This window comes from Aneurinibacillus sp. Ricciae_BoGa-3, assembly GCF_028421645.1.
Lineage (GTDB): Bacteria > Bacillota > Bacilli > Aneurinibacillales > Aneurinibacillaceae > Aneurinibacillus_B.
The window spans coordinates 1,079,043-1,194,385 of record NZ_CP116887.1 but is presented as its reverse complement, the minus strand read 5'-3'; the positions used below and the strand labels follow the sequence as shown (position 1 = coordinate 1,194,385).

Sequence of the window (115,343 nt, the reverse complement as noted above, 5' to 3'; positions counted from 1 at the left end):
TTACGGTTACCTCACCGACTTCGGGTGTTGCAAACTCTCGTGGTGTGACGGGCGGTGTGTACAAGACCCGGGAACGTATTCACCGCGGCATGCTGATCCGCGATTACTAGCGATTCCGGCTTCATGCAGGCGAGTTGCAGCCTGCAATCCGAACTGAGAATGGTTTTTAGGGATTGGCATACTCTCGCGAGTTAGCAGCCCGTTGTACCATCCATTGTAGCACGTGTGTAGCCCAGGACATAAGGGGCATGATGATTTGACGTCATCCCCACCTTCCTCCGTCTTGTCGACGGCAGTCTCCCTAGAGTGCCCAACTTAATGCTGGCAACTAAGGACAAGGGTTGCGCTCGTTGCGGGACTTAACCCAACATCTCACGACACGAGCTGACGACAACCATGCACCACCTGTCACCGCTGTCCCGAAGGAAGCCTCTGTCTCCAGAGGGGTCAGCGGGATGTCAAGCCCTGGTAAGGTTCTTCGCGTTGCTTCGAATTAAACCACATGCTCCACCGCTTGTGCGGGTCCCCGTCAATTCCTTTGAGTTTCAGCCTTGCGGCCGTACTCCCCAGGCGGAGTGCTTATTGCGTTAGCTGCGGCACTGAGGATTGGAGTCCCCAACACCTAGCACTCATCGTTTACGGCGTGGACTACCAGGGTATCTAATCCTGTTTGCTCCCCACGCTTTCGCGCCTCAGCGTCAGTTACAGACCAGAGAGTCGCCTTCGCCACTGGTGTTCCTCCACATCTCTACGCATTTCACCGCTACACGTGGAATTCCACTCTCCTCTTCTGCACTCAAGCCTCCCAGTTTCAGGTGGCCCTCCACGGTTGAGCCGTGGGCTTTCACACCTGACTTAAGAAACCGCCTGCGCGCGCTTTACGCCCAATAATTCCGGACAACGCTTGCCCCCTACGTATTACCGCGGCTGCTGGCACGTAGTTAGCCGGGGCTTTCTCGTCAGGTACCGTCAGACCGGGAGGTCATCCCGGCGGTTCTTCCCTGACAACAGAGCTTTACGATCCGAAAACCTTCATCGCTCACGCGGCGTTGCTCCGTCAGACTTTCGTCCATTGCGGAAGATTCCCTACTGCTGCCTCCCGTAGGAGTCTGGGCCGTGTCTCAGTCCCAGTGTGGCCGATCACCCTCTCAGGTCGGCTACGCATCGTCGCCTTGGTAGGCCACTACCCCACCAACTAGCTAATGCGCCGCGGGTCCATCTGTAAGTGTCCGAAAACTTTTCATCCAGAACCATGCGGTTCTGAATCCTATCCGGTATTAGCTTCGGTTTCCCGAAGTTATCCCAGGCTTACAGGCAGGTTGCCCACGTGTTACTCACCCGTCCGCCGCTAACTTTGAAAAGCAAGCTTCTCAAAGTCCGCTCGACTTGCATGTATTAGGCACGCCGCCAGCGTTCGTCCTGAGCCAGGATCAAACTCTCCAAAAAGGTTCGATACTGTTCGCTCATACGAGCTGGTCTTACTTAATAAATCCAGAATTGAATTCTGGGTCAATCGCACATTTGTCATTTCACTGTTCAGTTTTCAAGGAACCCTATCAGTCAGCCACGCAATCAATCAGTTATCAGCGGCGAATTAACTATCTTATAACATTTCGCTTTATCAATCAACAACTTATTTTTCCCAGTTAACCCTGCTTTTATGAAAAGCAGATTACCCTTCAAAAGGGAAGATTTATATAATACTACACTTGAAAATAAATTTCAAGTTTTTTGCTCACCTAACCCCGCTCATCTATTCGACCCCCTGATAAAAACCGTAACCAAGTATTTATTGACAACTAAATTATAAAGAAAACACCGGTATTAATAAAACCGCTTTTCATGCAGAAAAGCGGCTTACATTAAAAGAAATATGGGGAACAAAGGGCTCCGATTTTGTGTTTTATCTTCTTATCAGCAGAGCATGGTCAACTTTAATACAGCGATCCATAATGACATTCAAGCCGTTTTGTTCGGCATGTTTGGCGGCATCTTCATTATAAATGCCAAGCTGGAGCCAAAACGTTTTGGCTCCGATTTTCACCGCCTCTTCGGCTACTGGCATAACCGTTTCACTTCGGCGGAAAACGTTCACAACATCCACCGGCTCCTTAATGTCTGTTAATGAAGCTACAGCCTTCTCCCCAAGGGATTCCTGAATGACAGGATTTACAGGTATGATTTTGTAGCCAGCTCTCTGCATGGCCTGTGCAACCATGTAGCTCGTCCGTTGCGGGTTATCTGACAAACCAACAACTGCGATTGTTTTAGCACTTTCCAAAATGTTCCGGATTTTATCATCGGATGGATTATTAAACATCATCGTGCGAAAACCTCCTATTGTTCCTGTTTTCAACTTCCTGTTTGTGCCCATTCCTCTTTATACGCGCAATTCATCCTTTGCATTCTCAAAAATGATCTTTTCAGACCAACGGCTGATTTACTTGGTCTTAAGGAAGAGTATTGTTATAATTATGATAATACCCAAATTACCTCAAGGAGAGAAAAATGGAGAAGCTACTGTTCTTATCCAAGTTCTTACGTTCGCCAAAACATGTCGGGAGCGTTACTCCCAGTTCTCATTTTCTGGCTAGAGCAATGGTGAATCCTATTGATTGGTCAAAGGCGGAGAATATTGCAGAATTAGGAGCCGGTACAGGGATTTTTACCCGATATCTCCATGAAAATAAACAACCCGGTTGCAAAGTTGTCGTGTTTGAAAGAGATACCAACATGCGTGAACGGCTGCAGTCCATGTATCCTGACCTTCACTATCATGATAATGCATCGGAAATTTTACTTGCAATGAAGTCATACGGAATTGAGCAATTCGATTACATCCTATCAGGCCTGCCGTTTACCAACTTTCCACAAACGTTACGAAATCAGATTATGCAAGGCGTTGAAAAGTCATTAAAGCCGGGTGGTTTGTTTATTGCCTTTCAGTATTCGCTTCAAATGAGAAAACAGCTGGAAGAGCGGTTCGAACAGGTGCGCCTAAATTTTGTACCGCTTAATGTCCCTCCCGCATTCGTATACACCTGCAAAAAAAGTGAAAGCGGGAACTGACCTAAGTGCTTTAAAACCCTATCGTTTCCAAATGCTGTTTTAATTTAGCGGCTGAAGATTTTAGTTGTTCCTCTTCTTTTTCAGAAAGCGGAAGAGGGACAACCTCTTCAATGCCGTTTCTTCCAACGATCGATGGATCCCCAAACATACTCCCTCAATTCCCCTAAATCGTTCTAAGTAGGACGAAACAGGCAGAACGGAACGCTGATTTCATAATATTTCCCCCGTACTTAGATTTTTGTATTTATCCATCCCTCCTCAAGTATAAGGCATACGGCATCAACCACCATACAATAATGGAAAAATTCATACAAAAAACATGAAACGCCATTCTCGCTCTCTTTTTTAAAAAGGCATGAGCGACTAAACCAATGGCGACATTTTTAGACAGAAAAAAGGACGGCTGACACTATGGTCAACCGTCCTCTATCTTGTAAGTGCTATGAATTAAGCGTTAAGCTTTTCTTTTGCTGCATTAGCAAGTTGTGTAAACGCAGCTTTATCATTTACAGCAAGCTCAGCAAGCATTTTGCGGTTTACTTCTAAACCGGTTGCTTTTAAACCATACATGAAACGGCTGTAAGAAAGGCCGTTCATACGTGCAGCTGCATTAATACGAGTAATCCACAGTTTGCGGTAGTCGCGTTTTACCTGACGACGGTCACGGTAAGCGTACTGCAGGGATTTCATAACCTGTGCATTTGCTGATTTAAATAAACGGTGTTTAGAACCGAAATAACCTTTGGCAAGCTTTAAAATCTTTTTGCGGCGGTTGCGCGCAACATTTCCACCTTTAACTCTTGGCATCTGTGTTCCCTCCTAAATCTTTCAAAAGAAAATAATTATTTAACGTACGTTAATAACGAGGCAATGCGCTTTTGGTCGCCATTAGATACAACCGCACCTTTGCGAAGATTGCGTTTTTGCTTCTTAGACTTGTGCACCATAATATGGCTTGTATAAGCATGGCTGCGTTTTAATTTGCCGCTTCCTGTTTTTTTGAAGCGCTTTGCAGCACCACGGTGAGTTTTCATTTTAGGCATCGTGTATATCCTCCAATCCAGAAATGTTACTTTTCGCTTTTTGGGGCGAGAATCATAATCATGCTGCGCCCTTCGATTTTGGGCCTGCGCTCTACAGAAGAGATATGCTCAACTTCTTTAGCCAGCTTCTCCATAACCTGCTGACCAATTTCAGCATGTGTAATCGCGCGGCCGCGGAAGCGAATCGTCAGTTTAACTTTGTTGCCAGCTTCTAGGAACTTAACGGTATTGCGAAGCTTGGTTTGAAAATCATGTTCCTCGATGGTCGGTGAAAGACGAACTTCTTTCATTTCAACCACTTTTTGATTCTTTCGTGCTTCTTTTTCTTTCTTCTGCTGTTCGAATCTGAATTTACCGTAGTCCATGATCCGGCATACAGGGGGCTTCGCGGTTGGCGCAATATTTACAAGGTCTAATTCCTTCTCCTGAGCAAGACGGAGAGCCTCACGAAGCGGAAGTACACCAAGCTGCTGATTGTCAGCATCAATTACACGAACCTCGCGAGCACGAATTTCCTCATTGATTAAGTTTTCTTTGCTAATACCTGCCACCTCCAGAATAGTTATGAACCAAAGCAAAAAGTGCGGGCGCATTGCGCCCGCACACTTATTCCATCAGTCAAGCATTATGGATAGGTACCTGCCAACTCCTACGTCAGTCAGGTGAGAAGCGGGGCGCTTCTGCTTTGGTCGTTTATGAACTTTTATTAGTATAGCGATAAATTATCCACCCGTCAAGTTAATTTCCTTTAAAATCGCACTAGGCTTCCTGCAATAAAAATTTATCCTCAACATATGATATCCCGTTGATTTGCTTGGCTGCCTTTTTGACTTTGGCGGCCATCTCCGAAACATGAGCCGGCATTTTATATCTACCGGGCACACAGTTTACACACGCAAGTGAAATGGAAAGTGTATTTTGTTCCATGGCCTTCACCTGAAATCCCTCTACCCCTATAAAGTGTGAATAAAAATGATCCTTAATATAGTCCCCGTACTCCCTTGCACACCCCGGATCCGTAATAATGATGAAATCATCACCGCCTATGTGCCCGACAAAGCCTTCCTTATCCCCTATTATCCTGTTGGCGGTAGCCAGCATCTGTGCTGTGCGCAGGATAATTTCATCACCCACTTCAAATCCGTACTGATCATTAAAGAACTTAAATTTATCGAGGTCGCAATAAATAACGGAGAAATCCTGTTTTTTGTCTAACCGCTTCGAGATTTCTTTATCAATCCGGATGTTGCCTGGCAGCCCTGTCAAGGGATTGGAGATGGCGGCCATCTCCAGCTGTACTTTGGCCAGCATGTCCAGTAAACTTTGGACTGAAACGACCCCTAGATACTTATCGTTCTCCGTTACAATAATCACATCATACAGATGAAACGATGCCCTATCCATCGCCAGCTTCGCTACTTCATCTATTTTGGTCCTTTTGTCTACGATAAGCGGGCTGTTATTCATCACCTGGGAAACAGACTTCTCATAGTAAAGGGAAATACCGTATTGGCCACCAAGAATTTGATAGATTTGAAAACGCATAATAAGGCCAATGGGCTGTTTATCATTTACTATCACTATGCTGTCTATTTTATTATTTCGCTCAAGGATATGGTGAACTTCCCTGACCAATGTATCCTTAGTGACACATATAGTAGAAGTAAGAATATCTCCTACCTTATTGGTGTACTCTTCGTCATTGATCCTATTATCCTGCTTCAAGCGCTGGATGAAGCTTACAGCTTTCTCCGTAATAGGCAAAAATTCTTTGTTCGGCCGCCCAAGGATAAAACCCTGTCCATAATCCACCCCAAGATTGATGACGGTTTCCAGCTCGCTTTCCGTTTCGATCCCTTCCGCAATGAGCTTGCACTTCACTTTGTTTGCAAATTTAACAAATGTCTCAAGCAACGCCTGTTTAATGGGATCGACATCAATGTTTCGTATGAGAGCCATATCTATTTTTATATAATCGGGGTAAATTTCCGCTATCGCTTCCAGGCTGGAATATCCGGCACCTGCATCATCAACCGCAATCAAGTAGCCTTTCTTTCTGTATTCCTGAATAATTTCGCGAAAAGATTCAAAGTTCTTAATCGCATGCCGCTCTGTAATTTCAAATACGATGTTATGGGGATTTAGCTGGTATTTTTCCATTCGTTTAAAAATCTCTCCCCGCAGCAGGAACGGGTCATCAATGCTGCGGGCATCCAGGTTAATAAATAGCTTGCAGGAAGAATCCAGATATTTGAGGTTATCGATGGATTTCCGCCTGCATAGCGATTCCAACCGAAAAGTCCTTCCTGTCTTTTCCGCAGAGGCAAAAAGTTTTCCAGGTGAATAAAAAGCTGACCCTTCAGGCCCTCGCAGCAATGACTCCCAGCCCAGCGGAGCACCGGTTTTAAGCGAAACAATGGGTTGCGCCACCATGTGGATAGCTTCTGTGTCGAGAATATGGTGAAAAAGCTGCATGTTTTTAAATTCTTCAGACATGACCCCGTATTTAGCCATCTGGCTGGCAAATTTTACGCTTGTGTACATCTCCTTCACGAGATCGTCCCCGTCCATTTTCGCGTATCCAATATGGATTTGAATCGGGTTTATATTGGTATAGTTCACTTTTTTGTTGATGTTGTCTTCTACTTCCCGCTTCAAATTCAGGCAGAGCTGCTTGAAAATTTCGTCCTGATATTCGCCTTCCCAGCCTATATATACGGCATAATCGTCTCCCCACAGCTTCTGAATCGCTATCAGATCTGCTTCATCCCGAAGAACAGAGTGGCTCGCAGCTAAAAGAACACGTTCCAATTGAGATAGAATATGGCCGGCTTCCTGAAACCCGAACTTCGCTTCAATTTCTGACATATTCTTAATGTCCAAATAGAAAAGGACAATAGTCTTAGATTGAGCAAACTGTGCTTTCAAAAGCTTTTTAATCTGATAACGCTGGTCTGTATAAATGAACGGGACTTTATGTTTAAACATCCTATCTACAAAGGACCACATTCATACCCAACTCCCCCTAGCTTTACTCCTATTCATTATGACATGATTCTTTTAATGAATTGTAAAAGTAATGTAAACATTAACCGATTGAGGAGCAGTGTGCAGTCGCAGGGTACAAAAGATTACCCGCATGAGCAAAAAACAGCCCAGAACGGAAAAGCATTGTTCTGGACTGCTGTTGTACACAATTCACTTTTTATACCAAATTAGTATTTTTTTGTATCAATCTCATCGAGAATATGTGCGATTGTGTCATCCACAGATTTAACGCCGAGGTCGCCTTCGCCATAGCGGCGCACGGAGAGGGCGTTGTTTTCCATTTCTTTATCCCCAATAACGAGCATAAATGGAATTTTGTTAATCTGGGCTTCACGGATTTTATAGCCAATTTTTTCATTGCGGCTATCTACTTCCACCCGGATGCCTTTTTCCAGCATTTGCTCTTTAATCCGTTCCGCGTAGGCCTTATGTGGTTCGGCAATGGCAATAAGCTTTGCTTGAACCGGCGCAAGCCATGTTGGGAATGCACCTGCAAAATGCTCGGTCAAAATACCGATGAAGCGGTCAATCGAACCATAGATCGCACGGTGGATAACTACCGGGCGGTGCTTATTGTTGTCTTCCCCTACATATGAAAGGTCAAACTTCTCCGGCATCTGGAAGTCAAGTTGAATCGTTGCGCACTGGTGGCTCCGCTTAATGGCATCCTGAATGTGGAAGTCAATTTTTGGACCGTAGAAGGCGCCGTCCCCTTCATTTACGCGGTATGGAATTTTAAGCTCCTCAAGCACGTTGCGCAGAGAGTTTTCAGCATGCTCCCACAGTTCATCGCTGCCCATGGAATCTTCCGGCCTTGTTGACAGCTCTACAGTATATGGAAATCCAAAAACACCGTAAATTTTATCTACCAGCTCAATCACATTTTTAATTTCGGACTCAATTTGATCCGGACGCACAAAGATATGGGAATCATCCTGGGTAAAAGTACGTACGCGAATCATCCCGTTAAGCGCCCCGGAGAATTCGTGGCGGTGAACCTGGCCGAATTCAGCCATGCGAAGCGGCAGATCGCGGTAGGAATGAATTTTGTTTTTGAAAACAAGCATATGGCCCGGGCAGTTCATCGGCTTGAGCGCAAATTTTGTATTATCTACTTCTGTGAAATACATGTTCTCATGGTAGTGATCCCAGTGGCCTGACTGCTCCCACAGGCGCTGATTCATTACGAGCGGCGTTTTTACCTCTTCATAGCCTCTTTCAACCTGCAGCTGGCGAGCATACTTCTCCAGCTCATTGCGGATGGTCATGCCATGCGGAAGGTAGAAAGGCATACCTGGCGCTTCTTCAGAGAACATGAATAGTTCAAGCTCTTTGCCTAATTTGCGGTGATCCCGTTTTTTGGCTTCTTCAATAAAGTGCAGGTATTCCTCCAGATCAGACTTTTTCGCCCAGGATGTGCCATAGATACGCTGGAGCATCTGGCGGTCTGAATCGCCGCGCCAGTATGCACCTGCTACGCTCATCAGCTTGAATGCTTTGATTTTACCTGTTGCCGGCACGTGAGGCCCACGGCAAAGGTCAAAGAATTCACCCTGGTGGTACATCGTAATCTGTTCATCCTCCGGCAGTTCGGAAATGATCTCAATTTTCAGCGGGTCGTTGAGCTTTTTGTATATATCAAGCGCTTCATCGCGGGAAACCACTTTTCGGGAAATGGGGAGGTTCTCGCTAACGATTTTCTGCATTTCCTTTTCAATTTTCGTAAGCATTTCAGGTGTAATGATTTCGTTTGTATCGATATCATAGTAGAATCCATCCTGGATAACAGGACCGACCCCCAGGCGTACATTTTCATCACCGAAGAGGCGTTTGATCGCCTGCGCCATTAAATGCGCAGAACTATGGCGAATAACTTCCAGACCTTCCGGGCTGTCTTCTGTAACAATTTCGACTTCTGCATCCTCGTGGATTGGCGTTGAAAGGTCTACCACCTTGCCGTTTAGTTTTCCGGCAACGGCCTTTTTCTTTAACCCCGGGCTGATAGAGGCTGCTATTTCTTCAATGGTAACGCCGGCGTTGTATTCGCGCTTTGATCCATCCGGCAGAGTCACTTGAATTGCTGACATGTTTGAAAATCCCCTTCCAGTTATAATAAACCAATTAGAATATCCGGCTGACGCTAAACGAAAACGTTCGCGTACAGCCTAAGTTCCACCTATGTGGATAAAAAATGATTCTTATCCACAAAAAAAAGCACCTTCATCCCTCTAGGGACGAGTGTGCTTGTTCTCGTGGTACCACCCTGACTTCAGCAAAACAAAAAAGTTCTGCCCTCATTCATTCCATAACGGAGGAGCTCCGGCCAACCCTACTATGCGCATAACGCGCAGGTTCGAATAAGCAGCTTAAAGGGGGTAATCGCCATCCTCGCGTTTAGAAAGCTTGCAGCCCCAGGCTTTCCTCTCTGGCAAACCGATTGGATTCGATCGCGTCCTTCTCATCGCTTTTGAATTTCAATATAGTATCAAGTATAGGTACAGTGAATTTATTTGTCAAGTTTGCACGTACTCCTATCCTTTCGTTGAAGGATCGTTTTGACGATTAGAAAAATAAATATAAAAATTTAGAAAATATATATTGATAACGCTTACAAAATGTGTATAATAAAGATAACCCCCTTGATTGGGTTGACACCTCCTGGAATTGAATTAATCTCTCCACTCCTACCTTGAGATCCGTTGCATAACGGGTCTATTTTTTTTGTGCATTTTCTTGTCTTAAGTGAAAAGAGGAGCCGCATATCATACCGGCTCCTTCTCATCCTTGCTTACCCATTCAAAAAAGCGATGTAACAAGTTTATTAACAAGCAGTGTTAAGATAAGCCAAATTTGCGCTCCTATCGTTTTCACTGCCTGAAGTACAGCCTTCGTTTGATCCGAAGTGTTCGTTTGATCAGAGGCCACCGCCTGGCCGTCCGCACTAGCAGAGGGCTGAGGCTGCACATCGGCAGCGACAACAGGCGATGGCACCGGGTGCTTAAAGGCTGCATTTTGAATGTGATGGTTTCCTTTATATCCAGGTATTTCCTGATATTGCTTGCCATATACGGTATCAGCGACAGGATGCTGCATCATCCAGAAATGGTCCTTATGCAGCTGCCGGTCTGTCACATTATAGTAATCATACAGCACGCGGCCTGGAATATCAGGCAGCGGATCATCCCAGGTACAATCCAGGTTATACCAATAGCCATCAATTTTTACAAGGTTCCATGCATGCGGCTGATCACCCGCCGTGCCCTCAACAATCTTAGTTTCAATACCCGCCTTATTCAGCATTTTATAGGCAAGCAAGGCATATCCCTGACAGACGGCTTTACCCGTGGCAAGCGCATCATACGCCGTGTAATTCTTATAAGTAGTATCGTACTGAGTGTTCTGCACAATGTAATCATGAATGGCTTTCTCTTTGCTATCCTGGCTCATTCCGGATCGGATGATCTTATGCAGAATTTGGTCCACTTTTTTATCCACATACTTTTCCTGTTGCTTCGTTGTCCGGTAGTTGTACGTAAATTGGATAGCCATATCACCATTAAAACCTATTGCCTTGTAGCCATGGCTTTTTAGATTGTATTCGGTGTAGTTATCCTCCTGCATAATCTGATCGTTAGCACGCTGGATAAGCATCTCCAGATTTGTGGTATCACCCATATAAGTAATCGTAAACGAAGTGTCTCTGTTATGAATGTGCCGGGCCAGTTCCTGCTTAAACTGCTCAGGACTATTTACGGAACCCAGCGCGTAGGCTGAATTGCCGGTAAACCCGAAAAAAAATGCCAGGATGGCAGCCACCGGTAATATCTTTTTCATTGTATAGCCCCGCATACTTCTCCCTTCTTGAACCTGTGTTGAATGATAAATGTTCTTTCATTCTATTTTATCATATGTAAGAAGAAAAGGAGGTAAGCTTTCATTCCTACCCACCAAATCCAAAATAAGAAAGTTCATTCTTCCCCTTCTTTAAGAAAAAGTTTTGCATTTTCTCATCACCCTTAAATGGATCATTCATAAACATTCTCTACGATAGCTTATAGGAAATGGTAAACATTATCCACGCACTTTGCGGCTGCCTTCTAGGGCGGCCGCTTTGTTTATTGCAGTCCCAGCCACTTATTCTTGCTGTCGATTAAAAACTGCAGCGCCGGGCTTGGTTCGCCCTGCACCTTTTGCAGAAGCCGCTGCGTTTCTGCCATGTCGTCCCGGGTTAATTCACGGTAATCAAGGCTTGTCGTCGGTTTAAGCCGCTGGCTGATCGAATAATATAAATCATGGTTTGGCTTGACCCATAACTCTTTGGTTAATTCTACTCCTTTAATCATTTCCAAAGCCAAACTTTTCAATGCCACATCATGAGTCGAGATGTATCTCTCCAATAAATAGTTAGCCAGCGCAATGTGATGATTGAGCGCTATATGTGTGGTGTGGCCATAATTATCCCGATAGTCCGGAACAAGCAGCCCGCCCGTTTTGAGCTGTACCGCATTGCTTTTAATATAGGAAACGGCATAACGATCCCATTTATCCAGTGCATTATCTATTTCTTCATCGCTTCTGAATCGAATGTAATATTGTAAAAATGTCGCATTGTCCGCGTTTCTTCTATCATCCATATAAGGCGCTTGCAGCTTATAATCGTTGTTTAACCACGTAGATAAAGGCTGGGTCTCCCAGTACCCCTTTGGCGTTTGATTTTGGAGGGAAGCATACGCAAGGTGGGTGGCAATGTCTTCAAAATAAGTCCCGTTGTCCGCGTTATTGAGGAAGGGGAGCGAGCGGAATCCATCCAAATTCGCCGGATTGTAGTAGATGCTGTTCACTGCGTACGGTCTGTATGTCTCTTCATTGGGATAGTAAGCGCCATCCGCACGCAATACTTTATCAAAATCAAAGGAAGCGCTTTCTAATTGATGTATAGCCTCTTTGTTACCCCAGTTTACAAGTAAGTTTGAAGAAAGAATCCCCCATGTTTCATACACTTCTCCCTTTTTTGATGGAAGCTTCCATTCATACATCAGGCCATTTGAACTTTTCGATACTTTTGCGGCCAGACCGGTCTGTGCCACCCGTTTGTAGACAGAGGCACCTAATGGCTGAAAAGCGACAGCAGGCCCAATTCTATAATGAGCTTTTGGTCCATCTATAAACACGGGTAAACTTACATTTGTGCCATCTTTTGGTTTGGCCGCTGGTTGTACGGAACAGTCAGCAAGTGTTATGGCCTGTTTCACTGTAGGATCATTTACCGTTAGCCTAAGCATGACAGGCTGGCCAGCCTTGATTGATTCAAGATGGGCGAAAAAAATACAATCATCGTTCTCCATTTTTGCCTGGGTTAGAGAAAAACCGCCCGACCCCACTTTATAGTTGTACGTGGTATAAACCGCATGCGCATGTTTGCTTGTTATGACCTGCGGTTTTATGCCGGCGGTCCATCCTTGTACCTCAATGCGAAATCTCCCATCCGTTGATTGGCTGACAGGTGCAGCCTGGACAGCTGTTTGTACGTTTAAATCGATCCCAAGCGGTAAAAATACCGTTACTAGCAATTTCGCTGCTACTCCCCAAATTTTGTTCAAATGCAGCCGTCCCCTCTATGGAAATTCCCTATCATTTTTACTCTCTTGTTAATAGTACGCCAACTTTCCATAAACTCCTCTGCACACAATGAAGCATAAATGAAGAGTTTAAAGGTAAATAAAAAAGCCAGTCTTTTTGATGACTGACTTACATCCCCTGTCGTCCACAGGTCTGAATCATTTCAAGGTGATTTGGAATTTAAGAGGTTGGCGGAATCATACTACCGAACGTGTTGTTTTTTTTGAAGCACCGAAACAGCAAACAACAGAAAGTAACGCTCACTTAATGTTAATCTGAGCCAATCCTTTGCTTTGTACCTCATAAAGTCTCCTCCCTCTGTTATAAAAAATAGCGCAGCAATATATTTGAAGTTCACATCAAAGCGTTGAAAACAAGATTATTAATAATTATGAATAATTTATGTAATTATTACCCCTTCTCTCGAAGAACAAACTTTTCACTCCGGAAAAATCGTTTTACAAGTTTCTTACCGATTCAACAGGGAGTCCCTTTATTCTCTCTATTCCGGGCTATCTTTGATGAAATTCAACTTTCATGTTGTATTGTGCAAATAGATAGAATGACAAAAACGCTTATCTATCAGCATCCCTCCATAAAGAGTAAGCTGCTGTAGATAAGCGTAGTCACTACTAGGGCAATGTATCAGGTAAATACGCCATTTCGTGTTGAATCTACCCGCTACATTACGTATGAAGTTTTAACCACATTGTATTAAAACCTGTTGCAATTAGTTCTGCATAACGAAATCTGTTTCCATCGTTTCGCCTTCTTTGAACACCCGCAGCGTCTCGTATTTCGTATTGCGCTGAGCTGGAATCTTGCCAGCCTCGCGAATTAAATCAAGGATTTGGTTGGTATTCACTTTAAACGTGCAGGCGGCTGCTGACACCACATTTTCCTCCATCATGGTAGAACCGAAGTCATTACAGCCATACTGAAGTGAAAGTTTACCCACTTCCGGTCCCATTGTTACCCAGGAAGATTGGAAGTTCGGAATATTATCCAGCATCAGACGGCTGATCGCCACATTCTGCAGATACTGTTCCGGAGTCTGTCTTTCCGCTTTCATATTGGTGTTATCAGGCTGGAACGTCCAGGATATAAACGCAAGGAAACCGTTTGTTTCATCCTGGGCCTCCCGGACACGTAGAAAATGCAGCACTCGTTCTTCATACGATTCGCCAAACCCGATCACCATCGTTGCTGTGGTCGGCAGGCCTACGCGGCTTGCTGTTTTCATCGTTTCAATCCACTCTGTCCAGGAACCTTTCAAGCGGCTAATCTTTCTGCGCGTACGATCATCTAGTATTTCTCCACCAGCCCCCGGAAGTGAGTCCAAACCGGCTTCCTTAAGAGAGCGCAGTACTTCTTCCACAGATTTTCCAGAAACTTGCGCGATTTTTTGAACTTCGGCAACAGACAGAGAATGCATCGTAATCTGTGGAAAACGCTTCTTAATATTTTGCAGCAGATTTGTATAGTACTCCAGCGGCAGATTCGGATTGGTCCCGCCTTGCATCAGGATTTCAGTCCCCTGTACATCGATCGTTTCCTGGATTTTTTTGAAAATCTCTTCATCAGGCAAAACATAGCCTTCCTCGCTGCCAGGCGGACGATAAAAGGCGCAGAAGCGGCAATATGTATCGCATATATTGGTATAATTAATATTTCGTCCCACAACAAATGTAGTAATCGGTTCAGGGTGCCATTTCTCCATCACCTGATTGGCATAGTAGCCAATCTTTTCTATTTCATTGCTTTCATATAAACGGATGCCATCCTCTAATCCCAGCCGTTCGCCTGCCAGCGCACGCTCTAGTATGCGGTCAATCGACATGGTGTATCCCTCCAAACGGTAAAGGTTCTTTGTATACCTCTCTCTAATCGTAACATAATGCCCCCTGCTTGCCTACAGCAGGGGGCGTAACCATTCCATTTATGCTTGAGCAAAGCCAATTTCTTCGTAAACTTCTGGCTTCCAGTAAATAACACACCGCGCAAGCGGCATATTCACTTCCCGTGAACCGTTTGGCCTTCCGTTAAAGTAAATAATTTCCGTGAGAATCACACGTCCATCCGCTACCTGAATTTCCCCCTCAAACCGCTGAACAGACCCATCCATTGTATAAAAGACAATCTCCCCTGAACCCAACGTCCTCATTTAACAGCTTCTCCCTTCGATTTCCCCTTTGATTTCCCCAAGATGCCGCTCTACTTTCTAATTCTGCGGTTGTCGCCATCTACCTTATGGTCGTCCGTATAGTAGCGGATTCGCTCCATAATTCGCATCGCTTTTAATTGTTCCATGCCGGCCTTCTGTGAATAAGAAAGGTGCTCTTGCAGCTCATCATAATTATAATTCGAAGTATATAAAACTGGAAAATTTTCACTAACCCGGTACTGTAGAATCGCTCCGAGAATCTCGTCACGCGCCCATGGAGAGAGCGTTTCTGCCCCGATATCATCTAAGATGAGAACCGGAACTTGCTTGAGTACATCGATTTTCTGCTGGACGGAATTGTCGGAGAAGGAATCTTTTAATTCACGGAAAAAATCAGGCATGTATACCATCAGGGACGCGATGCCCCTTTCAGCCAGCCTGCGGGCAGCAGCCCCCATCAGGTGACTTTTGCCTACGCCGAAGGGGCCATATAAATAAACCCCTTTTGCCCCCGGTTGTCCGGGCTGCACAGTTTGGCTGAATTCCATCATTGCAGCGATTGCTTTTGCCCGCTCAGGGTTAGGATCGATATTCGCAAAAGAAGCAAGTGATATCTCCTTGGGAATGTGATGGGTCTGGATCAACTTTTCCCGTTGCCTCTGCTCCCTGTCCATGAGCTCCAGGCGGCAGGGCCTGTGCTGGGCTTCAATCGATAAGCCTGTCCATTCAAGCAGCGCCTGGTGGCCCTTAAGAAGATTCGCACAATCTGCAAGCCCCGGGCATGCGCGGCAGTTATCTGCCTCGTCACAGGCAAGCTTGATACGGGTTACCGATTGAGTAATATGGCGCGGCTTAATTTCAGAGTGGTTTACAAGCAATTCCTGTACCTCAGGCCTTACCGTCAACTCTTCTACGATTTGTTCAAAAGAATAGCGGTTATTTCTATAGGCAGAGAGAATTTTATTCATTTGCTGCATACTATCATTCCTCTAATTGGTTTCTCCCATGGACTTAAGCAGTTCAGTTATCCGTTGTTTCGTTTGTTCATAGTCTTCATCAGCTGTTTCGTCCACAGTAAACGTGCCGCCGTTTTTATCGAGATCCTTCTGGCGGGCAAGCTGTGCCTTGATAAGCGGCGGCAGTTCATCCTTTCGCTTCGCCTGGCTGCGCGGCTGCCATGTTTTATTGGAGGAAGCAGCAGGCTTATCCGTTCTGGCGTCAGGTTTGGCATTTCCTTTGTACTCACTATAAAGTTGCCTTGCGAGCTTCTGCGCCTCTTCTACTGTTCGGATGTTAGACCGTTTCCAATGACCGGCAATTTTAAAAATGAGCGCTTTAGGCATCTGCCTTTCCTGGGTAAGCATAATATATTCGAGCAGTACATTCACCACTCCATAGGGAAGCTGATAGTCTTCCAGCAGTTCTTCGACAATTTTTTGATCGGACGGCGCAATGCGCCCGCCGTTGTGGTAATGCGCAAGAAGCTGCAGTGGCGATAGAGAGGAAAGCATTCTCCTGTGCTCCTCTTCCCTTGTTAGAGCAGGTTTCCGTTTTCTTGCCGCCTGCCCTTCCTTCGGGCTTTCTTTGTCCGCATCTGTAGATTTAATTTGTGGGGCTTTTCCGCCGTTCATGCCGCGGAACCACTCTCTGGCCACTCTCCTGAGAATAGCCGTATCGATCTGATTGTCGTCTCGGTAGATCCCGGGGTCCTGGAGAAAGTTTGCCAGCTGCAAATCGTTAAGCTGATATAAAAAGGCCAGCTGCTGCAGTGTCTCGCACACTTCGCCTGTCAATAGCTTTTCGCTTTTTAAAGACTTAGGAAGGAGGGCTTCTAGCAGTTCAAAGTCTACTTCTGTTTTCAAATAGATTCGATCAGCCTCTGTGTCCTCATTAAACGCGTCAAGCTCCCCATCATGGCGGACATCCTGGAGGAATTCCATCGTCTCCACTCCGGGTTCCGGGGTGATTTCACGTGGGTGTACGTGGAAGAACACTTCATCGAAACCTTTTGTGATTTTCTCACGGTCAGCATCTTCCGGCAGCTTTTCAATTGCGGAAGTGAACTTCCGGCGCAGGTTGCGGTAATGCTGCTTTCCCACCCGGTTTAAAAGCATAATGCTAAGCGTGTCATCCGAAAAGAAAACATCCGGTCCATAAGGCGGACGAAGCGTATACTCCAAAATAGGCTCACCCGCAGCCTGAATCCGGTATGTATCGATCAGCCCCATGGCTTCTAATTTATATCTAGCTTTTAAAATAATATCAAGCGGCTCGGCGAGCGTAACCATCAGGCTGCGGTGCAGCCCTTCTATGGATGCAAAACCGGACAGTGACACATTATGGTAAAGTGTCTGATACAATGAAACAGGAATTACGCCAAGTAACGGCTGGTACAAGTGTATGAGGTATCCAATTTCCGCGCTGCTGATTGGACGGTTCACCCGGATGATAAAGCGGTCATTTGGAACAGTCTGCCCCCATCTCACCTGTTATCATCTCCTTCTATTAAAGTCGATTGCTCTATTATACCATCTATTGGACTGCATATTCTTCAGCGATTTCTGCTAGTATTTCCACATAACGGTCAAGTTCCTCTGCCACAGCCCTTTTTTCGGCCGGTGACATCTTTTTATTTTGCAGCTTCAACCCCATCCACTGCGGAATATGTATCAGCTTTCTCCGCCGGTCCATGAGAGCCCAGGCTGTGAGCAACCATTCCAACAATGATAAGCACAATTCCTGCCCAGCCCCATGCTGATGGATACGATGACTTGAGGAGTAATATTTCTCCTAATACCGCAAACACAATTTCACCCGACTGGGTCGCTTCAACTGCTGCAAGCCTGTGGACATCCCCCTTCACCAAATCTGTTGCAGCAAAAAATAGAACCGTTGCGACTACACCAGAGCTGATGGCTACAATGAGAGATTGCACGACCTGGCCACCACCAGGAGCTCCATTCGTCCATAACTCATAGAATGATAACACAATCCAGAGCGGCAAACTTGCAAGTGTCATCCCTAGCACTCGCTGATAAGCATCAAGCTTACCCTCGCAGACCTGCATCATTTTTCGATTTCCCAGCGGGTATGCGAATGAAGCAATAATAACAGGCAAAATTCCCAGTTCAGCAGCCCTCATAGATAGCCCGGCCGCACTGCCCGCCTGCATAATTCCAACACCGATTAAAATGATGAGCGACATAAGTAAGCCTTTAAGCGGGATCTTCTGCCGCACTCTTTGGATGCCTTCCGGCGTTTCTTTCATTTTATAAAATAGCGGGACAAGCAGTGATCCTGACACAATCGTAATTTGCCACGTTCCGGCTACCAACCAGCCCGGCCCGTATGCTGCGGCGAAGCAGAGCGGCGCATAAAAGAGGCCAAAACCAACAAAGCTCCAACCTATCCACACCCATAGTTTTTCACGCATATGACACAAAAGAGGGCGCAAATTACCCCTCACTCCCACAATCAGCAGGAGAAACGGAACCATGAAAAAATACCGGAGGGAAGCGCTCCAAATCCAGCTGCCCCCGGATAATTCCATCGCCCGGTTTAAAACAAAGGTCACCGCAAAAAAGAAAGAGGCAAGTATTCCATAGACAATCGATCGCAAAACAATACCTCCTGTTAATTAACGCCTTTAATCATTATACTCCCAATATTTAGCTATATGGTAGCGGAGGCCCGAAGCTTTTGCGCCCTTAAAATGAGAAAAACATCGTGGGTGTTTCGGGACCGGAGGTCCCATTTAAAAAATCAATCAAGGCACTTCAACACTGTGAAGCCCATAAACTTTCCATATCAACAAAAACAAGGGGACCGAGTGGTCCCCATCCAAAATCACTTTAACGGTTTAAAGCCACATATAGTTTTTATTCGAAGAAAAAGCCCAGAAATTTGGGCGTTGAATCTGGTACATCGTCTATTGCGTTTTTTTGCTGTTGCGAAGAAGTTCCTCCAGTTCGCTTACAAAAACATTTATATCTTTAAACTGTCTGTATACAGAGGCAAATCGTACGTATGCAACCTCATCCACATCATAGAGGGCGTTCATCACGAGCTCACCGATTTCTTTACTGTCTATTTCAGGTTTTGCGGTATTACGGAGTTCCCGTTCAGTATCATCCACAATCCTTTCAAGTGTTTCAAGCGGCACCGGTCTCTTCTCACAAGCCCGAATCAGTCCCCGCAGGATTTTATCACGGCTAAATTCTTCACGTGCTCCGTCTTTTTTGACCACAATCAACGGTGTTTCTTCTACCATCTCAAAAGTGGTAAAACGGCGGCCGCATGACTCGCACTCTCTTCGCCTTCTAATTGATTTGCTGTCGTTAACCGGTCTGGAATCAAGCACCCTCGTGCCATTATGTGTACAGTACGGACATCTCACACTCATCATCTCCAACTGGGATCATACTCTTTCATAGTTTGTCCTAGTTTGCAACTGGAGTCAAGAGTGCAGGAAAAACATCGCGGGCATTGCCTCGCAATGTTTTTCTTTGGTGTGTTCGGGACCGTAGCTCCATTGTTTTATCATTGAAACCTTTAATGGACTTAAACACTCTCACTACAGCAAAAAAGCTGCGGTTCCCCACAGCTTTTTCTTAAAATTGATGCAGCCGCCGCCAGGCAGCTTGGCCTACACCATGACCCCAATATTTCTCTTCATGTAAGAGGCTTCTGATACATGTTTTGCCAAATCGAGTACCCTGCAGGAATAACCCCATTCGTTATCGTACCATGCAAGCACTTTCACTTGTCGGTTGTTTAAAACCATTGTTGAAAGACCGTCAATAATGGAAGAGTTTTCATTTCCATTGAAATCGCTAGAGACCAGCGGTTCAACCGTATAGCCTAGAATTCCTTTCATGCTGCCCTCGCTGGCTTCAAGCAGTACACGGTTTACCTCTTCGGCTGTAACATCTCTTTTCACGTGAACGACCAGGTCTACTACCGATACGTTGGGAGTCGGTACACGAAGGGCAAAGCCGTTTAATTTTCCTTGCAATTGGGGGAGAACGAGCGCCACCGCGCGAGCTGCACCCGTAGTCGTCGGAATAATAGACTGTGCACATGCGCGGGCACGGCGGAGGTCTTTATGCGGGTTATCGAGGTTTTTCTGATCGTTCGTATAGGAGTGGATGGTGGTCATCATGCCACTCTCGATGCCAAATGCTTCATCCAGCACTTTAGCAACAGGTGCTAAACAGTTTGTTGTGCAGGAAGCATTAGAGATAATATGGTGATTTTTATAATCATAAGCGTCCTGGTTAACACCCATTACAACGGTTACATCTTCATTCTTTCCTGGAGCCGTAATAACCACTTTCTTGGCACCTGCTTGCAGATGTTGTGCAGCACCTTCTCTTGAACAGAACTTTCCGGTTGCTTCAATCACAACTTCCACGTTCAGCTCTTTCCAGGGAAGATTCGCAGGTACCCGGTCTGATACTACGAGGGTTGGTTTTCCATTTACAATAATCGTGTTATCTTTCGTTTCAACTTTATCGGGGATGTTGCCATGAATTGTATCGTATTTAATAAGATGAGCGAGCGTTTCAACTGGATAGCTTGCATTTATAGCTACAATTTCAACCTCCGAATCATGGATAGCTTTACGAAAGACCATCCTTCCAATGCGACCAAAACCATTTATGGCAATTCTAGTAGACATTAAGCGTTCCCCTTCCTCCTATTGATCCACACTATTACATGTCTTTATTATAATAAGTATGACACATTTTTCAATATGTTATTTTAAATTTATGCATTTCCAAATATTTAGTTAATTGACTAAATGGTTGCTGCGCAAAAAAAAAAACCTGCTGCTTCTGCTGCAGCAGGCCCCTTGTCAGGAAAAATCATTTTTGTATATTTTGGCATACCGATCTTTATAATAAAGCACGCGCTGAATATAGTGCCTGGTTTCACCGAATGGGATGCGGGAAATGGTTTCTTCCTTGCCATCCCACGTTCCCTGGGCGAGCCAGCGTGATACGTTCCCCGGCCCTGCATTATACGCTGCTATAACGGCGTAAGGATTGCCGTTAAATTTCTGGTAGAGAAAGGATACATACCAGCTGCCTATGTCAATATTTGTGGCAGGCTCGTCCAAATATTCTACGACCATGGGGGAGAAATTGCCTTCTTTTGCGGCCCATTTAGCGGTTGAAGGCATGATCTGCATCAGCCCAACTGCGCCTTTATTGGATACCTGCTTCTTGTCAAACTTCGACTCGATTTGAACAATGGCCATTACCAGAAATGGATCGATCTTATGTTTAGCGGATGCTTTCGCAATCTCGTTTTTGTAATAGACCGGGTACATGGCTCTCCACAGGAGGGGCGATTCCAGAAAAAGAAAAATGACAAACAGTACAATAAAAAATACGCTGATTCTGCGTTTTTTTTGTGAGATGGGCCGTCCTTTTCTATTTAACTTCTCAGCATTGCTTTTCAATCAGGGCTCACCAATCTTTCAACCAGCTCATCTACCTGCAGCTCCGTGTCAAACAACGTTCCACTGTTATCAATACAATAGTCAGCCCGGGATTTTTTCTCCTCTACAGGCATCTGGGACGCAATGCGGCGGAGGGCCTCTTCGCGGGAAAAGCCATTTCTCTCCATTAGCCGCTCTAGCTGCTGTTCAGGTGTGCAGTGCACAACGACAACCTTTTCCACCATATATTCCAGTTTGGATTCAAACAGAAGAGGAATATCAAGCACAATAAGCGGGACCCCTTCCTGTTCGGCGGCTTCCGTTAATTCCTTCATGCGCTTTCTCACTGCAGGGTGTATGATCGCATTCAAATCCAGCCGTGCCGCCTCATCCGAGAAAACAATGGAACCAAGCTTTATCCGATCAAGCTGCTGATTCTCAAGGAGAATATTCTGTCCAAATCTATCGACGATAAGAGACCACGCAGGCTCACCTGGCCGGACGACTTCCCGGGCTATAATGTCTGCGTCGATAATTCGCGCTTCCCGCTCGGCAAGCAAACGGGACACCGTACTTTTCCCGCAGGCAATTCCGCCCGTCAGTCCAATAATCATTTTACAACGCTCCTTCAAACAGTTTACCAAAATTGCCAAAACACATCGGGGGTCATGCCGCTTTATCAGCCGGGCTGATTTAATTGCGGGGCTGGCACACCGGACAGATATGTGTTCCTCTGCCTCCCACTACAGACTTCTCGATGGGGGTGCCGCATACGACACAAGGTTCACCCTTCCGGCCGTATACCTGTAAGGTATGCTGGAATTGGCCGGTTTCGCCCTGCCCATTAACATAAGACTTTATGGAGGATCCGCCAAGCGAAATGGATTCCCTTAACACCTCCACGATAGCGTGATACAAACGCTCCCAATCCGAGTCCGATAATTCCTCAGGGGTTTTTTCCGGATGAAGGCGGGCACGAAAGAGCGCCTCATCTACATATATATTACCAAGCCCCACAAGTATTTCTTGATTTAATAGCAATGGCTTTATTTTGCTTGTGCGGTGAATCATGCTTTGTTTTAATACTTTCGCTGTAAACGAGGCATCCAGCGGTTCAGGCCCGAGCTTATAAAGCGGCGGCCCTGATTCTTCACGCCCCTTTGCAAAAAGGTGCATCGTCCCAAACGTACGTACGTCCCTGTAACGCAGTTGTGTTCCGTCTGTAAAATGGAAAATGACGTGCGTATGTTTCTCAACTGGTTCCCCAGCCTGGTATAGTCCATAGCGCCCTTCCATTCGCAGGTGGGAGACAAGGACATCGTCATCCAGTTCAAAGATGAGAAATTTGCCCCGCCGGCCGATTCCATGGATGGTCTGCCCGCTCAGCCTGGAAGAAAATTCCATGGAATCATCGGGTTCTTTAATGAGGCGCGGCAGTCCAACTGTGACTGATTCTATTGTTTTGCCTGCCACTAACCTGTTGAGCGTTCTTCGTATGGTTTCAACTTCAGGTAATTCCGGCATTTCAGTAACTCCTTACTATTTGGCTTCATACCAGCTTGGCCCGTAATTAACGTCCACTTTTAACGGAACGGCTAGCGGAAGAGCACTTTCCATCACTTCAGGAACAAGCGCACGCATTTTGTCGAGTTCGTTTTGGGGTACTTCAAATATGAGTTCGTCATGCACTTGCAGCAGCATTCTGCTGGCCAGCTTTTCTTCTTCTAACCGCCTGGCCATGTTGACCATCGCCAGTTTAATCACATCAGCAGCGGTTCCTTGAATCGGCGTATTCATTGCCGTTCTCTCAGCAAAGCTGCGCAGGTTAAAGTTTCGGCTGTTAATATCGGGCAGTATGCGGCGCCTGTTAAGCAGTGTCGTCACGTATCCCTGTTTGTGGGCATCCTCAATAATATTATCCATATAGCGCTTCACGCCTGGAAACACAGAAAAGTATTGTTCGATAAATTCAGCCGCCTGTTTACGCGTAATATTCAAATTCTGGGACAGGCCATAATCACTGATACCGTAGACAATTCCAAAGTTTACCGCTTTAGCCTGGCGGCGCATCAGTGACGTTACCCCATCCTCGTCAACACCGAACACATCCATGGCCGTTCTTGTGTGAATATCCATGTCCCGCTGGAAAGCATCGATGAGTGCCTCATCTTCTGAAATATGCGCCAGTATCCGAAGTTCAATCTGGGAATAATCAGCCGAAAAAATGAGCCAGCCGTCCTCCGATGGAACAAAGGCCTGCCTAATTTTGCGGCCTTCTTCAAGCCTAATCGGTATATTCTGCAGATTGGGCTCCGTACTGCTCAGCCTGCCAGTTGCCGTTACGGCCTGGTTAAACAGGGTATGAATTTTACCGTCCTTATCGGAAATAACCTTTTTGAGCCCTTCAATATACGTGGACTGAAGCTTGCCTAACTGACGGAATTCCAAAATCAGCGGGATAATTTCATGGGCAGATTCCAGCTTCTCCAGCACGTCGGCACTTGTTGAATAGCCTGTTTTTGTTTTTTTATAGACCGGCAGATTCAATCGATCAAATAAAATCTCCCCAAGCTGTTTAGGAGAATTAATATTAAAAGAAACGCCGGCAAGCTCGTAAATCTGTTCTGTGAGCTTTTCCAGCTTTTCCTGAAGCATGACGCCCATTTCATCCAAGCGCTCCCTGTTAACCCGAACGCCGTTGGTCTCCATATCCCCAAGGACAGAAGCAAGCGGAAGTTCTAAGTCATAAAACAGCTCGGTAAGCTGTTCGGTATGCATTTCCTTCTCAAGCTTGTGGTGCAGACTGTAGACCGCGGCTGCCTTGCGCGCCGCATGCTGGCCAATTACTGTCTGAGAAGGCAGGGCCCGCTTGGCGCCTTTGCCGTATACAGCTTCGTCGGAAGGAAGCGACAGGCCATTGCGTCTGGCGATTTCAGCAAGTGTATGATTGGTTTCAGACGGATCAAGCAAATAGGAAGCAAGGAAAGGATCAAAGCAGATGCCTTCTAGCTTCATGCCGTGCCAGCTAAGCGACACCTGGCTCCGCTTTGCATCGTAAACCCATTTCTTTATACTGCTGTCCGCCAACCAATTCTTAAAATCGACCCAATCTGCTGCCACTTCAAACGGAATGTATAAATGGGTGTCTTCATGGGCTGCCGCGAACCCGAGTATCGGAGCTGTGTGGTAGTTGTCGCCATCGAGTTCAACCATTAAGGCCATAGGCGATACGAGCTTACTCTCCCATTCGTCCCTATTTTTCTCCGTTACCACAACGTAATCAAAAGCAGCTGCTTCCGTGCCAGCTTCCTCTTGCGCTTCGGCTGCATCCAGGCCCAATCTATCGAGCAGCGATTTAAAAGAGAAGCGTTCAAATATCCGGGCAACTTGCTGCCTATCATACGGCTGGAATGCAATATCCGCCAGTTTAACCTCAATTGGCGCATTCCTCATAATTGTCGCCAGTTCTTTGCTCATTATGGCGTCCTGCTCGTGCTCAGCCAGCTTTTCCTGTAGCTTCTTGCCTTTTACCTCCGCTTTATGTTCCAATACCCCTTCAACCGTGTGGTATTCATGAAGTAATTTGAGCGCCGTCTTCTCGCCGACACCGGGAATGCCCGGTATATTGTCGGAAGCATCTCCCATCAGACCCTTTAAATCAATGATCTGGGCTGGCGTTAGTCCGTACTTGTCCATAATTTCAATTGGAGAATACAGTTCGACCTCACTGATTCCTTTGCGGGTAAGCGCAACCTGCGTGTTATCGGAGACAAGCTGCAGCATATCTTTGTCCCCGGAAACAATCAGCGTCTTAAACCCTTCCGCTTCTGCTTCCAGCGACAGTGTTCCAATAATGTCATCGGCCTCATAGCCGCCTAGTTCATAGTGCTTTATATTAAATGCATCCAGCAGTTCTTTCATGAGAGGAAACTGTGATGATAGTTCGCCTGGCGTTTTCTGGCGTTTGCCCTTATATTCCTTGTATCCCTCTGTACGGAACGTCACCTTGCCCGCGTCAAACGCCACAAGCAGGTGGGTAGGCTTCTCTTCTTCCAGCAGGCGAAGCAGCATCTGAGTAAAACCATAAACGGCATTCGTGAATAACCCTTCTGTGTTACTGAGAAGCGGAAGCGCGTAAAACGCCCGGTTGGCAATACTGTTGCCATCTATAATGATTACTTTTTTGTCCATCAACACACCTCATCGAATACCTGTTTTTCTTCATTTATCATACCATAACCCCGCATTTCAACAAAGCAGCGGGACTTGATCAACCCTTGCCACATGAAACGATTGCTTATAAAATGAAGGCAATATTCTGCTTTTATATTGCACTCAGGACGGTGTAGATATGGATAATCAACCTGCCCTTAACCCGTATTTGGCTCTATTCTTTGGAGTCGTTGCGGTATCAACCTCCGCTATTCTTGTGAAATTATCAGGCGCGCCTGCCGCAATTATTGCCACTTATCGAATTTTGTTCACGGTCCTGCTCATGCTTCCTATTGTACTGTGGAAGCACTTAAAAGAAATTATGGGAATATCCGGGAGGGATTGGAGTTTAACCGCTCTGGCCGGAGTATTCCTGGCTTTCCATTTTATACTCTGGTTCGAGTCGCTAAACTACACGTCTGTGACCAGCTCGGTTGTACTTGTTACCCTCCAGCCTTTATTTTCATTTGCGGGTGCCTACTTTTTCTTTAAAGAAAAGGTGCGCTGGCTTGGCCTTGTGGGCGGACTCCTGGCACTTCTGGGCAGTATTTTTATTGGATGGGGAGACTTTAAAGTGGGAGGATTGGCTCTCTGGGGCGATGTGCTGGCGCTGCTTGGCGCGGGCATGGTAACCGGCTACTGGCTGTTCGGCCAGAGTGTACGGCAGCGGCTCTCACTCATGAGTTACACATTTGTTGTGTATGGAATAAGCACGCTCACACTTCTGTTGTATGATCTTGTGCTGGGGTATCCGCTATACCCTTACCGGTCTAACGATTGGTATGTCTTTCTGGGTCTCGCTGTATTCCCAACGCTTCTTGGACATACGGTCTTTAACTGGGCAATAAAGTGGCTCAGCGCGAATATCATATCAATGAGTATTCTCGGTGAGCCTGTGGGTTCTGCCATTCTGGCTTATTTTATATTACGAGAAAAAGTTACACAGGTGCAGTTTATCGGCGGGCTTATCATCCTGTTCGGCATTTATCTCTTTATTAAATGGAACAGGCCAAAGGTTACAGAGACTGCAAAGGCTGATGCTTTGGAAGCGTGACGGTAAACGTTGTTCCCTTGCCCTCTGTACTTTCAACCGTGATGGATCCGTGATGGGATTCAACAAGATGCTTAACAATCGCCAAACCGAGGCCTGTACCGCCCGATTCGCGTGAGCGGGCCCTATCCACCCTATAAAACCGCTCGAAAATCCTGGGAAGGTGCTGCGGGGGAATGCCAATCCCCGTGTCCTGCACGGATAGCACCACGTGCTGTCCTTCTTCCCTCGTTTCAATCATCACTTCCCCATCTGGAGGGGTATAGCTTACAGCGTTGCTGACCAGATTTAAAACAATCTGCTGAAGCCTGTCGTGGTCTCCCTCAATTACGATTTTGTCTTCATGCGGAAGGTAAATCACAATATTTTTAGCGCGTGCTTCCTCATGAAGGATGCGTACGGTTTCCTTAATTAGTTCCGGCACGTCCACTTCTTCTAATTGCAGAGGCATTCTCTTCTGTTCGATTTTTGACAGGTCGAGAATATCGGATATGAGGCGGTAGAGCCTGTCACTCTCTTCATTGATAATCGTCAGAAACGAACGGCTGATTTCCACATCTTCCAAAGCTCCGTCCAGCAGTGTTTCCGTAAATCCTTTAATGGATGTGATAGGGGTTTTTAATTCATGGGAGACATTCGTAACAAATTCACTGCGCATCTTTTCCAGCCGGCGAATGGCTGTAATATCGTGCAATACAACGATGACTCCCTTAATTTCGCCTTCCTCGTTCGAATAGGCGGCCAGATTTATGTCGATAATTTTCTCTGTTGGATAATAAATATGGAGCTCTTCTCTAATCTTCTCGCCTGTTTCAAAGCAGCGCCCTATTAACTGGCTTATGCTAAAGCTTCTGCCCACCTCATTATGGCGAAAACCAATAAGTTCATTGGCTTTATAACCGAGCAGCTCTTCCGCAGCAGCATTCACCAAAATAATTCGGTAGCTGTCACTAACAAGCATGACGCCGCTGAACATATTGTTCAGGATACCCTCCAGCCGCTTTTCATTTTCCTGGAGGGCTGAAAGCTGCTGTTCTAAGCTTGAGGCCATAAAATTTACAGCTTTGGCCAGCTGGCCTACTTCTCCTTTAGCATAGGTGGTTACTCTGCTCTTAAATTGTTTATGCGTAATATCACGCGCAACTTTCGTAATCTCTTCAATCGGCTGCGTAATGCTCTTCGTTATTCTTGTGCTGAGCAAACCAAACAGCAGCAAGGTGACGATAAGAACACCGACCAGACTGAGCCAAAGCTTGCGGATCGTTTCCTGTACCGTCGTTATCGTAACTGAAACCCGCACAACACCTATGGTTTTCCCATTAGGCTTCAATGGAACCGCAACATACATCATGTCGTACCGCATCGTTGCACTATAACGAATGGATTGTCCAATGCCTGTCCGAATCGCTTCCCTTATTTCGGGCCGGTTCCCGTGATTGGGCAGCTTGGTCGGGTCATTCTCAGAGTCAGCAAGCACTTTTCCCTGTAAATCTACTATCGTAATGCGTTCCCCAATTTCACCGGTGAACTTAACCATCCGCTGCTGCAGCTGTGGATTATGCAAACCCATGGAAATTACGTCCTCACAAATAATAATGGCTTCCTTCTTTAACCGCTCCTCCAGTATATTGATATACGCGTTCTCGAGCAGCTTGCCAACATACAGCCCAACAACCAGAAGGAGTACCACGATAACAAGTAAAAAAATTGAGGTAAGCTTAGCTCGCAACCGGTGCATAATTAACCCTCTAGCTTGTAACCGAGTCCCCGCACGGTTTTGATATAGGTAGGCTGCTTCGTATCTTCCTCTATTTTTTCCCGCAGGTGGCTGATATGCACATCCACGATTCGTGAATCTCCTACGAAATCGTAGTTCCAGACAGCATTCAACAGTTGGTCGCGTGTCATGACACGGCCCGGATGGGTAGCCATATAGTACAGCAGTTCAAACTCCTTCGGTGTCAGTTCCAACCGATCCCGGTCGAAATAAACTTCATATTTCTCGGGGAAAATTTTGAGTTTGCCAATCGCAATCACATTCTCGTTGTTCGCTTCCTGTTCCTTCTCTGGCTGCTGGCCGCTGCGCCGAAGAATCGCTTTGATGCGGGCAACCACTTCCCGCGGACTGAACGGTTTGGTCATGTAGTCATCCGCACCGAGCTCGAGTCCCAGGATTTTATCGAATTCTTCATCCTTTGCCGTAAGCATTAAAATGGGCGTGTTGATTTTTTCCATGCGAAGTTTTTTACATACTTCCATCCCGTCAAGGCCAGGAAGCATAATATCAAGGACTAAAAGGTCTGGGTTTTCGGTCTCTGCTAATTGAACCGCCGTAATACCGTCCATTGCCTTAATAACATCAAAACCCGCTTTCTGAAGGTTAAACTCAAGCAGAGTTACTATCGATTGTTCATCATCTACGACAAGTATTTTTTTCAAGTTCGACACCCTTTTAACTCTGTAATTTTTCAATATATTTTTCCCTCAACGCCCATCATATCATATTTGGCAAAGAAAAAAGAGTCCGTGAGCCAATCGGCTGCCGAACTCTTCTGTGATGTACTCTTCAATTAAGATAATACAGCCATTACTTTACGAACAGCATCCGCGGACTTATCAAGCTGCGCTTTCTCATCAGAGGTAAGCTCAAGTTCGTATACTTTTTCAATACCGTCTTTACCAAGCAGTGTAGGAACACCAAGGTAAATATTTTCGTAACCGTATTCCCCTTCAAGGTAAGCAATGGAAGGAATAATACGCTTCTGGTCTTTAATAATGGCCTCAGCCATTTGAACAAGCGATGCCGCAGGTGCATAGTATGCAGATCCGTTGCCAAGGAGGTTTACGATTTCCGCACCACCATTTCGTGTGCGGTCAACAATAGCATCCAGGCGGTCTTTCGGAATCAGTGTTTCGAGTGGAATGCCGCCCGCATAGGAGTAGCGAACAAGTGGAACCATTGTATCGCCGTGGCCGCCAAGCACGAAGCCTGTAACATCTTTAACAGAAACATTTAGCTCCTGTGCGACGAAAGTACGGAAACGCGCCGTATCAAGAACACCGGATTGGCCAATTACACGGTTTTTCGGGAAACCAGTTGTTGTGAACAGGGTGTAGGTCATCGCATCTACTGGATTGGAAAGAACGATAATGGTGCTGTTAGGGGCATATTTCTTGATTTGCTCCCCAACTTGCTTCATGATGCCTGCGTTGGTGTTTACAAGGTCGTCACGGCTCATGCCTGGCTTGCGCGCAATACCAGCTGTAACGATAACCATGTCAGCGTCCTGGATATCTTCATAATTAGATGTACCGATTACTTTGCTGTCGAAGCCTTGAACAGGGCCTGCCTCGGCCATGTCAAGAGCTTTCCCTTTAGTTGGGTTTTCCATTTGCGGAATGTCAACAAGAATTACATCACCAAGTTCAGCTTGTGCAAGAAGGAATGCAGTAGTGGCACCAGTAAATCCTGAACCGATAACCGCAATTTTTTTACGAGTGAATCCCATAGTCATTGCCTCCTAGAATTGTCGTAATTTTATATTTACTAACGCTATAAAACAATGAAGGGGAAACACTGTATGACAGTGTCACCGCAAACTTTGATTACATGTTTTTAATGAGTGCATCACCGAACTCGGAACATTTAAGTTCCGTTGCCCCTTCCATTAAACGGGCAAAATCGTATGTCACTTGTTTGGCTTCAATTGTTTTCTCGATAGAATTAATGATAAGATCAGCAGCCTCTGTCCAACCCATGTGACGGAGCATCATTTCTCCGGAAAGAATAACAGATGATGGGTTAACCTTATCAAGACCTGCGTATTTCGGAGCTGTGCCGTGCGTAGCTTCGAAAATAGCGCGGCCGGTTACATAGTTAATATTTGCTCCCGGTGCAATACCGATACCCCCAACCTGTGCAGCTAGTGCATCAGACACATAGTCACCGTTCAGGTTCAGAGTAGCCACTATATCATACTCAGCTGGACGAGTCAGAATCTGCTGCAGGAATGCATCAGCGATGACATCCTTCACGATCATTTTGCCTGCTTCTTCAGCGTCAGCCTGCGCTTTATTTGCTGCATCCTTTCCTTCTTCCGCTGCAATTCGATCGTACTGGGCCCAGGTGAACACGCGGTCGCCAAATTCCTTTTCAGCCAGTTCGTATCCCCAGTTTTTGAACGCGCCCTCTGTGAATTTCATGATATTGCCTTTGTGAACAAGCGTAACGCTCTTGCGGCCGTTATCCAGCGCATACTGGATAGCAGCGCGGACAAGACGACTGGTTCCTTCCTTGGAAACAGGTTTCACGCCAATACCTGATGTTTCAGGGAAACGGATTTTCTTAACGCCCATCTCATCCTGCAGGAATGCGATCACTTTCTTCACATCATCGCTTCCTTCTGCCCACTCAATACCTGCATAGATGTCTTCCGTGTTCTCGCGGAAAATAACCATGTTTGTTAATTCAGGGTGTTTTACAGGAGAAGGCACCCCAGTGAAATACTGAACAGGACGGACACAAGCGTAAAGGTCCAGCTCCTGGCGAAGCGCCACGTTAATGGAACGGATTCCGCCGCCTACAGGAGTTGTAAGAGGTCCTTTAATCGCTACAAGGTATTCGTTAATAGCTGTTAATGTGTCTTGTGGAAGCCATTCGCCGAATTGGTTAAAAGCTTTTTCGCCAGCGTACACTTCATACCAGGCGATCTTTTTTTCCCCGTTGTAAGCTTTTTCAACAGCAGCGTCGAGCACGCGAACGGAAGCATTCCAGATGTCCGGGCCTGTGCCGTCGCCTTCAATAAATGGGACAATCGGATTGTTTGGAACGTTTAATTTCCCAGTGTTATCAACTGTAATTTTTTCTCCATGTACAGGCAATTCGTATTTTTCAAAAACAGACACGTTAACCCCTCCTAAAATATGTATTAGTGCGATATGTACTTCATAAATTACTTCATAAAGCTAAAGGAAAATACCAGGGAGCTACCGAGGATCCCCCTGGTAAAATTAAATCTCACGATGATTACCGCTCGCTTAATGGTACATAATGGGCATGTACAGGCCCAATATATTCAGCACGAGGACGGATGAGGCGGTTGTTGTCATACTGTTCTAAGATGTGCGCTGTCCATCCGGACATGCGACTGATAGCAAAGATAGGTGTGAAAATGTCACGTGGGATTCCCAGGCTGTAGTAAACAGATGCAGAATAAAAGTCTACATTAGGCAGCAGGCCCTTCTCAGAGACAACGATTTCATCAATCTTCTCAGACATTTCATACCATTTTGGCTGGCCAGTAATTTCGGTAAGGCGCTTAGACATTTCACGAAGATGCTTCGCCCGAGGGTCGCCATCTTTATATACGCGGTGGCCAAAGCCCATGATTTTTTCTTTATTATCCAATTTGCTTCGGATATACGATTCAACATTGGAAGGCTCGCCAATTTCCTCGAGCATGGCCATGACGGCTTCGTTGGCTCCACCGTGAAGCGGTCCCTTGAGCGCGCCGATTGCAGAAGTAATGCCGGAATAAATATCGGATAAAGTTGCAACGGTTACACGAGCGGCAAAAGTGGATGCGTTTAACTCATGGTCCGCATGAAGCACAAGCGCTTTGTTGAATGCTTCAATAGCGATATCTTTCGGCTCTTCGCCGTTTAACATGTATAAGAAGTTCTGCGCAAAGCCAAATTCCGGTCTAGGGGCTACAACTTCTTTTCCTTCACGGATTCTGTTATAAGCCGCTACAACCGTTGCGATTTTAGCTTGCAGGCGGGTCGCTTTGCGAAGGTTCGCCTCTTTCGACATATCCTGAGCTTCTGCATCATAAAGCGCCAAAGCTGAAATGGCTGTGCGAAGAACCGCCATCGGATGGTTGTCCTTTGGAAACGCTTTAAGCATATTGATGACTGCATCAGGAATGGATGAATTTTCTGCAAGTTCTTTTTTCAGCTGTTGAAGCTGTGATTCGTTCGGAAGCTTTTGGTGCCTAAGCAAGTATACCACTTCTTCAAAAGAAGCATTCTCCGCCAGTTCATCAATATCAATACCGGCATATGTCAGCACCCCATCAATTATAGAGCTAACAGACGATTGTGTAGCGACAATCCCTTCCAATCCACGAGTAGTAGACATAGCATATTCTCTCCTTTATTCTGGTTTATCTGTTGGATTATTCTTCAAAAAATATCCTCCGACTTTTCCAAGAATACACCTGTACAGGCAAAAAAAGAGAGAGGATACTTTCGTATCTAGTTTCAAAGTAATTATAGATTATTTCAGTAAGTTTGTGAATGTTTCTCAAAAAAAATGTGAAAATATGTTGAACACGAAGTAAACCTTGCTTTTTGACCTTTACTTATCATACCCTAAAAAAAAGAAGCAGAAAAGTTTTTATTCTCACTGCAAAGGAGGGTATATGGATCCTACTATTTATCGTCGATTATTCCAGGTGCTGCGTTTTTTGCTGGCTGCGTCTGTCGTTGTAATTGGGTATAAACTCATCCTGTTTGTGACGCCTTTACTATACCCTTTTATCATTGGTTTCATTATTGCTTACATCATCAACGGCCCGGTTGATATGCTGGAGAACAACAGAAGGTGGCCACGATGGCTGGCGGTTCTTGTCATATTGGCGTTCGTCATCCTCATGCTTGCAGCCGTGCTTACGATTCTTGTCACACAGCTTGTCATCGAAACAGGCAATCTAATTGATACCCTGCCGCATTATATCGACCAGTTGACGAAGTACTCCGCAAATTTTCTTGAACAGGGTGTAAACTCCAGCATTTATGGGAAGTTTGCTCATCTGTATAGCAATTTGGAGGACCCGTATAAGCAAAAAATCCAGGAAAACTTATCGATCGGTATGACAAAAATTGCGATGGCAGGCACGGCATTAACTACGATTATCCTTTCCGGTATCCGAAACTTTCTAAGTTCTGTTCCAGATGCAGCTACTGTTATGGTGATTTCCGTGTTATCCGCCTTTTTTATAAGCAAGGATTATCATCGCATCAAACGCAAAATCCGGGAATGGGTTCCGCTTGAACATCTTCGAAAAGGAGTAATGGTGGTGAACAACCTGCAGCAGGCTCTGATTGGTTTTATTAAAGCGCAGCTCACCATTATTTCAATTACAGCTGTTTTGGTTATTATCGGCCTGCTGATCATTGGTGTGCCTTATGCCGTATCCATTGGCCTGTTAACCGGCCTTGCCGATCTCATGCCTTATATTGGCACTGGTGCTGTATTTATTCCGTGGATCATTTATGCTATTTTTTCAGGGGATTATCACCTGGTTATCGGATTGTGTATTTTATTTGCGACGGTTATTGTGCTACGCCAAATTATTGAGCCAAAGATTGTTGCCAACAATGTGGGCCTCGACCCGCTTCTGACGCTTGTTGCCCTGTTTGCCGGACTTAAGCTGTTTGGTTTTCTTGGGCTGGTCATGGGGCCGGTGCTGCTTGTTCTGTTTAATGCTCTGCGTAAAGCGGGCGTATTCAAGGATACGTGGGATTATATTAAAGGACCGCCTCCACCGGCAGTCTAGAGGGAGTACATATGTATACAGGACACACGATCACATGGGAGAGAACCTTTACCCGGCAAGACGTGGAATATTTCTGTGAACTCTCTGGTGATAAGGGGGAGCATCACCTGATACCAGATGACGATGGACGATTAATCGTACAGGGACTGTTAACCGCAACGCTGCCAACAAAAATCGGCGGAGATTATAACGTGTTTGCCCGAAATATGCAGTTCAACTTTCTTCGGCCTGTGTTTACCGGCGATACTATTACATGTACGGTTACTATTACACAATATGAGAAGCAGGAGACGAGGATTAACATTTCCTCCGTGTTTGAATGCACGAACCAAAACGATAAAAAGGTTTTAGAGGGCTCGTTTGAAGGCATCATTAAAGCCCCCCTTCATGAGTAAAAGGACAGCGAACCCGCTGTCCTTTTACTTATGTTAATTTTATGTGCTTTAAAAAGTTGAAGTTCCTTGAGAGATTGCTTAAATGGGACCAAAAGCGAAGAAAAACATCGTGAGGCGCATGTCCGCGCCTTTCTTTCCCCCTGTGGAGCGTGTGGAACAGGGGGCGAAAAAGACCGGCAACTGTCTCCATCATTGAAATACCCAGATGTTACACCTAAACAGTATAAAGGAATCTAAGGCCATCGCCTGCGCTTGCCGCTGGCCAAGATTCCCTAATGCCGGTCCGGCCGTCGTTCCACAAAGCGCCCGTAAAAACTTCTATGGGGGGGAAAGAAGAGAGCGGCATGGCCCACGATGTTTTTTACTTAAAAAATTGAATACTTCCAGACTGAACCTTACGCCAAAGCCAGCGTTTTATAAAGATTTTTGAAATCCCTCGCGTGTACGGAAAGATAAGAAAAAACCCGATAATATCGGTGAAAAAACCCGGAAGCATGAGGAAAATTCCTCCTGTAAATACGCAAATCCCGTCTAAAATAGCTTCCCCGGGCAGCTGTCCTCTGCTCATCTGCAGCTGGGCCAATTTAAATATTTGTAAGCCTTCCCTTTTGGCAAGCCAGGCGCCTACTACACCCGTAAAGACGCACATAGCCAGGGTGGGAAGCCACCCAAACGCCCTGCCGGCTGTCAGCAGACCCCATATTTCCAATGTGGGAACAACAATGAGTATCATCACGAGAATGCGCATCATCACCTTCTCCTCCCATCATATGCCCTATGATTCATACTGTTTTAGCATAGCATACAATTCCGGCTGCTGCCTTTCAAGGCGAACCGGTTTTAATGAAAGTGAAGTCCAGATATGGTGCGTTTCTCCTGAAGCGAGCAACTCGCCATCGTTTTGCCGAATGATTTCATAGGCAAAAACGAGTCTTACTCCCTCCAGGCGGGCAATTTTTGTGCGGATAATAAGCTCATCGTCATAGCGGGCTGCCTTTTTGTAGGAGGCATGCGCTTCGGTTACAGGCAGCATAAATCCAAGCCCTTCAAACCGCTGATAGGAGAAGCCTAGCTGCCGAATTAACTCCGTCCGCCCCACTTCAAACCAGACCAGATAGTTCGCATGGTAAACGACCCCCATTTGGTCTGTTTCCTGATAGCGGACGCGGACATATGAATCAAACCATGTTTCTTCCGCCATGTGTGCTAGCTCTCTTTCTGTTAGAGTATGCGTGCAAATCCGGAATACACGTGCCCGACTGCTGCGTCAACTGTCACTTCATCTCCATCATGGAACGTTTGGGTCGCACTTTCCACACCTACTATAACGGGGAGGTCAAGGTTTAGGCCAACAACAGCAGCATGGGAAGTAAGCCCGCCCTCTTCAATAATAAGCGCTGCCGCATTGTTGATAATCGGCATCATTTCACGATCCGTACCGCTTGCTACTAGAATATAGCCGGGCTCTAGATCAGCCGGAAGTTGCTGAGTTCCGCGTAAAACAACAACCTTGCCTGTTACGTTTTTCTGTCCAATCCCCTGGCCACGGGCGACAACTTCACCCACAATATGCGCCTTGAGCAGATTTGTTGTACCACGTTCACGTACCGGAACGCCAGCTGTAATAACCACCAGCTCGCCTCGCTTGACAATACCCGCATTCACAGCCGTCCTCACGGCAACATCGAGCATTTCATCCGTAGTCTCAGCCGGTTCTGCAAGAAGTGGCTGAACGCCCCAGATCAAAGCCAGTTTGCGGCATACATGACTATGTGGAGTAACGGCCACAATCGGAGCCTTGGGACGGAATTTGGAAACCATTCTTGCGGTGTGTCCGCTCTCAGTAGACGTGATAATCGCTGCCGCATCCAGGTCATACGCTACATTTGCCACCGCCTGGCTTAACGCGTCAGGAATACTCGTTTGCTTCTTAACCGCTTCGCGGTGGAGAATTTCCTGATAAGCTATAGCTGTCTCTGCTGTTCGGGCAATGCGGTCCATCGTACGAACAGCTTCAACAGGGTACTTACCCGCTGCCGTTTCACCGGACAGCATAATCGCATCCGAACCATCAAAGATGGCATTGGCCACGTCACTTGCTTCGGCACGTGTTGGCCGTGGGTTGCGCTGCATAGAATCAAGCATTTGGGTTGCCGTGATTACGGGTTTGCCAGCATTGTTGCACTTGCGGATCATTTCTTTTTGAACAAGTGGCACCTCTTCTGCAGGAATCTCCACACCGAGATCACCCCGGGCTACCATTAGCCCATCGGATACGGCGAGAATTTCATCTAGATTTTCCACGCCTTCCTGGTTCTCAATTTTGGAGATGATCATGATATCAGCATGGTTCATTTCTAAAATCTTCCGAATCTCCAGCACATCCTGCGGTTTTCGCACAAAGGATGCGGCAATAATATCAATTCCTTCTCTAATGCCAAACGCAATATCCTGGGCGTCCTTTTCCGTAATACCGGGCAGACCAATGTTAACACCCGGTACATTTACACCTTTGCGGCTTTTTAAAGGGCCGCCATTGCGAATTCGGCAGTGAATTTCTGTTCCTTCCACGCTTTCAACTGTCAGTCCGATTAACCCATCATCTATCAGGATAGTGGAGCCAGATGAAACATCGTTAGGAAGTCCACCGTATGTAACGGAGACGCGCTCTGCCGTACCCATGATTTCCTCGGTGGTCAGCGTGAGGCTTTCTCCTTCTTTTAGTTCTACAACTTCCTGGGCCAGCAGGCCTGTACGAATTTCAGGCCCCTTAGTATCAAGCAAGATTGCAATGCTTTTGCCCAGTTCTTTGGCCGCCTGGCGGATTGCCGTGATCCGGGCACCATGCTCTTCATGGCTGCCGTGGGAGAAGTTAAGCCGGGCTACATTCATCCCCGCTTCCATTAATTCTTTTAAGGTCTCGATTGATTCACTTGCCGGCCCTATTGTGCAGACTATTTTTGTGTTTCGCATACGGTGGTACCTCCTAGGAATTTGTTGGAATAGTTGTGGGTTCAGCAGCTAATGCAAACGTGCCAATAGATTTGTATTTATTATACCGGTCGATAATTAACTCTTCGCGGCTCATTTGGGAAAGTTCGCAGAGATGGCGTTCCAGTGCCTCACGTAGGAGATCGCCTGCTTTCGCTGTATCCCGGTGAGCACCGCCCATCGGCTCTTTAACAACTTCATCTATAATGCCCATCTCATGCAGATCCTTCGCTGTTATCTTCATTGATTCCGCAGCGCGCTGTGCCTGGGAAGCATCCTTCCAAAGCAGCGCTGCCGCCCCTTCCGGAGATATAACGGAGTAAAAGGCGTTCTCAAACATAAGAAGCCGATTGCCAACACCAAGCGCCAGAGCTCCTCCACTACCGCCTTCACCTGTAACAACTGAAATAATAGGCACTCCAAAAGAAGCCATTTCACGAAGGTTTCTGGCAATTGCTTCACTCTGTCCGCGCTCTTCGGCGGCTTTGCCTGGATAGGCACCGGGCGTGTTAATAAAACAGATAATAGGGCGGTTGAACTTGTCTGCCTGCTGCATGAGGCGGAGGGCTTTTCGGTAACCTTCCGGATGGGGCATCCCAAAATTACGCGCGATATTATCTTTTGTGTCTTTACCTTTTTGATGTCCGATGACAGTCACCGGTCTCCCATTGAACTTGGCAAGTCCGGCAACAATCGCTGCATCGTCCCCAAAGACCCGGTCGCCGTGAAGTTCAATGAAGTCAGTAAAGATTTCACGAACCAAGTCCAACGTTGTTGGGCGTTCTGCGTGGCGTGCCAACTGCACCCGCTGCCATGGCGTTAAGTTGCCATAAATTTCTTCTGCCAGCGTTTTTGCTCTTGCTTCCAGTTTGACAATTTCATCGGAAAAGTCAATATGCTTCTCTTGCGTGAATTTACGCAGTTCCTCGATTTTCGCGTTTAATTCAAGGAGCGGTTTCTCAAATTGAAGATCAGCCATTCGTAACACTCCTCACCGCGTGCATATCCAGGATTTTCCCAAGAGTATCACGTATTTCTTTACGCGGAACGACCCTGTCCAGCTGTCCGTTTTTCAATAAAAATTCGGCTGTCTGGAAATCTTCAGGCAGCTCCTGGCGAATCGTCTGTTCAATAATGCGGCGGCCAGCAAACCCGATTAGCGCACCAGGTTCAGCAAAATTGTAGTCTCCCAGCGAAGCAAAGCTTGCGGAAACCCCGCCCGTTGTTGGGTTCGTCATAAAAGAGATAAATAAGCCCCCGACGGCGTCAAGCCTTGCCAGAGCCGCGCTCGTCTTAGCCATCTGCATTAAGCTTAGTACGCCTTCCTGCATTCTTGCCCCTCCAGACGCGGAGAACAGGATAAAGGGGTACTCTTTTTCTATAGCCTTTTCAATCGCGCGGGTAATCTTTTCTCCGACAACCGATCCCATGCTGCCCATCCGGAACCTCGGATCCATGACCCCCAGCACAACAGGAAAGCCCATAATCGTTCCCTCCCCGGTCACAACTGCTTCGGCCAAGTCGGTTTTTTCCCGATCTTTTGCCAGCTTCTCTGCGTAATCAGGGAAATGGAGCGGGTTTTCAGATATCATGCCTGCGTCGTATTCAAAAAAGTGGCTTTCATCGAGTGTTGCTGCAATACGTTCAAAGGCGGTCATCGCAAAATGATAACCGCATCCGTGGCAGACTTTTAAATGTTTCTCAAGTTCTTTCGTATAGGCAATGGTTCCGCAGCGGCTGCATTTAACTAACAGGCCTTCCGGAATTTCTTTTTTTCAGAGCGCGTGTCCGTACGCTCCTTATCCACAACCTGACCGGTTGGCAAGGTTGCATACTTACGCTTCTTATAAAATATATCTTTTAACAAAAATAAGCACCTCTCTTAGGGCATCAATGAACGATTCAGCACATCCTGAACCTCTTCCAGTTCACCTTGGGGCACCAGAATTTCACACTGTTTGGATTCACCAACCTGGCGGATTTTCACAAGAAATCCTTCAGCCGTTAATCTATCCTGAATCTTTTCGGCCATTTTGGCAGTTGGGGCTACATAAATGACCGTCCACATAACGGCCGCCTCCTCCTATATACAAGTTCCTCCTCATATTGTAATGCAGCCCGCGTACGGAAACCAACATGAAATTAGGATGGAATGGTTTATAGAATGCTATTCTCCAGGTGGCGAAGCATGTTTGAGACAGCTTTCGCTTCATTTCGTTCACGAATCGCATTTAATATGTCGCGGTGTTCCATGATCGCAATCTCCGGCCGGCCCGCGCGTGAAAGTGATTCTTCGCGGGTTGACTTGCTGTATTCCACTACCGGTACCCAGATTCTATGCAGGACAGAGTTACGGCTTGACCGGCAAATTGCGCGGTGGAACAAGTAATCTTCTTCGGCGGCAATCCCGCCCTCTTTCATTTTTTGTTCTGCCTGGTTTATAATTTTTTCCATTTCGGCAAAATGCCGCTCCCCCGCTCGTTCGCAAGCTAACCGAACCGCGTCAATTTCGAGCAGCTTTCTCATCTCAACCAGATCCCGGCGAGTTTTAAAATCCTTCAGTATATAGGACCCAATGATGTTGATTAGCTGGTTTTGGCGGTAATGCTGAAGAAAGGTTCCTTCCCCGCGGCGGGTGGTAATCAGCCCAAGCAGTTCCAGAGAACGCAGTGCTTCACGCACAGAAGAACGCCCAACTTGCAGGCGTTCCGAGAGTTCACGTTCGGAAGGAAGCCGGTCACCGGGTTTTAGGCCCTCCTCCTTAATAATTCTGTTTATTTCCATCAATATCTCTTCATAAACCTTGTGCTGCTGTTTGGCATCCGTCAACAAACTCACCTCATAGAAGAAAACTATTACAGCTTCTCCAGCACTGGCTCTGCGTTCATGACGCACAACTGCAATTCTTCCAGACTAATCTTTCTGCGGGCAACCCCTGTTTCCATGGCCGCCTGTGCAACAGCAGCTGCAACATTTGGCACTACAGCAGGGTTGAAGGGGGACGGGATGACATAATCCGGGGCGAGTTCTCTGTCGCTTACCAGTTCAGCGATCGCATGTACAGCTGCGAGCTTCATATCCTCATTAATGTCTGTAGCCCTTACCTCCAGTGCTCCACGGAAAATGCCCGGGAATGCAAGCACATTATTCACCTGATTGGGAAAATCTGACCGGCCGGTGCCAACGACTGCCGCACCGGCTGCCTTTGCTTCAACGGGCATGATTTCCGGATCAGGATTAGCCATAGCGAAAATGATCGGGTTGATACTCATAGACCGTATCATTTGCTGGGTCAGCGAACCTGATACCGATACGCCAATAAATACATCTGCACCTATAATAACCTCCGCAAGCGATCCTTGCTTCTTGCCGGGATTCGTGATAGCCGCAACGGCGTCTTTTATAGGGTTCATGCCATCCGGGCGACCGCTATAAATGGCCCCCTTGGAATCGCACACAATGACTTCCTTCACGCCCATGCGCAGAAGTAGCTTCGTAATGGCAATGCCTGCCGCTCCCGCCCCGTTGGCGACAACTGATATTTCTTCCATCTTTTTTCCAACGATTTTAAGGGCATTGAGAAGCCCAGCGGCTGTCACGATGGCCGTACCGTGCTGATCATCATGAAATACAGGGATGTTTAATTCTTCTTTCAGCCGCTCTTCAATTTCAAAGCAGTTAGGAGCTGCGATGTCCTCCAGGTTAATTCCACCGAAAGCCGGTTCAAGGTATTTCACTGTCCGGATAATTTCTTCCGGATCCTGCGTATTTAGACAAATAGGGAAAGCATCTACACCTGCAAAAGATTTAAACAGGACCGCTTTGCCTTCCATAACTGGAAGTGCGCCCTCCGGCCCAATATTGCCCAGACCAAGTACAGCGGATCCGTCAGATACAACGGCAACCATATTTCCTTTGGAAGTGTACTCATATACTTGCTGCGGGTCTTGAAAAATATCCTTGCAGGGTTCCGCTACACCCGGTGAATAGGCAAGGCTTAACTCTTCAGCCGAATTCACGCTTACTTTAGACTGTACGCTAATCTTGCCGCGATGCTCTCGATGCAGTTCAATTGCTGCTTCCCGAAGTCTGGACACGCAGTAACACTCCTTTATACATCCCAAATTTTTAGGTGGTCTGACCACTGATTTATTTATGTTCCCATTATACCAAATGTGTCCGGCCTGTAAACCTAAACCAAGGAGCAAAACCTGTGCTATAACAACCTTTACGGCCGATTTTTTATAATTATCCCGCCACTCCCTACAATTTTCTCAATTTTCCTAACTATCTCATTGCTTGGTAAGATCCAATGATCGTTATTAAGCCTTACCGTTTTTTTCGATTCCGCATAATAAAGCAACACCGGTGTATTCCCTTCGCTTTCAAGAAGAATACTTTTCAACGCCGTAAGACTTTGCACATCTTCTTCAAGTTGTCTCTCTACCTTGATGTAGACAACTTGTTCCTGCTTATCGCTCACCGCATCTGGATGAGGCGAATTTAGCGGCAGAGAAGAGGTTTGCGGCATGCCAGCAGCAGCAGCATCGAAGAAACGATTTGCAATAAATTTTATGCCATTTTCCCCGTTCTGTCTGTCGAGCCTGCCCTCAATTATGACAAACTTACCCTTCCTAACTGACGCCATGCCCGATTCGAATACTTTTGGAAAGGCAACAACTTCAATACGCGCATGCCTGTCTTCAAGTGTAAGAAAGGCCATCGGCTCCCCTTTTTTTGTGGTAATGCGTTTCGACTCCGCAATGACGCCTGCGATCCGGATAACCTGATTCTGCTTGCTCTCCCGAACCTGGTGAATCGGCGTAATCGAAGGATGATCAAGCACAGCGGCGTAAGGTTCCAGAGGATGCCCGGATAAATACATGCCTAAGAGTTCCCGCTCCTGTTCCAGCAGCTCACCTTTTGTGTAGGGAGTGACAGACGCCATTAATTCAGGTGGCAGCGTGTGCTTGGATTGCCCCTGAAAAAGCGCCATTTGGTTTTCTGCCCTCTCCTTCTTTAATCGACTGGCCCAATCGGCAAGTTGATCCAACGAAGCTAAAAATGCGGCCCGGTGGCCTGGCAGTTTATCCAGGGCTCCGCATAGAATGAGGGATTCGAGTACCCGTCTGTTCACAATTCGCTGGTCGATGCGCAAGCAGAGATCAGGCAGGTTACTAAACGGACCATTTTTTCTCTCTTCTATCAGGTGGCGGACCGCCTGCACGCCCACATTTTTAACGGCTCCCAGCCCAAAGCGAATGGCTCCATTCTCAACTGTGAAAGCAACATGGCTGCTGTTAATGTCCGGCGGAAGGACTGCAATTGACTTTCGCCTGCATTCCTCCACATATTCAGCCACTTTATCAGCGTTGCCCATCACCATCGTGAGGAGTGCGGCCATAAACGAAAGCGGATGATTAGCTTTGATATACGCCATCCGGTATGACAGAAGTCCATAAGCGGCACTGTGGCTCCGGTTAAAGCCATAGTCGGCAAACCGGACAATCCAGTCATACAGTTGGTTGCCTAGCGCTTCATCATGCCCCTGTTTCAGACAACCGGCGACAAACTTCTCACGTTGTTCAGCAAGCAGTTCTTTTTTCTTTTTAGAAACCGCCCGCCTCAGTATATCAGCCTCACCAAGTGTAAAGCCGGCAACGGCAGAGGCAATCTGCATGATCTGCTCCTGATACAAAATGTAACCATAAGTGTCCTTAAGGATGGGCTCGAGAATCGGATGAAGATATTGGACAGCCCGCTTTCCGTGCTTTGCTGCGGCAAAATCCGGGATAAATTCCATCGGCCCCGGCCGAAACAAGGCCAGAACAGCCACGATATCCTCAAACACGGAGGGCTTGACTATTCGAAGAACGTGGCGCATTCCACCCGACTCAAGCTGAAATACACCCGTGGTGTCCGCTTCCGACAGCAGCCGGTAAGTGGGGGCATCATCGAGCGGAATTTCTGCAAGTGAAATTTGTTTTCCTTCCTGTTGGAGGACGAGCTCCACGGCATGCTCTAGAAGCGTGAGGTTGCGGAGCCCGAGAAAATCCATTTTTAATAATCCTATCTCCTCCAGGTGCTCCATTGGATACTGGGTGAGCGAGTGCCCGTCATGCCCTTCCTGCAGCGGCACATGCTCGGTCAATGGGTCTCTGCATATAACAATGCCCGCCGCATGGGTCGATGCATGGCGGGGCATGCCCTCGACCTCACGCGCCAGCCGAAATAACTTCTCCGCCAGCATGTTTTCCTCCAGCGTCCGCTTCAGCTCCACGCTTCTGTCCAGCGCTTTCTCAAGCGTAATGCCTGGCTCAGAAGGTATTAATTTAGCCAAACGTCCAACAATGGCCGGCGCCATATCAAGCACACGGCCTACATCCCGGATAGCGGCACGGGCTGCCATCGTTCCGAAGGTAATAATCTGGGCCACACGGTCTGAACCATATTTGTTAACGACATATGCGATAACCTCATCCCGTCTGTCATAGCTAAAATCAATGTCAATATCCGGCATGCTAATCCGTTCAGGGTTGAGAAAACGTTCGAACAGCAGCTTATATTGCAGCGGATCGATGTCTGTAATATGCAGTACATAGGCAACCAGACTGCCTGCTGCGGAACCGCGGCCCGGTCCAACTGCAATGCCTCGCTCCCGTGCATAGGCAATAAAGTCCCATACAATTAGAAAGTAATCCGAAAACCCCATGCGCCCAATAACAGCCAGTTCATACTCAAGCCGTTCCTCATGGGCAGCAGAGATCTGATTGCCATAGCGGCTATTTAGGCCTTCGTAGCAGCGTTCACGCAAAAATTCATCCGTACTCTGGTCTTTAAGCGGAAAATGCGGCAAAATCGGACTGCCCAGCGGAATCTCTACATTGCAGCGTTCAGCAATACGGGCGGTGTTATGGATAGCTTCAGGGGTAAACGCAAACAGGTCGTTCATTTCGGAAGGGGATTTCAGGCTGTATTCTCTCGTTAAAGGACGTTCGCGCTGCGGATCGTCAATGGTTTTGCCCTGTCTGATGCAAAGCAGAACTTCATAGATTTCGGATTGCTCCTTGTCTATATAGCGCACGCTGTTCGTTGCGGCAAGCGAAATTGCTATTTGTCTGGCAAGCGAAGCGGTGCGCTGGTTTAACAGCTTTTGCTCCTCTAACAAATGGTCCTGTATTTCAAGAAAGAACGAATCTTTCCCGTATATATCAACAAACTCTGCTGCTGCCAGGCGTGCCTCTGCTTCCCGTCCATCGAGCAGCAAACGGCCAATTTCTCCGTCACCCGCAGCGCTTAAAGCAATAAGCCCAGCAGCATAGCGGCGCAGGTGGTCTTTTGTAACACGCGGTCTATAATCCCCGCCCTCAAGCTGGGCAGCGGATGCAAGGCGCATGAGATTCCGGTAGCCTTCAAGCGTTTCAGCAAGCAATACCAATTGGAAAACCGGTTCTTCGCGTGCTGGCATTCTCATCAGGGATGGCGCATTCGTTACACCTATTTCTAAACCAAGCACGGGTTTTATCCCTTCCCGTTTGCATGCCTGGTAGAAAGGAATGGCCCCGTACATGACCGATTTATCTGTCAGGGCCAGAGCCGCCATGCCCATCTCTTTGGCCCGTTTTACAAGCGGCTCAATTCGTGCGGCACTATCGAGCAGGCTGTATTCGCTGTGTACACGAAGATGAACAAATGAAGGGTGCACTCGTGGATCATCCTCTCACTTCAATTTCTCTTCTATATTATACGCTATTGCATCAAGATAGGAACATATGTTTTGATTTCATAATTAGCAGGCTCATCCCATACATATAACCATATAGATTACGACGGAAGAAGGGACCCAGATGATAAGGATTCAAATCCTGAACCTTCTAAACAATATGATTGGCAACTTCTTTATCGCTTTTGGCATTGTGCTTGGCGGCAGCCTGCTCGGCGGGCTTGCAGCTTTCATAGCCTGCCAGCCGCCTTTAGCCAAAATACAGGATTTATCCGGTCTATTGAAAATATGGGGGCTGGTGGGCGCATTAAATGGCACCTTTGATTCTTTTATGAAAATCGAACATATCTTTTCTGAAGGAAGCATCTCACCTGTTATAAAACAGCTTATCTTCATCATCAGTGCCTTTATGGGCGCCAATACTGCCACACTTCTCATTCAATGGCTTGTGCAGGGAAAATCATGATGCGGGTGCCATCGGGCTCCAGTTTATATAGAACCTATCGTTATCTCGCCATATTTGTTTTCGGAACGCTCACCGGCGCCTGTGCTTTTTTGCTGCTGTTTGGCGAACAGATCGATGCCCTTCATGTTCGGGTCCGACAACTTGAGGGGCAAAACGTGAAATATGTAGAAGAGATAACCAATTTGCAAAACGCCCAAAATAATATGATTCAAAAACAAAAAACTGTGGTAAGGGATATAAAAGTGCTTCTCACGGCCCCTAATGCATTAACGGCTGTTGAGTTGCAAAGGCGAATCACAAAGGAACTTGTTTTTTTAAAAGGACGGCCGCTGGAAAATGTGGCAGAATTCCACGAAGGCATCGTCCGACTGCTTACCAACAGAAAATATCAGATTGGCGGCCACGTGTACATTGCTAATCTTAAAACGTTGATTGTTGCTTCCGCCCTTGAAGTATATATGGACATCAAGCTTGAAAAACGCTAATAGCGTTGAGGAGGGGGACTTCTCGCCGATCATGTTAAACCGTATAAGCTAAAGAATCACAGTTAAGTAAAAGGCACCTCTTCAGGTGCCTTTTATCCTGGATTGGTCCTAAGGTGACCGCCAGAGAAGCAGGAAATTATACAGCAGCAACAGCAGGGCCAGCACCTTCAATCCGTTTACCGTCCGGGCTGTAAGGTGGGCCGTAGTTTCGTCGTCCAGCCCCTTTTTCGAAAGCCGCCTCTCCTGCCACTGCCTGACCCACGGACCGTATGCGAGAACGAGGGTGACAATTCCAAGCCCGAGCATAATTACCTGCCTGTTCATATCCAACACGTATCCCTCTTTCCGTTATCGTTCAATAACCTGCGCGGTCATCATGGCTTTGCCAACTAGGTTGCCCTGATGATAGACTTCCACTTCAACTTTGCCGAATTTCCGGCTTATTTCCATTACCTTGGGGTGGATCTCAATCACACTCTCAATCTGTACCGGTTTCAGGAAATACATGGTAATATTCTCAGGGACCATGTCACCTTTGCGGAACTGGCGCAGCGCCCGGCTCCCCGATTCGGAAACAAGCGTAGTGAGGACCCCGCTTGAGATATTGCCTAGATGGTTTGTCATCTGCGGCGTAACTTCTCCCCTAAAGTAGATCCCGTTTGCCCCCTTCTCTTCCTGAAAACGATTCATAATTAAATCGGGAAAAGTTTCGCCCATCTGTGGCTGTTTTTGGACATATTGAAGCGCTTTCAGTACATCCTGCCTTGTAATAATACCCAGCATTTTACGATGATTGTCTACCACCGGAAGCATTTCAATCCCTTCCCAAACCATCATATGGGCGGCAGAAGCAACGGATACCCGGGCCATAACGGTTATCGGGTTTTTAATCATAATCTTGTCGACAGGTGTTGTATATTCGTGGCCCATTACATCCTTCGTTGTTAAAACGCCTACTACTTTCATCGTTTCATCTACGACTGGAAAACGCCCGTGCCCCACAGCTTCCGCTAACTTGTGCCAGTCTCCTACAGTCTGGTTGACCTTCAGATAATAAGAGCTCTCCTGAGGAATTAAAATGTCTTCCACGAGCATAATTTCCTTCTTAATGAGGCGATCGTAAATCGCGCGGTTAATTAAAGTCGCTACCGTAAACGTATCATAACTGGTGGAAATAATGGGAAGCTGCAGCTCGTCCGCAAGTTTTTTCACCTCGTCGCTCGTATCAAATCCGCCGGTAATAAGAACGGCAGCCCCATGCTGGAGGGAAAGCTTGTGCGCCTGATAGCGATTTCCGACAATAAGCAGGCTGCCAGCATCAACATAGCGCATCATTGCTTCAAGCTTCATCGCGCCAATGACAAATTTATTGAGCGTTTTATGAAGGCCTTCCCTGCCCCCCATAACATGCCCGTCCACAATATTCACAACTTCAGCAAAGGTTAATTTCTCGATATTCTGCTTTTGTTTCTTTTCAATTCTGACGGTACCGACCCGCTCAATAGTTGATACCATCCCCTGCGCCTCGGCGTCCTTGATCGCCCGGTAAGCCGTTCCCTCGCTTACTTCCAGCGTTTTCGCCACCTGGCGAACAGAAATTTTACTGCCTACTTCAAGCTCCTCGATATGCTGAAGTATTTGCTCATGTTTTGTAGCCATTTTCTCACCCTTAACTTTCCCAAAACTGTACTATCTGTATTAGTGTAAGTATAGCATATCTATAACAACAGACATACAAGAAAAACATCGCGGGCCATGCCGCTCTCCCCTTCCCCCCATAGAAGTTTTTACGGCCGCTTTGTGGAACGACGGGCGGACCGGCATTAGGGAATCTTGGCTAGCGGCAAGCGTAGCGCAGGCGATGGCCTTAGATCCTTTATACCGTTTAGGTGCAACATCTGGGTATCGGGGTGATGGAGACAGTTGCCGGTCTTTTTCGCCCTCTGTTCCACACGCTCCACAGGGGGAAAGTAAGGTGCGGACATGCGCCTCACGATGTTTTTCTGGCTGTTTCGGGGGACCGGTGGTCCCATTTAAAAAATCGCTCAATGCACTTCAAGATTATCAAGCAGATCAACTTTCCTTTTGGCTAGGCGCGCTAAATTAAAAAGAGAATGGCCAAAGCCATTCTGTTTGCTGGATAGGAAAGTTTTTTTCTATAAACGTGGGGCCCTTCCACGCATCTTTCTTGCTTTGCGTTTATGTGATCCAGGCCTGCCTATCTTAATATCCTCTTTTTGCGGATTTCCTAAGAGCTGGTACACGCTTGACCCGATAAAAATCAGGGCAAATAACAGCCAGGCAGCGCTGAAAATTAAGGCGGCTGGATGCTGATTGAGAATCGGCAGCCGGGGCAGGGCATAGAATACAAGCAGGATCGTTGCCAGGAGAAAACTTCCATAACGAAAAAGCGGTCCCATTCCTTTTATCACCTCTCTTCATTGTATGCAGGGAGCGTAACAAAAAGTATGGAACCCGATTTAAGTTTTATTTCTTTTTCGTCCACTGAGCAGGGTGATTGGCGACACAGCGATAAATCTTCATGCCTTTCTCAACGAACTTCGCTTCATACTCCGTCATCACATTGCCTTCCGCAAATGGGCTTTCATGGAGATTAAACGTAATGTCCTGCAGCAGAAACTGCTGAGCTGCAAATTCGTTCAGGCTGTATTCAAAGAGCCCTTCATTGTCTGTTTTGAGCGCAATTTTACCTGCCGGATTTAACAACCTTTCATATTTCACCAGAAAACCACTGTCAGTCAAGCGGCGTGCTGCATGGCGTTTCTTCGGCCACGGATCGCTAAAATTGAGGTAAAATTGGTTAACTTCCGCTTCTCCAAAGTAATTTTCCAGGTCATTAATATTTATCCAGAGGAATGCGATATTTTTTAACTGCTTATCCTGCGCCTTTTTTACAGCAGAAATAAGCACTTCTTCCCTAAGTTCGACACCTATATAGTTAATTTCAGGATTGTGCTCCGCAAGTGTCGTAACAAAACGGCCTTTGCCCGTTCCTAATTCAACGTGCAGCGGATGATCATTGCCAAAAAAGGCCGACCACTTTCCTTTATACTCTTCACCGTTTAGCGGAACCAGTTCCGGAAATGTTTCCATGGCTTCCTTTACGCCGGGTCTTTTACGCAGACGCATACGCTAAATTCTCCTTACTATCTTTTTTTCACATCGGTATCTATCTTACGTGTAACATGGACAAATGTCGAGCAGCGTTTTTGGGACTATAACGGTCCCCATTTCAGCAATGAAAACTTTACTACTTTAAAATGTACTTTCCTGTTAAAAAAAAGAGAACCGCTTATCCAGCGGTTCCAAGTAGAGGTATATATTTAAAGGGGGTTTTTCATCGTAGTTATAAGATACCCCAACTATATTACAGTATTATTACAAATCCATTATCAAAATGTTATAACTCGAAAATTTCACCAGGTTTTAACACTTTGCCTTTCAAACCGCGCTTTTCTAGCGATTGCACGAACGCCTCCGCATCCTGCTTGATTACCGGGAATGTATCGTAATGGGAAGGAAGCGTTACCCCAGCTTGGATCCACTCAGCAGCCTGCAGGGCATCGTCCGGCCCCATGGTGAAATTATCCCCTATCGGAAGCAGCACCGCATCTATCGGATGGCGCTCCCCAATCAATTTGAGATCACTAAACAGGCCCGTATCTCCAGTATGATAGAACGTCTTTTCTCCCATTGTAATGAGAAATCCGGCAGGCATGCCCATATAAAGAATTTCCTTCTTGTCATCAAGCACCAACCCTGAACTGTGGAAAGCCTGAGTCAACTTAACTGTGCCAAAGTCAAATTCAAACGATCCCCCTATGTTCATCGGATGCACAGCAACCCCCTGCCAACTCATATAAGTAGCCAGTTCATGCGTAGCAATGATGGTAGCCCCGCTGCGCTTGGCGATTGCCAGTGCATCACCAATGTGATCAGAATGGGCGTGGGTTAGAAGAACATACTGTACGTCAATATCATCAGGTCCTGCAGTAGCAAGACCGTTACCGGTCAGAAACGGGTCAATGATGATTGAACTGCCATTGTGTGTGAGTTGTACACAGGAATGTCCGTGAAATTTGATGTGCATATGTAACCTCCTATATATTTTCCATCTTTTGTTATACATCTGCTTTCTCCTCTATTCTACCAGTCTCTTTGTATCCGGACAATTTGCAAAGCACACCAACACACGCTTCTTATCATACGATGGTATAACGAAACGTAGAGAAATGAGGAACGATAATGGCAGAACAAGCACAGCCTGCCCTCGGCATCCTTGTTGCCGGCCTCTCCATTACAGAAGCAGGACCGTTCGGCATTATCACTTCCTTCTGCAGAGAAGTTGTGCAGGCGTGTCAAGCAAAAGGAAAGGTTGCTTACATTTTTACGCTTGACCAAATTCCTTCCCCAGGTACAACGATTGCGGGCTGGACCTACAGAGGCGGCCAATGGGCATCCACCAGTTTTCCCCTGCCCGTATGCGTCTACAATCGAATCGGATCGCGCGGGATGGAAGCGAGGGAAACTACACGCCAAAAAATCGAGTGGTTAAAACAGCAGGGTGTCATCTTCTTTAATGAGCAATTCCTTGACAAATGGCAGATCCATAAAAGGCTTAAAAACACGGAAATCGGTATTTGTATACCGGAAACAGACGTATTTGACAGTTTAACCACCCTTTTGGCCTACCTAAAAAAGTACCCTGTTGTTTACTTAAAACCGGTGCACGGCAGTCTCGGCAGAAGAATTATCCGGCTCTCCCGTTCCAAAGGGACCTATGTATGTGAACATACATCAGCAAGTGGAGATGTTGTAAGAAAAAAGTTTAACTCGAGCCACGCTCTTTATACATGGATTACAAAGATAAAAGGAAAGCGAAAATTTGTGATTCAGCAGGGGATTCCTCTGATTCGGCACAGAGAGGCAATCGTCGACTTTCGGGCTCTTGTTCAGAAAAACAGGTACGGATCCTGGAGTATCACATCAATGGTGGGCCGCTGCGGACCAGCCAACAGCATTGTTTCTAACATCGCACGAGGGGGAAGGCTTATTACCCTCACGGAATCTCTCGCCCATGCCCATAAATTGCCGTTTAACTCGGAGGATCTCAGCGCACGCATCAAGCAGAAGGCGCTGCAAATTGCCCGTGTATTTGAGCAGCACGTCGAGGGAAAATACGCAGAACTTGGCATTGACCTGGGGTTGGACACTATGGGGAAAATCTGGCTGATCGAAATCAATTCAAAGCCTTCCAAAAATGATACATCCGTACCTTATTTACAGAAGGGACCGCGCCGCTCAGTAACCCGGCTTGTAAATTACTCGCTCTATCTGGGCGGCTACGTATTTCCACGCCGAAAAAAAAGGAGGCAAGGTTGATGAACAAACTACAAGGATATCTAGGAATTCTGGCAACTCCTATTAAAACATCCCCCCCTTTTCCCGAAAAGGCGTTCTATGCCTATCTTTCAGCTGCCGGTAAAAACCTCGGCATTCCTGTTTATGTGTTTTTGCCCAATCAGGTTGATTACACGACAAAAACCGTTATCGGTTACCTTTACAGAAACAAAACATGGGTGAAAAAGAAGCTTCCTTTTCCCACCCTGGTATACGACCGCTGTTCTAACCGAAAAGTCTACGGCAAGTATATTCGCAAGATCAAAACCATCCCATCCATCACGTTTCTGGCCCATGTACTTCCAGGAAAATGGCAAAACCATCAAAATTTAATTCAGCACCCGGGGCTGATTCCATACCTGCCAGCCACCGAAGTTATCCAATCCATGGAGACAGTTAAACGCTGGCTTGATGACTATGGATCGGTCGTAATTAAACCTGTGCAAAATTCGCTAGGCGTTGGGGTTATAAAAGTAACCTCTTTAGTTTCTCATACAGTAGAGGGCAGAGATATGAAGAATAAAATTTTTCACAAAAATTTCTCCAGCCGCACTGCGCTTATTAAATGGTTGAAGGAAGCAATAAGCGGAAACAACTTGATACAGCCCTACCTGGACCTCTCGACACCCGAAGGTGATCCGTTCGACCTGCGCGTACTCGTACAGAAAAATGAAACAGGACGGTGGCAGGAAACAGCCAGGGCAATTCGAGCCGGTGTTTGTGGCGGGCTGACATCCAATTTATGCGGCGGGGGAAAGGCTTATTCAGCAGATGCTTTTCTGCAAAAATATTTCCCCGAAGAGCAACTGGTCACCATCCACCAGAATATCGATTATCTTGTTCAGGAGATACCGCCCTTCATTGAAAGCAAGCACGGAAGACTTGCAGAATTAGGGATTGATATTGGCATTGATAAAAAGGGAAATGTATGGCTCATTGAAATCAATTCCAAACCTGGTCGCGCATCTTTTCGCAAGGTCGATGGCGGAGCATTCTATAACAAAGCCCGGCTCAATCCATTAAAATACGCCTCCTACCTCGCAAGGCGCCGCGCGGCTGAAAGAAGTTGATGGACGTGGTAACATACGGCTGGATCGCTATACATCCGTTTTCCCGGGAGTGGAGCCTCCACCTCCCGAGAACTGCACCCGCTTCTCTGTTGGCGCGCAAGCAAATAAAACTTAAATTCGGAGCGTGGATAAAAACGCTGCGGGTACGCCGAGGCCGCCCCGATCCCGGCAGTATCAAAACAAAAATACACATCAATCCAAAGAAAAACCAGGTACACGCTGGACCCTTTATCGGCATTTTAACAGTGGCAGGCGGTGAAATATTCCGAGGGGTGCGAAGCAATTTTAAGGAAATTATTGAAGCAGGCCGTTCACATGGCGCGTTCGTCTATATTATCCCAATCGAAAATATTGACTGGTCTACCCTCACTGTCACAGGGTATATCTATGACCCGATTCGCTCACGGTGGCTGAAGGAGGCTCTGCCCCTTCCCCACGTGATTTATAACCGTATTCCAAACCGTGAATTTGAGGAGCAGCGTCATGTAAAACAAGCATTGGGCAGACTGGTGCAAATAAAAAAAGCCAATCTATACAATCCTCATTTTTTTGATAAGCGGGAACTATTTTCTATTTTAAAGCGCAAACCTGAACTTCTCCCCTTTCTACCAGAAACGTTGCCATTAAACTCGCTAGCCATCCTAAAAAATCTAATGTCGCGTTATTCCGTAGTTTACCTAAAACCATACAATGGAATGGCCGGAAAGGGTATTTATCGTCTAGAGGAAAAAAATATGCAGTATCTTCTCCAATATCAGGAGAAGCAAAATACCGTCCGCCGGTGGTTCAACTCGCTGAAGGAAGTATGGATTTTTCTCAAAAAGAATAAAAATGATGATTATCTCGCGCAGCAAGGAATTGAACTGGCGACATACAACGAGAAACTGTTCGACATCCGGCTGCTTGCCCAGAAAAACGGCAGCGGCAGATGGAGAATAACAGGGATAGGAATCCGGCTTGCGGGGGAAGGAAACATAACCACACATGTGCCCCGAGGAGGATCTGTTCAGCATCCGGCCAAGATACTTCCCTCTGCTTTCCCAGGGAAATCAGAAGAAGAAATGCTTAAAAATATCCGCTTATTTGCGATTAATATTGCGCACGCACTTCAGGAACAGTGGTCTGCACTCGGTGAGATATCGATGGATATCGGAATCGATAAATCAGGAAAAATATGGTTCATAGAATCCAACGCCAAGCCCGGAAAATTCGACGAACCCGAAATCCGAAGCCTTTCGTTAAAACGCACGATTTTATATGCACAATATCTTGCTGGACTTCGGATGCCTAAAGGAGCGAAATTCAGTGCTGATTAGTGAAGTAAACCCCAGTAGACGCCCTTTAATCGGTTTTTTAACCCACCGGCATAAACAGTTTATCGCGGGGAAGAATTACGCAGCTCAGTTAACGGTCGAAGCGCAGAAGCATAACTGTAAACTTGTTGTGTATTCTCCGGCAGATATTGATGAGGATGAAGGAGTAGTATCAGGCAATCTCTACGATGTTTCAAAGAAAAAATGGCTGCAAAAACGAACCCGCCTCCCGGATATCGTTTATGACCGGTTTAGCTTTATGGGAACACAGGCATTTAAAAAATACGCGGCTTATCGTAAAAAAAGCCGCCTTTTGTATGCCAATAACCGTTTTGCCCACAAGTGGAACGCCCACAGGGTAATAAGCCGCCATCCAAAACTGAGCATGCACCTGCCAGAAACAGCTCCTGTTAAAGCGGAAACGCTGGCGGATATGTTACGCAGGCACAAAACGCTGTATGCCAAACCCGTCAACGGATCAGGGGGCAAAGACATTTTAAAAATTAAACGATCCAGAGAAGGCCAGATTTTGTTCTCAGGCAGAGATGCAAAGGGCACTGTTGTATCTGCTTTTTACCATTCCATTCAGGAGGCCGAAGAGGCGCTGCAGAAATGGTGCCGCAGACGCTTGTTTATCCTCCAGCAAGGACTGTCGCTGTCACTTCTTCCCGGCATGATTTGTGACTGCCGGGTTCTTGTGCAGAAAAACAGGACCGGAAACTGGCAGGTCACAGGAACCATCGGCAAGTATTCGCCACTTGCCCAGGTAACGTCCAACCTTCAGGGAGGAGGGAAGCCAATTGCCCTTCATAGGCTGCTAGAGCCTCATTTCTCTTTGGATGAACAGCAGGCGATTAGATGCCAGCTGCAAGAATTAAGCCTCACCCTTGCCCATTACCTCGAGACAATTTACGGACGTTTTATCGAATTTGGCCTCGATTTTGGGATCGATACCTCTGGCAGGGTATGGCTTATTGAAGTGAACACCAAGCCGAATCGCGAACTTTTCCGGCTTGCAGGCGAAATAGATGCGTATCTGGAATCAATCGCCTGCCCCATTGAATATGCATGCTACCTTATCGAGCAGACCTACTTAAGCGGTTTAGATAAATGGAAACCAGAAATCAAAAACCGGGAGCCTTAGTTCTCTACGGTTTTTTCTGCTTCTAGCAGCTTTCTAAAATAATCCATTACAGCGTGCACATCTTCCAGCAGGGTTATACCTTCTCTCTCGAGTATTTTCTTGTGATATCGATGAAAAGGCTCCGCCTCTTCCCGGATCGACCTCCTCCACGAATCAAGCTGCTCTCGTTCTCTTTCGGATAGCTTATCTTCTATAGATTGGCAAATAAAAGAACGGCAAATACTAGTTTTAAACCTGGGATCAAGTCCACAGCCTTTCCCATCGATAAAAAACTGGCACACTGTATAGGAAAGCTTCTCATCTACAGCAAGAAACCGGGTCCGCGGATTGTGCGACAGGGCATCCGCTTTTTCATGAGGGGATAGCGCCTCTCCGTCCTTCTTGCCGTAATAGGAGGGATGAACCCGCCCACCCGCCATAATTTCATACGGGTGAATCGTGTTCAGTGGATTATGGTAAATGCTTTCGAGGAAATATTTCTCTTCACCGGCACGGATCATGGCATAAATTTCGTATAGCGTAAAAACAGGCTCATAGGCACAGCATCCGATATGGCCAAGCTCATCGGTACGCGGCTGAAAATGCGGTTCAGGGCAACGACGGCATACCGTGGAAAGCAGCTGTTTGTTCTCTCCATCCCAGCTAATGACCTTTTGTTCCATATTACTTCCTCTCTCACTAATGTTTTGCTTGTGCCCATTATACCATGTTATCGGTTTATGCTTTTGAAACCGGGGAATACTCTACATACATTGCCATGATGAATCGTATTTTTATCAAGATTGTGTTTAATTTAGGTAAAGGTTCTGTTAAAATTAAGCGAATGAAAGAATACAAAAAGAGGTGTGTATATGTTCCGACGCTTGTCTCTGGCCGTATTGATAATTATTTCAGGCGTCCTTGTCTGGAATATATCTTATGTAGAGCATTGGCTTATAGCTAACTGGATTTTCCTCGGCGTTCTTCTGCTTGATGTAAGAAAAGACCAGAAGAACATTCCGTGGCTGCGCTTTTTGCCGCTTGGCGTTCTTTTGCTCGGTGGTCTTTTTTATCTCTACCATAACGCCCCGTATGTATGGTACAAGCTTGCAGGATGGGAAATGAAAAATGTCCGTCACTTCTTTAACTGGAATGATTTATTTAAAAGTATTCCTTTTAATAATGGTGCGATTTTTCGGGTCTATCAGCCGCACTGGTTGACCGTTTTTCTGCGCTGGGTTTATGGATACGGTTTCTCCCTGGCTTTATGGATTGCCGTTATTCGAAGCTTTGTCGCCAAAGACGTGCCAAAAATGCTGCGCTATGTGCTATCGTCGCACACGCTGCAGCTTCCAATAATTGTTCCATTTTATACAACCGTTATGCTGCAGGAAGTATGGTTTGTGCTTGGCGATCCGGACGGAATGAATCGCCATTTCACACACAGCCAGGCACTCCTCTGGGTTATGAACTGTTTCCCCAGCATGCACACTTCTGTTTCCTTTGCCATTCTGCTCCTGGCTCTGCGGGAGAGGGGCAAGTTATTTAAATATACGATGGCTACGTACTGCGCCCTTGTAATCTTCTCCACTCTGTACCTCGAAATCCACTGGGTGCTGGATGTCATTGGCGGTATGATACTAGGCTACGTTACAGTTAAAATCGTTGACTTCATTTTCGCAAAAGTTGAAGCCCGCCGTCGTGCGAAAAAGCCGGTAGCACTTAACATTCCCTCTATACCAACCTTACCGGAACGCAATTCTTAAGTAATGCAGCGAAGCCCCTTTTTCACTTACGGTGAAAAGGGGGCTTTCAGTTTCCGCCATTTAATGATGAGGATGATGGACCATTCCCTGAACGAGATTCACGAGATCCGCAATGTATTTTCCGATTACCGGCATCGTATCAAAGTAACTTAAAATATAGCCAACAATTGCGACGACAATGGCCAACCCCATCGTAACGCTTAGCCCTGTGCCTATTCCTGAAATAACATAGTTTAACATTAAACGAAGCGGTTTCTGATACCCTTCAACGTAGTCAACCATGTCGGTACCCTTTAACTTGTTTTCAAGCCAGCGCAGCTGTGCTTCGTATTTTTCCTCAATCGGATCATTTCCCGGAGAATAGGGAGGCGACATCTCCTCCGCAACTTTTTTTTCCGGCATGCCGCTCACCTCCTGGAGGTATGGTTTATCTATTTTTTACACCTGAACGTGAGGATTCAAACGAAAGGTCCAGCCGTTAAAATCGCGGCCTTTAAACTCCATCCAGGCAAAAGCATAGCAGCCAATGAATTCACGATGAGTCCGAGGCAGACAATAATTAAAACGTACACCGCACTGGTAACAAGATATTGAAAAAACCGAATGCGCTCAAACACCATGCGGTAATTATCCAATGAGAAAGCAGTAGGCAAAAAAGTGTTAAAGGGAGGGGTTCTTCTGTATTGTTAATTGAACACTTGTCGATTTCCGTAAAAACAAATAGAACGGGAATACTAAAAATTGAGGTAATCATGAGTGTTGGAGGATTTTTAATGTTAAACAAACTTGGTAGTTATATGCCATTGGTGTTATGTTATTACTCTCGATCGTAACATGGCGATATGGAGATTGGAGCGCGAATTTTTCATGATCTTTTTAATCTCCCCACCAATGGTCCTGCTTTTTCTCTCAAGATATCGCATTATCAACTTTGAATCCTTATTTCCTCTACAAATATTCGATGTAATACTGCCAGAATTCGTTGAGTTGAAAATCCATGATCTTTCAAATGAAAATCAATATTAAAAAGTGCTGCTAGCAAGATTTCAACAGTGTAGGGAACATCCACCGAAGAAGCTTCCCCCCGCGCAACTGCTTCGTTGCCATTTTCGTCATACACCAATTATCGTTCAACGTGCGGAGTTTGATGCTGCGATGGGAGATGGCGATTATTCGCCACAAGAGTGCAGAGAGCCGGATTTACAGCATCAAATTGTTGAAGGTGATTGCGAGGTCGCATCCGGTCTTCAAATCTTATTTACGCCAGGTCATTCACCCGGTCATCAATCGGTTCTTGTTACAACAGAAAAATCGGGTCCCATACTGCTTACGATTGACGTAGCTTACACTAGAGAGAACTTTGAGAATGGTGTCCCGTTCTTAACATTTGATTCTATTTTGGCTTCGAAATCTATCCGGCGAATGCAAGATCTTATTCATGATGTTCAACCATCAAAGATCTTCTTTGGCCATGATCGTGCACAGGCTAAAGAAGTACGAAGTTTTCCTGATTTTGTATAAGGTGAACCCAGTTGAGCTTGTTTGCTTTTTCTCAAGATGACCTATTACTCTAATATATCCTGAATAAGCTATACATCCTCATAGGTAATTATTTTCCAAGAAAAAGCGATAGTCCCTCATCGCTTACGACGAATAATAAACCCGTTATCAACCTTATCAAAACCTACTTTTGGATAATACTCCATGGCATTTGGTGCGGAAAGCAGAATAAGGGCAACCTCTTCACCAATAATTTCCTTTACCTTATCTATCAGTTGTCTGCCAATCCCGCTTTTCTGAAAGGCTTTATCAACAGCAAGATCAGAGAGGTAGCAACAGTAGCTGAAATCAGTTAAAGCTCGGGCAATTCCGACCAATTTATTGTGATTCCAAGCAGTGATAATGATATTAGCGTGATCTAACATCTTCTGAATCCGTTCTTTATCGCCAATCGGACGAGTTATACCACTATTCCCAAATACTTGTATAACGTCTTCTGCTTTTACTGGTTCGTTGATTTTATAAATAATCCCCATTAACACATACCCCCTCGGTGTCTCTGAAAAGAATTGTACTACAGACTGGGGATTAGTTTCCATGATCAAACACCTGACTTATACAAGCCCATACACATAGCGGAATCCAACTATAAGTACAACCGTAAAAACAATAGAATTGCAGATTTCGATTATCCCAATTGTCCTGGGTGTCAGCTGTCGTCCGTTACAGACATAAGCCCTGACAAGGCTGGGAATATAAGCGGCTGACAGCAGGAGGAGGCCTGTTAGTGCGACTGCACAGGGAACAGCGATATGGTAGCAAAGAGATGCCCGATGGAAAGCCATATTGTTCCTTTCCCGGATATGCATTTTCACGTAGAAGACACTTCCTAAAAAAAACAAGGTGCTTAACAGCCATACCAGGACGGAGATGGCATTTATCTGCCCTGTCGCGGCGAAATAGCTGGCGGGCCCGCCAAGTGACATTTCCATCACGGCGCAAATATCGTTTATAAAGGCCCGTTCCTTTTTATGTTTTGCAAACGAGAAATTGATGGCAAGGAAGGGGATCATGGCAACTCCAAACCAGATTAAGGCTGGCCTCGACCAAATGGGCGGCAGTAAAAAAACAAGTGCAGCAGCACTGTAAATAGCGGTCCATCTTGCATATTCACCCGACTTGTTTACACTTTTCACAGCAAGCAACAGCGGATAGGAAGCCAAATATAGAGAAAGCCAGCCAAGAAATAAAGGAATATGCAGCCACACTGCGTGTGAGGCACCGATGCCGGCCAGGAAAGGAACGGCAATCATGGCCCAGGCCCCGTGCTGCTTAGGCATTAATAATTTCATAGCGTTCACCTCGATATAACCATTCTAACGATTCATACAAAGAGGTGATGTGACGAATTTCATACTTGAAAAAAATTATACTTGTGACATTGTTTACATCATTAGGCATCAATATTTCCTAAAATAAAGTCAGAAGATCAGGGTAGGGGCTGATAGAAGTGAAATGTATATGGGGTAGCCTTCAGGATTGCCAAGAATGCTTGTTTCCTTCCAATTTTCCGAAAAAATACAAGGCACACGTTGACGATCACACAAGAATACGGAAAATCGCATGTACGCTGGCCAATTTACTAGAAGAGGTTAACAAGGGATTCCAGACAGGGTTTACTTTTTTGTATGAAGAGATAGAGAAATTCAAGAATGCGTGCGAACATCACATAGCTATTGAAGAAGAGGTAGTTTTTCCAGTTATAGCAGAAGCATGGAACCGGGAAGTGGTTTACTATTTAAAGGAAGAGCATCTTATTATTAAAGAGAGTCTGGCCAATGTCCAGTTTATTACCTCCATCCTAAAGCAAAACGATACAGTCGAACCGCTTTTATGGAAAAACTTTGAGGAAGCGTTATGGGACATCATTGAGCTGCTTCGTGAACACTGGTATAAAGAAGAGTTGTTCTTGCTTCCTCTTGTTAGTAAAGTCTTAGATGAAAACAAACAGCGAATTATTTGTTCTGCTTTCGGCAATTCCTAATCTATTTACAGTCGGCAGATATCGGGCGGGCAATCCTCGCAATCAATCATATCTTTTAGATACTGAAGATCATGAATGGTAATGTACCCATTTTTAAACGAGATGACTCGATTTTTCTTGAGTTCGTTAAGCAGTCGGTTAATTCTCTCGCGCGTTGTACCGCAGAAGTTTCCTAATTCTTGATTCGTGAGTGGGAAATCAATGAAAATTCCGTTCACATCCTCTTTTCCGTACGTATTAGCCATACGAATGAGCGTAGAATACAAGGCTCCCTGCTTTCCGTTCATCATTAGGTCACGAAATTTAGACTGTGTACTGCGATGCACCTGCCCGATCCATTTCATAAATTCAACGGCAAGCGTACCGTTCTCCACAAGTTTATGCTCCAATGTTTGCTGGCTCACAACACCGACAACGCTGTCCTCGACTACAATTGCGCTTGTCATATATTGGGCGTTATCGGAAAACAACCCGGGTTCTCCTACGATATCTCCGGTTTGGCACATCTGGAGAGTCATCTCCCGACCCTGTGCCGTCAATTTGCTAATTTTAATTTTTCCCGATCGGATGACAAATAGATTGCTGGCAGGCTCTCCCTCGTTGTATAAAGCCATGTCCTTTTCAACTTTGCGGTCGAAAGCCAAAGAGTCCAGCAGATCTTTTAACGGTTCAGGCAAAACACTGCTCTCCTCCGTATTGGAAACCTCATTCATGAATACTAACCTCCCTTTTAATAACTTACGGCGGCAATCGTTTGTTTTCCTCTACGGTATTAGCACATAAAAACAGTAAGTATATTATAAACTATTTATTATTTTTTGTGTGCTTAAATGTGTGGTATTTTACAAAAGGGATAAAATGGTTTAATAAAAAGGAGGCATACGCTAAATGGCAGCTATGGAAAATAAAACAGTTATCATTACAGGAGCAAGCAGTGGTATCGGACAGGCAACCGCAAAAGAATTGGCCCGGCTGGGCATGAATGTCGTTCTGGCAGCAAGGCGTGAAGAGAAGCTTGTACGCATACAGCAGGAAATAGAGGGTTCTGGTTATAAAGCGGCGATTAAAACAACGGATGTTACCTCTCGTCAACAGATGGAGGACCTCGCCCGTTTTGCAGTGGATACGTACGGCGGGATCCACGTTCTGGTCAACAATGCTGGGCTTATGCCGCTGTCGTTTATGCGGAAACTTAAAGTGGATGAATGGGATCGTATGGTGGACGTCAATATTAAAGGCGTCCTGTATGGAATTGCAGCTGTTCTCCCACATATGGAACAGCAGAAGGAAGGGCATATTATCAACATATCTTCCGTAGCAGGCCACGAGGTCATGCCAAGCAGCGCCGTATACAGTGGAACAAAATTTGCTGTCCGGGCTATTACAGAAGGACTTAGAAAAGAATTGCCCGCTGACTTAAATATTCGTTCTACGATTATTTCGCCGGGGGCAGTAGCTACCGAACTCACACAGCATATTACGGACGAAGATGTGAAAAAAATGTTTAGCGGGCAGAATGGGCTGATTCCACTCCGGAGTGAAGACATTGCCGCAGCCATTCGTTATGCGGTTGAACAGCCGCCTTCTGTGTCTGTCAACGAAATCATTGTAAGGCCCACAACACAGAATTTCTAAATCATCAACAGACCCGGCAAATGGCCGGGTCTTATTATTTTGACTTAACAGGTTGCCTTTCCAAGCGCGTATGCTGTACCATCGATCTAGAACCGTTTATTTTCATCTTACGCTTTTTTATCATACGAAAAAGAAGGGATTATGCAATGTTTAAGACTGAACAATATAGCGGAACACGAGAGAAGAATTACGAACTCGTTATCAAACAGATAGCCGCTTTAATGGAAGATGAACCAAACAGGATTGCCAATTTGTCCAATGCCTCTGCACTGTTAAATCAATTTCTGGACAATATTAACTGGGTTGGTTTTTATTTATGGGATGGCGCAGAGCTTGTTCTCGGCCCGTTCCAGGGATTGCCTGCCTGTGTGCGCATTCCGCTTGGCAAAGGAGTCTGCGGGTCGGCTGCTGCCGAACAGAAAACGATCAGGGTTGAGGATGTGAACCAGTTTCCTGGGCATATCGCCTGTGATGCTGCCTCCCAATCTGAAATCGTTATTCCCCTGATAAAAGAGGGCAAACTTATCGGTGTGCTGGATATCGACAGCCCTATTACAGGCCGGTTTGATGAGACAGATGAACGGTATCTTGAGAAATTTGCGGAGCAACTTGTGGCTAAGCTCCAATAGCTAGGCTAAACCTTGCTCGCAGCAACCCCTAGCGCGAACATTCCTATTGCATTAAAAAGGTGTGGGTTATCTCTTGTCACATAAAAGCGGCGGTCTCTGAGAGAACCGCCGCTTTCCCGTTCTATTAATTTAAGTTGATCCACACGCTCTTCACTTCGGTATAATTATCTAGCGCATAGCTGCCCATTTCACGTCCGATACCACTCTGCTTATATCCGCCAAATGGAGAGGCCGCATCAAACACATTGTAGCAGTTCACCCAGACCGTACCGGCTTTGAGCTGGCTTGCAACGAAGTGTGCCTTCTTAACATCCTGCGTCCATAATCCTGCGGCCAGGCCGTACTCGGTAAGGTTGCCGCGATGAATGACATCATCCAGGTCATCAAATGGCATGGCAGCAACAACCGGACCAAAAATTTCTTCTTTAGCAATGGTCATACTATCATCTACATTGGCGAAGATGGTCGGTTCAACAAAATAGCCGGCTCCTCGTCCGTATCCACCGCCTGTTAACACTTCAGCGCCTTCACTCATCCCCTTCTCAATATAATTGCCAACGCGGTCCAGCTGCTCCTTGGAAACAAGCGGCCCCATCTGCGTCTGTGGATTAAGTCCAGGACCCTGTTTGATGTTTTCAGCGTGCGATATAAGGTCCGCCACTACATTATCGTAAGCTTTCTTTTGAATAAATAGGCGGGAACCCGCACAGCATACTTGCCCCTGGTTAAACATAATCCCCATCAATGCGCCCGGGATAGCCTGGGACATGTCAGCGTCAGGCAGAATAATATTAGGTGATTTGCCTCCCAGCTCAAGCGAGATTTTCTTCAGCGTATCCGCTGCCTGTTTCATAATATATTTCCCTACAGCAGTAGATCCCGTAAAGGCGATCTTATCCACATCCGGATGGTTCACAAGCGGGGCGCCTGCTGTCTCGCCGAAGCCCGTGATTACATTCAGGACGCCTTCCGGGATACCAGCCTCAAGTGCCAATTCTGCCAGGTACAGCGCTGACAGGGGAGTCTGTTCAGCAGGCTTGAGCACCACTGTACACCCAGTGGCAAGGGCCGCTCCCAGTTTCCACGCAGCCATAAGCAGCGGGAAATTCCATGGAATGATCTGGCCGACCACACCTACCGGCTCATGCCTTGTATAGTTAAAGTAATTGCCTGCTACCGGTATCGTCTGTCCCACTATTTTCGTTGCCCAGCCGGCATAATACCGAAAATGCTCGATGGCGAGCGGTACATCTGCTGCACTCGTTTCCCTGATCGGTTTACCATTATCCAATGTATCTAACTGAGCTAACTCTTCTTTATGTTCTTCCATCAAATCTGCTAGTTTATAAATTAACCGGCTGCGTTCTGCTGCGCTCATTTTGCTCCATGGGCCGCTCTCGAATGCCTGCCGTGCTGCCTTTACTGCTCTATCAACGTCTTCAGCTCCCCCGTCGCTTACGACAGCAAGCACCTCTCCTGTGGCAGGATTTACTGTTTCAAATGTTTTGCCTGAAGCAGCTTCCACCCACTGGCCGTTAATCAATAGTTTCTTTGTTCCTTTTAAAAATTCCTGTAGGTTTGGATGAATCTGTAAAGTAGTTTCCATGGTTCTTCCTCCTCAGATTATTTTTAATGAAACCAAAACTCGTAGAACTGTAAACGCCAAGATGCCTCTGTAATAATGGGAAGCAGATCGGGTTTCTTCCGTATGTACTTCCACTAATTAAGGAAAAACTGAAAACGCTTTCCGTATTGTATTGTATCAAATAATTCCGGAAATGGACAGCAAAAATTCTGAAATATTAATATTTAATAGCAGAAGACTATATTTTGCATTAAAAAAGCAAGCAAGCCAAATGCCTGCTTACTTTTTCTTATAGCTCCTTTTCCACCCTGTACAAGTGTGAAGCTCCCTGCCCATCTTTTTGTGCTGCTTTCCGTTCCTCGTCTTCTGATAGCTGGGTTAGTTGTTTGCTGAACTCTTTCCTGCAATTCTCACACATCACGCCTGTCCGTATAGAAGCGCCACAGCTTTTACACGCATAAGAAAGATTAGGATGATCCATGATTTGCAGCCGCCCTTCCAGAATAAACCTGGTAATCTGACTGATAGAAACGCGAGTAGCTTCGCTCAATTCCATAATCGTACAGCTGCGGCTCTCTTTCTTTCGCATAAATTTATAGCATTGTTGATACTCAGCTTCGATTTCTTTATAGCAGTCAGGACAAATGTCGCGTACACTCTTCAGAAATAGTTTTCCACAGTGAGGACAATTGTTAATTGTTCCTGGTGTCATTTCTTTCCTCTCCCCTCATTAACCGCAATAGAATATATTCCCTATCAATATTATAAATATCCTATCAATCCTTGCAGGTAAAATCCACGCCTAAAAAAGTATTTTTTTGACCATAACTGCATCCTGCCTTTTGTTCCTTTTTTAAAACCGGTAACAATCCGGTTTTGCCTCAGCTTCTGCGGATGTATAATAGGTAAGAAAACATGCGGCTGTTATGGAGTGAATTTTTAAGAGAGAAAGGGGAGGACAATTGGATGCCACTTAATAGTTTGCGTTTAAAGAAAAGTGTAACACCAATTGCGCTGGCGGCGGGAATACTGCTGCAGCCTGGCAGCGCTGTGTATGCTGACACATTGGGTTTCACGGATGTGCCGGCCAATCATTGGGCATGGAAAAACAACACCATTCAGTGGGCCCTGGAAAAACAAATCGCGTCCGGATATCCTGACCATACATTTAGACCAGGTAACAATGTCACGGAAGAAGAGTTTCTTGATATGCTGATTCGATTGTTTCCAAATACGAAGGCTGAGTTAGATACCACGCCAGTACAAGAAGCGAGCCCGTCCCGCTCAGATGTATTGTATAAAGTCGCTTCCAAGTACAATCTGCCGGTTATAGGAGGGATGAGCCAGCAGGATCGAGGCAAACCTGTAACACGGGGACAGGTTGCCCGGCTGCTCGCGGCGACCGCAGGTAAAAACTACAACACAAACAACGCTATTGCCTTTCTTTATGACAATAATATATCGAAAGGCAAGAAAGAGGAAACTATCAAAGGATTTGATAGTGAAGGGCCGATTTCACGTGCCGAAGCGATCCAGCTGTTAAAAAAAATGGATGACCAAAAACTTGATCTGCTAATGCAGATTTGCCCGCAAACGCAAGATCTAAACGCATCGCTTTCTCAGTATGAGAAAACCAGCGAGGAGGACATCCAGAGAAATATCATAGCCGCTAAACAATTTTATCCGATAGACTCTAAAGCTGGCATTTTCGAAGATACATATGGCTACTGGGTTCAAACGCTCTATTCTCTGGCAAAGAAATCTGCCATTTACAATGGTAGATTAAGAATCTATTTGCCACCTCTTTCAGAAGGAACCAAAATCCAGTATCACGTAATAACTGACCAGTGGTATGAAGGCGACATTCCAGGACAGGGCGGGGGGTCGGCTCCTGGTTATCTTGAGTTCCCAGCATCTAAATCGTGGAATTTCATGCTGCTTGTTACGAAAGGAAACGATATATTAGGTGATCTATCCTGCAACTCAGATGGGACGATCGAGGTCAACAATACGGTAATTGAGAAAAAACAATAAGCGGGAAAATGTTACTCCGTTATCCTCTTTTCATCATCAAGTTCTTTAAAAAGATCACAACATCCCACTTTTTTTGATAAAAGTGGGATGTTTTTTCGTATACCTATGTGAATATGCTTCTCTATTTCTTGATTGCTTGGGGAAAGATGGTTCACCCTAGTCTGTATTTGCTGGCGGGTAGAGCAGATAGGCAAAAAACTTCTGCCTGATGTTGTCCAGTGACTTGTTTGTGCTGCTGAAAAAGGCATCGATCGCCCCTTCCCCGTCATAGACAAGCATACTTACCCGGTTTGCCCCCATGATGTTTCCACGATCCAAATACTCATTTAGCAGCTGAATGTTTTCCGGCTTATCAAGGAAGGACCAATTCCACTCAAGCATGGTTCCAGCCCCAGTCTGCCGGGATAGATTATACGTGTCACCCAGCATATCCTCACCCGGATGCTTGTCAGCATTAAAGTATTGATTAGGCTGAAGCCAGGAAAAATCAAATCCCATCGTTTTCCATGATTCAGCATTAGCAGCCTGGTAATAAGGTGCCCAGTAAAATTTGTTTCCCTGATCGTGAATAATGTTAGCAACCGATTGAACGAACTGGCGATCGCTGTCAGGTACCAGCTCATTTACCCAGTAGAATCCTTTAAAATCCAGTGCGCTAGGATGGAATTGTTTCCAGTTGCTCAGCACATCGTTAATAAAGGCCGTTTCCATGCGAAGCTTGCTGTTTGTGTCGACTCCGGTGGGATTTGGCAGCCCCACAATAATGTTTGCCTTGTAGTTGGCGTTGCCTGTATAAGCGCGCACCTTAAGCGCCGCTCTCTCCAGCTGGTCTATTTGGTCACCAGATGCAAAAATGTCTGCGGCATATTTATGCAAATTTAACTGGGCATCCGGATTCGCCGCATCGTAGGTGTCAAACGTGAATCCTCGCTCTTCTTTTCCTGCAGGCCTTACAATAAATGTCTCAAATAGCAATTCCCGTTTATCACCCATGTTGGTGACCATCCGATGGAACAGGTTGCTTTGCAGTGTGCTTGCGGGCGCTGTCATAAAGGTGGCGTTTCCGACGAAGCCATTTTCCGGCGTTTTCCGATCCGTAAATACCGCCGGGTCCGGTTGCACTTCTCCATTCTCGGCATACAGCCAGTAAAAATCACCCTGATACCAGATTTTGTACCAGCTGTCCGTGCTGGCATAAGCCACTGTTTCAAGCGGTATCTCAGTCAGCTTCCCGGCAGCAGGCCATATCAAATCACAGTACCGGTACAAAGATACCGGCTTTACGATTTTAATTTTCTGCACGCCAAGCGCTGATGTTATGTATCCTGCGCCATCGTAAATCCATCCCGGCCCATAATCCGTCCGGATCTGGTACCATTCTTTATTTCTTTTTAAGACCGTGATCCGCTGCGGATCAATATCCATCAGGCTTCCGCTTAATGGATTGGCATCCTTGTAAACAGTCGCAGGATGGTGAAGAAACATATTGACTGCGTTTATCACCCTATCCTCACCCGTTTTTTCTTCCAAAGTGCGAATGTAAACGGTAGAGGCATGGCTGTTTATCCAGACCAGCTTGCCCTTTACCTGCAACGCCAGCCAATCACCCTGTCTTTGCCAGACAGCGTAAGGCTTAATTTGGGATTGTAGATAACCTGCTTCTTTAGCAGACGGTGCTACTTTACCTGATGGTGTTGGTTTACCCGACGGTGTTGGTTTGCCCAATGGTGAGGCAGGCAAAAGGTAAAACGGGGTGCTGCCCGTAATATATGCTTCCTCATACATGACAGGCTTCTCGCCGCTTGCTTGAACTTGCGGCATGGCCACATTTTGCAGCAACAAAACAAGAAATAAAAACGATACGAATACAAAACGACTTCCAAACGGTTTCAAGATTTCTCTCCTCTATTCTCTATCGTTGAATTAATCCATTGCCGATCCGCCGTTAACCGTGGCGTATGCTCCGGTCATAAAGCGGCTTTCGTCGCTGGCAAAGAATGCGATCGCAACTTTACCTGAAAGCGTCAATATTAACATCCCCTTCCACTAATTCTGCTACATAAAAATTGTACACTATTTGTTGGAAAAAAAATATTTTTTAACTGGTAAATTTGTGGTAGGATATGTTCATTGCATTATCCAGAATCAAATGTATGATGCGGTTGGCATGAATTATATGAAATCAGGTGAAATGAAAGATGAATGTTTCTAAACTGGTCAAAGCAACAGCCGTTGCCGCGGTTATTACAGTGGCAGCCACAGGCACCAATGCCTATGCCCTAACTGCTAAAGAATGGACCGCGAAAGTCGCTAAGGATCATCCACACGATGCTGCAGCTTTTACCGCCTCTAAAAAGGGCCAAATTGTAAATGCGGCTAAAGCGGTAAAAACAACTCCGCTTGACGCTTCTGCCTTTGTGTTATCTGTCTACCAGAAAACGACCGGCATCACACTCGCTAAAACAATCTATCAACAGAGCCAGACAGGCGTAACCGTGAAAGACAAAACTGCACTTGTTCCGGGTGATCTTGTCTTTTTTCATTTAACAGGCAGCGGTAAAACCCCAACTTTTGTTGGCATTTATACAGGCAAAGGAAATGTAACAGCCAGAACGACGAAGGGTGTGCGCACGTTTTCACTCAACGATCTTTATTGGAAAAATAAATTTGTGTATGGCAAACGTATTTTCTAAGTTTAAAAAAAGGCAGCCTGTGAACCAAAATGCTGGTTTACGCAGGCTGCTTTTTTCTTTCCTATTATGCTTTACAAAGCCTCCACCTTCTCGATCTCACTTTCGGATAGTCCATATAACCGGTAAATGAGCCCATCGAGCTTCCGCTGTAATTCCTCAATCTGCTCAGTAGCTTGCTTATCCCCTGTAACAGCCTTCTCCGTGAGACTGCGAATTTGCTCCACCAGTTGGATAAATACCTGCTGCTCATCCTTGTCGGCTATTTTCAATGGCAGCTGTTTTATATACACGGTTTTCACCTGTGTAAAGGCTCTGCCGTAACGTTCCTGCGATATTTCACGGTAGATGTAAAAAAACAACTGGGAATTCAACAAGGCCAGCAAATATTGCGGATCCATAGACCAAGAGGTTTGCTTAGGCAATATAATATGGACGGTCTTATCCACATAATGTCGGCTATAATCGATTGCTGCCACAATGCGATCAGAAGTCTGTCGGTAGACGATTTTTGGCGAGGCGGTTAGAAGTGCTTCAGAGTAGCGAAACGTGTCAGTGGCTTTATCCAAAAACGTTTCATAGTTATGCCTCATATACTGCTGGGGCGTTGCAATCGCATACCGGCTCACATTGCGTCCTTTAAGATAAGGGATATCCCGCTCATCTTTTCTGTCTCCCTGGTAGAATATCCGGCTGCCGATCGAACCCTGCCGCTTCTTCCCCTTTCCTTTTGTCCAGTAATTGAAACCGACGTCCTTCACATAAAACATCGATTCTAGCGGCACAACCAACGGCTTGTTTATGATGCTTTCCATGATAGAACTGCCCGGCCGCAGTGGTTTATCGGAGGAATAAACGGCTGTTTGCCTGGAAAAGGAGAATCCTTTTTCCTTCCCCATAAAACTATAATGGTTATACAGGTATGCCTCTCCCCGTTCTATGTTTTCCTCTTTTCTGGCTAATAGAATAGATACAAATACAGTCGGATCATCAAACACCTGATGATCGTTAAAATTGATGAGTTGCAGAACACGGCAGCTGGACGTAATATATGTGCGCAGCGGCTTAAAATAATCACCGTTCAAAAAAGTATTCGGCGTAATGTAATGCAACGTTCCGTTGTTTTTTAAGAGTCTAATTGCCCGTTCATAGAAAGCTGTGTACAAGTCATGATTTCTTTTAAAAGAAGGATACAGGCTCTCGTATTCTTTCTTAATCGTTGTATCGTATACAATGCCATAAGGGGGATTGCCGATGACGATATCAAACTCTCCTTCTATTTCATCAAGCAAGCCATCACCGCATATCAACCGGACCGCTAGCTCCCCAACGTCTATCGCGGCTGCATCATGAATCAGTGTTCGGCAAAAAGAACGCACCCGCCGTACTACAATCTCCAACGCTTGCTGTTCGATATCGACTCCTACTACCGCGCATAAAGCATCCTGAAGAAATTCGAGATACCATTCATCACTTTGACGTCTGACCACCTCGATATTGAGATGAGAAAGGTAGGAAATATGGAGCCGCGCCTTTACGATTTCGTCTAACATTCCAATAATATAGGCTCCTGAACCGGCAGCCGGATCCAGCACTTTTAGCCGCTTTAACGCATTGTGCAATTCTTCTATTTTGTGTTCAACTTCTACGGGTACAGCATCAAATGACGGATAATCACAACATATAAAGGCCCGGATTTGCTTGCTGCCCAGTCCGGTCTGTGCAGCAAGATAGTGCACAACACTTTCCCTGCACATATACTGCACAATCTCACACGAAGTATAAAACGTTCCCCGGCTCTTTCTAAGGGCGGTATCCATGTGTTTCTCAAACACAGCCCCAAGCATCCCAGGCGTGACGGCAGCTTCTTTGTCGCACGGTTCTTCCTCATACATAGTAAAGTTGAAGTTGTCTGGTGTCCCCACACCGCTTGCCATGTAATCTTTGATAATCGTGTTTGCGGTAAATGCTTTCTCCAGCTTATCCAGCGACAAAATAGACTCACCACCCTCCCGAATGGAGAGCAGTTGTTTCTTTATCACCAGGTGGGATGCGGCTTCCCCTCCTATAAAGGAGTCCCGTTTTATCCGCTCTGTCTTATCGTACGTTAATGCAAAGCGGACAAGTGAAAATCTCCAGCGTTTCTCTTCCAGCTTATAAAATGCTATTATCGCTGCATCATAGCCACACTTGCGCATGTAGCTGTGCAATGAAGCTCGCTCGATTTCCCTTGTCACACAGCCTGTTGCTGTTTTATTGAAAGAGACAGCTAAAAAAGCGATGCACTTGTTTTTCTCGTCTTCATAGCTGCCATAATTCGTAACAAACATTTGGCCAAAACGAAATGGCATATCAAAGTGAGCCGATTCATATTTGCGTTCATTAGCTCTCAAGAATGCGTGCTGAATGAATTTTCCGTACTCTACTAAATCAAAAGCCCGTGTAAATATGTTTTCATATCCCGTTACAGTACACACATTTCCTCCCTTTTCTAATTTCCAATATTTACAGTCGATTATATCAAGTACAAAAGCAAACTAACAATACATTTGTGGATTGCAAGTGAACATAACAAAAAAGCACCCTCTGAGAAGTGCCAGAAAGTGCCGATCAAATTTTTGAGCTAAAACAAAGCGGTTAAATGGATTGCTATTTTAATGTAAGTGCAAGGCTTGAGCTCGTTTTTTGCCCTTTTTCGCTTAGTTGAACTTCATACTTGCCCGGTTTTTTAGGGGAAATCCACTCAAAGCTTACTGTCTGTCCCGGCTGAATGGTATTATTGATACGTAATTCTTTATTGATAAAAGTATAAGTGGACTTATCTTTATTAAGTAACATGAAATGAATACCGGAACCTGCTTTAATCGATTCCTTCTCATCCGATAGCTTGCCGCCTTTAATTTCCTCTAAAATTACCGGGAAACCCTTGGACACAACAACCTTCTGAGCTGCCGCTGCTTGATTATTAGCAGCTCCTTGATTAGTTGCTGCTGCCTGATTACCTGCAGCTGACTGGTTACTTGCTGATGGATTACTGGTTGTTGACGAATTGTTTCCGGCTGACGTGCTTTGAGATGAACAAGCAGTTAAGGTTCCGGCCATGCATATTGTTGCTAGCACTGAATACACGACGGTTTTTTTCACGATGCTTCTCCTCTTTCTCGATTGTAAATTCAATCTTTATTCTAGTACAATCTCATTAAAACAAGATGAATAAGCGTTTACACAGTTTGACTCGTCTCCTGCTTTGTACGGTTTGCGTATATCCAATAGACCAAGAAAGCGATAAGGGAGAGAATCGCTCCTGAAATATAGGGGTATCCGATCTGCCAGGCGTACAATATTCCGCCCAGTGGCGGGCCGGCTATTCTTCCCAAAGAGTCAAAGGAGGACATCAGCCCGGACGCCGTTCCCTGCCCGACTGTTGTATGCTTACTGATGAGGGCAGATACACTTGGGCGAATTACCCCATTGCCAAGACCAAAAATGGTCAGGTAGAGGGCCGCGCTGGAAAAACTGTGGGTAAGCAAGATCAAGAGAAAGCCAATGGCAGATACGAATAAGCCGCCTTGTATAACCGCTCCCTCCCCAAATTTTTTAATGAGCCTGCCGATTAAACCGCCCTGGACAATGGCACCCGCAAGCCCCATAATCATAAAAATGTATCCGATCTGCTTTGCCCCTATTCCAGCACGGGCTGCAGCGAAATAAGCAAATGTGGCTTCAAGTCCAGACAATGAGAACGATACAAAAAATGATAGGATATAAAGGAACGCCATTGAACCCTGAAAGGCTGCCCACCGTGACTCCCTATGTTCCTGCCGATTCGCTCTTTTCTCAGCCGGCAGCGATTCTCTGACAGCAAATAAGACAAAGAAGAAAGTGATGACAGCGAGCCCGCTCGTTATAAAAAATGGCGTCTGTAAGTGATGCTCTGCAAAAATGCCCCCAATGGCCGGCCCAAATATAAACCCTAAACCAATTGAAGCACCGATTTTCCCCATCCCTTTACCTCTACTCTCAGGGGTTGTCACATCGGCTACATAGGCCATCGTTGTCGGCATATTAGCCGAGGACAGGAATCCGCCTAAAATGCGGGCCGCAAACAGCATCCAGAGCTGGCTGGAGATGGCGAATAAGAAGAAGGAAATGGCGAGCCCGGCTATCCCAATCAGCATCACTGGCTTGCGGCCAATGCGATCGGAAATTCTCCCCCACATTGGGGCAAACAGCAGCTGCATCAAGGAGTACACCGCCATTAACCACCCCAGCTGAGCAGGTGTGGCACCTATCTGTTTAGCAAAGAAAGGCAGAACAGGGATAATAACGCCGAATCCAACCATAACAAGAAACATAACAGCAGCCAATAGCAATAGTGCCCGTTTGTTTTCCATGTACTGCCCAATCCCCCTATCTTGTACGAATTCCTTTACTAACCCCCAATATGGGACATCTCAACCTTGGGCAGCGAGCGGGTTGTGTGGGACCTTTCTTCCGAGTAATGGTCCTCCCTGTTTCCCCATAACTGACCGATGATCCGGGCCAATTCCTCGTTCGTTTTGTCTGAGCGAAGAAACGACCGTAAATCGTGTCCTTCAGAAGCAAACAGGCACGTATACATTTTCCCTTCGGCTGAAATGCGGGCCCGGTTGCATGTCCCGCAAAAAGCATCGGTCACGGAAGAAATGATCCCGATTTCTTCTTCGCTTCCCACATATCGATAACGGGAAGCCACTTCACCTGTATAGTTCCCCGGAATCGGTTCGAGAGGCATTTCCCTGTTTATTTGTTCGATGATCGCTTTCTTAGAAAAAACCCGGTTCATGTTCCAACCGTTGTGATTGCCCACGTCCATAAATTCAATAAACCGGAGGATGTGCTTATGCTCTTTAAAATAGCGAGCCATTGGCAGCACATCCTGCTCGTTTATGCCTTTTTGCACCACCATATTAATCTTAACCTTCAGGCCTGCCTGCGCAGCCGCTTCAATGCCATCTAACACAGGCTGGACTTTACTTTTTCCGCCATTTAAATATTGAAAACGTTCATCATTTAGCGAATCGAGACTAACATTCACCCGTTTCAACCCTGCCGCTTTTAAATCCTGCGCAAACTTAGGCAGCAGCACCCCATTCGTGGTGAGGGCAATGTCTTCGAGCCCATCGATTTGGCTAACAGACTGAATTAAGTAGGACAAATTCTTTCGGAGCAGCGGTTCCCCGCCCGTGATACGAAGCTTTTTGACACCTAATCCGACGAAAATGTGAACCAGCCTCTCGAGCTCCTCTAACGATAAAATATCCTTGCGTGGAAGAAATTCGTAATCAGGTCCAAAAATGTCAGCGGGCATACAATAGCGGCAGCGAAAGTTACAGCGATCTGTGACGGATATGCGTAAATCCCGGAGAGGCCGATTTCTTTGGTCAACGATTCTTGATGTTGTTTCCACATTAACACCTTCCAATGTTTAATAAAAACGGTTCGCCTATGTTACAATCCGCTCAGGATGCGTGTAAATATTGCAGGACGAATTTCGAATAAAACCTACCGCTGTTATGCCTAAATCGTTTGCAAGCTGGAGGGCTAACTCTGTTGGCGCTGATTTGGAAAGCACAATTTCACAGCCGATCTTAGCTACCTTCAACAGAATTTCCGAGGAAATCCTGCCGCTGAATGCAATCACTTTACCATTAATGGATATGTTGTTTTTGAGGCAATATCCGTATATTTTATCCAGGGCGTTATGCCGCCCAATATCCATTCTTGAAAGGATGATTCCTTTCTCGTCACACAGCGCCGCATTATGCACACCACCGGTAGCATGAAAGGTGGTGGCTTCCGTCTGCATATCTATCATCAGTCGAAAACAGCTTTCAATCGGGAGGCGGATACCTACCTCTGTTATTTTCTTTGCTGTTCTGGCATCGTTATAAAAGTAAAATCCCTGCCGGCTCTTCCCGCAGCAGGAAGTAATATAGCGCTTGCTGTGAAATTTTTGGGATAGTTTGTTTGCTTTTTTTGTTTCAACGTTCACAAATCCGTCTTCCTGCACCCAGATCTCCTTTATATCTGAATACTCCCTTATTACCCCTTCTGAAGCTAAAAAACCGATTACCATATCTTCTATATTTTCAGGTGTACATACCATAGTGGCGAATTCTTCTCCGTCGAGCTGAATGGTGACCGGGTATTCTGTAACGATGGTATCTTGAATCGCCTTAGCTGTACCACCCTCGTAGCGGATAATGTTGCTGGTTGTATCTACAGGATTTTTCATAAATCCAATCCCCCTATACAATCTTATCTTGAAATACAAAAACAGATATTGCAATATCTTCATCAACTTTAATGTCGTTGAATAAATGTATAAGTTTGGAACCTACTAATTCTTCAAGGCCTTCGGGAATTGCTTTTTCATAAACCTGCTGTACCATTCGCGTCCGGGCTGTATGAACCATTTCCTTACCTTCCGGCGTACGGGTGATAAACTTCTCAGTTGGTGTTAAATTACCAGAAAGCATGGTAATGGCCATATTTCCTACAAAGTTGGTCTGAATCCGCTCAGGTCCCTTTCCAAAAAGCTCTTTGCGGACTTTTCGAATAATATCATTGAACTGTGCCTCTTTTTTTACCACTGTAATCCTCCTTGTACGATAACGCTGTTTATCATACTCTAAACAAACAAAAACAACAAGGAAACTGCCGGGTGAGCGACAATTACCTTGTCTATTTTAATGACTAATATTATAATAAACACCGTAGATACGATGAAATAATGATAGTTCCTTGTTATTATTTTATCGAAGTTAAGTCGTGTATATAGCGGATTGGTTCATTAGTAATAATATTGCTAACAGGCTACTCCACTATGAGCAACTCTATCTTAGCAGGATAGGGCTTCTTGTAGTGGAGTTTTTTTTCGTCCACCGCCTGTGCCAAGGCTTGGTCTCAGCTAAGTTGTGGCTAATGGACAGAAGGAGGCAAAAGGTGAGTAGCAAGGTGAGCAGTACTCAAAGAATTACGTTGAACGGCAAAGAATATGACGTGCCAGCGGGGATGACGATACTGGAGGCCATCAACCAGAACGGGATTGAGCACCCTCAGATCTGTTATGTTCCCGAAGTGGACCCGATTCAAACATGCGACACATGCATCGTAGAAGTCGATGGGAAACTTGTTCGTTCCTGTTCAACAAAGATAGAGAATGGCATGAACATCCAGCTCGCTTCTGATCGTGCCAAAGCAGCACAGACCGAAGCAATGGACAGGCTTTTAGAAAATCATCTGCTGTATTGTACGGTTTGTGACAACAATAACGGCAATTGCAAACTGCATAATACCGCCGAACTCATGGAAATTGAGCACCAGAAATATCCGTATGAGCCAAAGGTTAGCCCAGAAGAAGTCGATATGTCCCATCCCTTCTATCGTTATGATCCGAATCAGTGTATCGCATGCGGACAATGCGTGGAGGTCTGCCAGAATCTGCAGGTTAACGAGACACTCTCAATTGATTGGGAAGCTGAGCGCCCCCGTGTCATCTGGGATGATGGAAAAGCGATTAATGATTCTTCATGCGTAAGCTGCGGACAGTGTGTAACGATCTGTCCATGTAACGCTTTAATGGAGAAATCCATGCTGGGTGAAGCAGGCTTTATGTCTGGGATGGAAAAAGAACTGCTCAACCCGATGATTGACCTGGTTAAAGAAGTTGAACCGGGTTACAGCGGAATTTTTGCGATTTCTGAAATCGAAGCAGCCATGCGGGATACGCGCACGAAGAAGACGAAAACGGTTTGCACCTTCTGCGGGGTAGGCTGCTCGTTTGAAGTTTGGACTAAAGGCCGCAAAATCCTAAAAGTTCAACCCGTATCCGATGCTCCGGTAAATGCGATCTCTACATGTGTAAAAGGTAAGTTCGGCTGGGATTTCGTAAACAGTGAAGAACGGATTACGGCTCCGCTGATTCGTAAAGGTGATGAGTTTGTTGAGTCCACATGGGATGAAGCGCTTGATCTGGTGGCTCAAAAACTTGGAAACATCAAACAGACATACGGCAGCAATGCCCTCGGATTTATCTCTTCCTCCAAAATGACGAACGAAGAAAACTATTTGATGCAAAAAATGGCCCGCCAGGTATTCGAGACGAATAATGTGGATAACTGTTCACGCTACTGTCAATCTCCTGCTTCTTGGGGACTGCAGCAGACAGGTGGAATTGGCGGCGACTCCGGAACGATTAAAGATATCGCAGCAGCCGGCCTTGTTATTCTAGTAGGTTGCGCGCCAGCAGAAGGCCACCCGGTGCTTGCCACCCGCATCAAACGTGCACACAAATTACATGGGCAGAAGCTCATCGCAGTCGATCTTCGCAAACATGAAATGGCAGAACGTGCAGATATGTTCATCCGTCCAAAACAAGGAACCGACTATGTGTGGTTAGCTGCGGTGGCGAAGTACATGATCGAGCAAGGCTGGCATGACCAGGACTTTGTTGAACAGCATGTAAATTTCTTTGATGAATATGTACAATCGCTTGAACGGTTTACACTGGAATTCGCAGAAAAAGAAACCGGCATTAAGAAGGAAACGTTAATCCACATCGCTGAAATGATTCGCGATGCTGATGGCACAGCGATCTGCTGGGGCATGGGTGTTACCCAAAACATCGCAGGTTCCCATACTTCTGCGGCAATCGCTAACTTGCTTCTTGTTACCGGAAATATGGCTCGTCCTGGTGCAGGTGCGTTCCCGCTCCGCGGACACAATAACGTGCAAGGGGCTGCCGACATGGGAACGATGCCGAATATCTTCCCAGGCTATCAATCCGTTTCCAACGATGAAATTCGGTCTAAATTTGAAGAAGCATATGGTGTACAGATTTCCGGCACACCTGGCCTTGATAACATTCAAATGCTTGAGGCGATCGACCGCGGTGAATTGAAAGGCATGTACATTGCCGGGGAAGATATGGCATGGGTAGACGCCAACTCCAACCATACCCAGGAGATGCTTGCCAAACTTGATTTTCTGGTTGTACAGGATATCTTCTTGTCTACAACCGCTCAATTTGCGGACGTTGTTTTACCGGGTGCACCGTCCCTTGAAAAGGATGGCACCTTTACGAATACAGAACGCCGTGTTCAGCGTTTATATCAAGCGCTTGATCCGCTTGCCGACAGCAAGCCTGACTGGTGGATCTTCTCCCAGGTTGCGAAACGTTTCGGCTATGACTGGAATTTCTCGCATCCAAGTGAAATTTTTGCGGAGATGGCGAGCTTAACTCCATTCTTCTCCCAATGTAACTATGATGTGTTAGAAGGATGGAACAGCTTTAACTGGGGATCACCAGACGGAACAAATACACCTGTTCTTTTCCTGGACGGGTTTAATTTCCCAGATAAAAAGGCGCGTTTTGCCTTGTTTGATTATGTTCCACCGGTTGAGTATCCGGCAGAATTCGATTTAACGCTAAACAATGGACGCCTGCTTGAGCAATTCCACGAAGGAAACTTAACGACTAAATCCGAGGGAATCAATAAGAAATTACCGAAGGTTTTCGTAGAAATTTCTCCGGAATTGGCAAAAGAGCGCGGGGTTGAAGATGGTGCTCTCGTGCGGCTCTTATCTCCATACGGTTCCATTAAACTACGTGCGCTCATTACAAACCGCGTTCAAGGTAATGCAGTATATGTACCAATGCACTCTGCAAGCCATGAGAATGCCGTCAACCTTCTGACCGGAAATGGATTTGACGTTGTAACCAATACTCCCGCCTACAAGCAAACGAAAGTTCGGATGGAAGTCTTGGAAAACAAAGGGGAAATTCCATTGCCAATGATTAACCCGCGCTATAAGAAGCGCCATCCGCAAAACGGCGTGGAAGTACAACGCAAATGGAATCGTCCAGACTACGTTTCTTTAGTAGATGTTGGGGGGGAATAAAGCATGGCACAACCGATTAAGATGGTACGCAAAAACGTTGACACAGAAGAAATGAAAAAAGAGCAGGCACTGGATAACCTTAGAGATGAGCTGGCAGATAAAGATGAGGCACTGTTCAAGATTATGCAGCTGATCGGGGAATTGAACGACAGCGGAATACTGGAAGCAGCTAACTCGCTGTTGAGTGCCAAGGAAAAAGTAGCTGGAATCCTGCTCGGCCAGGTTTCCCGTAAGCCAATTACGAATTTAATTAACAACCTTATGGAAGCAAGTGCTCTATTAACAGAACTAAATCCTGAGTCGACTAACAAAATCGTTGGCAGCATGAAATCAGGACTGCAGAAAGCACAGGAAGATGTCGAAACCAACAAAAAAGTTGGCGTGTTTGAATTAATGAAAGCTTTGAATGATCCGGATATTAACCGGGCGCTGCGCTTTGGAATGGGCTTTCTAAAAGGTCTGGGCCAGGGACTTAAAGACTAACATGCAAGAGGGTGAAGGCGGTTTTTCTCCGCTTTCACCCTCTTTTTAGTAGACACAATAGATCAGCCGGCTTACCAGCAGCCGGCTGATCTATTGACCGGTTACTAAATTTCTAATGCCCAATTCCCCTGTCTGAAGATTGGTTCCCTGGTGCCATCGCCGGTTAACCCGTCAATATCCAGCTGTGCAGATCCGATCATAAAGTCGACATGGACAAGGCTGGTGTTTGCCCCGTGCTTCGCAAGCTCTTCTTGAGACATCGCCGCCCCGCCCGCTAAATTAGTCGGGTAGGCATTACCGACTGCCAGATGGCAGGAGGCATTTTCATCAAACAGCGTGTTGTAAAAGATAAGGTTTGCATTGGAGATGGGTGAGTTATGCGGCACAAGGGCCACCTCACCAAGCCGCCGTGCGCCTTCGTCGGTATCCAGAAGATGCTTCAGTGTCTCATATCCCATTTCCGCCGTGAAATCGACTACTTTACCCTTCTCAAATGTAAGGCTGAAGTTCTCGATTACATTTCCGCCATAATTAAGCGGCTTCGTGCTGCGTACGGTTCCATTCATCCCATCTTTATGGGGCATCGTAAAGACTTCCTCCGTTGGCATATTCGGATTAAAGGCGATGCCTGCCTCACTGTGTACCGCCCCGCCCTGCCATACGTGGTTTTCAGGCAGATCAAGGGTAAATTCTGTACCTGGCCCCCTGTAAACAAGCTGCTTATACTGCTTCTTGTTGAGGTATTCAACGGTTTTGGCCAGGCGTGCATTATGTTCCTTCCAGGCTTGTATCGGATCTTCCTTATCGATGCGGGTCACTTTAAAAATAATCTCCCATAGCTTATCGACTGCATCATCAGCCGGGATTTCCGGAAACAGCTTATGTGCCCAATCTTTTGTCGGAATCGAGATCAGTGACCAGCACGCCTTATCGGCCATTAAATAGCTGCGGTATTTCTGCATCGCGGATGCGTTTGTTTTGGCTGCTGTCGCGATTTTTTCCGGGTTTACGCCGATTAATAAATCAGGATTGGGAGCATATATTGTCAAAAAAGCTGCCCCGCTCTCCGCCATCTCTTCCATTCCCTTTGCCTTCCACATCGGAAACTCGCTGAAGGCTTCATCCGGTGCATGGTCGTATTTAATGCGGGTAAGCTCCTCATCATTCCACTCAACGTGAACATTTTTTGCACCCGCAGCATAAGCCTGCTTTGCGATTTTACGGACGAGCTCTGCTGAAGAAAGCGGGGCATTAATGACAAGCGTCTGCCCTTTCTGAATGTTTACGCCCATCCGAACGGCCAGCGCCGCGTATTTATCCAGGTTTTGTTCAAATTGATCCATGTTCTGCCTCCCTATCACTGAATGCGAAATAAGTAGATTTCAAGTTCTATTGTTAGTATAGGGCAATTACCGGATCATTCCAAATAACGAGCTGCCTAATGAATTTTAAACAGCGTATTCATGTTAGCCCTCATGTAATCGATGTGGTAAAAATCGTTGGTCATGCTGTCATACACATAGTCTTTTTCCCATTCTTTAATGTTTTGAATAATGAGCTGGATCGCGGCTATAAATGAATACACTTCCTGATTGGTCATCGTGGGGTGCATGGAGAATCGTACCCAGCCAGGTTTTTGCGAGAAATCACCCTTGTCGATCTCACCCATTAAAAATTTCGAAGTCTCTTTATTGATATTCAATAAATAGTGGCCGTACGTGTCGGCGCAGGAACATCCGCCTCGCACCTGAAAGCCAAAACGATCATTTAATAGCTTCGCTACCAAATTATAATGAACATTTTCTACACAAAAAGAAATAATGCCCAACCTTTCGGTGATGTTTCCATCCAGCACATGCAGCTTAGGCATAATGGATAACTTGGATAATACAATCTCTACCAGCTCTTTTTCGCGTCTTTGGATATTTTCTGTGCCCACCTCTTCTTTGAGGCTTACGGCTAATGCTGCTTTAATGGCCTGAAGAATGCCAGGGGTTCCCCCATCCTCCCGTATTTCTACATCTGTTATATAAAGGTGGTCCCCCCACGGATTTGTCCACCACACCGTGCCGCCGCCAGGTTTATCCGGTGTTTTGCTGGAATACAGCCTGGAATCAAATATGAGGATGCCGCATGATCCGGGCCCGCCTAAAAATTTATGGGGAGAAAAGAAGATTCCATCGAGCTTTTCCTGCGGCGAAGGGGGATGCATGTCGATATCCACGTAAGGAGCTGAAGCGGAGAAGTCCACTAGGCAAATGCCGCCATATTCATGCATTTTTCTGGCAAGCTGGTAGTAAGGGGTTTGGATGCCGGTCACATTGGAACAGGCAGTGAAAGAACCAATCTTTTGTGTGCGGTGGGCATAGCATCTAAGCAGCTCCTCCAGCTTTTCCGGACTCACCAGGCCACTGTCGTTTGGCTCCATCACCACCACATCCCCGATTGTTTCCAGCCAGGATGTATGGTTGGAGTGGTGTTCCATGTGTGTCACGAAAATAACGGGCCGCTCAGCTTCCGGGATATGGATTGCATCCCTATATTTGTCCGGCAAGCGCAATCCAAGTATCCGCTGCAGTTTACATATAACAGCCGTCATCCCGGATCCATCCATAATAATGGCATCATGTTTATCCGCGTTGACATGGGCCTTAATCAATTTCTGTGCATGCTGGTACGCCAGTGTTGTGGCTGTACTCGTTACATTTGATTCGGTGTGGGTATTAGCAAAGAACGGCCCAAAGCCATCCGTGATTTTATTCTCGATCGGACGGTATAGCCGTCCACTGGCCGTCCAATCAGCATAAACAATCCGCTGCCTGCCATATGGTGAAAGGAAAGTCTGGTTTTCACCGATAATATGCTTCCTGAATTTATAAAAGTACCGTTCCAGTTCGCCAAAGAATTCGTATGTTTCGCTGCCAATGCGGGCTGTAACCAATGTTGTAGTCCCCCTTTAACCCGGTATCACTATTGCTAGCATATGAGTTGGGCAGACATTGGGTTCAATAAAGAAGCCAGCCTCACACGGCTGGCTTCTAATTGGCTGCTTTACTTTGCCTCAGGTAAGCAGTATCGCTGCTGCAGCTTAGCAAGCATGTCGGTTGTGATCCTGTCAAGATCATACTCGGCTTTAAAGCCCCATTCCTCTTTGGCGGCTGATGCATCAATGGAGTCCGGCCAGCTTTCGGCAATCGCCTGTCGCACCGGGTCCACTTGATAATCCATTTTAAAAGCTGGCATCTGTCTCGCAATGGCAGAAGCTACATCTTCCGGCGCAATGCTCATGGCCGTAACGTTAAAAGCATTTCTGTGTTTTAATCTGTAGGAATCAGCTTCCATCAATGTAATGATAGCGTGGAGCGCATCCGGCATATACATCATATCCATGTAGGTACCCTTCTGGATATAACAGGTATATTTCCCGCGCTTCACCGCTTCGTAATAAATCTCAACCGCGTAATCTGTCGTACCGCCGCCTGGAGGAGTAACATACGAGATCAATCCGGGGAACCGGACGCCTCTCGTATCTACGCCAAACTTATGAAAGTAATAATCGCAGAGCAATTCCCCTGCCACTTTGTTTACGCCATACATGGTGGTAGGACGCTGAATGGTGTCCTGTGGTGTTTGAACTTTTGGCGTGGATGGCCCGAATGCACCGATTGAGCTTGGCGTGAAAAACTGACAGCCCCGCTCTCTGGCAACCTCAAGCGCATTAACCAATCCGCCCATATTCAAATTCCACGCAAACAGAGGCTTCTCTTCCCCAGTGGCTGACAAGAGTGCGGCGAGGTGGATAATGGTATCCACCTGATATTGGGCAGCAATTTCAGCCATCCTTTTTCCATCCGTCACATCCAGAATTTCAAAAGGACCGGAATGCGCGATTTCTTTCGCCCCTAACCGAATATCGGTTGCAATGACGTTATCTGAACCGTAAAATCTCCCAAGCTCCATTAGCAGCTCCGAGCCTATCTGCCCAAGCGCTCCTGTCACCATTATTTTTTTCATGACAATCATGCCCCCTAGATGTCAACTTATCCGAACTTCGTCGAATTTTAGATGATGCCCAGTTCTTTGCCCACTTTTGCATAGGTGGAAAGTGCCTGATCAAGCATCTCTTTCGTATGCGCCGCTGTAGGCATATTGCGTACCCGCCCTGTTCCCTGCGGTACGGTGGGGAATACAATGGCTTTCGCATATACGCCTTCCTGATACAGCCTTTTGCTGAACTGCTGGGTTTTTACTTCTTCCCCGATAATGCATGGCGTGATGGGCGTTTCACTTTTTCCAATATTAAAGCCGAGTTGTTTAAGGCCTTTCTTTAAGTAGTCGCCGTTTTCCCATAAGCGATTTTGCAGCTCCGTGCTGTTCATGAGTATATCAATCGACTGTATGCATGCGGCCACATCGGCAGGCGTCAACGACGTGGAGAAAAGGAACGGCCTGCTTCTCACTTTCAGCCAGTCGATTAACTCCTGTTTGCCCGCAACATACCCGCCAACAACGCCTATGGCTTTGGAAAGTGTTCCAATTTGAAAATCAATTTTAGCGGACAGGCCAAAATGTTTAACAGTACCCGCACCGTTTCCAAGCACACCAGAACCATGCGCATCGTCCACATACGTAATCAAGTCGAATTCTTCCGCAATGGCTGCAATTTCAGGAAGCTTGGCGATATCCCCATCCATAGAGAAAACGCCATCTGTAATGACCATGATTTTGTTATAGAGACCGGATTCTGTGGCTTCCTTCGCTCTTGCCCGCAAATCTTCCATATCAGAGTGCTTAAAGCGGATGACTTTTGCTCTGGATAATCTGCAGCCATCAATAATAGAAGCGTGGTTTAATTCATCAGATAAAATGGCGTCGCTTTGATCCATTACAGCAGATATCGCTGCCATATTGCAGTTAAAACCTGATTGATAGGCAATCGCTGCTTCTGTATGCTTAAAAACAGCCAGTTTTTGCTCCAGCCTCGTATGCAGCTCAAACGTTCCGTTGATCGTGCGTACTGCGCCTGCTCCCACTCCGTATCGATGGATGGCCTCCACAGCAGCTTTCTTAAGCCGTTCATCGGTTGTTAGCCCCAGGTAATTATTGGACGATAAATTGATAAATTCTTTGCCTGAAATTTTTATAACTGGTCCGTTGGAGCTCTCAAGTGGGTCGATCACATTGTAAAGGCCCCTGTTTTTTAAATCGGTTAAATTGCCATGTAAGAAATTCTCCAAAACTTTGCTCGACATCTATACCGCTCCTTTGCAAATAGTAACCGGCTTCTATCTGTGCTTCTACATGTTCATGTAGGTATCAGGTAAACATATGTGCATATGGAAAAAACACATTGAAAGCGCTTAATTACTATATATTTATGCATTGTTACTATATAAATTAACACCATTTTCTTAAAATGTCTATTCAGCATAGACATTTTATTTAAGAAGACAGGAATTAACGAAAAGTTAGAATTCGGCAATTCTCAAGTATTTGAGCTATGATGTATACAAATAGTCGTAATTACAACAGGAGGCCTGTCTATGACTGAAAAATTTTGCAGAGAATCTCGAACGATTAAATCCAGCTTGGTGCTCCCCCCGGATACGAATTATCATGGAACTTTGTTTGGTGGTAAATTAATGAGTTATATTGATGATATTGCTTCGATTTCAGCCATGCGGCATGCCCGCTGCGCAGTTGTAACAGCATCCACCGATTCGGTTGATTTTCTTTATCCGATTGAAACACGAGACGCTGTTAGTCTCGAATCGTATGTAAGCTGGACGGGCAAAAGCTCTATGGAGGTGTTCGTAAAAGTGATTACGGAAGAACTCATGAGTGGAAAAAGAAAAATTGCTGCCACCTCTTTTTTAACTTTCGTTGCCTTAGATAACAATAAAAAACCTGTAACGGTTCCAAAAGTCATTCCTGAAACAAAAGAAGAGATGAAGCTCCATGAGATGGGAGCCCGACGAGCGGAAATGAGGAAAATGAGGAGAGAAGACAGCAAAGAATTGGCCGAATTTTTAACAACCAATAGTCCCTGGGAATAAGTGAGAAAAACATCGCGGGCCATGCCGCTCTCTTCTTTCCCCGCATAGAAGTTTTTACGGCCGCTTTGTGGAACCACGGACGGACCGGCATTAGGGAATCTTGGCTAGCGGCAAGCGTAAGCGCAGGCGATGGCCTTAGATTCCTTTATACCGTTTAGGTGCAACATCTGTGTATGCCAATGATGGAGACAATTGCCGGTCTTTTTCGCCCTCTGTTCCACACGCTCCGCAGGGGGAAAGAAAAGTGCGGACACGTGCCTCACGATGTTTTTCTTGGGTGTTTCAGTACCGGAGGTCCCTTTTAAAAAATCGCTCAAGACACTTCAACACGGTGAAGCACATCAACTGATATTGCATTAACTCAAAAAATCGTGCGGTGCGTGGTCCTCTGCTCCGTTATGTATGGTGCTTGTGTGCATTGAGGGCGGTTTTGCCAACAAATCAAAATAATCCTTTTGCGTTATTGTTCGATAAGGTTTTTTCTTTAATACAGACAGCGTACCATTCGTTTCAAGGACTGCCTGCTCTACTTCCTCTAGATTAAATATTTCTTTCTGCCTTAATCCACTTGTTAAAGCGCTTAACGAATATTTTATTTTCTTCATGTTTTCTTCGAGCAGGATCCCATCCTTGATGATGGTTGTCGGTTCGCCTGAAAACCATTTTCCCAGCTTGCCACTTTTCAATGTAAGGAAGGTCAACACAATCGTTATACTGCCAAATAACACCATGGAAATTAAAAAATAGAGGAACTTTATTTTTATGTTAAATACCATATTTCCAGCGATCGATCCAAGCGTAACCGCAGCAATAAAATGGTAGTAAGTCATTTGCCCGATTAAGTCTTTTCCGATAATCTTTGTGATTAAGATGAATAAAGCAAAGGCAACAAAGCAACGGATAACGATTTCAATAATATCAGACATTTCCGTTCTCCTAATGTTTAGTTGGTTTTTAAAGTTATTATCGGATGTTATCCACTTTTTTAACCGTTATTTGATGCTACGCAATCTAAGCCAATTAGTTGGCTGGCGCCATCGACAATTAGCTTCTTTTCGCTTATCAAGTAAAGAAGCAATTTCACATTCAACACCGTACAACGCAAAAAAGGCTGCTGACAAAAGTTTGCCAGCAGCCTTTTCTATAATTCTTTAATTATAATTTAATAACGTTAGCAGCTTGTGGTCCACGGTTACCGTCAACGATGTCGAAGCTAACGCGTTGGCCTTCTTCTAAAGATTTGAATCCTTCAGATTGAATAGCAGAGAAGTGAACGAATACATCGTCTCCGCCTTCAACTTGAATAAATCCGAAACCTTTTTCTGCATTAAACCATTTAACTGTACCTGTGTTCATGATAGAACCTCCAAATAATTTGTTTAATATGTTACCTTCATATTTCCTGTAAAAATAAAAATTCACATATTATCACGGGCTATATACATTGAAAATATAACCCCTGATAACATGTGAATTATAAAATTCAACCCATAATTTATTTAACCACATCATAACACACTCGATTTAAAGATACAATAGCGAAACCACTTTATTGCCAGAAAGATAAGCAAAAAACTGCATTCCGGTTATGCACCAGAATGCAGCTGTTGTTTTTAGAAGGGACCGTTAGGCTTTTCTCACAACGCTAATCTCATCATTTATGACTTCGATAGCGATTTGTTTGACATCCTCGTTATCAATAACAAGGTCTGCGATTCCGTCCTCCACGTACTGCTGAATGATGCGGCGCAGCGGACGGGCTCCAAAGGCAGGATGGTAACCCAGCTCAGCCAATTTTGCTTTCGCTTCCTCGGAGATCGTTACTTCCATCCCCTGTTCGCTTATGGCTGCCGTAATGTCACCCAGCATCAGATCAACAATTCGAATTAAATCGTTCTTTTCCAAATGGTTAAAGTGAACGACTGCATCGAACCGATTGAGAAACTCAGGCCGGAAATAGGAAGTAAGTGATTCGATCATGGCCGGCTTTGAGCTTTCGGCACCAAATCCGACGGTGATTTTCTTCTCTGCAGTGCCGGCATTGCTTGTGGCGATAATTACCGTATCTTTAAAATTCACGGTGCGGCCCTGGCTGTCAGTCAGGCGGCCGTCCTCGAGAATTTGTAGAAACATGTTCTGTACATCCGGATGCGCTTTTTCAATCTCATCTAACAGGATAATACTGTATGGATTGCGGCGCACGCGCTCTGTTAATTGGCCTGCCTCTTCGTGGCCGACATATCCCGGAGGTGAACCGATAAGTTTGGATACCGAGTGTTTCTCCATATACTCACTCATATCTAAACGGATCATAGAATCCCTGCTGCCGAACAGTTCTTCGGCAAGTACCTTCGTCAATTCGGTTTTCCCTACACCTGTAGGGCCAACAAACAGGAAGGATGCAATCGGCCTGTTTTTCGGCTTCAACCCTGTGCGGCTGCGGCGAATGGCTTTTGCTACCTTGTTGACAGCTTCAGCTTGCCCAATTACTTTCCCTTCCAGGTGAGCCGCGAGATGTTTCATTTTCAATTGTTCGTCATTCTGCAGTTTCTTGACAGGAATACCCGTTTTCCGCTCAATAATTTCTTGAATATCTTCTACAGTAACGGCTGTAGGCTGTGTAGCTGGCTGTGCCTTATCAAGCTGCTGCAGAATACGGTTTTCTTCATCCCGAAGCTTAGCCGCACGCTCATAATCCTCTATAACCGTTGCATTCTTTTTCTCTATAGCAATCTCGGCAAGGCGTGCCTGTAATTCTTCTGTGTTGGCATTTGAGGAGCGAAGGTTAATTTTTGAGCCTGCTTCGTCCATCAGGTCAATCGCCTTGTCAGGGAGAAATCTGTCCTGGATATAGCGGTTGGATAATTCAACGCAAGCCCGCAGAACGTCATCAGAATAAGAAACTTCATGGTAGGATTCATATTTAGAACGAAGACCGTGCAGAATCTCTATCGCTTCCTGAACGGAAGGCTCCTTAACCATTACAGGCTGGAACCGGCGCTCCAGGGCAGCGTCCTTCTCAATTTTACGGTATTCTTTCAGTGTAGTGGCCCCGATAATTTGCAGCTCTCCGCGTGCAAGCGCAGGTTTCAATATATTTCCTGCATCCATCGAGCCCTCAGCAGATCCGGCGCCTACGAGAAGATGAATCTCATCCACGAACAGAATGACATTCTTGCGCTGCTGCAGCTCTGCAATAATTTGCTTCATTTTCTCTTCAAACTGGCCGCGGATTCCGGTACCCGCTACCAGGGATGCCACATCAAGCGTATAAACAATTTTATTCTTAAGCTTCGTTGGAACCTGTCCTTCAGCAATCTTCAGAGCTAAACCTTCAGCGATTGCCGTTTTACCTACCCCCGGTTCCCCAATAAGCACAGGATTGTTTTTGTTTCTGCGGTTGAGAATTTCAACAACCCGGTCGATCTCATCGCTGCGCCCAATTACGGGATCGATGAGACCGGCTTTCGCGGCTTCACTAATGTTTCGTCCGGCGCCATCCAGAATGCGGCTTTGTTGTTGGGCCTGGGACTGATTGTTTCCTTGGGGCATGGATGGGTTCTGGTTATGCATGTCGGCATTATTGAAGAAGTCCTGGAATCCAGAGAATAGGGAGAAGTTATGGTTTGATCCCGCACTTGTTTTGTTAGCCAGTTCGGCATAACAGTCCTGGCAGAGGTACAGTCTCTGTAATTTACCCTGCTGTTGAATATTTAATAACACGTTTGCTTGGTTTTCATTGCAGTTTTGGCAAAGCATAAATTTTTCCTCCTTCATTACGAAAAATTTATTAAATAAATGCTTATATCGAGTAAATGGGAGAACCCCATCGTTGCAAGTTCATTTGCAGGTTCGACCTTTGCAGGTTGGACCTTAACTTTCTACTACGATTGCGGCATCGGTGCCTCATTTTATGAAGACTGTAGCCATCAGTTTGACTTTGACTTTCGTTGACCTATATTGATTATATATTGACTTTCTTTGACTTTCAACACTTATTTTTTGTTAGTTGTACCCAGTCCATTATTTGGCCGGTTCATTCGGTCTGGAAGCCGTTTTATTCAATCCGTTAGGTGGTACCCTAATTTTGAACGAAGGCAGTTACAAGCTTTACAAATCAAATTACATTATTTATAATTATTAACTATAGTTTAATAAGTAGTAAGGAAAGGTGTGAATGTATATGGCAACAGTTGTGGCTAGTACAATAGCCGATATCATGAAAGCACGGAGCAGCGTGAGGGCTTATCAGAAAGGAAAAACCATTCCGAAGGAGACGCTGCGTGGGATTCTTGAATTGGCTGGAACCGCCCCTTCGGCGTGGAATCTGCAGCATTGGAAATTCATTGTTGTGCAAAACGAGGAGAGAAAACAACGGCTGCTTCCGATTGCATATGGCCAGAAGCAAGTTGCGGATGCCTCCGCTGTGGTAATTGTTCTGGGGGATACCCAGGCCAACAAAAATGCTGAAAAAGCATATGCAGGCGCTGTGGAAGCCGGATATATGACCCAGGAGGCCAAGAATACCTTATTCAACAACATCAACCAGGCATACGCGAGAGGACCCGAGCTTGGCGTTCATGAAGCCATCCGCAATGCGGCTTTTGCTGCGATGCAATTTATGCTTGCTGCCAAGTCATTCGGACTGGATACGTGTCCCATGGGCGGATACGACCCGGTAGCTCTCCGCAAAGAGCTGAACATTCCGGAACGCTATACGCCTATTCTCATGATGTCACTGGGATACGCGGAAAAACCTGCCCATGAGACAGGCCGTTTTTCTGTGGATGACATTCTTGTTGAAGAAACTTTCTAATTCAAATGAAAAAGGTGTGGCAGAACATTGCGTTCTCCACACCTTTTTTGTAAAGAAAAATGGCCGGATTAACACTCCTGCCAGATTTTTGCCATGGGATAGACCGCCAGTTGCCTGCCTGTTTTGCAGGTTTTTTCGAATCACTTAACCTATTGCGCCTCAGTATTATCCCGCTCGCTCTTGCATCCTTTTAAGCCATGTGCGAAAAAAGGATGCATTTTTCACACTTTATCGTTTCACCACGGAACGTAACCACTGCTTCCACAAACGGCAGCTCATGTTTGATTGTAAGTGGGATCATATTCTGCGAATACCTGTCCATTTCTGCTCACGAATATCGAGGTCCTCGCGAGACGTATGGAAGAAATAATACTCCCTTCCTGGGTTCTCCTTATGGAGGGCCGTATAGCGCCGAAGCGCATCCATAGAATCTTCATAGCGATCAATGACCGCCAGATCGTCTACAATCCGTTTATTATCCTCGGAATGGGCTTTCAAAGCTTCAAACACAATCCACTCGTCTTGATAGGCCTGTCTGACTTCCTGCCACTTCATGACATCCCATCCTTTCCGCCAAGTTAGCATAGAAAAAAGAGAACCACTTCGGTTCCCTCTCACTAATTCATATCCCTCTATATAAATCCTCATATAACATAAATCTGCATGCTACAGAAATCTTCGATGGCACTTCTTCCCGTCGTAAGTAAACAGGACTCGCTTCTCTTCGACGGTTGTCTCCAGGTGGATCGTTTTGTCCCACAGGGTATAGATGTAGGGGAGCGTTTTCTCGACATATTTGATGTCGAGTTCCATCCCCTCATACTGGTGGGAGATGTATAGTTCCCCATTGCGCAGGTAATCGCCATCCTTGATCACCAGATAAGGAAATCCGCCATTCACCCGGCTTGTGACGAGCTGGTCCCGCACGCTTTCCCATGTTTTATCGGTTATGGTCCAATCGTTTCCCTTCTTGGCGAAAACATACATATCCAGCTTATCAACCAGATCCTTAGTTAAATAGTTCCGCAGGAAAGAAATATCGCCGTCAAGCTCACGAACTTCAAAGATTTTCTCGCGCCCTTTGCCGGGTTCACGGCAAAACCGCTTCTGCTCCTCCTCGGTCGGATTATTCCAGCGCTCCTCAATATCCTCAAAAATCTTAACACCCAGATAATACGGGTTGATGCTGGTGGTAGAAGGCTGCACAACTCCGGCGTTCAGCTTGGCGAATTCGATCGTTTCATCTTCGGTGAGATCCATCTCCCGCAGAATTCGCTGATGCCAGAAGGAAGCCCAGCCTTCGTTCATGATTTTTGTCTCCATCTGTGGCCAGAAGTACAGCATCTCTTCACGCATAATCGTCAGAATATCGCGCTGCCAGTCTTCCAGATTGGGGCTATACTCTTCGATAAACAGCAGAATATCTTTTTCTGGCTCAGGCGGAAACAGACGTTTCTGCTGGGCAGACCGTTCTTCCACTTCCGCCGATTTCTTCTGTTCTTCTTCGTCCAGCATCCAGAGCTCATCATAACGTCCCCTTGATTTAACGGAAGGTTTGCGTTCTGTGTCATTCTCTGCCCAGTTAAAGGTACGCCGCGTAAGGCTGGGGTCAATGTGTTCCTGTATGGCGAGCACCGCATCCAGAAAATCCTCTACGGTCTGTTTGCCGTACTTAATTTCATACTGGCGCAGCCGCTCTGCGGTGGCAGCCATGCTTTCCACCATATCCCGATTTGTTTTACTGAACCGGGCATTATTTTTGAAGAAGTCACAGTGGGCCAGAACATGGGCGACAATGAGCTTATTTTGGATTAAGCTGTTGCCGTCGAGCAGAAAGGCGTAACAAGGATCCGAATTAATAACCAGTTCGTAAATCTTGCTTAACCCTAAATCATACTGGAGCTTCATGCGGTGAAACGCCTTGCCAAAGCTCCAGTGTGAGAAGCGGGTAGGCATCCCATACGCGCCGAACGTGTAGATGATATCCGACGGGCATATCTCATACCGCATCGGGTAAAAGTCGAGGCCATAGCCCCGGGCGATCTCTGTTATCTCGTCGACCGCCCGTTCAAGCTGCTTCATCTCGTCTCCATTCATTCGCTCCCCTCTTTTCCGAAAAAGGTTTTCAGCGCTTTGTAAACCTCTCCTTTTTCACGGATAATGCAGTATTTGAATTTATCATCTTTCATGTTTTTGTACACCGACATTAAGGTTGAGTGTCTGTTGTACTGATTGAACTCTTTATGATATATACAACTCATTAGTATTCCCCTTCAGAATTATTTTTTATACCTTTTTCTTGTAAATTTTATTCTTCAAAAACTCAGAAATGCTTAATCTTAACCTTCCTGGTTCAAATTTTGAGAAATAAAAAATAGCCTCCTACCATTTCGGTAAAAGGCCTCATAATAATTAAATAGCGTTCTTATGTTTTTGCGCAAGAAAGCGACGGGCGAAATTCAGAGCCAGATAACGGGTCTTGAAAGAAGCAACACCCTCAGGCACATTCTGGTCCTTAATGAATACCAGTTCTCCATTTACCTCAACACGTGGTAGCCACGTCTCATGTTGGTCGTTTGTCTTTTCTGCACCTGATACACGTTTCGCGCTGGATCTGTGACCGAGCTTTATATTTTTAATTAATTGAGTTCCTTCATGTGTAACAACTTCGACAATAGTTTTTGTATCACTCTCTGCAAGTCTTTTAATACTATTAAATTTACCTGTGCCTAATAAACATTTTGCAATCACCATAAAGTATGTTTTCTCCCTTCCAATCCGTATATAATTTCTTACTATCTGCATCAATATTAAGAATGACACATGGCTTTTGTATAGGCGGGTTAATTAATAATTTTAACATAAATTTATGCTTTCTGCTCTCCACAAAATCCGTTTTTATCCCATATAAAGGTTCCATACACTGTATAAATGCTTTCACCGTATCTTCGCACTCGTGTAGAAAAACCTAGTTTTCAAAACGGTGCGTTGACCCGCTGCTGTAAGAACCATTGGTGTCCGCTTGCGGCACCCGGCGAGCAAAGCACCAACCACTATTAACGAGAATGCAAGATTAAAAATCCTTTTCATTATGTAACGCCTTCCGAAATTTATCTGTCGATTTTTGTAAATAGGATTTACTAGTGCCAACTATATATGCAATTTATAATAAAATCGAAATCAAAACCACAGAAAGGAGTGCGATTTGTGAAGGGTTTCAAAAAGGTATTTGCCATTTTAATTACAGCAGCCGTTTTAACAGGGTTGTGTTCACCAGCTTTTGCAGATGTTTATGTGCATGGTTATTACAAAAAGAATGGCACGTATGTGAAGCCACACTGGCGTTCGAATCCGGATCATACCGTCGCCAACAACTGGAGTACAAAAGGTAATGTAAACCCGCATACAGGTAAGAAGGGGACCCGTACTTATGGCGGGATGTATGGTGGAAAATCTGTAAGCAAGAAACATTATAAAAGACACAAAAAGGCTGCTTAATGAAGAATCCCCCTCTTTCATCGAGGGGGATGTATTTATTCTTTTATCAAAATTTCATTCGCGCATGTTTCGCAAACTCTTTTGCCTTTGAAGGATTTAATCCCTTCCATTGATCCACAAAATATGCAAGATGGTTCATATTTTTTAAGGACAATAGTATCCTCAGTAACGAAAATTTTGAGCGGGTCTTTATCGTTGATGAAAAAATTTCTACGCAATTCAATTGGAAGAACAACTCGGCCGAGCTCGTCTACTTTTCTTACAACACCTGTCGCTTTCATATGTATCCCCTCTTTCCTTTTTCTGTAATTATAACAGGGAAGGGAATTAATTACAGGTATAATTTTAAAATGTTTGTTAATTTTTTCTTTTGATTGCTACGCTAATGCCGGCTGCGTACCCTGAATGAACGATTTCACTGTTTCTTCCGACTCGGATAAAAGCATGTAATTCGCATATCTATGTGTATACGTATTTCCCTGCAGACTTGATATAACCACCCGAACAAATTCCTCCTGCTTCTCACTGATGATTTCGCCTCCGATTTCGCGCAAGCGCTGACGAATGGAACCTAGCTCATTTGAAAGTGATTTTTGCACTTCGAACAAAGTTGAAATGTAAGCTTTGCCAAGCCTAGCTTTTGCTCGGCCAATAGTTGTAATCTCCCCTGGTAGTACTCGCAGAACTAAGCTATATACAACTTGTTTCTTCACCAGCATTGCAAACTCCTGATACTCTGGAGGATAAAGCATATTCCCTTCTGTGTTTGTCGTCCAACTCATCCTTCACCCCCCCAAAAAAATAAGAACATTTGTTTCTATTTTACCTCAACTAGGTCAAAAATATCATGCTTGTTTTTTCCATGGGATCATAATAAAATCAAAATATACGAACTTACATTCGGTAAATGGAGGGGTACGATGAAAGAGATTTCCGGACAGCAACAGGAGATATTAGCCATTGTGAAGCGTCTCACTAAGGAAAAAGGGTATCCTCCAACTATTCGGGAGATCGCAAAAGTATCGGGTCATGCCTCTACTTCCACGGTTCACGGCTATTTGGATCGGTTAGAAAAACGTGGCTTAATTTATCGGGATCCAACAAAACCCCGGGCGATAAAAATATATGGTGAGGAACGGATGTATGGATAAGATTTTTGATGAAGAGCAAACGGCGAAGGAGATAAAACTTGTGTATGTAAAGCAGAAGATGCTTCGTATATTGAAGGAATCGGGATTAAGCAAGGAAGGAACAATTGAAGATTTTACATAAGATGATAGAAAACCGCCACCTATAAGGGTAGCGGGATAATTTTAAATCGAAGGCTTTTCAGTTTTCGTTTCCTTTATGTTGGCTATCCAGTCAATAAACGCCTGCGCCGACTGCAGGCCAGAATTGGTCTTTGCAGCCTCAATCTCCTTCTGAATTAAAGTGAGCACATCAGAAACATTCTGCGGTGTCACGTATCCTTTTGCTGCTTCTGGAACCGTATCGGAAATGTATTTGGCGATGGCTGCCTTCTGAATCTCCGTGAGGCTTCCCACTTCCACCTCTAGCACACGCAGTGCAGAGTATGCAGCTGCGGGCAGTGGGCTGTTCGACAAGAAATGACATAAATTCACTAAACGATTTGATACTATTGTTGTATAAACATCTTGTAAAAATTTATTTAAAAAAGGGGAAAACCGTTGAAAAGCAGTGACGCAAAACCATGGATCTGAATCCTTTAGGAAGATGGTTGGGTTGCCGAAAGGGGGAAAAAATGAAAAACTTATTGTTGTCTAAAGAAGACCTTCTCAATGCTATCGTAAATTCAATGGTGGAATCTATCGTATTACTTGATCACAACTTAAACGTTTGTTATATGAATAACTCTGCTGAAAAAATGTTTCTTTTAGAAGGTATTGACTATGAAGGAAAGCATTTTTTTGAAGATTTAAATGCATGGGATATACCTATTGAAAGTGAAAAATCTTTGCCAGAAGAGGTTTTCGAAACAGGAATTTCTCAAAGCGGAATAATACGCAATACTAGCACAGGAAAGAGATTATCCGTAAATGCTACTCCACTCAATGATAATGGTAAGAAAAAAGGGGTCCTTCTTTCGATTCAAGATGTTACAGAAATCATGGAAAAAGAACGGGAACTTGACTTGGCATTCGCTTTAACGTTGCCGAACAGCAAGGTGGAGTACAAACTAAAATCAACCGTTGAATATCAGGATCAATACGATCCTAAAACCAAATTGATTACGATTACAGGTGTTATCCAAAATGGTCTCTATCGTCATGTAGTAAATTGCCTTAGACTACTCTCGAATTTACACATACAGGGGATAACTAAAATTATTGGAATAGATAAGGATCAGCTCGTGCAAGCTTTTATCTTTCATGATTTAGGTAAATCACAACCAGTTTTATCTATAGGGGATGTTGTTGATCCCAAAAAGGTTTTCGAAGATGGTAAGTTACATGCTTTCCGTAGTGCAGAATTAGCACAAAACTTCTATAGTCAACATAATGATGTAGTTGAAATTATTCGCTATCATCATCACAGTGAGAGCGAACTTCCTGAAACATTTCCATGGCGATTACTGCCTATGTTCAGATTATTTCAATTGGTGGATGGGTTGTCAGCAGCCATCACCAGAGGTGGTGTAGATGTCAATTTCATTGTACAAGAGTGCCTTATAATAGTAACCGAAATAAATGACCGTCCACAATATAACGGAACTTGGCAAATCGATTTATATACCGGAAAAAGAAACAAGGTATCTGAATGACATAAGTTGATTATTATTTGAGCCTTCGGGAATAAACCCGAAGGCTCTTTCAAATCAGAGGATATAATAGGATACATTGTTCCACTATCGGAAATCAATAGTTCAATAAAACGGATACTCAAGCATAGCTTTGATGTATGCGCAAGTTGCTTAGAGGAGATAAATAAACTTTCTCGTTAAATTAGATAATTAATCTTTAATCGGAGTTTGCTTGATAAATAAAGTCATTTAGAATAAAGCCCTGCCACCATATAGAGATAGGGATGGCGGGGCTTTAAACTTCAACTTAATTTTCTGTGATATCTATCGTGTGGTTTGAGCCGTTCCAATTCACATTTGCTCCGAATGATTCGCTAATAAAACGAAGTGGGATCATCGTTCTTTTATTTATAATTTCTGCCTTCTGCCCAAGTTTTACTATTTTACCGTTTACTGTTGCTGTACTGGAACCAACTTTCAGAATAACGTTCTGTTTCCCTCTTTGGGCTTTCACAGTTCCGCTTTTACCGTCCCAGTTGATTTTAACGCCTAGTGAATCAAAGATTTGACGTAATGGAACCAGCGTACTGCCATTTTTAATGATAGGTTGTTGATCAAATGATAGAGTTTTTCCGTTAAAGGTTACAGTCATTTGAGTTGTTATTTTAATAGTAGGATTAATTGACACAGCGTCGCCCGAAGTGGTTTGAGGGGAGACATTTATTTGATCTTCGGATGTAAATCCCGTTGTAATGCCTATTTCATCTCCTGTAGTAACCTGTTCCTGATTTTGATGTTCATTGTGATGTTCTTCATCATGATGTTCATTCTGTTGTTGCTTATCCTGATCATCGTTCTGTTGTTCACCATTCTGTTGTTGGTTTTCATCCTGATTGTTCTCATTCTGGTCATTATTACTTTGCTTTTGACCTGCTACTTTATTCCCCAGACTGTTGATTAAAACACTATCTAGTAGCTGACTATTGCCTTGTTTAAATGTATTTTTAAATTCACTTACCTTGCTAAGAAAATCGGATGATTCACCTGTCATTCGTAAGTTACTTGATTTAGGCTGTGCCAAAACAGTGGTAGCGCTTAAGACTAAAGATGCTGAAACAATCCCTACAGCTACTCGTTTTTTCATTTTTATTACTCCTTTAAACATATGTATTTTTAATTCTGAATCTTTGTGTTATATCGGCATTTTCAACCCACTTAAAAAGTCAAACGTAACACCTAAATTGTTATTCTGCCAAACGCGTGATAAACTACCTCCATTAATCCATCGGCATTGGAAATGGTTTTTGATGCAACTTTATACATCGTTATACAGTTTGTTTTTTAAATGTAAGGTTTCTCCACACCCTGAAGAGACACAGATTAATATCTGTGTCTCTCGAGTGGTTTTTGCATATAAGTGGGGTTACTTTTAATATAAGTGGGGTTACTTTTAATATAAGTGGGGTTACTTTTAATATAAGTGGGGTTACTTTTAATATAAGTGGGGTTACTTTTAATATAAGTGTTCTCTATTAATTTAATGTTACAGGTATATTAAAATTTTCGCGCGTCCTAGGCTAAGAAACAAAGGAGTAGTAGCTATATTTTCTGCAATAAATTTTTATCCTCTTACGAAAGATATACCGTTAATTTGCTTGGCTGTCTTTTTGACTTTAGCCGCCATCTCTGAGACCTGAAGCGGTGTATTATATCTGCCAGGCAGGCAATTTATACATGCAAGTGAGATGGAAAGTGTCTCTTGGTCGATGAGATTAATTAACCCCTCTCCCCCCTTAAATTGGAAATAGAAGTGTTCCATAATATAGTCGCCGTACTCCCTTGCATAACCCGGTTCTGTAATAATGATGAAATCATCCCCACCTATGTGCCCGACAAAACCTTGCTTATCACCTATTACCCTGTTGGCGGTGGCCAGCATCTTCGCTGTACGAAGAATAATCTCATCACCTATTTCAAATCCGTACTGATCATTAAAGAACTTGAATTTATCGAGGTCGCAATAAATAACGGAGAAGTCCTGTTTATTATTCAACCGCTTGGAGATTTCTTTTTCAATCCGAATGTTCCCAGGCAGCCCTGTCAAAGGGTTTGAAACGGCGGCCATTTCCAGCTGTACTTTTGCCAGCATGTCCAATAAGCTTTGGACCGAAACAATCCCTAAATACTTGCCATTTTCTGTTATAATAATCACATCATAAAGATGAAACGTTGGTCTCTCCATGGCCAATTTAGCTACTTCATCAATGTTAGTCCGTTTGTCTACAATGAGCGGACTTTTATTCATGATCTGGGATATGGACTTTTCATAGTACAGTGGAATACCGTATTGGCCGCCCAGAATTTGATAGATTTCAGAGCGCTTAATCAGGCCAATCGGCTCTTTATCATTCACGATTACTAGGCTGTCTATTTTATTATTTTGCTCAAAGATATGATAGACTTCCCTAACCAGTGTGTCCTTGGTCACACATATTGTAGAAGAAAGAATATGCCCTACCTTATTGGTGTACTCTTCGTCACTCGTCTTATTATTCCGGTTTAAAAGCTTGATGAATTGTTCAGTTTCTTCCCTAATAGGCAAAAATTCTTTCTTAGGCCGACCGAGGATAAATCCCTGTCCATAATCGACTCCAAGGTTGATGAGGGTTTCCAGCTCACTTTCCGTTTCGATCCCTTCGGCAATAATCTTGCACTTCACTTTGTTTGCAAATTTAACAAAAGTCTCCAGCAGCGCCTGTTTAATGGGATCGACATCAACATTGCGTATGAGAGCCATATCTAACTTTATATAATCAGGGTAAATTTCCGCTATCGCTTCCAGGCTGGAATATCCAGCACCTGCATCATCAACCGCTATCAAGTATCCTTTCTTTCTATATTCCTGAATAATTTCACGAAAGGAATCGAAGTTTTTAATCGCATGGCGCTCTGTAATCTCAAACACAATGTTACGGGGGGATAGCCCGTATCTTCCCATTTGTTTAAAAATCTCTCCGCGCAGCAGGAAAGGGTCATCGATGCTTCTGGCATCCAAGTTAATAAATAGCTTGTGGTAAGAATCCAGATATTTTAGGTTATTGATGGATTTCCGCCTGCATAGTGATTCCAACTGAAAACCCCTTCCTGTCTTTTCAGCACTGGCAAAAAGATTTCCAGGCGAATAAAAGGCTGATCCTTCGGGTCCCCGCAGCAATGATTCCCACCCAAGCAGAGCACTGGTTTTCAGTGAAACAATAGGTTGCGCCACCATGTGTATATCCTCTGTGTCGAGAATACGGTTGAAAAGTTCTACATTTTTAAATTCTTCAGACATGATTCCAAATTTAGCCATTTGGCTGGCATATTTGACGGATGTGTACATCTCTGTCACGAGATCGTCACTGTCTATTCTGGCATATCCAATATGGATTTCAATTGGATTTATGTTGGGATAGGTTACCCTTCTGTTTATTTTGTCTTCTACTTCCCGCTTCAAGTCTAGACAGATATCCTTCATAATCTCGTCCTTATATGGGCCCTCCCAGCCTAAGTAGACGGCAAAATCGTCTCCCCAGAGCTTCTGAATGGCTATCAGATCTGCTTCACCCCGAAGAACAGAGTGACTTGCATCTAAAAGAACACTTTCTAATTGAAACAAAATATGGCCGGCTTCCTGAAACCCGAACTTCGCTTCAATTTCTGACATATTCTTAATGTCTAGATACAAAAGGAAAATAGTCTTAGATCGAGCAAATTGTGCTTTTAAAAGTTTTTTGACCTGATAACGCTGGTCTGTATAAATATATGGTACTTTATGTTTAAACAAGCCGCCTAAAAAGGACCGCAATATTTCCAACTCCCTCTATCTATACTCCTATTCATTATGACATCATTCCTTTAATGAATTGTAAAAATCACGTAAACACTTTGCGGATAATCGAAAGTCCAAGTTCCCAAAGAAGATCTTTCGCCTTTATTTAACAAATTATATTAAATCAAAAGGACCAAATTAAAAAGACGCAGACTGTTGTCTGCGTCTAAGAGAAGGTATAAAGGATTGTTGTTCAAAAAAGAGCTATTTCAAATATAAACAATAATAAATATTTTTACAAATTTACGTCCCCGTAGTTTACATGACCATTCCACATCACATTAAACCTCTTTATCCCACTGCTGCGCCATGAGATTTCTATAGCTGCAGATAGTGATTGTTACAGATGGGATAAACCGGATGTTCACAGCGACACTTTTTAGCATTCAGCATGCTTTCGTGTTGTCCGGTTATATTGTTTAATTAAAACAATTATCTATGAATGAGTAAGGGAATTAAATATACAAGACCTACACCAGCTATTCCTAAGCTGCCCATCCATAACCACTTTTTTCTTAGGAGACTTGAAACGGAAGCAAGTATAATGGCAATTTGCAAAAAGACGCTCGAAAGTCCAGCTTTATGATGCTGCTGTATAAGAGCAGAAGTTGCATGTAACTTCTCATCTCGTTGTTTTTCCAATTCTACCGCTTTTTCCTGGATTGACTGTTTATCTTTATCAAATTTATTCACGCTTTGTCTAAAAGTATTTTCGGCACGTTTCGCTTCTGTTTGATTGCTTAAAGCAGGCGTGAGTGTTAAAAGAGACTTTACCACATCATTTTTTACGCTTTTTGTATCATAGTAGGTCCACTGGTCCGATGCCTTCGCCTGGGCTAAGACTGCCTGATCCATTTCCATTAATGAATCCGTCGTTATTTGATTTTCTTTCATTGCACCGAGCGCAGTAAATAATGCGTATACGCTAATTGTTATCGCTATGATATTATTCCATTTGCTTCTCGCCTTTTCTTCACGCTCAAAACGATCTTCTTTTTCCTCCAATTCCTTTAACTGATGTTCTAACGGATTTTCGATACCATAGTTTTCGCTCATTGAATTGATTCCCCCAGTAACTCGGTAATAACCTTTTTTAAAGTAATGATAACAGGAGAAGAAATGAACAAGATGGTTAATATGTAAACTTTTTATTAAGAAATAATTCATCATTTCCTACGCAAGTGATGGTTCATTCCCCTGTATATATGCTTTCACCGTATCTTCACACTCATGCAAAAGCACATAATTACCAAACCGGTGTTTATATGTATTGGCTCCCAGCTGGGACGTAACCACCCGAACAAACTCCTCCTGCTTCTCCTCGACGATCTTCCCTCCAATTGTACGCATGCGCTTTCGGACTGAAACAAGCTCGTTCGTAATTAATTTTTGTATCCCGACAAGAACTGATACATAACTCTTGCCCAATCTCGGTTCTGCTCGGCCAATCGTTGTAATATCTCCAGGCAATACACGCAGAACCAGGCTATATACAACATGTTTTTTGACAAGTTTCGCAAACTCTTCGTACTCTGGAGGGTAAAGCATTTTCCCTGTAGGTTCTGTAGCACCATTCATTTTAACTCCCTCTAAATAAGAACGTTCGTTTCTATTTTATCGCAAAAAGATCAGAATTATAATGCTTGTTTTTTCCATGCAACGAAGATAAAATAAGAACAAACGTTTGTGAATGGGTGAGTGAATTGGAGAAAGTTTCAAAGAGACAAATTGAAATATTGAAGTACATTCAACAGCAAATTCAAGTTGAGGGATATCCTCCAACAGTACGGGAAATAGGGGAAGCAGTCGGTTTGGCATCCAGTTCCACTGTTCATGGCCACCTTGACCGTCTGGAGAAAAAAGGGTTCATTCACAGGGATCCGACGAAGCCGCGCACTATTAAGATCGTAAAATTACCGGCATAAGGTGAGGTTCCAATGGAAAAAGTTGATGTTTTAAGCGAAGAGGAAATGGCCAAGGAGATCAAACTATTGTACGTGGAATTACAGTTGCATAATGTACTTAACCAATCAGGGTTAAGTACAGGGGAGCAGATACAACTCTTGAATAAAATGATACAAACCCGCCAACCTTAAGGCCAGCGGGTTGTGATATGTACACATAACCTTTACTATTTATCAAATCGGACTAAAACAATTCCCGTTAGTTTGTATTTTATAATAATTTTGGTTTGCCTAGTAAATATCCTTGGCCAAATTCTATCCCCAATGTTTTCGCCATGAGTAGGTCCTCATCTTTTTCAATTCCCTCTAAAATCAGTTGAATAGAATTATTTCTACAGTATTCACTGATAGCTTTAATCATCATCTGTTTTTTCTTTGAAACCGATAAATCTCTAGAAAAATATAGATCCAATTTAGCAAAATGAGGTTCAAAGTCAATAAGTGTACTCAACGATGACCATCCTGTTCCTATGTCATCTATAGCTATTAAAAAGCCACAATCTTTTAGAAAAGTGATTCTTTCTTTTAAAAGGTCTGATTGTTCAGAGCCAAATGTTTGCTCAGTTTCATTTAATTCGAACACAATCTGTTGATAAGGCAACATGTGCTCATTCAAAAGTTTTCTTATAAAACAGGGGAAATTAGAATGTACAATAGTTGAAGGGAGTACATTTAAAAACAATAAATCATCTTTCTTGAAGTAACCTGATGAATCATAGGTTGACAGAGCTTTGCAAATGGATCTGGTGTCCAATTGATAAAGCCTTTTTGTTTTTTTCGCTTCTTCAAAAATCTTGTCAGGTGTTCCTACTTTAGCACGTAACAAAGCTTCAATTCCTTCTTTTTCCCCGCCTTTTAGAGAACAAATCGGTTGAAAATAATGGTAAAAGTACTCTTCTTCCACAAACTTTTCAATCTCAGATTGAACTATTTCCATAAATATTCCTCCTTTGTAAAAGCTCATCTAAATAGAAAAAGTCCACCTCGAAAAAGGTGGACATAAACGTCTAGTCAAAATGTGTCTATCTTCTTCGGCAACCCGGCTGTCATGGCAAAATGCTTTAGACCCGCGGCTTTGCGTCCCTATCTTTCAACAGGTTTGCTATTATCGGAAAGTATTTATGTTCAAGTTCTATTGCTTATTTTAGTATAAATAGTAATTAATTACTACTAATTTTGACAAAATTCTATCCGTTAACACAATCTTAGTAAACCTAGATTTACAACAAAAAATTTTTAAATTCTTCCTTGTACTGATCAGCTTTCAAGGAGTTACTTATTAGGTTTATTTGAGTTCGCTTATTATAAAAAGAATTGATAAATATTTCTCCCCTTTTCTTTCGCTTGATATAAAGCAATGTCTGCTCTTTTTAAAAGATTTTTTTCATCATCATTTTCCCGATTTATTGTGATACCGACACTTGATGTCGTTATGAATTCCTTATTATTAATTTTCCAGGGCTTTTGAAGAGACGTAAGTATTCTTTCTGCAACCTTAGCCGCTGATTCTTCTCCACTGATTTCTGATAGTAAAACAGTAAATTCATCCCCACCGATTCTTGCGATGACATCCGATTCACGCAGGCAAGTTTGTATTCTGTGAGCGAATTGTTTCAAAAGTTCATCTCCAACATCATGACCAAATGTATCATTAACTTTTTTAAAATTATCCATATCCATATACATAATGGCAAATTTTCGTTTGTATCGTCTTTCTTCTTTAATTTTTTTCTCCAAAATCTCCATAAAATGCCTGCGATTAGGAAGTTCTGTAAGAGGATCGTGAAAAGCAAGAAATTTATATTTTTCTTCATACTTTTTCTTTTCTGTTATATCTCTTGCTATCGCGGCTATTGCAACTAAGTTACCATTCAAATCATTGATAGGAGAATAGGTTAAACTAACTTGTATAAAGGAACCATCTTTTCTGACACGAATTGTTTCAAAATCTTTTATTGTTTCCCCTTTCTTAATTTTACTTATTAATTCGTCGAGCTCAATCTTTTGTTCTGAAGGGATCGTAGGGAGCTGCCTTCCAAGTATTTCGTTTTCCTTCCATCCGTACATAGTTTCAAATGCTGGATTAATTTGTATAACGTTTTCATTTAAATCTAAAATTTTAATAGCATCAGCTGTATGATTAAAAAATTCCTCTAATTTTCGTTCAGCTTTGTGCAGATCTTCTACTGCTCTTTTAATATTTGTTATGTCCTTTGCTACCCAATATGCCCCCTGAACTTTTTCATCTCTTAGAAGAGGAATTATTTTTACCGATAGATCGATAGAACGCCGATCTTTATGAAGTGCAATTGTTTCAAATTGTAATCCTGTTCCTTGAATCACTTTATCCAAAAAACTTCTGACTTCTTGTACATTATCTGGATCGACTATTTTTTCGAAGGACTTATCCAATAGCTCTTCCTTTACATATCCTAATATTAATGAAACAGCTTCGTTAACTTGTATGATATTTCCGTTTATATCCAAGATTAAAATAGGATCAGGATTATAATCAAACAGTGATTTATAGCTTATACCTTCTATAACCATAATTTTTTCCTCCTTGCTATATGCTTAGTATGTTTTAAGACGTGACTCAAATTTTTATCTATAAATACAAATTAATTTTTATACGGAAACAGCAGCCCTCCTGACCTACAATGGCTGCTGCTTTTTCATTCCTTAAAGATAATATGTTCCTTTCGCTAGATCAACTGCAAAATTTTCGCTTGATCGGCATTATTTGTAACAATGCTTTTGCCGCCTCCCAGTGCTTATTTCGCTTAAGGTGACCGATAAGTTGGTCTAACTTCCACTTTTTTCATTTTGTAAGTGCTATCGTTTGAGATCTTAAATCATAAATGACTTGCCCATTCATTCTTATAACATCAACCATTTTAAAACCCTCCCGCATAATTTTATGAATCCGTCAAACACTAAGACAAACAACGGAGAAGGGCGGTATGTACTATGCCTATCAGTGCTTTATTGAAAATTGGAATTGGATTATTGATGGCCGCATGGGGTGCTCACGGATATCTGGGTTAATTATCAGAGAGAATGGAGTGATTGCATGTTTTTTGTAATTGGAGGAATAGTTAGTGGTGCAATTTTCGGTATCGTAGGTGCTCTTATCAATATTTATGTCGCTACAAAGGGGCTATAAAGTTAACTGTTTCGTGTGATTTTAATTCCTCCCGATGGTGTTCGAATTGCCTCGGACTTTTCTTTTTTCATCTCCTCTTTCATCATTCGTTTGACATGACCAGAGAAGTTAGGGATTTTTGATGCGTAATCATCCTCCCGATATAATCACTATCATACTAATCAAGGGGAAAGTTTGAAATGGAAACGATCCACAATTTGGATAAAACGTAAAAAACCATATCTGCCTACATGGTGGATGTTTTTTTCTGTTCTATATAAAGCAAACTGAGCAGAAAAAGGAAACCATATCGCTATATAAGATTGATAGTTATGATATGTTGTATGTTCCATATGAAAGAAAATTTAATATCAGCGTAGATGGTGTAAAGTTCAATTTAACTTTGGAACAATTGGTCACAGCTATTCAAGATGAGCGGTTTTTACCATCAGAATAAATGCCGGGTTCATTCTCGTTTATTCTGCTAGATATTATCGCGTGTGCATGTAACTGAAACTGATTCCACGCACGGTAGGCAACAGGCGTGGCAAGGCACTTTGACACGTCTATTTTAATAAAAACCCCATTTAATTCCAATTTCTATTATGTCAACTGATTCTTTAGCTTATCCATAAAACCTGTGGCCTAAGATTAATTTACAGAGATCCTGCTGTCTTCCATAATCCAACGCAGCACCCAATTAAAGTTGGCATTAAATACCTTGGTATTATTCATTTAAATTTTATATAATAATATAAGTTACTTAAACAAAATAAGTTAGTTAAATAATACACGGGGTATTAGCTTAGCTGGAAGAGCAGCCGACTCTTAATCGGCAGGTCGTAGGTTCGAACCCTACATACCCCACCATACATAAATTATAAAATCCCCACTACCGGAAAAAAGGGCAGTGGGGATTATTTTATTATTACGTAACATATGCTGGCACTACCGTTGTGCAAGAGGGATTAGAACATTGTTTCAAAAAAATAATATAGCAATTCTTTTGATATAATATATAATGTGATTTTTTTGCAACTTTATCTCACTTTTTATAGTTCCAGGGAGGAACATTCATAACGATTCCAGAGGCTATATCTTATCTGATCATTACTTTGCATCAACTTGGTTATCCATTTAAGGAAATTATGAGAATAAGAAAAGAGTTTGAAACGCAATTAGATTTACATACCAAGGAAGAGGTTGAGATAGAAGCAGCCATTTTGATTGCCAAAATGATTAAAGAAGCTGCAGAAAGTGTTTAATAGGCCTGATCAAGTATTGTAGCGCTGACAATCTTTATTCACGTAAACCAGCAACCTTCCCACTTGGAGATGGCTGCTGGTTCTGCATTACTTGCACAATTAGAACATCAAGTTTTTGACTAATCTCAATAACATCCGGATGCTGAAAGTTAAACTCATGTTTTTTTGCAGTATTTATCATTTGCTTTTTCATTTCGTTAATCTTTTTTGTAACATAAACACACATTTTCTTCATTCCTTTTTTGCTTAATACCACCACTAGGGTATTATTTCCTTTTTGCTGTTTCAACTGCAAAATTTACACTTTACTGAAACAAAAAAAGACCGCCACCCATAAGGGGAGCGGGTTGTTTTTTGGGTTTTATTTTGCAGCTGGTAATGGTTGTGTTCCGGTCGGTTAAATCGGTTGTGTCGTCGGCTGTATTGGTTGTTGTACAGTTTGAGTCGGCTCTGATGCGTAAATTTGTCTGTTATGGTCCAGATCAAAAACAATAGCCGGTTTTTCAGGTTGAACTGGCGCCGTACCTACAATCTGATTCACCTGATCCTTACCTTTCATTACATATTTCTCGACCATTTGCCCAACAATATCTTCAATCGGGCCGAGAAGCGATATGGCCTCATCCTTAAGTGGCCCGAGGTTTTCAACCACACTCTTTACTGCAGCTTCTTTAATTGAATCTGCAGTTTCTTTTGTGAACAGGCTGCTTTGCTTCAAACCAATTACAATCCGGCTATTAAGATCTTGCACCACAGCTTCAGTTAGGCGTTCCACCGTGTCGAGCATGCCGTTCACTTTTGTTGCCACATCCGGCGTTGTATGAGCAGCCACAATGCTTTCTACTTTATTAAACAGACTGCGAATAAGGATTCCTACCATACCGACCAGAACGGCTGTGATGATAGTTTGAGCATATCCTAAAAATACAGTTTGCATGATTATTTTCCTCCTAATTTTTTATATAGGTTATTCACAGCCGCCGCCAAAAGCTCAATCGTCACCGGCTCTCCTGGTTTATGATCGCTTGTGAATATCCCGTTCGCCTTCGCCTGAGCAATCGCCTTTAATCGCCAATCATGCACAGGAGCTGCAGGGGTAGCCCGCTGAATCCTGTTAGCCGCAATGGCGTCCAAATGCTGCGGTTGGGCCTGTTGCATGTCCCACCAGGAAACATGCGTGAACCCAGCCATTTTACACAGCTGCACGAACTTCGCCATATCTGCAGGCTTTGCTGTGAGGTAGCTCTGCCCGGTCGGGGCGATGGGCTTGCCGTACTTTTTATACGCCGCTACAGATGAATTGAAAGCCACTTCTACTGGCCATTTCATTTCGTCCCAGTAAATTTGCGGCATCATCACATCCACGTATTTGGCGTACTCAGCAAAGGGGACTTCATCGGTATGATAATTAGCGATCGCGAAAGAGGATAGCCCTGTCACAACGTCCGGATGCTTCATACGGAAGGTTTGCAGGAACTGACTAGCCTGTATGCTCTTGCCTTTGATCTCAATCTCAGCGTCGAATACATTCCACTCAGCGCCTGCCGAAATCGCTTGTGAGCAGGCATCCACCTCACCCATTGGATCATTTAGGTATTGATAAATCCAACCGCCCACAGTAATACCGGCTGCTTTCAGTGGACCAACAAGCAGCTTAAAATGTTTCATGAAATTCTGGCTGACAGAATCAGCAAGATTACCATTAGCGAACTTTACGATCACACCGTCTATTCCTCTTGTTTTACACTCTGAAATCAATCGGTCAACATTGCCGCCATAGACATTCCATGGCTCCCAAATCCACATGTGTGTACCGTCGTAAATACTCATTAACTTGCCTCCTTGTCTTCTGGTGATTTTTCGCCACCATCCGTCTGCTTCTTTAGTTGAATTAAAGCATTCCGTATAAATCGGGGTACAGGTAGCCCAGCCCTAGTAATGTTTTCAAACAATGACAGTCCCTCATTTGCGATATAAAAATAAATGGCCGTATTCATTAAGAACCCGGCCGAGTTTAATGCAATATCCAATTTGTGCGCAACGGTCACAGCAACAAAGATAAGCATTTTCTTTCCAATTCCTTTGAACCCAATTGAACTAGATAACCTTTGCTCCATCCAGGCTGCTAGAAATCCGGTACAGTAATCGATGATAACCATATATACCAATACGTCCAACAACTGCGACCACCCCCCAAAAAAGTACGTGGCCGCACTAGCCAACAGGCCAAACATCAGACTAGCGGCTTCCCTCATCCCCTCAACTCCCTCACCCCCTTGGGGCAAAATATCAAAATTAACTCCCGTATAAATGTTTATTTTCTGCAAATCCTTAGATTGAAAGTATTTATTCGCTAAGGAGGTTGGGAAAAATGGTTAAGCAAAATAGTGACAATAAAAATTGTAATCAATCAAATAATCAAGATAACGACAACAACGTTCTGAATGCCATTCAAAATGGACTTCAAAATGCAGCAAATGCAACAAAAAACGTATTTCAAAATGTAACTGACACAAATAACAATAACGGTAACAATGGTAATAACAATAAAAACGATCAAAGATAAAATTCTTCTCTTGGTCATGATTGTAGACATCGGGAGCCATTAAAGGCTCCCAAAGTAAAAACGCTTCATCCATTTACGGAAAAGCGTTTTAAATACTTCCTATCTTCCTTAGTAATTTAGAATTTGCCAGATCGCCAGGCGTTGGATACTTTACATCCGGGCAAAGGTTAAGGCCTGCCGCCAAGTAAGCATCAGCCCATAGCGTTGAGCAAATCACTCGTTTCGTCTTAAAGTACGGGATGGCCTTATGCAAAAGATATCGTACAACCTCCCACACAATAAGAAGGTAATCGTACCGGCTGCCGACGTTAACTTGCGCGTATTTCACAATCTGCTGGCGCTGAGTGGCGGTAAGTAAATCACACCGGTATACATCTGAAAAACCGGAATAATAAGCAATAGATTGGTATCCCGTCTTTTTAAAATTCATGGCCTCGATGACCTGATTTTCGTTAACTACTCCGGCGACATGCGAATAAGGGCTATGCATGAATTTTTCAATTGCATAACTTTCCCATCCGGTTCCCTTTGCAAAAATCAAATCACCAGGTAAGAGTTCCATACACTCACCCCCAATAGAGTATATTCGTCAAATTAAAAGGAGATCATAGCGCTGTAATTTCATACGCCTGACCTCCTATATGGATCCATATGCTCTTAGTTTTTTGGCCAAGTAATCGGCCTGCACCTGGTTCATCAGCTGCGTGGTTGGTTTTAGCGCCCCGGTGTATCGCCACTCGCTCGATTGCATAGCTTTTTCCAACGTCAATGTTAAAAGTGGAGCGTAGTTGGCTTTAATGTCGTCAATGGTGGCCTGCTGGTTTGCTGTTGGTGCTGCTCCACTATCTTTTAGAATCACCCAATCGTATAGCATATGGACTGCATACGTAAGCTCAGAAATCAAGTCGTAGGTATCACTAGCGAGCTCACGCTGATAGTATATTTTCATATAGACAGGATTTTGCGGTACAATCCACAAAGACCCGTCCGCGTTCGTCACCGCTTTTACGTCGATGGACGGACTGGATGACCCTTGATTGAGCGTTATAGATGCCTCGGTTAATCCGATACCTGAGAACACAACGGAAAACAAGCCGACGGACTCGTCGGGCTGCACTGCGATAGACGCCTTTCCTGCAGCCGTTTGTACCGTCCCATTCGTCTCGCCTATGGTATAAGACAGCGCATAGTCTAACCCGTCGCTAGTCTCAGCGGTAATCGTTAACGCGCCGCCTTGTGCGGTCTGCTGCGTAACGGAAAGGGAAATCGTTACCTCGGACATTATTCTCCCACCTTCTTAGTCAATTCTTCGACTTTATCGTTTAATTCTTTAAAAGCCTGGATTAAAAGAGGAACAAGGCGAGCATAGTCGACTGACTTATACTCCTCGCCGTCGTTTATATCCATATTATCCATAACTGTGACAGCTTCCGGCAGAACCTTCTCGACTTCCTGAGCGATTACCCCGACTTGCGGCGTGTCTCGCTCCGGGTAGGTTTCGAGGTATTTTTCATTCCAGCGATAGTTAACGCCTCGTATTTGCGTTACTTTTTCTAATGCGTTATCAATCGGTACAATGTCCGTTTTTAAACGTTCATCAGACGTGGAGTAGGTACCGTTAAAATAGCCCTGTCCTGTTGAGGTAATATAGGCGACTTTCGAGAAAGTACCGCCTCCGCCTCCGACTGCGTTCCAAAAGTTAAATCCGCCGTTACCCGTTCCGCCATTGTTCATTAGCTCCATAGCTCCGGAGCCGGACTGCTGATTCCAGCCGAGGTACCACCCTTGTCCTTCTCCTGGCGTGACTGTCCCAACTTGTCCATAACCGTACATATATTTTTCCGTTTGTACACTACCTATAAAGTGAGAAGTTAAAGCGTATACTTTGAACATATCGAGGTTTCCGCCGCCGGCACCTGCGATATTCAATTGCTTTGCTGTGTTAGTGTTTGTATGGGCGGCGCTTGGTTGAACATACTCAATCCAGGCCCCGTCCCCGCCTCCTATACCATTACTTGCAAACCTTAGATGACCGTCTTGCGTAGGCGCGTTAGACGTACCCACCGCTATCTTATTGTCATATCCGACAATAGTCATATTACCGTTTCCATCCTCTAACGTATTATGATCGGTAAAAACAGCACCTGCGCGTAAAGTTAGGGATCCTTTCCCGACCGTTCCTGCTGTGCCCCCTGCCGCTTGAATCCGAACATCGTAGTCATTTCCGCCGACTCCTGTGTGAAAATCGATATAAGGAGTCACGGCGCTTGATCCCTGACTACCTAACTCAATAGAGCCGCCCTGATCGGTAATAAGAGCAGGAGCGTTGGCGCTATTACCATTTTGAGGATCGCCACCATTCCAGCCAATACCGCCTGCCGCAATTACACTTTTTGTCCCATCGACCTTGACTTTAAGCGGAAGGTTCCCGTTTTTATCTAGTACGCTCCAATTAGCACCAGCAGTCAGAGCGCCTGGATTTATTGGGAGTAAATTTCCGAATTGATCCATGCCCAGGCCGTTAGCATTTGAAGGAGCAAGTAAAACAGGACTTGTAGGATTATTTATATTGTTAACCCCACCTAGAACGACTGCGCCATCGACTAGAACGTCTGCCGTAGTATTCCTTGTTGGCGCTGTATAAGACGATGTCGCCTGCCCGGTATCGTTTACTGAGGTAGCGGTTAGTCCGGTCGCTAAGGCTGTCGACGTATTTCCTTTTAGTACGTCATACGTAGCAGCTCCCGCTATGGCTGGCCATGAAATAGCGTTGTAGTTGTTGGCGGACAAAGTCGCGTTTCCGTTTGTAATGGTTGTGACAGGCGATACCTTCGTAGTTCTTCCGTTACGGTCTCTTGCCACTATATAGTAGGAATAAGAAGTCGTAGCCGTTGTACCTGTAGCCGTTACTGTAGGAGCTGCCGGGTCTGCTAGGGCTTGAATCTTTGCCGCGCCCCCTAGTTGATGCAAACCGCAAGTTGGGTCAATCCCTAATCCGAGATTACCTGTCATGGTATCTCCATTTAACTTAACAGCATTATCTAATGTTGTTCTGGGATTGTCATACCAGTTTGCTTTTCCGGTAATTGCTTTGATTCTATTCGTTATCCAAGAAAACCAATTTGTCAGTGTACCGGTTAATCCAGATGGAGCTTGTGATGGATCTGCTGTGCGGTTCCCAATGTTGGTATCCCCAACGGCCCCCGCTGCATTACTCAACTTTTGATCCGCATATTGTTTTGTTACGGCATGCATTGCCTCTGTCGGATCCGCGCTTAGTGTCAGAGGTCCGGTCATCGCCCCGCCAGTTGCAGGAATAGCTCCCGCTGCTTGCTGTTGAGCATCATGGAGTTTTGTGTCGATAATATCCATGTTTTCGTTCACAATGCTTATGTCCGCTGTTTCGGTGTCCAAAGGCATTTTGAGGCCAATATTAGGCGTTAAATCTGGCATCAACTCCACCTCCTTGTTTTCACGTCATCCCACGTATAGTTTTTGAGATTGCCCCATGTCGTGGCTTTTAATTCGCTCCAAACGGTGTAGGTAAAGGCAAACTCCATCACAAGATGGGCCTGCTTGATTTCCTGCAGCGCCTTCTTTAAATCATCAAGATTTGGTGGAACGCCTCGTGTACCGGTAAATTTAACAACGAAACGATATTCCGCCGGATATTCGATGACTTGTACCTCACCGTTACTGTACGCTTCAGCAACTGACTGGATTAGGGCGGGAGTTGTGGTCCCTGATCCACGCGTTTTTCCTAAAATACGGGCCTGTCGGTTTGCGTCTGGCTGTCCGGTTGCTGTATTTAATCCAACGGTTATTTCCCACCGTTCCAGTAAAGCAGAAGACGTTCGGGCGAATATCTCATCAAAAGCTTGTTCAATCATGGTTTCGTTATTTTCAAATGTTTTAGCGAGAACAGACAGCTTTTTTCGTAGTGTTGTATCGTTTTCGGTATCCCCGAAGTAATCAGGCACATCTGGCCAAAGGGTGCGAATGTAATCAAGCATGCTTATATTTTCATCCATGCATTAAGTCCCCTTTGTTAACGTGATATTGCCTAACTCTGCGATTTGATCCTGAGTGAGCACAATGTTCTGAATCGGGGCCGTTAGCGTCATGTCTTTAATTTCAGGAATATCCATGACAATATTGTAAATTTGAGAAACGCGTACCGTTCCGCCAACCCCTACAGTCGCGATGTATTTCTGAATGGCATCAGTAATCGTTTGTTCAAGCGGAGAAACAGAGTCTGTCCAATAGGTGAGTGTAATATCTACCACCACAGCTTGCGGACCTCTTACAAGGACATCCGCACAGGTCGGTTTTTTTGTGTTTACATAGTTTTGAACAGCGGTAATTAGGTCAGTGGATGGTAAACCATTGGCCGATAGAATTACCACATCAGTGGTGCCAGGTCCCCGCGCGAGTTCAATGCAATTGGCTGCTTGCACCCCGGAAACTTCTTTTGCCCATCGAATATAGTCGCTGACGCTGCCGCCGTTTTCCGGATGCTGTATGGTCTCGAGGAACCGAGCGCGCAGCTCATCGTCTGTTTCCGTATCAGTTCCTCCTGAGAGACCCGGAGAAGCAACAACAATGGATTCAACGCCCATGATGGCCACTCCTGACTGAATAAGAAGTGTATTGATGGCCAGGTTTCCATCTGCGCCGATATCAGTAGCCTTTACTGTTACCGTGACGCTTTGCTGCCCCGTAACCATCGTTGCGTCCTGTAAGGTTTCGACTGTAACACTTCGGTCAACGGTAGAAAACACGGTGCCAGCAGGCACCAAAATATCAAAAGGCGCCGGAGTTGACCGTGATAATGTCAAACTTCCCGACGCCTGTGTTCCAATTTTTCTAGTAATCCCACGTTCCAAGACTCTACGATCGAGGTAACTGCCTATGAGTTCATCGCTATCCGCAAAAAATAGATTCAGCAGTCGTTGAAGCATATATTGCTGTTGAGCAGCTAACGCAGCTGCCACTTGCCAAAAAGTACGATTGGATGATCCGGAGGTCCAATCTGTCACAGGAGTATCAGCATCCTCCAAGTCCTGGCGAATGTCATCGATGATTTCATCCTCCGTTTTGAACTGAAAGTCCGGCATCTGTTATCACCCCCTGTACAGTATTTGTTAAATCTGAATTATTGTTATAGCTGTACACAATGAAAAATTGCGCTCGCCTTTGCTCGTTTGTAGTCACAACATCGATACTTATCACGTTAATTCGGTCTTCATATTGTAGACAATCACTTAACCCTTGCTCCGCTTTCGCCGCAAATGTTCCGTCCATCGGATCGCCAAGTATGTCGTATACTGGATTTCCGTAGGTTTCGTCATAAAACAGAGCACCAAGTGGAGTCATAAGCCGGCGTAAGACCGCGGCATCCACGTTCTGGTTATTAGAGACAAGAACGTAATCCCCCTGATTGGATGTTCCTAGATCGGTATCCAGCCTAAAATCAGTGCCTGCCCAATCGTCCGCCATATCATCACCTTCCTTACAAGGTCTTGTTCATTTGCACAGTGGAGCGCTTAATATCGTAAAGATCAGTACGGTATTGTTCGGCATCATCTGGACGCAAGTTGGTGATGCTCGTTTCCGAGGTTGCGCCGCTTTTCGAGATGTTATGGACGATGTTATCGACATAATAGAGCCCGTCGAATCGGCCGGTTCCCTGGGTCGTCACCTTCTTTTCTGCCACCACCTGCGGCATCATTACACTTGTAACACGACCAGTTACTACCTCGCGGCTCCACTCTTTTAGTCGCTTATCAGCTGTTGCTTTGGCTGCTGCAGGAGTTTTTGCCTTAGAATCGTAGACCACTCGTTCCTTCACCTGTCCAACACGAGCAGACAACGATTTGTTTTCTGAACTCGC

At 44.8% G+C, this 115,343-nt stretch carries 109 protein-coding genes, 1 tRNA gene, 1 rRNA gene, 4 pseudogenes, 2 riboswitches and 1 other annotated feature (2 of these 118 cut by a window edge); of the genes and pseudogenes, 29 read left to right on the top strand and 86 right to left on the bottom strand.

Annotation, left to right across the window (positions count from 1 at the left end):
- Positions 1-1,446 (bottom strand): 16S ribosomal RNA (locus tag PP175_RS06225); it reaches 89 nt to the left of the window's first position.
- 457 nt (positions 1,447-1,903) lie between these two features.
- The gene (locus tag PP175_RS06220; RefSeq protein WP_272441933.1) at positions 1,904-2,323 is read right to left on the bottom strand and encodes a CoA-binding protein; all 420 of its coding nucleotides are present in this window, start codon (positions 2,321-2,323) and stop codon (positions 1,904-1,906) included.
- 275 nt (positions 2,324-2,598) lie between these two features.
- On the opposite strand from PP175_RS06220, the gene PP175_RS06215 reads away from it, so the two are divergent.
- A complete protein-coding gene (locus tag PP175_RS06215; protein ID WP_442870452.1) occupies positions 2,599-3,069 on the top strand; it encodes a class I SAM-dependent methyltransferase in 471 nt (156 codons plus the stop codon).
- Between the two features lie 10 nt (positions 3,070-3,079).
- On the opposite strand, the gene PP175_RS06210 is transcribed toward PP175_RS06215, so the two are convergent.
- The 20 genes from PP175_RS06210 to polA form a co-directional block, all read right to left on the bottom strand.
- Positions 3,080-3,217, bottom strand: coding sequence for a hypothetical protein (locus PP175_RS06210; protein ID WP_272441931.1), 138 nt, complete (start codon positions 3,215-3,217; stop codon positions 3,080-3,082).
- A 299-nt stretch (positions 3,218-3,516) separates the two neighbouring features.
- Positions 3,517-3,876, bottom strand: coding sequence for a 50S ribosomal protein L20 (gene rplT / locus PP175_RS06205; RefSeq protein WP_272441930.1), 360 nt, complete (start codon positions 3,874-3,876; stop codon positions 3,517-3,519).
- Between the two features lie 35 nt (positions 3,877-3,911).
- Positions 3,912-4,112, bottom strand: coding sequence for a 50S ribosomal protein L35 (gene rpmI, locus PP175_RS06200; protein WP_272441929.1), 201 nt, complete (start codon positions 4,110-4,112; stop codon positions 3,912-3,914).
- 26 nt (positions 4,113-4,138) lie between these two features.
- Positions 4,139-4,705, bottom strand: a complete 567-nt coding sequence (gene infC, locus PP175_RS06195; protein ID WP_272441928.1) for a translation initiation factor IF-3 — start codon at positions 4,703-4,705, stop codon at positions 4,139-4,141.
- Positions 4,682-4,804, bottom strand: a sequence feature (ribosomal protein L20 leader region). Its footprint overlaps the gene before it by 24 nt.
- A 67-nt stretch (positions 4,805-4,871) precedes the next feature.
- On the bottom strand, positions 4,872-7,121 hold the full coding sequence (locus tag PP175_RS06190) for a GGDEF domain-containing protein (RefSeq protein WP_272441927.1): 2,250 nt from the start codon (positions 7,119-7,121) through the stop codon (positions 4,872-4,874).
- A gap of 206 nt (positions 7,122-7,327) precedes the next feature.
- On the bottom strand, positions 7,328-9,247 hold the full coding sequence (gene thrS, locus PP175_RS06185) for a threonine--tRNA ligase (RefSeq protein ID WP_272441926.1): 1,920 nt from the start codon (positions 9,245-9,247) through the stop codon (positions 7,328-7,330).
- A gap of 307 nt (positions 9,248-9,554) precedes the next feature.
- The gene (locus PP175_RS06180) at positions 9,555-9,677 is read right to left on the bottom strand and encodes a hypothetical protein (protein WP_272441925.1); all 123 of its coding nucleotides are present in this window, start codon (positions 9,675-9,677) and stop codon (positions 9,555-9,557) included.
- 279 nt (positions 9,678-9,956) lie between these two features.
- Entirely contained in the window at positions 9,957-10,994 is a 1,038-nt protein-coding gene (locus PP175_RS06175; protein ID WP_272441924.1) for a transglutaminase domain-containing protein, read from the bottom strand.
- Positions 10,995-11,275: 281 nt separating this feature from the next.
- On the bottom strand, positions 11,276-12,760 hold the full coding sequence (locus tag PP175_RS06170) for a hypothetical protein (RefSeq protein WP_272441923.1): 1,485 nt from the start codon (positions 12,758-12,760) through the stop codon (positions 11,276-11,278).
- Positions 12,761-13,509: 749 nt separating this feature from the next.
- Positions 13,510-14,619, bottom strand: coding sequence for a cyclic dehypoxanthinyl futalosine synthase (gene mqnC / locus PP175_RS06165; RefSeq protein WP_272441922.1), 1,110 nt, complete (start codon positions 14,617-14,619; stop codon positions 13,510-13,512).
- Between the two features lie 99 nt (positions 14,620-14,718).
- Complete coding sequence (locus PP175_RS06160; protein WP_272441921.1) at positions 14,719-14,943, bottom strand: hypothetical protein; 225 nt, start codon at positions 14,941-14,943, stop codon at positions 14,719-14,721.
- A 50-nt stretch (positions 14,944-14,993) separates the two neighbouring features.
- Entirely contained in the window at positions 14,994-15,920 is a 927-nt protein-coding gene (dnaI, locus tag PP175_RS06155) for a primosomal protein DnaI (RefSeq protein WP_272441920.1), read from the bottom strand.
- 12 nt (positions 15,921-15,932) lie between these two features.
- Positions 15,933-17,429 (bottom strand): replication initiation and membrane attachment family protein, encoded by a 1,497-nt coding sequence (locus tag PP175_RS06150; protein ID WP_272441919.1) that lies wholly within the window; start codon positions 17,427-17,429, stop codon positions 15,933-15,935.
- A gap of 143 nt (positions 17,430-17,572) precedes the next feature.
- Positions 17,573-18,562: a DMT family transporter gene (locus PP175_RS06145; RefSeq protein WP_272441918.1), complete on the bottom strand. Its 990-nt coding sequence runs from the start codon at positions 18,560-18,562 to the stop codon at positions 17,573-17,575.
- A gap of 309 nt (positions 18,563-18,871) precedes the next feature.
- The gene (gene nrdR / locus PP175_RS06140) at positions 18,872-19,339 is read right to left on the bottom strand and encodes a transcriptional regulator NrdR (RefSeq protein ID WP_272441917.1); all 468 of its coding nucleotides are present in this window, start codon (positions 19,337-19,339) and stop codon (positions 18,872-18,874) included.
- A gap of 249 nt (positions 19,340-19,588) precedes the next feature.
- Entirely contained in the window at positions 19,589-20,623 is a 1,035-nt protein-coding gene (locus tag PP175_RS06135; RefSeq protein WP_272441916.1) for a glyceraldehyde-3-phosphate dehydrogenase, read from the bottom strand.
- A gap of 177 nt (positions 20,624-20,800) precedes the next feature.
- Positions 20,801-21,409 carry a lytic transglycosylase domain-containing protein gene (locus PP175_RS06130; protein WP_272441915.1) on the bottom strand — a complete coding sequence of 203 codons (609 nt, stop codon included), beginning with the start codon at positions 21,407-21,409 and terminating at the stop codon, positions 20,801-20,803.
- The gene (gene coaE, locus PP175_RS06125) at positions 21,406-22,002 is read right to left on the bottom strand and encodes a dephospho-CoA kinase (protein ID WP_272441914.1); all 597 of its coding nucleotides are present in this window, start codon (positions 22,000-22,002) and stop codon (positions 21,406-21,408) included. The genes PP175_RS06130 and coaE overlap by 4 nt, the downstream gene beginning before the upstream one ends.
- Positions 22,003-22,081: 79 nt before the next feature.
- Positions 22,082-22,912, bottom strand: coding sequence for a DNA-formamidopyrimidine glycosylase (gene mutM, locus PP175_RS06120; protein WP_272441913.1), 831 nt, complete (start codon positions 22,910-22,912; stop codon positions 22,082-22,084).
- 15 nt (positions 22,913-22,927) lie between these two features.
- Complete coding sequence (polA, locus tag PP175_RS06115) at positions 22,928-25,579, bottom strand: DNA polymerase I (RefSeq protein WP_272441912.1); 2,652 nt, start codon at positions 25,577-25,579, stop codon at positions 22,928-22,930.
- A gap of 160 nt (positions 25,580-25,739) precedes the next feature.
- Between polA and PP175_RS06110 the strand changes: the two genes are divergently transcribed.
- Complete coding sequence (locus PP175_RS06110) at positions 25,740-26,654, top strand: DMT family transporter (protein ID WP_272441911.1); 915 nt, start codon at positions 25,740-25,742, stop codon at positions 26,652-26,654.
- Here PP175_RS06110 and pnpS read toward each other — a convergent pair.
- The 5 genes from pnpS to citZ all read right to left on the bottom strand — a co-directional run bounded on the left by pnpS (position 26,617) and on the right by citZ (position 32,790).
- Positions 26,617-28,389 carry a two-component system histidine kinase PnpS gene (gene pnpS / locus PP175_RS06105; protein WP_272441910.1) on the bottom strand — a complete coding sequence of 591 codons (1,773 nt, stop codon included), beginning with the start codon at positions 28,387-28,389 and terminating at the stop codon, positions 26,617-26,619. The two genes, PP175_RS06110 and pnpS, sit on opposite strands and share 38 nt — an antisense overlap.
- Positions 28,390-28,391: 2 nt before the next feature.
- Positions 28,392-29,099: a response regulator transcription factor gene (locus PP175_RS06100; RefSeq protein WP_272443198.1), complete on the bottom strand. Its 708-nt coding sequence runs from the start codon at positions 29,097-29,099 to the stop codon at positions 28,392-28,394.
- Between the two features lie 122 nt (positions 29,100-29,221).
- Positions 29,222-30,160 carry a malate dehydrogenase gene (mdh, locus tag PP175_RS06095; protein WP_272441909.1) on the bottom strand — a complete coding sequence of 313 codons (939 nt, stop codon included), beginning with the start codon at positions 30,158-30,160 and terminating at the stop codon, positions 29,222-29,224.
- Between the two features lie 97 nt (positions 30,161-30,257).
- Positions 30,258-31,556, bottom strand: a complete 1,299-nt coding sequence (gene icd / locus PP175_RS06090; protein ID WP_272441908.1) for an NADP-dependent isocitrate dehydrogenase — start codon at positions 31,554-31,556, stop codon at positions 30,258-30,260.
- Between the two features lie 121 nt (positions 31,557-31,677).
- Positions 31,678-32,790 carry a citrate synthase gene (gene citZ / locus PP175_RS06085; protein WP_272441907.1) on the bottom strand — a complete coding sequence of 371 codons (1,113 nt, stop codon included), beginning with the start codon at positions 32,788-32,790 and terminating at the stop codon, positions 31,678-31,680.
- Positions 32,791-33,073: 283 nt separating this feature from the next.
- Between citZ and ytvI the strand changes: the two genes are divergently transcribed.
- A complete protein-coding gene (ytvI, locus tag PP175_RS06080; protein WP_272441906.1) occupies positions 33,074-34,210 on the top strand; it encodes a sporulation integral membrane protein YtvI in 1,137 nt (378 codons plus the stop codon).
- A gap of 11 nt (positions 34,211-34,221) precedes the next feature.
- Positions 34,222-34,605, top strand: a complete 384-nt coding sequence (locus PP175_RS06075) for a hotdog domain-containing protein (protein ID WP_272441905.1) — start codon at positions 34,222-34,224, stop codon at positions 34,603-34,605.
- Between the two features lie 361 nt (positions 34,606-34,966).
- On the opposite strand, the gene PP175_RS06070 is transcribed toward PP175_RS06075, so the two are convergent.
- The 9 genes and pseudogenes from PP175_RS06070 to PP175_RS06030 form a co-directional block, all read right to left on the bottom strand.
- A complete protein-coding gene (locus tag PP175_RS06070) occupies positions 34,967-35,356 on the bottom strand; it encodes an FxsA family protein (protein ID WP_272441904.1) in 390 nt (129 codons plus the stop codon).
- A gap of 24 nt (positions 35,357-35,380) precedes the next feature.
- Positions 35,381-35,806, bottom strand: coding sequence for an acyl-CoA thioesterase (locus tag PP175_RS06065; RefSeq protein ID WP_272441903.1), 426 nt, complete (start codon positions 35,804-35,806; stop codon positions 35,381-35,383).
- A gap of 20 nt (positions 35,807-35,826) precedes the next feature.
- Positions 35,827-37,578: a pyruvate kinase gene (pyk, locus tag PP175_RS06060; protein WP_272441902.1), complete on the bottom strand. Its 1,752-nt coding sequence runs from the start codon at positions 37,576-37,578 to the stop codon at positions 35,827-35,829.
- Positions 37,579-37,591: 13 nt separating this feature from the next.
- Positions 37,592-38,575 carry an acetyl-CoA carboxylase carboxyl transferase subunit alpha gene (gene accA, locus PP175_RS06055; RefSeq protein WP_272441901.1) on the bottom strand — a complete coding sequence of 328 codons (984 nt, stop codon included), beginning with the start codon at positions 38,573-38,575 and terminating at the stop codon, positions 37,592-37,594.
- A pseudogene (accD, locus tag PP175_RS06050) lies at positions 38,568-39,463 on the bottom strand (acetyl-CoA carboxylase, carboxyltransferase subunit beta). The gene accA and the pseudogene accD overlap by 8 nt, the downstream one beginning before the upstream one ends.
- A gap of 15 nt (positions 39,464-39,478) precedes the next feature.
- On the bottom strand, positions 39,479-39,664 hold the full coding sequence (locus tag PP175_RS06045; RefSeq protein WP_272441900.1) for a glutamate decarboxylase: 186 nt from the start codon (positions 39,662-39,664) through the stop codon (positions 39,479-39,481).
- Between the two features lie 89 nt (positions 39,665-39,753).
- Entirely contained in the window at positions 39,754-40,425 is a 672-nt protein-coding gene (locus PP175_RS06040) for a FadR/GntR family transcriptional regulator (RefSeq protein WP_334314188.1), read from the bottom strand.
- 26 nt (positions 40,426-40,451) lie between these two features.
- Positions 40,452-41,693: an NADP-dependent malic enzyme gene (locus PP175_RS06035; RefSeq protein ID WP_272441899.1), complete on the bottom strand. Its 1,242-nt coding sequence runs from the start codon at positions 41,691-41,693 to the stop codon at positions 40,452-40,454.
- A 131-nt stretch (positions 41,694-41,824) separates the two neighbouring features.
- Positions 41,825-45,301: a DNA polymerase III subunit alpha gene (locus PP175_RS06030; protein ID WP_272441898.1), complete on the bottom strand. Its 3,477-nt coding sequence runs from the start codon at positions 45,299-45,301 to the stop codon at positions 41,825-41,827.
- A gap of 142 nt (positions 45,302-45,443) precedes the next feature.
- Between PP175_RS06030 and PP175_RS06025 the strand changes: the two genes are divergently transcribed.
- Positions 45,444-45,785 carry a YtrH family sporulation protein gene (locus PP175_RS06025; protein WP_272441897.1) on the top strand — a complete coding sequence of 114 codons (342 nt, stop codon included), beginning with the start codon at positions 45,444-45,446 and terminating at the stop codon, positions 45,783-45,785.
- Positions 45,782-46,270 carry a sporulation membrane protein YtrI gene (locus PP175_RS06020; protein ID WP_272441896.1) on the top strand — a complete coding sequence of 163 codons (489 nt, stop codon included), beginning with the start codon at positions 45,782-45,784 and terminating at the stop codon, positions 46,268-46,270. The genes PP175_RS06025 and PP175_RS06020 overlap by 4 nt, the downstream gene beginning before the upstream one ends.
- Before the next feature lie 108 nt (positions 46,271-46,378).
- Here PP175_RS06020 and PP175_RS06015 read toward each other — a convergent pair whose 3' ends face one another.
- The 5 genes from PP175_RS06015 to PP175_RS05995 form a co-directional block, all read right to left on the bottom strand.
- The gene (locus PP175_RS06015) at positions 46,379-46,594 is read right to left on the bottom strand and encodes a hypothetical protein (protein WP_272441895.1); all 216 of its coding nucleotides are present in this window, start codon (positions 46,592-46,594) and stop codon (positions 46,379-46,381) included.
- Positions 46,595-46,618: 24 nt separating this feature from the next.
- Entirely contained in the window at positions 46,619-47,929 is a 1,311-nt protein-coding gene (locus tag PP175_RS06010; protein WP_272441894.1) for a DRTGG domain-containing protein, read from the bottom strand.
- Between the two features lie 497 nt (positions 47,930-48,426).
- Positions 48,427-48,690 (bottom strand): hypothetical protein, encoded by a 264-nt coding sequence (locus tag PP175_RS06005; protein WP_272441893.1) that lies wholly within the window; start codon positions 48,688-48,690, stop codon positions 48,427-48,429.
- A gap of 67 nt (positions 48,691-48,757) precedes the next feature.
- A complete protein-coding gene (gene trmB, locus PP175_RS06000) occupies positions 48,758-49,420 on the bottom strand; it encodes a tRNA (guanosine(46)-N7)-methyltransferase TrmB (RefSeq protein ID WP_272441892.1) in 663 nt (220 codons plus the stop codon).
- Between the two features lie 271 nt (positions 49,421-49,691).
- Positions 49,692-50,381, bottom strand: coding sequence for a metal-dependent hydrolase (locus tag PP175_RS05995; protein WP_272441891.1), 690 nt, complete (start codon positions 50,379-50,381; stop codon positions 49,692-49,694).
- A 155-nt stretch (positions 50,382-50,536) separates the two neighbouring features.
- On the opposite strand from PP175_RS05995, the gene PP175_RS05990 reads away from it, so the two are divergent.
- Genes PP175_RS05990 through PP175_RS05975 form a run of 4 tightly spaced genes read left to right on the top strand, consistent with a single transcriptional unit; the run spans position 50,537 to position 55,218 of the window.
- On the top strand, positions 50,537-51,673 hold the full coding sequence (locus tag PP175_RS05990; protein WP_272441890.1) for a YheC/YheD family endospore coat-associated protein: 1,137 nt from the start codon (positions 50,537-50,539) through the stop codon (positions 51,671-51,673).
- Positions 51,673-52,761 (top strand): YheC/YheD family endospore coat-associated protein, encoded by a 1,089-nt coding sequence (locus PP175_RS05985; RefSeq protein WP_272441889.1) that lies wholly within the window; start codon positions 51,673-51,675, stop codon positions 52,759-52,761. Before PP175_RS05990 ends, PP175_RS05985 begins: the two co-directional genes overlap by 1 nt.
- Complete coding sequence (locus PP175_RS05980) at positions 52,761-54,077, top strand: YheC/YheD family endospore coat-associated protein (protein WP_272441888.1); 1,317 nt, start codon at positions 52,761-52,763, stop codon at positions 54,075-54,077. The genes PP175_RS05985 and PP175_RS05980 overlap by 1 nt, the downstream gene beginning before the upstream one ends.
- Positions 54,067-55,218, top strand: a complete 1,152-nt coding sequence (locus tag PP175_RS05975; RefSeq protein WP_272441887.1) for a YheC/YheD family endospore coat-associated protein — start codon at positions 54,067-54,069, stop codon at positions 55,216-55,218. Before PP175_RS05980 ends, PP175_RS05975 begins: the two co-directional genes overlap by 11 nt.
- Here the strand turns inward: PP175_RS05975 and PP175_RS05970 are convergent.
- On the bottom strand, positions 55,215-55,880 hold the full coding sequence (locus tag PP175_RS05970; RefSeq protein ID WP_272441886.1) for a hypothetical protein: 666 nt from the start codon (positions 55,878-55,880) through the stop codon (positions 55,215-55,217). The genes PP175_RS05975 and PP175_RS05970 overlap by 4 nt on opposite strands.
- Positions 55,881-56,069: 189 nt before the next feature.
- Here PP175_RS05970 and PP175_RS05965 point away from each other — a divergent pair, with 189 nt between their 5' ends.
- Positions 56,070-56,963, top strand: a complete 894-nt coding sequence (locus PP175_RS05965; RefSeq protein WP_272441885.1) for a phosphatase PAP2 family protein — start codon at positions 56,070-56,072, stop codon at positions 56,961-56,963.
- Between the two features lie 60 nt (positions 56,964-57,023).
- Here the strand turns inward: PP175_RS05965 and PP175_RS05960 are convergent, their stop codons facing one another.
- Positions 57,024-57,365, bottom strand: a complete 342-nt coding sequence (locus PP175_RS05960) for a DUF5665 domain-containing protein (RefSeq protein WP_272441884.1) — start codon at positions 57,363-57,365, stop codon at positions 57,024-57,026.
- Between the two features lie 627 nt (positions 57,366-57,992).
- Here PP175_RS05960 and PP175_RS05955 point away from each other — a divergent pair.
- Positions 57,993-58,484, top strand: a complete 492-nt coding sequence (locus tag PP175_RS05955) for an MBL fold metallo-hydrolase (protein WP_272441883.1) — start codon at positions 57,993-57,995, stop codon at positions 58,482-58,484.
- A gap of 116 nt (positions 58,485-58,600) precedes the next feature.
- On the opposite strand, the gene PP175_RS05950 is transcribed toward PP175_RS05955, so the two are convergent.
- Entirely contained in the window at positions 58,601-58,999 is a 399-nt protein-coding gene (locus tag PP175_RS05950) for a GNAT family N-acetyltransferase (protein WP_272441882.1), read from the bottom strand.
- A 78-nt stretch (positions 59,000-59,077) separates the two neighbouring features.
- Entirely contained in the window at positions 59,078-59,815 is a 738-nt protein-coding gene (locus PP175_RS05945; protein ID WP_272441881.1) for a YwiC-like family protein, read from the bottom strand.
- 158 nt (positions 59,816-59,973) lie between these two features.
- On the opposite strand from PP175_RS05945, the gene PP175_RS05940 reads away from it, so the two are divergent.
- Positions 59,974-60,507, top strand: a complete 534-nt coding sequence (locus PP175_RS05940) for a hemerythrin domain-containing protein (RefSeq protein WP_272441880.1) — start codon at positions 59,974-59,976, stop codon at positions 60,505-60,507.
- Positions 60,508-60,512: 5 nt separating this feature from the next.
- On the opposite strand, the gene PP175_RS05935 is transcribed toward PP175_RS05940, so the two are convergent.
- Complete coding sequence (locus tag PP175_RS05935) at positions 60,513-61,220, bottom strand: Crp/Fnr family transcriptional regulator (protein WP_272441879.1); 708 nt, start codon at positions 61,218-61,220, stop codon at positions 60,513-60,515.
- A gap of 175 nt (positions 61,221-61,395) precedes the next feature.
- Between PP175_RS05935 and PP175_RS05930 the strand changes: the two genes are divergently transcribed.
- Positions 61,396-62,142, top strand: coding sequence for an SDR family oxidoreductase (locus PP175_RS05930; RefSeq protein ID WP_272441878.1), 747 nt, complete (start codon positions 61,396-61,398; stop codon positions 62,140-62,142).
- A gap of 146 nt (positions 62,143-62,288) precedes the next feature.
- Positions 62,289-62,771 (top strand): GAF domain-containing protein, encoded by a 483-nt coding sequence (locus PP175_RS05925; protein ID WP_272441877.1) that lies wholly within the window; start codon positions 62,289-62,291, stop codon positions 62,769-62,771.
- Between the two features lie 124 nt (positions 62,772-62,895).
- On the opposite strand, the gene PP175_RS05920 is transcribed toward PP175_RS05925, so the two are convergent.
- Both PP175_RS05920 and PP175_RS05915 read right to left on the bottom strand, forming a co-directional pair.
- The gene (locus PP175_RS05920) at positions 62,896-64,377 is read right to left on the bottom strand and encodes an aldehyde dehydrogenase family protein (protein WP_272441876.1); all 1,482 of its coding nucleotides are present in this window, start codon (positions 64,375-64,377) and stop codon (positions 62,896-62,898) included.
- Positions 64,378-64,645: 268 nt separating this feature from the next.
- Positions 64,646-65,068: a TIGR03826 family flagellar region protein gene (locus PP175_RS05915; RefSeq protein WP_272441875.1), complete on the bottom strand. Its 423-nt coding sequence runs from the start codon at positions 65,066-65,068 to the stop codon at positions 64,646-64,648.
- A gap of 254 nt (positions 65,069-65,322) precedes the next feature.
- Here PP175_RS05915 and PP175_RS05910 point away from each other — a divergent pair, with 254 nt between their 5' ends.
- Entirely contained in the window at positions 65,323-66,390 is a 1,068-nt protein-coding gene (locus tag PP175_RS05910) for an S-layer homology domain-containing protein (protein WP_272441874.1), read from the top strand.
- A gap of 156 nt (positions 66,391-66,546) precedes the next feature.
- Here the strand turns inward: PP175_RS05910 and PP175_RS05905 are convergent, their stop codons facing one another.
- Positions 66,547-68,283 (bottom strand): DUF4855 domain-containing protein, encoded by a 1,737-nt coding sequence (locus PP175_RS05905; protein WP_272441873.1) that lies wholly within the window; start codon positions 68,281-68,283, stop codon positions 66,547-66,549.
- Positions 68,284-68,588: 305 nt separating this feature from the next.
- Between PP175_RS05905 and PP175_RS05900 the strand changes: the two genes are divergently transcribed.
- Positions 68,589-69,083, top strand: a complete 495-nt coding sequence (locus PP175_RS05900; protein ID WP_272441872.1) for an NlpC/P60 family protein — start codon at positions 68,589-68,591, stop codon at positions 69,081-69,083.
- A 71-nt stretch (positions 69,084-69,154) separates the two neighbouring features.
- Here PP175_RS05900 and PP175_RS05895 read toward each other — a convergent pair whose 3' ends face one another.
- From PP175_RS05895 to PP175_RS05870, 6 genes are all read right to left on the bottom strand, one after another.
- On the bottom strand, positions 69,155-71,557 hold the full coding sequence (locus PP175_RS05895) for an Eco57I restriction-modification methylase domain-containing protein (protein ID WP_272441871.1): 2,403 nt from the start codon (positions 71,555-71,557) through the stop codon (positions 69,155-69,157).
- 172 nt (positions 71,558-71,729) lie between these two features.
- Positions 71,730-72,224 carry a cupredoxin domain-containing protein gene (locus tag PP175_RS05890; protein WP_272441870.1) on the bottom strand — a complete coding sequence of 165 codons (495 nt, stop codon included), beginning with the start codon at positions 72,222-72,224 and terminating at the stop codon, positions 71,730-71,732.
- A gap of 77 nt (positions 72,225-72,301) precedes the next feature.
- On the bottom strand, positions 72,302-73,486 hold the full coding sequence (locus PP175_RS05885; protein ID WP_334314205.1) for an MFS transporter: 1,185 nt from the start codon (positions 73,484-73,486) through the stop codon (positions 72,302-72,304).
- Between the two features lie 26 nt (positions 73,487-73,512).
- Complete coding sequence (moaA, locus tag PP175_RS05880; RefSeq protein ID WP_272441868.1) at positions 73,513-74,529, bottom strand: GTP 3',8-cyclase MoaA; 1,017 nt, start codon at positions 74,527-74,529, stop codon at positions 73,513-73,515.
- 36 nt (positions 74,530-74,565) lie between these two features.
- A complete protein-coding gene (gene fdhD, locus PP175_RS05875; protein WP_272441867.1) occupies positions 74,566-75,357 on the bottom strand; it encodes a formate dehydrogenase accessory sulfurtransferase FdhD in 792 nt (263 codons plus the stop codon).
- A gap of 13 nt (positions 75,358-75,370) precedes the next feature.
- Positions 75,371-75,715: a Na-translocating system protein MpsC family protein gene (locus tag PP175_RS05870; protein WP_272441866.1), complete on the bottom strand. Its 345-nt coding sequence runs from the start codon at positions 75,713-75,715 to the stop codon at positions 75,371-75,373.
- Positions 75,716-76,067: 352 nt separating this feature from the next.
- Between PP175_RS05870 and fdhF the strand changes: the two genes are divergently transcribed.
- Positions 76,068-79,025 carry a formate dehydrogenase subunit alpha gene (gene fdhF, locus PP175_RS05865; protein ID WP_442870424.1) on the top strand — a complete coding sequence of 986 codons (2,958 nt, stop codon included), beginning with the start codon at positions 76,068-76,070 and terminating at the stop codon, positions 79,023-79,025.
- Positions 79,026-79,028: 3 nt separating this feature from the next.
- Positions 79,029-79,508 carry a helical membrane plugin domain-containing protein gene (locus PP175_RS05860; RefSeq protein ID WP_272441864.1) on the top strand — a complete coding sequence of 160 codons (480 nt, stop codon included), beginning with the start codon at positions 79,029-79,031 and terminating at the stop codon, positions 79,506-79,508.
- A gap of 104 nt (positions 79,509-79,612) precedes the next feature.
- Here PP175_RS05860 and PP175_RS05855 read toward each other — a convergent pair whose 3' ends face one another.
- From PP175_RS05855 to PP175_RS05840, 4 genes are all read right to left on the bottom strand, one after another.
- Positions 79,613-80,851 (bottom strand): aminopeptidase, encoded by a 1,239-nt coding sequence (locus tag PP175_RS05855; protein WP_272441863.1) that lies wholly within the window; start codon positions 80,849-80,851, stop codon positions 79,613-79,615.
- A 95-nt stretch (positions 80,852-80,946) separates the two neighbouring features.
- Entirely contained in the window at positions 80,947-82,449 is a 1,503-nt protein-coding gene (locus tag PP175_RS05850; RefSeq protein WP_272441862.1) for an aminotransferase class V-fold PLP-dependent enzyme, read from the bottom strand.
- 110 nt (positions 82,450-82,559) lie between these two features.
- The gene (locus tag PP175_RS05845) at positions 82,560-83,522 is read right to left on the bottom strand and encodes an L-threonine 3-dehydrogenase (protein ID WP_272441861.1); all 963 of its coding nucleotides are present in this window, start codon (positions 83,520-83,522) and stop codon (positions 82,560-82,562) included.
- A gap of 47 nt (positions 83,523-83,569) precedes the next feature.
- A complete protein-coding gene (locus PP175_RS05840; RefSeq protein ID WP_272441860.1) occupies positions 83,570-84,760 on the bottom strand; it encodes a glycine C-acetyltransferase in 1,191 nt (396 codons plus the stop codon).
- A gap of 291 nt (positions 84,761-85,051) precedes the next feature.
- On the opposite strand from PP175_RS05840, the gene PP175_RS05835 reads away from it, so the two are divergent.
- The gene (locus tag PP175_RS05835) at positions 85,052-85,564 is read left to right on the top strand and encodes an acyl-CoA thioesterase (protein WP_272441859.1); all 513 of its coding nucleotides are present in this window, start codon (positions 85,052-85,054) and stop codon (positions 85,562-85,564) included.
- Positions 85,565-85,920: 356 nt separating this feature from the next.
- Here the strand turns inward: PP175_RS05835 and PP175_RS05830 are convergent, their stop codons facing one another.
- The 3 genes from PP175_RS05830 to PP175_RS05820 all read right to left on the bottom strand — a co-directional run bounded on the left by PP175_RS05830 (position 85,921) and on the right by PP175_RS05820 (position 89,323).
- A complete protein-coding gene (locus PP175_RS05830) occupies positions 85,921-86,490 on the bottom strand; it encodes a DUF421 domain-containing protein (RefSeq protein ID WP_272441858.1) in 570 nt (189 codons plus the stop codon).
- Between the two features lie 229 nt (positions 86,491-86,719).
- Positions 86,720-86,920 (bottom strand): cold-shock protein, encoded by a 201-nt coding sequence (locus tag PP175_RS05825; RefSeq protein WP_272441857.1) that lies wholly within the window; start codon positions 86,918-86,920, stop codon positions 86,720-86,722.
- A gap of 270 nt (positions 86,921-87,190) precedes the next feature.
- The gene (locus PP175_RS05820) at positions 87,191-89,323 is read right to left on the bottom strand and encodes an ATP-dependent Clp protease ATP-binding subunit (RefSeq protein WP_272441856.1); all 2,133 of its coding nucleotides are present in this window, start codon (positions 89,321-89,323) and stop codon (positions 87,191-87,193) included.
- A 424-nt stretch (positions 89,324-89,747) separates the two neighbouring features.
- On the opposite strand from PP175_RS05820, the gene PP175_RS05815 reads away from it, so the two are divergent.
- Positions 89,748-90,380: a nitroreductase family protein gene (locus PP175_RS05815; RefSeq protein WP_272441855.1), complete on the top strand. Its 633-nt coding sequence runs from the start codon at positions 89,748-89,750 to the stop codon at positions 90,378-90,380.
- 297 nt (positions 90,381-90,677) lie between these two features.
- Here PP175_RS05815 and PP175_RS05810 read toward each other — a convergent pair whose 3' ends face one another.
- The 4 genes and pseudogenes from PP175_RS05810 to PP175_RS05795 form a co-directional block, all read right to left on the bottom strand.
- Positions 90,678-90,935: a hypothetical protein gene (locus PP175_RS05810; RefSeq protein WP_272441854.1), complete on the bottom strand. Its 258-nt coding sequence runs from the start codon at positions 90,933-90,935 to the stop codon at positions 90,678-90,680.
- 111 nt (positions 90,936-91,046) lie between these two features.
- Entirely contained in the window at positions 91,047-92,477 is a 1,431-nt protein-coding gene (locus tag PP175_RS05805; protein WP_272441853.1) for a SpoVR family protein, read from the bottom strand.
- Positions 92,474-92,620, bottom strand: a pseudogene (locus PP175_RS05800) (sporulation protein YhbH); the annotation flags it as partial. The gene PP175_RS05805 and the pseudogene PP175_RS05800, both read right to left, overlap by 4 nt.
- Before the next feature lie 172 nt (positions 92,621-92,792).
- Positions 92,793-93,134: a hypothetical protein gene (locus PP175_RS05795; protein WP_272441852.1), complete on the bottom strand. Its 342-nt coding sequence runs from the start codon at positions 93,132-93,134 to the stop codon at positions 92,793-92,795.
- A gap of 453 nt (positions 93,135-93,587) precedes the next feature.
- Between PP175_RS05795 and PP175_RS05790 the strand changes: the two genes are divergently transcribed.
- On the top strand, positions 93,588-93,878 hold the full coding sequence (locus PP175_RS05790; RefSeq protein ID WP_272441851.1) for a hypothetical protein: 291 nt from the start codon (positions 93,588-93,590) through the stop codon (positions 93,876-93,878).
- A 35-nt stretch (positions 93,879-93,913) separates the two neighbouring features.
- Here PP175_RS05790 and PP175_RS05785 read toward each other — a convergent pair whose 3' ends face one another.
- On the bottom strand, positions 93,914-94,159 hold the full coding sequence (locus PP175_RS05785; RefSeq protein ID WP_272441850.1) for an AbrB/MazE/SpoVT family DNA-binding domain-containing protein: 246 nt from the start codon (positions 94,157-94,159) through the stop codon (positions 93,914-93,916).
- 96 nt (positions 94,160-94,255) lie between these two features.
- The gene (locus PP175_RS05780) at positions 94,256-94,660 is read right to left on the bottom strand and encodes a YhjD family protein (protein ID WP_272441849.1); all 405 of its coding nucleotides are present in this window, start codon (positions 94,658-94,660) and stop codon (positions 94,256-94,258) included.
- Positions 94,661-94,798: 138 nt separating this feature from the next.
- Here PP175_RS05780 and PP175_RS05775 point away from each other — a divergent pair.
- Together PP175_RS05775 and PP175_RS05770 are read left to right on the top strand one after the other, a co-directional pair.
- Positions 94,799-95,020, top strand: a pseudogene (locus tag PP175_RS05775) (helix-turn-helix domain-containing protein); the annotation flags it as partial.
- 1 nt (position 95,021) lies between these two features.
- On the top strand, positions 95,022-95,150 hold the full coding sequence (locus PP175_RS05770) for a hypothetical protein (protein ID WP_272441848.1): 129 nt from the start codon (positions 95,022-95,024) through the stop codon (positions 95,148-95,150).
- A 41-nt stretch (positions 95,151-95,191) separates the two neighbouring features.
- On the opposite strand, the gene PP175_RS05765 is transcribed toward PP175_RS05770, so the two are convergent.
- Positions 95,192-95,422 carry a hypothetical protein gene (locus PP175_RS05765; RefSeq protein ID WP_272441847.1) on the bottom strand — a complete coding sequence of 77 codons (231 nt, stop codon included), beginning with the start codon at positions 95,420-95,422 and terminating at the stop codon, positions 95,192-95,194.
- Positions 95,423-95,546: 124 nt separating this feature from the next.
- A riboswitch (cyclic di-GMP riboswitch) is annotated at positions 95,547-95,629 on the top strand.
- An 11-nt stretch (positions 95,630-95,640) separates the two neighbouring features.
- Here PP175_RS05765 and PP175_RS05760 point away from each other — a divergent pair.
- Positions 95,641-96,660, top strand: a complete 1,020-nt coding sequence (locus PP175_RS05760; protein WP_272441846.1) for a PAS domain S-box protein — start codon at positions 95,641-95,643, stop codon at positions 96,658-96,660.
- Between the two features lie 286 nt (positions 96,661-96,946).
- Here the strand turns inward: PP175_RS05760 and PP175_RS05755 are convergent, their stop codons facing one another.
- The 4 genes from PP175_RS05755 to PP175_RS05740 all read right to left on the bottom strand — a co-directional run bounded on the left by PP175_RS05755 (position 96,947) and on the right by PP175_RS05740 (position 102,088).
- Positions 96,947-97,783 (bottom strand): copper amine oxidase N-terminal domain-containing protein, encoded by an 837-nt coding sequence (locus PP175_RS05755; protein ID WP_272441845.1) that lies wholly within the window; start codon positions 97,781-97,783, stop codon positions 96,947-96,949.
- 477 nt (positions 97,784-98,260) lie between these two features.
- Complete coding sequence (locus tag PP175_RS05750; RefSeq protein WP_272441844.1) at positions 98,261-100,486, bottom strand: GGDEF domain-containing protein; 2,226 nt, start codon at positions 100,484-100,486, stop codon at positions 98,261-98,263.
- Between the two features lie 456 nt (positions 100,487-100,942).
- The gene (locus PP175_RS05745) at positions 100,943-101,566 is read right to left on the bottom strand and encodes a DUF4337 domain-containing protein (protein WP_272441843.1); all 624 of its coding nucleotides are present in this window, start codon (positions 101,564-101,566) and stop codon (positions 100,943-100,945) included.
- Positions 101,567-101,683: 117 nt separating this feature from the next.
- Positions 101,684-102,088: a YhjD family protein gene (locus PP175_RS05740; protein WP_272441842.1), complete on the bottom strand. Its 405-nt coding sequence runs from the start codon at positions 102,086-102,088 to the stop codon at positions 101,684-101,686.
- 125 nt (positions 102,089-102,213) lie between these two features.
- Here PP175_RS05740 and PP175_RS05735 point away from each other — a divergent pair.
- Positions 102,214-102,420 (top strand): annotated as a pseudogene (locus PP175_RS05735) (LexA family protein); the annotation flags it as partial.
- A gap of 27 nt (positions 102,421-102,447) precedes the next feature.
- Positions 102,448-102,606, top strand: coding sequence for a hypothetical protein (locus PP175_RS05730; protein ID WP_272441841.1), 159 nt, complete (start codon positions 102,448-102,450; stop codon positions 102,604-102,606).
- 79 nt (positions 102,607-102,685) lie between these two features.
- Here the strand turns inward: PP175_RS05730 and PP175_RS05725 are convergent, their stop codons facing one another.
- Both PP175_RS05725 and PP175_RS05720 read right to left on the bottom strand, forming a co-directional pair.
- The gene (locus PP175_RS05725; RefSeq protein ID WP_272441840.1) at positions 102,686-103,411 is read right to left on the bottom strand and encodes an EAL domain-containing protein; all 726 of its coding nucleotides are present in this window, start codon (positions 103,409-103,411) and stop codon (positions 102,686-102,688) included.
- 93 nt (positions 103,412-103,504) lie between these two features.
- Positions 103,505-103,588, bottom strand: a riboswitch (cyclic di-GMP riboswitch).
- Positions 103,589-103,776: 188 nt separating this feature from the next.
- Entirely contained in the window at positions 103,777-105,024 is a 1,248-nt protein-coding gene (locus PP175_RS05720) for a diguanylate cyclase domain-containing protein (RefSeq protein ID WP_272441839.1), read from the bottom strand.
- Positions 105,025-106,413: 1,389 nt separating this feature from the next.
- Between PP175_RS05720 and PP175_RS05715 the strand changes: the two genes are divergently transcribed.
- A tRNA-Lys gene (locus tag PP175_RS05715) sits at positions 106,414-106,489 on the top strand.
- A 429-nt stretch (positions 106,490-106,918) separates the two neighbouring features.
- Here the strand turns inward: PP175_RS05715 and PP175_RS05710 are convergent.
- From PP175_RS05710 to PP175_RS05695, 4 genes are all read right to left on the bottom strand, one after another.
- Positions 106,919-107,173, bottom strand: coding sequence for an aspartyl-phosphate phosphatase Spo0E family protein (locus PP175_RS05710; protein ID WP_272441838.1), 255 nt, complete (start codon positions 107,171-107,173; stop codon positions 106,919-106,921).
- Positions 107,174-107,281: 108 nt separating this feature from the next.
- Positions 107,282-107,821: a hypothetical protein gene (locus PP175_RS05705; RefSeq protein ID WP_272441837.1), complete on the bottom strand. Its 540-nt coding sequence runs from the start codon at positions 107,819-107,821 to the stop codon at positions 107,282-107,284.
- A 2-nt stretch (positions 107,822-107,823) separates the two neighbouring features.
- Entirely contained in the window at positions 107,824-108,714 is an 891-nt protein-coding gene (locus tag PP175_RS05700; protein ID WP_272441836.1) for a hypothetical protein, read from the bottom strand.
- Positions 108,714-109,139: a phage holin family protein gene (locus tag PP175_RS05695; protein ID WP_272441835.1), complete on the bottom strand. Its 426-nt coding sequence runs from the start codon at positions 109,137-109,139 to the stop codon at positions 108,714-108,716. Before PP175_RS05695 ends, PP175_RS05700 begins: the two co-directional genes overlap by 1 nt.
- 116 nt (positions 109,140-109,255) lie before the next feature.
- On the opposite strand from PP175_RS05695, the gene PP175_RS05690 reads away from it, so the two are divergent.
- Positions 109,256-109,450, top strand: a complete 195-nt coding sequence (locus PP175_RS05690) for a hypothetical protein (protein WP_272441834.1) — start codon at positions 109,256-109,258, stop codon at positions 109,448-109,450.
- A gap of 88 nt (positions 109,451-109,538) precedes the next feature.
- Here PP175_RS05690 and PP175_RS05685 read toward each other — a convergent pair whose 3' ends face one another.
- From PP175_RS05685 to PP175_RS05655, 7 genes are all read right to left on the bottom strand, one after another.
- Positions 109,539-110,012 carry a C40 family peptidase gene (locus tag PP175_RS05685; protein ID WP_272441833.1) on the bottom strand — a complete coding sequence of 158 codons (474 nt, stop codon included), beginning with the start codon at positions 110,010-110,012 and terminating at the stop codon, positions 109,539-109,541.
- A 75-nt stretch (positions 110,013-110,087) separates the two neighbouring features.
- Positions 110,088-110,732 carry a hypothetical protein gene (locus PP175_RS05680; RefSeq protein ID WP_272441832.1) on the bottom strand — a complete coding sequence of 215 codons (645 nt, stop codon included), beginning with the start codon at positions 110,730-110,732 and terminating at the stop codon, positions 110,088-110,090.
- Positions 110,732-112,903: a tail fiber domain-containing protein gene (locus PP175_RS05675; protein WP_272441831.1), complete on the bottom strand. Its 2,172-nt coding sequence runs from the start codon at positions 112,901-112,903 to the stop codon at positions 110,732-110,734. The genes PP175_RS05680 and PP175_RS05675 overlap by 1 nt, the downstream gene beginning before the upstream one ends.
- Positions 112,903-113,481, bottom strand: coding sequence for a putative phage tail protein (locus tag PP175_RS05670; RefSeq protein ID WP_272441830.1), 579 nt, complete (start codon positions 113,479-113,481; stop codon positions 112,903-112,905). Before PP175_RS05670 ends, PP175_RS05675 begins: the two co-directional genes overlap by 1 nt.
- A 3-nt stretch (positions 113,482-113,484) precedes the next feature.
- Entirely contained in the window at positions 113,485-114,567 is a 1,083-nt protein-coding gene (locus PP175_RS05665) for a baseplate J/gp47 family protein (RefSeq protein WP_272441829.1), read from the bottom strand.
- Positions 114,536-114,949, bottom strand: a complete 414-nt coding sequence (locus tag PP175_RS05660) for a contractile injection system sheath initiator (RefSeq protein ID WP_272441828.1) — start codon at positions 114,947-114,949, stop codon at positions 114,536-114,538. The genes PP175_RS05665 and PP175_RS05660 overlap by 32 nt, the downstream gene beginning before the upstream one ends.
- 13 nt (positions 114,950-114,962) lie before the next feature.
- Positions 114,963-115,343 carry the end of a phage late control D family protein gene (locus tag PP175_RS05655; protein WP_272441827.1) on the bottom strand. The gene runs 699 nt beyond the window's last position, so only the last 381 of its 1,080 coding nucleotides appear in the window; the start codon falls outside the window, past its right edge; the stop codon is at positions 114,963-114,965.

Bases quoted from the DNA above. Each gene is read 5' to 3' on its own strand.
- PP175_RS05845 (WP_272441861.1), bottom strand. From the start codon at position 83,522: ATGAAAAAAATAATGGTGACAGGAGCGCTTGGGCAGATAGGCTCGGAG.
- PP175_RS05950 (WP_272441882.1), bottom strand. From the start codon at position 58,999: ATGGGGATTATTTATAAAATCAACGAACCAGTAAAAGCAGAAGACGTT.
- PP175_RS05745 (WP_272441843.1), bottom strand. From the start codon at position 101,566: ATGAGCGAAAACTATGGTATCGAAAATCCGTTAGAACATCAGTTAAAG.
- PP175_RS05945 (WP_272441881.1), bottom strand. From the start codon at position 59,815: ATGAAATTATTAATGCCTAAGCAGCACGGGGCCTGGGCCATGATTGCC.
- PP175_RS05820 (WP_272441856.1), bottom strand. From the start codon at position 89,323: ATGCTTTGCCAAAACTGCAATGAAAACCAAGCAAACGTGTTATTAAAT.
- PP175_RS05930 (WP_272441878.1), top strand. From the start codon at position 61,396: ATGGCAGCTATGGAAAATAAAACAGTTATCATTACAGGAGCAAGCAGT.
- infC (WP_272441928.1), bottom strand. From the start codon at position 4,705: ATGCGCCCGCACTTTTTGCTTTGGTTCATAACTATTCTGGAGGTGGCA.
- PP175_RS05680 (WP_272441832.1), bottom strand. From the start codon at position 110,732: ATGTCCGAGGTAACGATTTCCCTTTCCGTTACGCAGCAGACCGCACAA.
- PP175_RS06220 (WP_272441933.1), bottom strand. From the start codon at position 2,323: ATGATGTTTAATAATCCATCCGATGATAAAATCCGGAACATTTTGGAA.
- PP175_RS05795 (WP_272441852.1), bottom strand. From the start codon at position 93,134: ATGGTGATTGCAAAATGTTTATTAGGCACAGGTAAATTTAATAGTATT.
- PP175_RS05770 (WP_272441848.1), top strand. From the start codon at position 95,022: ATGGATAAGATTTTTGATGAAGAGCAAACGGCGAAGGAGATAAAACTT.
- PP175_RS05780 (WP_272441849.1), bottom strand. From the start codon at position 94,660: ATGAGTTGGACGACAAACACAGAAGGGAATATGCTTTATCCTCCAGAG.
- citZ (WP_272441907.1), bottom strand. From the start codon at position 32,790: ATGTCTACTACTCGTGGATTGGAAGGGATTGTCGCTACACAATCGTCT.
- PP175_RS05805 (WP_272441853.1), bottom strand. From the start codon at position 92,477: ATGAATGGAGACGAGATGAAGCAGCTTGAACGGGCGGTCGACGAGATA.
- PP175_RS05920 (WP_272441876.1), bottom strand. From the start codon at position 64,377: ATGGAAACTACTTTACAGATTCATCCAAACCTACAGGAATTTTTAAAA.
- PP175_RS06160 (WP_272441921.1), bottom strand. From the start codon at position 14,943: ATGAGGACGTTGGGTTCAGGGGAGATTGTCTTTTATACAATGGATGGG.
- PP175_RS05980 (WP_272441888.1), top strand. From the start codon at position 52,761: ATGGACGTGGTAACATACGGCTGGATCGCTATACATCCGTTTTCCCGG.
- PP175_RS06015 (WP_272441895.1), bottom strand. From the start codon at position 46,594: ATGAACAGGCAGGTAATTATGCTCGGGCTTGGAATTGTCACCCTCGTT.
- PP175_RS05785 (WP_272441850.1), bottom strand. From the start codon at position 94,159: ATGAAAGCGACAGGTGTTGTAAGAAAAGTAGACGAGCTCGGCCGAGTT.
- PP175_RS06210 (WP_272441931.1), bottom strand. From the start codon at position 3,217: ATGTTTGGGGATCCATCGATCGTTGGAAGAAACGGCATTGAAGAGGTT.
- polA (WP_272441912.1), bottom strand. From the start codon at position 25,579: ATGGACAAAAAAGTAATCATTATAGATGGCAACAGTATTGCCAACCGG.
- PP175_RS05810 (WP_272441854.1), bottom strand. From the start codon at position 90,935: ATGAAGTGGCAGGAAGTCAGACAGGCCTATCAAGACGAGTGGATTGTG.
- PP175_RS05855 (WP_272441863.1), bottom strand. From the start codon at position 80,851: ATGGATCAATTTGAACAAAACCTGGATAAATACGCGGCGCTGGCCGTT.
- PP175_RS05705 (WP_272441837.1), bottom strand. From the start codon at position 107,821: ATGCAAACTGTATTTTTAGGATATGCTCAAACTATCATCACAGCCGTT.
- mdh (WP_272441909.1), bottom strand. From the start codon at position 30,160: ATGGGATTCACTCGTAAAAAAATTGCGGTTATCGGTTCAGGATTTACT.
- PP175_RS06005 (WP_272441893.1), bottom strand. From the start codon at position 48,690: ATGGGACCGCTTTTTCGTTATGGAAGTTTTCTCCTGGCAACGATCCTG.
- mqnC (WP_272441922.1), bottom strand. From the start codon at position 14,619: ATGTCGATTGACCGCATACTAGAGCGTGCGCTGGCAGGCGAACGGCTG.
- PP175_RS05860 (WP_272441864.1), top strand. From the start codon at position 79,029: ATGGCACAACCGATTAAGATGGTACGCAAAAACGTTGACACAGAAGAA.
- PP175_RS05900 (WP_272441872.1), top strand. From the start codon at position 68,589: ATGAATGTTTCTAAACTGGTCAAAGCAACAGCCGTTGCCGCGGTTATT.
- PP175_RS05990 (WP_272441890.1), top strand. From the start codon at position 50,537: ATGGCAGAACAAGCACAGCCTGCCCTCGGCATCCTTGTTGCCGGCCTC.
- fdhD (WP_272441867.1), bottom strand. From the start codon at position 75,357: ATGAAAAATCCTGTAGATACAACCAGCAACATTATCCGCTACGAGGGT.
- accA (WP_272441901.1), bottom strand. From the start codon at position 38,575: ATGGCTGATCTTCAATTTGAGAAACCGCTCCTTGAATTAAACGCGAAA.
- PP175_RS05840 (WP_272441860.1), bottom strand. From the start codon at position 84,760: ATGTCGAGCAAAGTTTTGGAGAATTTCTTACATGGCAATTTAACCGAT.
- PP175_RS05960 (WP_272441884.1), bottom strand. From the start codon at position 57,365: ATGCCGGAAAAAAAAGTTGCGGAGGAGATGTCGCCTCCCTATTCTCCG.
- PP175_RS06070 (WP_272441904.1), bottom strand. From the start codon at position 35,356: ATGATGCGCATTCTCGTGATGATACTCATTGTTGTTCCCACATTGGAA.
- PP175_RS05690 (WP_272441834.1), top strand. From the start codon at position 109,256: ATGGTTAAGCAAAATAGTGACAATAAAAATTGTAATCAATCAAATAAT.
- mutM (WP_272441913.1), bottom strand. From the start codon at position 22,912: ATGCCGGAATTACCTGAAGTTGAAACCATACGAAGAACGCTCAACAGG.
- PP175_RS05755 (WP_272441845.1), bottom strand. From the start codon at position 97,783: ATGAAAAAACGAGTAGCTGTAGGGATTGTTTCAGCATCTTTAGTCTTA.
- PP175_RS05910 (WP_272441874.1), top strand. From the start codon at position 65,323: ATGCCACTTAATAGTTTGCGTTTAAAGAAAAGTGTAACACCAATTGCG.
- PP175_RS05665 (WP_272441829.1), bottom strand. From the start codon at position 114,567: ATGCCGGACTTTCAGTTCAAAACGGAGGATGAAATCATCGATGACATT.
- PP175_RS05815 (WP_272441855.1), top strand. From the start codon at position 89,748: ATGGCAACAGTTGTGGCTAGTACAATAGCCGATATCATGAAAGCACGG.
- PP175_RS05740 (WP_272441842.1), bottom strand. From the start codon at position 102,088: ATGAATGGTGCTACAGAACCTACAGGGAAAATGCTTTACCCTCCAGAG.
- PP175_RS05925 (WP_272441877.1), top strand. From the start codon at position 62,289: ATGTTTAAGACTGAACAATATAGCGGAACACGAGAGAAGAATTACGAA.
- coaE (WP_272441914.1), bottom strand. From the start codon at position 22,002: ATGATTATTGGACTGACGGGCGGAATTGCCTGCGGGAAAAGTACGGTG.
- PP175_RS05695 (WP_272441835.1), bottom strand. From the start codon at position 109,139: ATGAGGGAAGCCGCTAGTCTGATGTTTGGCCTGTTGGCTAGTGCGGCC.
- PP175_RS06045 (WP_272441900.1), bottom strand. From the start codon at position 39,664: ATGTGGACGGTCATTTATGTAGCCCCAACTGCCAAAATGGCCGAAAAG.
- PP175_RS06110 (WP_272441911.1), top strand. From the start codon at position 25,740: ATGGATAATCAACCTGCCCTTAACCCGTATTTGGCTCTATTCTTTGGA.
- pyk (WP_272441902.1), bottom strand. From the start codon at position 37,578: ATGCGAAACACAAAAATAGTCTGCACAATAGGGCCGGCAAGTGAATCA.
- PP175_RS05725 (WP_272441840.1), bottom strand. From the start codon at position 103,411: ATGGAAATAGTTCAATCTGAGATTGAAAAGTTTGTGGAAGAAGAGTAC.
- PP175_RS06020 (WP_272441896.1), top strand. From the start codon at position 45,782: ATGATGCGGGTGCCATCGGGCTCCAGTTTATATAGAACCTATCGTTAT.
- PP175_RS06175 (WP_272441924.1), bottom strand. From the start codon at position 10,994: ATGAAAAAGATATTACCGGTGGCTGCCATCCTGGCATTTTTTTTCGGG.
- PP175_RS06215 (WP_442870452.1), top strand. From the start codon at position 2,599: ATGGTGAATCCTATTGATTGGTCAAAGGCGGAGAATATTGCAGAATTA.
- PP175_RS06065 (WP_272441903.1), bottom strand. From the start codon at position 35,806: ATGGCGGAAGAAACATGGTTTGATTCATATGTCCGCGTCCGCTATCAG.
- PP175_RS06190 (WP_272441927.1), bottom strand. From the start codon at position 7,121: ATGTGGTCCTTTGTAGATAGGATGTTTAAACATAAAGTCCCGTTCATT.
- PP175_RS05915 (WP_272441875.1), bottom strand. From the start codon at position 65,068: ATGACACCAGGAACAATTAACAATTGTCCTCACTGTGGAAAACTATTT.
- PP175_RS05660 (WP_272441828.1), bottom strand. From the start codon at position 114,949: ATGGCGGACGATTGGGCAGGCACTGATTTTAGGCTGGATACCGATCTA.
- PP175_RS05825 (WP_272441857.1), bottom strand. From the start codon at position 86,920: ATGAACACAGGTACAGTTAAATGGTTTAATGCAGAAAAAGGTTTCGGA.
- PP175_RS06135 (WP_272441916.1), bottom strand. From the start codon at position 20,623: ATGTCTACTAGAATTGCCATAAATGGTTTTGGTCGCATTGGAAGGATG.
- PP175_RS05675 (WP_272441831.1), bottom strand. From the start codon at position 112,903: ATGCCAGATTTAACGCCTAATATTGGCCTCAAAATGCCTTTGGACACC.
- PP175_RS05685 (WP_272441833.1), bottom strand. From the start codon at position 110,012: ATGGAACTCTTACCTGGTGATTTGATTTTTGCAAAGGGAACCGGATGG.
- PP175_RS05935 (WP_272441879.1), bottom strand. From the start codon at position 61,220: ATGAATGAGGTTTCCAATACGGAGGAGAGCAGTGTTTTGCCTGAACCG.
- PP175_RS06025 (WP_272441897.1), top strand. From the start codon at position 45,444: ATGATAAGGATTCAAATCCTGAACCTTCTAAACAATATGATTGGCAAC.
- PP175_RS06075 (WP_272441905.1), top strand. From the start codon at position 34,222: ATGTATACAGGACACACGATCACATGGGAGAGAACCTTTACCCGGCAA.
- PP175_RS05670 (WP_272441830.1), bottom strand. From the start codon at position 113,481: ATGGATGAAAATATAAGCATGCTTGATTACATTCGCACCCTTTGGCCA.
- thrS (WP_272441926.1), bottom strand. From the start codon at position 9,247: ATGTCAGCAATTCAAGTGACTCTGCCGGATGGATCAAAGCGCGAATAC.
- PP175_RS05965 (WP_272441885.1), top strand. From the start codon at position 56,070: ATGTTCCGACGCTTGTCTCTGGCCGTATTGATAATTATTTCAGGCGTC.
- PP175_RS05700 (WP_272441836.1), bottom strand. From the start codon at position 108,714: ATGAGTATTTACGACGGTACACACATGTGGATTTGGGAGCCATGGAAT.
- PP175_RS05995 (WP_272441891.1), bottom strand. From the start codon at position 50,381: ATGCACATCAAATTTCACGGACATTCCTGTGTACAACTCACACACAAT.
- rpmI (WP_272441929.1), bottom strand. From the start codon at position 4,112: ATGCCTAAAATGAAAACTCACCGTGGTGCTGCAAAGCGCTTCAAAAAA.
- trmB (WP_272441892.1), bottom strand. From the start codon at position 49,420: ATGCGTCTGCGTAAAAGACCCGGCGTAAAGGAAGCCATGGAAACATTT.
- PP175_RS05985 (WP_272441889.1), top strand. From the start codon at position 51,673: ATGAACAAACTACAAGGATATCTAGGAATTCTGGCAACTCCTATTAAA.
- pnpS (WP_272441910.1), bottom strand. From the start codon at position 28,389: ATGCACCGGTTGCGAGCTAAGCTTACCTCAATTTTTTTACTTGTTATC.
- PP175_RS05830 (WP_272441858.1), bottom strand. From the start codon at position 86,490: ATGTCTGATATTATTGAAATCGTTATCCGTTGCTTTGTTGCCTTTGCT.
- rplT (WP_272441930.1), bottom strand. From the start codon at position 3,876: ATGCCAAGAGTTAAAGGTGGAAATGTTGCGCGCAACCGCCGCAAAAAG.
- PP175_RS05720 (WP_272441839.1), bottom strand. From the start codon at position 105,024: ATGGTTATAGAAGGTATAAGCTATAAATCACTGTTTGATTATAATCCT.
- PP175_RS05835 (WP_272441859.1), top strand. From the start codon at position 85,052: ATGACTGAAAAATTTTGCAGAGAATCTCGAACGATTAAATCCAGCTTG.
- PP175_RS05730 (WP_272441841.1), top strand. From the start codon at position 102,448: ATGGAAAAAGTTGATGTTTTAAGCGAAGAGGAAATGGCCAAGGAGATC.
- dnaI (WP_272441920.1), bottom strand. From the start codon at position 15,920: ATGCAGCAAATGAATAAAATTCTCTCTGCCTATAGAAATAACCGCTAT.
- ytvI (WP_272441906.1), top strand. From the start codon at position 33,074: ATGGATCCTACTATTTATCGTCGATTATTCCAGGTGCTGCGTTTTTTG.
- PP175_RS05970 (WP_272441886.1), bottom strand. From the start codon at position 55,880: ATGGAACAAAAGGTCATTAGCTGGGATGGAGAGAACAAACAGCTGCTT.
- PP175_RS05760 (WP_272441846.1), top strand. From the start codon at position 95,641: ATGAAAAACTTATTGTTGTCTAAAGAAGACCTTCTCAATGCTATCGTA.
- PP175_RS06010 (WP_272441894.1), bottom strand. From the start codon at position 47,929: ATGGCTACAAAACATGAGCAAATACTTCAGCATATCGAGGAGCTTGAA.